The sequence below is a fragment of the Microbispora sp. H10830 genome (genome assembly GCF_014161375.1).
In the GTDB taxonomy this organism is placed as follows: Bacteria; Actinomycetota; Actinomycetes; order Streptosporangiales; family Streptosporangiaceae; genus Microbispora; species Microbispora catharanthi.
The window spans coordinates 165,661-278,250 of record NZ_JABBWX010000005.1 but is presented as its reverse complement, the minus strand read 5'-3'; the positions used below and the strand labels follow the sequence as shown (position 1 = coordinate 278,250).

The 112,590-nt window shown below is 71.0% G+C and carries 108 protein-coding genes and 4 tRNA genes (2 of these 112 cut by a window edge); 67 read left to right on the top strand and 45 right to left on the bottom strand.

Annotated elements, in window-relative coordinates; translation table 11 throughout:
- Positions 1–706: the 3' portion of a branched-chain amino acid aminotransferase gene (locus HHX35_RS16095; RefSeq protein WP_182899606.1), read on the top strand. It extends 386 nt beyond the left edge of the window; only the last 706 of its 1,092 coding nucleotides appear in the window; its start codon lies beyond the left edge, outside the window; its stop codon occupies positions 704–706.
- 33 nt (positions 707–739) lie between these two features.
- Here the strand turns inward: HHX35_RS16095 and HHX35_RS16090 are convergent, their stop codons facing one another.
- On the bottom strand, positions 740–1,366 hold the full coding sequence (locus HHX35_RS16090) for a hypothetical protein (protein ID WP_182899605.1): 627 nt from the start codon (positions 1,364–1,366) through the stop codon (positions 740–742).
- Between the two features lie 863 nt (positions 1,367–2,229).
- On the opposite strand from HHX35_RS16090, the gene cimA reads away from it, so the two are divergent.
- The 4 genes from cimA (at position 2,230) to HHX35_RS16070 (ending at position 6,359) form a co-directional block, all read left to right on the top strand.
- Positions 2,230–3,804 carry a citramalate synthase gene (gene cimA, locus HHX35_RS16085; RefSeq protein WP_182899604.1) on the top strand — a complete coding sequence of 525 codons (1,575 nt, stop codon included), beginning with the start codon at positions 2,230–2,232 and terminating at the stop codon, positions 3,802–3,804.
- A gap of 390 nt (positions 3,805–4,194) precedes the next feature.
- Positions 4,195–4,578: a group 1 truncated hemoglobin gene (locus tag HHX35_RS16080; protein WP_182899603.1), complete on the top strand. Its 384-nt coding sequence runs from the start codon at positions 4,195–4,197 to the stop codon at positions 4,576–4,578.
- Positions 4,579–5,700 carry a globin domain-containing protein gene (locus HHX35_RS16075; RefSeq protein WP_182899602.1) on the top strand — a complete coding sequence of 374 codons (1,122 nt, stop codon included), beginning with the start codon at positions 4,579–4,581 and terminating at the stop codon, positions 5,698–5,700.
- Complete coding sequence (locus tag HHX35_RS16070; protein WP_161628107.1) at positions 5,697–6,359, top strand: DivIVA domain-containing protein; 663 nt, start codon at positions 5,697–5,699, stop codon at positions 6,357–6,359. The genes HHX35_RS16075 and HHX35_RS16070 overlap by 4 nt, the downstream gene beginning before the upstream one ends.
- Before the next feature lie 31 nt (positions 6,360–6,390).
- Here the strand turns inward: HHX35_RS16070 and HHX35_RS16065 are convergent, their stop codons facing one another.
- The gene (locus tag HHX35_RS16065; protein WP_310739125.1) at positions 6,391–8,031 is read right to left on the bottom strand and encodes a heparinase II/III family protein; all 1,641 of its coding nucleotides are present in this window, start codon (positions 8,029–8,031) and stop codon (positions 6,391–6,393) included.
- A gap of 170 nt (positions 8,032–8,201) precedes the next feature.
- A complete protein-coding gene (locus HHX35_RS16060) occupies positions 8,202–8,642 on the bottom strand; it encodes a nuclear transport factor 2 family protein (protein WP_182899600.1) in 441 nt (146 codons plus the stop codon).
- A gap of 88 nt (positions 8,643–8,730) precedes the next feature.
- Between HHX35_RS16060 and HHX35_RS16055 the strand changes: the two genes are divergently transcribed.
- Positions 8,731–9,273 carry a TetR/AcrR family transcriptional regulator gene (locus HHX35_RS16055; protein ID WP_182899599.1) on the top strand — a complete coding sequence of 181 codons (543 nt, stop codon included), beginning with the start codon at positions 8,731–8,733 and terminating at the stop codon, positions 9,271–9,273.
- 75 nt (positions 9,274–9,348) lie between these two features.
- A complete protein-coding gene (locus tag HHX35_RS16050; RefSeq protein WP_182899598.1) occupies positions 9,349–9,948 on the top strand; it encodes an HD domain-containing protein in 600 nt (199 codons plus the stop codon).
- 72 nt (positions 9,949–10,020) lie between these two features.
- On the opposite strand, the gene HHX35_RS16045 is transcribed toward HHX35_RS16050, so the two are convergent.
- Positions 10,021–10,395 (bottom strand): antibiotic biosynthesis monooxygenase, encoded by a 375-nt coding sequence (locus tag HHX35_RS16045; protein ID WP_310739124.1) that lies wholly within the window; start codon positions 10,393–10,395, stop codon positions 10,021–10,023.
- Positions 10,396–10,480: 85 nt separating this feature from the next.
- Here HHX35_RS16045 and HHX35_RS16040 point away from each other — a divergent pair, with 85 nt between their 5' ends.
- Positions 10,481–11,251, top strand: coding sequence for a fumarylacetoacetate hydrolase family protein (locus HHX35_RS16040; protein WP_139578382.1), 771 nt, complete (start codon positions 10,481–10,483; stop codon positions 11,249–11,251).
- 28 nt (positions 11,252–11,279) lie between these two features.
- A complete protein-coding gene (gene gltX / locus HHX35_RS16035) occupies positions 11,280–12,608 on the top strand; it encodes a glutamate--tRNA ligase (RefSeq protein WP_220505515.1) in 1,329 nt (442 codons plus the stop codon).
- Here gltX and HHX35_RS16030 read toward each other — a convergent pair.
- The gene (locus HHX35_RS16030) at positions 12,505–13,842 is read right to left on the bottom strand and encodes an MATE family efflux transporter (RefSeq protein ID WP_182899596.1); all 1,338 of its coding nucleotides are present in this window, start codon (positions 13,840–13,842) and stop codon (positions 12,505–12,507) included. The two genes, gltX and HHX35_RS16030, sit on opposite strands and share 104 nt — an antisense overlap.
- A gap of 55 nt (positions 13,843–13,897) precedes the next feature.
- Between HHX35_RS16030 and HHX35_RS16025 the strand changes: the two genes are divergently transcribed.
- Positions 13,898–14,437 (top strand): PadR family transcriptional regulator, encoded by a 540-nt coding sequence (locus HHX35_RS16025; protein WP_182899595.1) that lies wholly within the window; start codon positions 13,898–13,900, stop codon positions 14,435–14,437.
- 3 nt (positions 14,438–14,440) lie between these two features.
- Here HHX35_RS16025 and HHX35_RS16020 read toward each other — a convergent pair whose 3' ends face one another.
- Positions 14,441–16,423, bottom strand: coding sequence for a M3 family metallopeptidase (locus HHX35_RS16020; RefSeq protein WP_182899594.1), 1,983 nt, complete (start codon positions 16,421–16,423; stop codon positions 14,441–14,443).
- A gap of 251 nt (positions 16,424–16,674) precedes the next feature.
- Here HHX35_RS16020 and HHX35_RS16015 point away from each other — a divergent pair.
- The 3 genes from HHX35_RS16015 to HHX35_RS16005 all read left to right on the top strand — a co-directional run bounded on the left by HHX35_RS16015 (position 16,675) and on the right by HHX35_RS16005 (position 16,948).
- Positions 16,675–16,746 (top strand) — tRNA-Gln (locus HHX35_RS16015).
- Between the two features lie 43 nt (positions 16,747–16,789).
- Positions 16,790–16,862: transfer RNA gene (locus HHX35_RS16010), tRNA-Glu, on the top strand.
- A 13-nt stretch (positions 16,863–16,875) separates the two neighbouring features.
- Positions 16,876–16,948, top strand: a tRNA-Glu gene (locus HHX35_RS16005).
- Positions 16,949–17,408: 460 nt separating this feature from the next.
- On the opposite strand, the gene HHX35_RS16000 is transcribed toward HHX35_RS16005, so the two are convergent.
- The 4 genes from HHX35_RS16000 to HHX35_RS15985 all read right to left on the bottom strand — a co-directional run bounded on the left by HHX35_RS16000 (position 17,409) and on the right by HHX35_RS15985 (position 21,806).
- A complete protein-coding gene (locus HHX35_RS16000; RefSeq protein WP_182899593.1) occupies positions 17,409–18,161 on the bottom strand; it encodes an AAA family ATPase in 753 nt (250 codons plus the stop codon).
- A 363-nt stretch (positions 18,162–18,524) separates the two neighbouring features.
- Positions 18,525–19,229, bottom strand: a complete 705-nt coding sequence (locus tag HHX35_RS15995) for an MgtC/SapB family protein (protein WP_182899744.1) — start codon at positions 19,227–19,229, stop codon at positions 18,525–18,527.
- 119 nt (positions 19,230–19,348) lie between these two features.
- A complete protein-coding gene (locus HHX35_RS15990) occupies positions 19,349–21,052 on the bottom strand; it encodes a hypothetical protein (protein WP_182899592.1) in 1,704 nt (567 codons plus the stop codon).
- 37 nt (positions 21,053–21,089) lie between these two features.
- Entirely contained in the window at positions 21,090–21,806 is a 717-nt protein-coding gene (locus HHX35_RS15985; protein ID WP_079312748.1) for an IclR family transcriptional regulator, read from the bottom strand.
- Positions 21,807–21,946: 140 nt separating this feature from the next.
- Between HHX35_RS15985 and leuC the strand changes: the two genes are divergently transcribed.
- The 5 genes from leuC (at position 21,947) to HHX35_RS15960 (ending at position 26,829) form a co-directional block, all read left to right on the top strand.
- A complete protein-coding gene (leuC, locus tag HHX35_RS15980) occupies positions 21,947–23,332 on the top strand; it encodes a 3-isopropylmalate dehydratase large subunit (RefSeq protein WP_139578390.1) in 1,386 nt (461 codons plus the stop codon).
- A gap of 32 nt (positions 23,333–23,364) precedes the next feature.
- Positions 23,365–23,952, top strand: coding sequence for a 3-isopropylmalate dehydratase small subunit (gene leuD / locus HHX35_RS15975; RefSeq protein WP_182899591.1), 588 nt, complete (start codon positions 23,365–23,367; stop codon positions 23,950–23,952).
- A complete protein-coding gene (locus HHX35_RS15970; RefSeq protein WP_079312744.1) occupies positions 23,931–24,191 on the top strand; it encodes a hypothetical protein in 261 nt (86 codons plus the stop codon). Before leuD ends, HHX35_RS15970 begins: the two co-directional genes overlap by 22 nt.
- A gap of 53 nt (positions 24,192–24,244) precedes the next feature.
- Positions 24,245–24,541 carry an HU family DNA-binding protein gene (locus tag HHX35_RS15965; RefSeq protein ID WP_111698130.1) on the top strand — a complete coding sequence of 99 codons (297 nt, stop codon included), beginning with the start codon at positions 24,245–24,247 and terminating at the stop codon, positions 24,539–24,541.
- A 260-nt stretch (positions 24,542–24,801) separates the two neighbouring features.
- Entirely contained in the window at positions 24,802–26,829 is a 2,028-nt protein-coding gene (locus HHX35_RS15960) for a SpoIIE family protein phosphatase (protein WP_310739122.1), read from the top strand.
- Here HHX35_RS15960 and HHX35_RS15955 read toward each other — a convergent pair.
- Positions 26,808–28,331 (bottom strand): MFS transporter, encoded by a 1,524-nt coding sequence (locus tag HHX35_RS15955; protein WP_182899590.1) that lies wholly within the window; start codon positions 28,329–28,331, stop codon positions 26,808–26,810. The genes HHX35_RS15960 and HHX35_RS15955 overlap by 22 nt on opposite strands.
- 150 nt (positions 28,332–28,481) lie before the next feature.
- On the opposite strand from HHX35_RS15955, the gene HHX35_RS15950 reads away from it, so the two are divergent.
- Positions 28,482–28,853: a YciI family protein gene (locus HHX35_RS15950; RefSeq protein ID WP_182899589.1), complete on the top strand. Its 372-nt coding sequence runs from the start codon at positions 28,482–28,484 to the stop codon at positions 28,851–28,853.
- On the top strand, positions 28,850–30,064 hold the full coding sequence (locus HHX35_RS15945; protein ID WP_182899588.1) for an RNA polymerase sigma factor: 1,215 nt from the start codon (positions 28,850–28,852) through the stop codon (positions 30,062–30,064). The genes HHX35_RS15950 and HHX35_RS15945 overlap by 4 nt, the downstream gene beginning before the upstream one ends.
- 181 nt (positions 30,065–30,245) lie before the next feature.
- On the opposite strand, the gene HHX35_RS15940 is transcribed toward HHX35_RS15945, so the two are convergent.
- Together HHX35_RS15940 and HHX35_RS15935 are read right to left on the bottom strand one after the other, a co-directional pair.
- The gene (locus HHX35_RS15940; protein WP_182899587.1) at positions 30,246–30,860 is read right to left on the bottom strand and encodes a TetR/AcrR family transcriptional regulator; all 615 of its coding nucleotides are present in this window, start codon (positions 30,858–30,860) and stop codon (positions 30,246–30,248) included.
- Positions 30,861–30,970: 110 nt separating this feature from the next.
- Positions 30,971–31,171 carry a hypothetical protein gene (locus HHX35_RS15935; RefSeq protein WP_182899586.1) on the bottom strand — a complete coding sequence of 67 codons (201 nt, stop codon included), beginning with the start codon at positions 31,169–31,171 and terminating at the stop codon, positions 30,971–30,973.
- Positions 31,172–31,241: 70 nt separating this feature from the next.
- Here HHX35_RS15935 and HHX35_RS15930 point away from each other — a divergent pair, with 70 nt between their 5' ends.
- Positions 31,242–32,474: an MFS transporter gene (locus tag HHX35_RS15930; RefSeq protein WP_182899585.1), complete on the top strand. Its 1,233-nt coding sequence runs from the start codon at positions 31,242–31,244 to the stop codon at positions 32,472–32,474.
- On the opposite strand, the gene HHX35_RS15925 is transcribed toward HHX35_RS15930, so the two are convergent.
- Positions 32,471–33,223, bottom strand: a complete 753-nt coding sequence (locus HHX35_RS15925) for a TetR/AcrR family transcriptional regulator (protein WP_182899584.1) — start codon at positions 33,221–33,223, stop codon at positions 32,471–32,473. The two genes, HHX35_RS15930 and HHX35_RS15925, sit on opposite strands and share 4 nt — an antisense overlap.
- A gap of 198 nt (positions 33,224–33,421) precedes the next feature.
- On the opposite strand from HHX35_RS15925, the gene HHX35_RS15920 reads away from it, so the two are divergent.
- Positions 33,422–34,885, top strand: coding sequence for an MFS transporter (locus HHX35_RS15920; RefSeq protein ID WP_259405091.1), 1,464 nt, complete (start codon positions 33,422–33,424; stop codon positions 34,883–34,885).
- A 141-nt stretch (positions 34,886–35,026) separates the two neighbouring features.
- Here HHX35_RS15920 and cofC read toward each other — a convergent pair whose 3' ends face one another.
- Positions 35,027–35,677, bottom strand: coding sequence for a 2-phospho-L-lactate guanylyltransferase (gene cofC / locus HHX35_RS15915; protein WP_182899583.1), 651 nt, complete (start codon positions 35,675–35,677; stop codon positions 35,027–35,029).
- Between the two features lie 77 nt (positions 35,678–35,754).
- Here cofC and HHX35_RS15910 point away from each other — a divergent pair, with 77 nt between their 5' ends.
- The 3 genes from HHX35_RS15910 to HHX35_RS15900 all read left to right on the top strand — a co-directional run bounded on the left by HHX35_RS15910 (position 35,755) and on the right by HHX35_RS15900 (position 38,828).
- Positions 35,755–36,564 (top strand): lysophospholipid acyltransferase family protein, encoded by an 810-nt coding sequence (locus tag HHX35_RS15910; RefSeq protein ID WP_310739121.1) that lies wholly within the window; start codon positions 35,755–35,757, stop codon positions 36,562–36,564.
- A gap of 53 nt (positions 36,565–36,617) precedes the next feature.
- On the top strand, positions 36,618–37,625 hold the full coding sequence (locus HHX35_RS15905; protein WP_139580068.1) for an NAD(P)H-dependent glycerol-3-phosphate dehydrogenase: 1,008 nt from the start codon (positions 36,618–36,620) through the stop codon (positions 37,623–37,625).
- An 87-nt stretch (positions 37,626–37,712) separates the two neighbouring features.
- On the top strand, positions 37,713–38,828 hold the full coding sequence (locus tag HHX35_RS15900; protein WP_139580067.1) for a D-alanine--D-alanine ligase family protein: 1,116 nt from the start codon (positions 37,713–37,715) through the stop codon (positions 38,826–38,828).
- On the opposite strand, the gene HHX35_RS15895 is transcribed toward HHX35_RS15900, so the two are convergent.
- Both HHX35_RS15895 and HHX35_RS15890 read right to left on the bottom strand, forming a co-directional pair.
- Positions 38,829–39,284, bottom strand: coding sequence for a DUF3515 domain-containing protein (locus HHX35_RS15895; RefSeq protein WP_182899581.1), 456 nt, complete (start codon positions 39,282–39,284; stop codon positions 38,829–38,831).
- A 23-nt stretch (positions 39,285–39,307) separates the two neighbouring features.
- Entirely contained in the window at positions 39,308–39,541 is a 234-nt protein-coding gene (locus tag HHX35_RS15890) for an Lrp/AsnC family transcriptional regulator (protein WP_030506047.1), read from the bottom strand.
- 65 nt (positions 39,542–39,606) lie between these two features.
- Here HHX35_RS15890 and HHX35_RS15885 point away from each other — a divergent pair, with 65 nt between their 5' ends.
- The 3 genes from HHX35_RS15885 to thiD all read left to right on the top strand — a co-directional run bounded on the left by HHX35_RS15885 (position 39,607) and on the right by thiD (position 42,996).
- Positions 39,607–40,557 (top strand): thiamine-phosphate kinase, encoded by a 951-nt coding sequence (locus HHX35_RS15885; protein ID WP_182899740.1) that lies wholly within the window; start codon positions 39,607–39,609, stop codon positions 40,555–40,557.
- A gap of 295 nt (positions 40,558–40,852) precedes the next feature.
- Complete coding sequence (locus HHX35_RS15880) at positions 40,853–42,121, top strand: hypothetical protein (RefSeq protein WP_182899580.1); 1,269 nt, start codon at positions 40,853–40,855, stop codon at positions 42,119–42,121.
- A gap of 77 nt (positions 42,122–42,198) precedes the next feature.
- A complete protein-coding gene (gene thiD / locus HHX35_RS15875; protein WP_182899579.1) occupies positions 42,199–42,996 on the top strand; it encodes a bifunctional hydroxymethylpyrimidine kinase/phosphomethylpyrimidine kinase in 798 nt (265 codons plus the stop codon).
- Positions 42,997–43,000: 4 nt separating this feature from the next.
- Here the strand turns inward: thiD and HHX35_RS15870 are convergent, their stop codons facing one another.
- The gene (locus HHX35_RS15870; RefSeq protein WP_310739119.1) at positions 43,001–43,861 is read right to left on the bottom strand and encodes an NAD(P)H-binding protein; all 861 of its coding nucleotides are present in this window, start codon (positions 43,859–43,861) and stop codon (positions 43,001–43,003) included.
- 101 nt (positions 43,862–43,962) lie between these two features.
- Entirely contained in the window at positions 43,963–44,148 is a 186-nt protein-coding gene (gene rpmB / locus HHX35_RS15865; RefSeq protein WP_079312702.1) for a 50S ribosomal protein L28, read from the bottom strand.
- 204 nt (positions 44,149–44,352) lie between these two features.
- Between rpmB and HHX35_RS15860 the strand changes: the two genes are divergently transcribed.
- From HHX35_RS15860 to ftsY, 12 genes are all read left to right on the top strand, one after another.
- Positions 44,353–45,927, top strand: a complete 1,575-nt coding sequence (locus tag HHX35_RS15860) for a DAK2 domain-containing protein (RefSeq protein WP_182899578.1) — start codon at positions 44,353–44,355, stop codon at positions 45,925–45,927.
- A 36-nt stretch (positions 45,928–45,963) separates the two neighbouring features.
- Positions 45,964–48,126, top strand: a complete 2,163-nt coding sequence (gene recG, locus HHX35_RS15855) for an ATP-dependent DNA helicase RecG (RefSeq protein WP_310739117.1) — start codon at positions 45,964–45,966, stop codon at positions 48,124–48,126.
- A gap of 380 nt (positions 48,127–48,506) precedes the next feature.
- The gene (gene rsmD, locus HHX35_RS15850) at positions 48,507–49,076 is read left to right on the top strand and encodes a 16S rRNA (guanine(966)-N(2))-methyltransferase RsmD (RefSeq protein WP_182899577.1); all 570 of its coding nucleotides are present in this window, start codon (positions 48,507–48,509) and stop codon (positions 49,074–49,076) included.
- Between the two features lie 17 nt (positions 49,077–49,093).
- The gene (gene coaD / locus HHX35_RS15845) at positions 49,094–49,570 is read left to right on the top strand and encodes a pantetheine-phosphate adenylyltransferase (RefSeq protein ID WP_139580059.1); all 477 of its coding nucleotides are present in this window, start codon (positions 49,094–49,096) and stop codon (positions 49,568–49,570) included.
- Between the two features lie 70 nt (positions 49,571–49,640).
- Positions 49,641–50,195: a DUF177 domain-containing protein gene (locus HHX35_RS15840; protein ID WP_139580058.1), complete on the top strand. Its 555-nt coding sequence runs from the start codon at positions 49,641–49,643 to the stop codon at positions 50,193–50,195.
- Between the two features lies 1 nt (position 50,196).
- The gene (gene rpmF, locus HHX35_RS15835; protein ID WP_030506036.1) at positions 50,197–50,376 is read left to right on the top strand and encodes a 50S ribosomal protein L32; all 180 of its coding nucleotides are present in this window, start codon (positions 50,197–50,199) and stop codon (positions 50,374–50,376) included.
- A gap of 265 nt (positions 50,377–50,641) precedes the next feature.
- Positions 50,642–51,391 (top strand): ribonuclease III, encoded by a 750-nt coding sequence (rnc, locus tag HHX35_RS15830; protein ID WP_182899576.1) that lies wholly within the window; start codon positions 50,642–50,644, stop codon positions 51,389–51,391.
- Positions 51,392–51,407: 16 nt separating this feature from the next.
- Positions 51,408–52,289: a bifunctional DNA-formamidopyrimidine glycosylase/DNA-(apurinic or apyrimidinic site) lyase gene (gene mutM, locus HHX35_RS15825; RefSeq protein ID WP_182899575.1), complete on the top strand. Its 882-nt coding sequence runs from the start codon at positions 51,408–51,410 to the stop codon at positions 52,287–52,289.
- Between the two features lie 46 nt (positions 52,290–52,335).
- Complete coding sequence (locus HHX35_RS15820; protein ID WP_182899574.1) at positions 52,336–52,605, top strand: acylphosphatase; 270 nt, start codon at positions 52,336–52,338, stop codon at positions 52,603–52,605.
- Between the two features lie 188 nt (positions 52,606–52,793).
- The gene (locus HHX35_RS15815; protein ID WP_139580054.1) at positions 52,794–52,988 is read left to right on the top strand and encodes a hypothetical protein; all 195 of its coding nucleotides are present in this window, start codon (positions 52,794–52,796) and stop codon (positions 52,986–52,988) included.
- A gap of 260 nt (positions 52,989–53,248) precedes the next feature.
- A complete protein-coding gene (locus HHX35_RS15810) occupies positions 53,249–56,995 on the top strand; it encodes an AAA family ATPase (RefSeq protein WP_182899573.1) in 3,747 nt (1,248 codons plus the stop codon).
- 51 nt (positions 56,996–57,046) lie between these two features.
- Positions 57,047–58,228 carry a signal recognition particle-docking protein FtsY gene (gene ftsY / locus HHX35_RS15805; protein ID WP_182899572.1) on the top strand — a complete coding sequence of 394 codons (1,182 nt, stop codon included), beginning with the start codon at positions 57,047–57,049 and terminating at the stop codon, positions 58,226–58,228.
- Positions 58,229–58,282: 54 nt separating this feature from the next.
- Here the strand turns inward: ftsY and HHX35_RS15800 are convergent, their stop codons facing one another.
- On the bottom strand, positions 58,283–59,353 hold the full coding sequence (locus HHX35_RS15800) for a PLP-dependent cysteine synthase family protein (RefSeq protein ID WP_139580051.1): 1,071 nt from the start codon (positions 59,351–59,353) through the stop codon (positions 58,283–58,285).
- A 328-nt stretch (positions 59,354–59,681) separates the two neighbouring features.
- On the opposite strand from HHX35_RS15800, the gene HHX35_RS15795 reads away from it, so the two are divergent.
- Entirely contained in the window at positions 59,682–60,275 is a 594-nt protein-coding gene (locus HHX35_RS15795) for a sigma-70 family RNA polymerase sigma factor (protein ID WP_139580050.1), read from the top strand.
- Positions 60,276–60,384: 109 nt separating this feature from the next.
- Here HHX35_RS15795 and HHX35_RS15790 read toward each other — a convergent pair whose 3' ends face one another.
- The gene (locus HHX35_RS15790) at positions 60,385–61,188 is read right to left on the bottom strand and encodes a DMT family transporter (protein WP_310739116.1); all 804 of its coding nucleotides are present in this window, start codon (positions 61,186–61,188) and stop codon (positions 60,385–60,387) included.
- A 98-nt stretch (positions 61,189–61,286) separates the two neighbouring features.
- Between HHX35_RS15790 and HHX35_RS15785 the strand changes: the two genes are divergently transcribed.
- The 5 genes from HHX35_RS15785 (at position 61,287) to HHX35_RS15765 (ending at position 65,428) form a co-directional block, all read left to right on the top strand.
- The gene (locus HHX35_RS15785; protein WP_182899570.1) at positions 61,287–61,955 is read left to right on the top strand and encodes a helix-turn-helix domain-containing protein; all 669 of its coding nucleotides are present in this window, start codon (positions 61,287–61,289) and stop codon (positions 61,953–61,955) included.
- 121 nt (positions 61,956–62,076) lie between these two features.
- Positions 62,077–62,382, top strand: coding sequence for a hypothetical protein (locus HHX35_RS15780; protein WP_182899569.1), 306 nt, complete (start codon positions 62,077–62,079; stop codon positions 62,380–62,382).
- A 34-nt stretch (positions 62,383–62,416) separates the two neighbouring features.
- Positions 62,417–63,241, top strand: coding sequence for a polysaccharide deacetylase family protein (locus HHX35_RS15775; protein WP_182899568.1), 825 nt, complete (start codon positions 62,417–62,419; stop codon positions 63,239–63,241).
- A complete protein-coding gene (locus tag HHX35_RS15770; protein ID WP_182899567.1) occupies positions 63,238–64,743 on the top strand; it encodes a helicase HerA-like domain-containing protein in 1,506 nt (501 codons plus the stop codon). The genes HHX35_RS15775 and HHX35_RS15770 overlap by 4 nt, the downstream gene beginning before the upstream one ends.
- A gap of 58 nt (positions 64,744–64,801) precedes the next feature.
- Entirely contained in the window at positions 64,802–65,428 is a 627-nt protein-coding gene (locus tag HHX35_RS15765; RefSeq protein WP_182899566.1) for a DUF2461 domain-containing protein, read from the top strand.
- Positions 65,429–65,455: 27 nt separating this feature from the next.
- Here the strand turns inward: HHX35_RS15765 and HHX35_RS15760 are convergent, their stop codons facing one another.
- Both HHX35_RS15760 and HHX35_RS15755 read right to left on the bottom strand, forming a co-directional pair.
- The gene (locus HHX35_RS15760) at positions 65,456–66,163 is read right to left on the bottom strand and encodes a superoxide dismutase family protein (RefSeq protein ID WP_182899565.1); all 708 of its coding nucleotides are present in this window, start codon (positions 66,161–66,163) and stop codon (positions 65,456–65,458) included.
- 124 nt (positions 66,164–66,287) lie between these two features.
- Positions 66,288–67,448, bottom strand: a complete 1,161-nt coding sequence (locus HHX35_RS15755; RefSeq protein ID WP_182899564.1) for an FAD-dependent monooxygenase — start codon at positions 67,446–67,448, stop codon at positions 66,288–66,290.
- A gap of 107 nt (positions 67,449–67,555) precedes the next feature.
- On the opposite strand from HHX35_RS15755, the gene HHX35_RS15750 reads away from it, so the two are divergent.
- Positions 67,556–68,161 carry a PadR family transcriptional regulator gene (locus HHX35_RS15750; protein ID WP_182899563.1) on the top strand — a complete coding sequence of 202 codons (606 nt, stop codon included), beginning with the start codon at positions 67,556–67,558 and terminating at the stop codon, positions 68,159–68,161.
- Between the two features lie 73 nt (positions 68,162–68,234).
- On the opposite strand, the gene typA is transcribed toward HHX35_RS15750, so the two are convergent.
- Positions 68,235–70,088, bottom strand: a complete 1,854-nt coding sequence (gene typA, locus HHX35_RS15745) for a translational GTPase TypA (protein ID WP_182899562.1) — start codon at positions 70,086–70,088, stop codon at positions 68,235–68,237.
- Positions 70,089–70,393: 305 nt separating this feature from the next.
- On the opposite strand from typA, the gene HHX35_RS15740 reads away from it, so the two are divergent.
- The 4 genes from HHX35_RS15740 to HHX35_RS15725 are packed head-to-tail and all read left to right on the top strand — an operon-like array spanning position 70,394 to position 73,691.
- Positions 70,394–70,837 (top strand): hypothetical protein, encoded by a 444-nt coding sequence (locus HHX35_RS15740; RefSeq protein WP_182899561.1) that lies wholly within the window; start codon positions 70,394–70,396, stop codon positions 70,835–70,837.
- The gene (locus HHX35_RS15735) at positions 70,834–72,057 is read left to right on the top strand and encodes an NRAMP family divalent metal transporter (RefSeq protein ID WP_182899560.1); all 1,224 of its coding nucleotides are present in this window, start codon (positions 70,834–70,836) and stop codon (positions 72,055–72,057) included. The genes HHX35_RS15740 and HHX35_RS15735 overlap by 4 nt, the downstream gene beginning before the upstream one ends.
- Before the next feature lie 30 nt (positions 72,058–72,087).
- A complete protein-coding gene (locus HHX35_RS15730; protein WP_182899559.1) occupies positions 72,088–72,870 on the top strand; it encodes a hypothetical protein in 783 nt (260 codons plus the stop codon).
- Between the two features lie 50 nt (positions 72,871–72,920).
- Positions 72,921–73,691 (top strand): alpha/beta hydrolase, encoded by a 771-nt coding sequence (locus tag HHX35_RS15725; protein WP_220505466.1) that lies wholly within the window; start codon positions 72,921–72,923, stop codon positions 73,689–73,691.
- A 179-nt stretch (positions 73,692–73,870) separates the two neighbouring features.
- Here the strand turns inward: HHX35_RS15725 and HHX35_RS15720 are convergent, their stop codons facing one another.
- Positions 73,871–75,307 carry an aldehyde dehydrogenase gene (locus tag HHX35_RS15720; protein WP_182899558.1) on the bottom strand — a complete coding sequence of 479 codons (1,437 nt, stop codon included), beginning with the start codon at positions 75,305–75,307 and terminating at the stop codon, positions 73,871–73,873.
- Positions 75,308–75,444: 137 nt separating this feature from the next.
- Complete coding sequence (locus HHX35_RS15715) at positions 75,445–78,507, bottom strand: M14 family metallopeptidase (protein ID WP_182899557.1); 3,063 nt, start codon at positions 78,505–78,507, stop codon at positions 75,445–75,447.
- 212 nt (positions 78,508–78,719) lie between these two features.
- Between HHX35_RS15715 and HHX35_RS15710 the strand changes: the two genes are divergently transcribed.
- Entirely contained in the window at positions 78,720–79,628 is a 909-nt protein-coding gene (locus HHX35_RS15710) for a hypothetical protein (protein WP_182899556.1), read from the top strand.
- Here HHX35_RS15710 and HHX35_RS15705 read toward each other — a convergent pair.
- A complete protein-coding gene (locus HHX35_RS15705; protein WP_182899555.1) occupies positions 79,610–80,890 on the bottom strand; it encodes a GH1 family beta-glucosidase in 1,281 nt (426 codons plus the stop codon). The two genes, HHX35_RS15710 and HHX35_RS15705, sit on opposite strands and share 19 nt — an antisense overlap.
- A 76-nt stretch (positions 80,891–80,966) precedes the next feature.
- Here HHX35_RS15705 and HHX35_RS15700 point away from each other — a divergent pair, with 76 nt between their 5' ends.
- Positions 80,967–81,611, top strand: a complete 645-nt coding sequence (locus HHX35_RS15700; protein ID WP_182899554.1) for a TetR family transcriptional regulator — start codon at positions 80,967–80,969, stop codon at positions 81,609–81,611.
- A 52-nt stretch (positions 81,612–81,663) separates the two neighbouring features.
- Here the strand turns inward: HHX35_RS15700 and HHX35_RS15695 are convergent, their stop codons facing one another.
- The 5 genes from HHX35_RS15695 to wrbA all read right to left on the bottom strand — a co-directional run bounded on the left by HHX35_RS15695 (position 81,664) and on the right by wrbA (position 86,398).
- A complete protein-coding gene (locus HHX35_RS15695) occupies positions 81,664–83,196 on the bottom strand; it encodes a S41 family peptidase (RefSeq protein ID WP_182899553.1) in 1,533 nt (510 codons plus the stop codon).
- A 92-nt stretch (positions 83,197–83,288) separates the two neighbouring features.
- Positions 83,289–84,593, bottom strand: a complete 1,305-nt coding sequence (locus tag HHX35_RS15690; protein WP_182899552.1) for a HAMP domain-containing sensor histidine kinase — start codon at positions 84,591–84,593, stop codon at positions 83,289–83,291.
- Positions 84,594–84,746: 153 nt separating this feature from the next.
- A complete protein-coding gene (locus HHX35_RS15685) occupies positions 84,747–85,406 on the bottom strand; it encodes a response regulator transcription factor (RefSeq protein ID WP_182899551.1) in 660 nt (219 codons plus the stop codon).
- Positions 85,407–85,484: 78 nt separating this feature from the next.
- Entirely contained in the window at positions 85,485–85,781 is a 297-nt protein-coding gene (locus tag HHX35_RS15680; RefSeq protein WP_182899550.1) for a YciI family protein, read from the bottom strand.
- 8 nt (positions 85,782–85,789) lie between these two features.
- Positions 85,790–86,398 (bottom strand): NAD(P)H:quinone oxidoreductase, encoded by a 609-nt coding sequence (gene wrbA / locus HHX35_RS15675; RefSeq protein WP_139580027.1) that lies wholly within the window; start codon positions 86,396–86,398, stop codon positions 85,790–85,792.
- Between the two features lie 123 nt (positions 86,399–86,521).
- Between wrbA and HHX35_RS15670 the strand changes: the two genes are divergently transcribed.
- Entirely contained in the window at positions 86,522–87,112 is a 591-nt protein-coding gene (locus HHX35_RS15670; RefSeq protein ID WP_182899549.1) for a TetR/AcrR family transcriptional regulator, read from the top strand.
- 15 nt (positions 87,113–87,127) lie between these two features.
- On the opposite strand, the gene HHX35_RS15665 is transcribed toward HHX35_RS15670, so the two are convergent.
- The 5 genes from HHX35_RS15665 to HHX35_RS15645 all read right to left on the bottom strand — a co-directional run bounded on the left by HHX35_RS15665 (position 87,128) and on the right by HHX35_RS15645 (position 92,948).
- Positions 87,128–88,855, bottom strand: a complete 1,728-nt coding sequence (locus tag HHX35_RS15665) for a hypothetical protein (protein WP_182899548.1) — start codon at positions 88,853–88,855, stop codon at positions 87,128–87,130.
- Positions 88,840–89,595 (bottom strand): ABC transporter ATP-binding protein, encoded by a 756-nt coding sequence (locus HHX35_RS15660; protein ID WP_139580024.1) that lies wholly within the window; start codon positions 89,593–89,595, stop codon positions 88,840–88,842. Before HHX35_RS15660 ends, HHX35_RS15665 begins: the two co-directional genes overlap by 16 nt.
- Entirely contained in the window at positions 89,592–90,182 is a 591-nt protein-coding gene (locus tag HHX35_RS15655) for a TetR/AcrR family transcriptional regulator (protein ID WP_161628183.1), read from the bottom strand. Before HHX35_RS15655 ends, HHX35_RS15660 begins: the two co-directional genes overlap by 4 nt.
- A 111-nt stretch (positions 90,183–90,293) precedes the next feature.
- Positions 90,294–91,205, bottom strand: a complete 912-nt coding sequence (locus HHX35_RS15650; protein ID WP_182899547.1) for an aldo/keto reductase — start codon at positions 91,203–91,205, stop codon at positions 90,294–90,296.
- A gap of 45 nt (positions 91,206–91,250) precedes the next feature.
- Complete coding sequence (locus tag HHX35_RS15645) at positions 91,251–92,948, bottom strand: pentapeptide repeat-containing protein (protein WP_182899546.1); 1,698 nt, start codon at positions 92,946–92,948, stop codon at positions 91,251–91,253.
- Between the two features lie 186 nt (positions 92,949–93,134).
- Between HHX35_RS15645 and HHX35_RS15640 the strand changes: the two genes are divergently transcribed.
- On the top strand, positions 93,135–93,533 hold the full coding sequence (locus tag HHX35_RS15640) for a MerR family transcriptional regulator (RefSeq protein WP_240809433.1): 399 nt from the start codon (positions 93,135–93,137) through the stop codon (positions 93,531–93,533).
- A gap of 46 nt (positions 93,534–93,579) precedes the next feature.
- Here the strand turns inward: HHX35_RS15640 and HHX35_RS15635 are convergent, their stop codons facing one another.
- Positions 93,580–95,484 (bottom strand): ABC transporter ATP-binding protein, encoded by a 1,905-nt coding sequence (locus HHX35_RS15635; RefSeq protein WP_182899544.1) that lies wholly within the window; start codon positions 95,482–95,484, stop codon positions 93,580–93,582.
- A gap of 229 nt (positions 95,485–95,713) precedes the next feature.
- Here HHX35_RS15635 and HHX35_RS15630 point away from each other — a divergent pair, with 229 nt between their 5' ends.
- The 3 genes from HHX35_RS15630 (at position 95,714) to HHX35_RS15620 (ending at position 98,860) form a co-directional block, all read left to right on the top strand.
- Positions 95,714–96,997: an ABC transporter substrate-binding protein gene (locus HHX35_RS15630; RefSeq protein ID WP_182899543.1), complete on the top strand. Its 1,284-nt coding sequence runs from the start codon at positions 95,714–95,716 to the stop codon at positions 96,995–96,997.
- A gap of 88 nt (positions 96,998–97,085) precedes the next feature.
- Positions 97,086–97,970 carry a sugar ABC transporter permease gene (locus HHX35_RS15625; protein ID WP_310739115.1) on the top strand — a complete coding sequence of 295 codons (885 nt, stop codon included), beginning with the start codon at positions 97,086–97,088 and terminating at the stop codon, positions 97,968–97,970.
- Positions 97,967–98,860 (top strand): carbohydrate ABC transporter permease, encoded by an 894-nt coding sequence (locus tag HHX35_RS15620; protein WP_139580017.1) that lies wholly within the window; start codon positions 97,967–97,969, stop codon positions 98,858–98,860. The genes HHX35_RS15625 and HHX35_RS15620 overlap by 4 nt, the downstream gene beginning before the upstream one ends.
- Before the next feature lie 45 nt (positions 98,861–98,905).
- Here HHX35_RS15620 and HHX35_RS44625 read toward each other — a convergent pair whose 3' ends face one another.
- On the bottom strand, positions 98,906–99,901 hold the full coding sequence (locus tag HHX35_RS44625; protein WP_310739114.1) for a winged helix-turn-helix domain-containing protein: 996 nt from the start codon (positions 99,899–99,901) through the stop codon (positions 98,906–98,908).
- Between the two features lie 79 nt (positions 99,902–99,980).
- On the opposite strand from HHX35_RS44625, the gene HHX35_RS15610 reads away from it, so the two are divergent.
- Complete coding sequence (locus HHX35_RS15610) at positions 99,981–101,273, top strand: MFS transporter (RefSeq protein WP_310739113.1); 1,293 nt, start codon at positions 99,981–99,983, stop codon at positions 101,271–101,273.
- On the opposite strand, the gene HHX35_RS15605 is transcribed toward HHX35_RS15610, so the two are convergent.
- Both HHX35_RS15605 and HHX35_RS15600 read right to left on the bottom strand, forming a co-directional pair.
- Positions 101,203–102,261 (bottom strand): LacI family DNA-binding transcriptional regulator, encoded by a 1,059-nt coding sequence (locus HHX35_RS15605; RefSeq protein ID WP_310739112.1) that lies wholly within the window; start codon positions 102,259–102,261, stop codon positions 101,203–101,205. The genes HHX35_RS15610 and HHX35_RS15605 overlap by 71 nt on opposite strands.
- Before the next feature lie 95 nt (positions 102,262–102,356).
- Entirely contained in the window at positions 102,357–103,148 is a 792-nt protein-coding gene (locus tag HHX35_RS15600; protein ID WP_182899539.1) for an IclR family transcriptional regulator, read from the bottom strand.
- 252 nt (positions 103,149–103,400) lie between these two features.
- Between HHX35_RS15600 and HHX35_RS15595 the strand changes: the two genes are divergently transcribed.
- Positions 103,401–104,621 (top strand): MFS transporter, encoded by a 1,221-nt coding sequence (locus tag HHX35_RS15595; RefSeq protein WP_259405090.1) that lies wholly within the window; start codon positions 103,401–103,403, stop codon positions 104,619–104,621.
- On the opposite strand, the gene HHX35_RS15590 is transcribed toward HHX35_RS15595, so the two are convergent.
- The 4 genes from HHX35_RS15590 to HHX35_RS15575 all read right to left on the bottom strand — a co-directional run bounded on the left by HHX35_RS15590 (position 104,622) and on the right by HHX35_RS15575 (position 107,273).
- Positions 104,622–105,287, bottom strand: a complete 666-nt coding sequence (locus tag HHX35_RS15590; RefSeq protein ID WP_182899538.1) for a Uma2 family endonuclease — start codon at positions 105,285–105,287, stop codon at positions 104,622–104,624. It abuts the gene before it with no gap.
- Between the two features lie 50 nt (positions 105,288–105,337).
- Entirely contained in the window at positions 105,338–105,895 is a 558-nt protein-coding gene (locus HHX35_RS15585) for a cysteine dioxygenase family protein (RefSeq protein ID WP_182899537.1), read from the bottom strand.
- Positions 105,892–106,803 (bottom strand): amidohydrolase family protein, encoded by a 912-nt coding sequence (locus HHX35_RS15580; protein ID WP_182899536.1) that lies wholly within the window; start codon positions 106,801–106,803, stop codon positions 105,892–105,894. Before HHX35_RS15580 ends, HHX35_RS15585 begins: the two co-directional genes overlap by 4 nt.
- Positions 106,804–106,901: 98 nt before the next feature.
- Positions 106,902–107,273 carry a phage holin family protein gene (locus tag HHX35_RS15575; RefSeq protein ID WP_139580012.1) on the bottom strand — a complete coding sequence of 124 codons (372 nt, stop codon included), beginning with the start codon at positions 107,271–107,273 and terminating at the stop codon, positions 106,902–106,904.
- A 181-nt stretch (positions 107,274–107,454) separates the two neighbouring features.
- Between HHX35_RS15575 and HHX35_RS15570 the strand changes: the two genes are divergently transcribed.
- The 7 genes from HHX35_RS15570 to HHX35_RS15540 form a co-directional block, all read left to right on the top strand.
- Positions 107,455–107,730 (top strand): hypothetical protein, encoded by a 276-nt coding sequence (locus HHX35_RS15570; protein ID WP_076438988.1) that lies wholly within the window; start codon positions 107,455–107,457, stop codon positions 107,728–107,730.
- Positions 107,731–107,783: 53 nt separating this feature from the next.
- Complete coding sequence (locus tag HHX35_RS15565; RefSeq protein ID WP_182899535.1) at positions 107,784–108,488, top strand: response regulator transcription factor; 705 nt, start codon at positions 107,784–107,786, stop codon at positions 108,486–108,488.
- Positions 108,485–109,549, top strand: coding sequence for a HAMP domain-containing sensor histidine kinase (locus HHX35_RS15560; protein ID WP_182899534.1), 1,065 nt, complete (start codon positions 108,485–108,487; stop codon positions 109,547–109,549). The genes HHX35_RS15565 and HHX35_RS15560 overlap by 4 nt, the downstream gene beginning before the upstream one ends.
- A 4-nt stretch (positions 109,550–109,553) precedes the next feature.
- Positions 109,554–109,940 carry an OsmC family protein gene (locus HHX35_RS15555; protein WP_139580009.1) on the top strand — a complete coding sequence of 129 codons (387 nt, stop codon included), beginning with the start codon at positions 109,554–109,556 and terminating at the stop codon, positions 109,938–109,940.
- A 996-nt stretch (positions 109,941–110,936) separates the two neighbouring features.
- A complete protein-coding gene (locus tag HHX35_RS15550; RefSeq protein ID WP_259405089.1) occupies positions 110,937–111,518 on the top strand; it encodes a hypothetical protein in 582 nt (193 codons plus the stop codon).
- 70 nt (positions 111,519–111,588) lie between these two features.
- Positions 111,589–111,665, top strand: a tRNA-Lys gene (locus tag HHX35_RS15545).
- A gap of 775 nt (positions 111,666–112,440) precedes the next feature.
- Positions 112,441–112,590: the start of an HNH endonuclease signature motif containing protein gene (locus tag HHX35_RS15540; protein ID WP_182899532.1), read on the top strand. It continues 2,574 nt past the right edge of the window; 150 of the gene's 2,724 nt are visible here — the first part of the coding sequence; its start codon is at positions 112,441–112,443; the stop codon falls past the right edge of the window.

Here is a 112,590-nt window from a genome sequence, read left to right as displayed (position 1 = left end):
CCGCGACTGGGTGCCGACCGCCGAGGGCCACAGCCTCTACCTGCGCCCCTTCATGATCGCCACGCAGCCCGCCCTCGGGGTGAACCACCCCTCGCGGAGCTACAAGTACATGGTGATCGCCTCGCCCGCCGCGTCGTACTTCACCGGCGGCCTCAAGCCGGTCTCGGTCTGGCTGTCCACGGAGTACACCCGCGCGGCGCCCGGCGGCACCGGGTTCGCCAAGTGCGGCGGCAACTACGCGGCGGCGTTCGTGGCCCAGCGGCAGGCCGTCGAGGAGGGTTGCGACCAGGTCGTCTGGCTCGACGCCTTCGAGCACCGGTGGGTCGAGGAGATGGGCGGGATGAACCTGTTCTTCGTCTTCGGCGACCGCCTCGTCACCCCGGCGCTCACCGGGACGCTGCTGCCCGGCATCACCCGTGACTCGATCCTCAGCCTGGCCGCCGAGCTGGGATACACGGCGGAGGAGGGCAAGATCTCCATCGAGGAGTGGCAGGCGGGCTGCGAGTCCGGCGAGCTCACCGAGGTCTTCGCCTGTGGCACCGCCGCCGTCGTCACCCCCGTCGGCTCGGTCAAGGGCGTCGACCGGAGCTGGACCGTCGGCGACGGCACCCCCGGGCCGGTCACGATGAAGATCCGTGAGGAGCTCGTGGGCATCCAGTACGGCAGCCGTCCCGACGCCCACCACTGGATCCACAAGATCTGCTGACGGTCGGGGCAGGGCCCCGCCCTCTGGCAGGGCTCAGCCGGTCGCGACCGGGCAGGCCGTGCCCACCGCGAGGACGGACAGCGACACCAGCCCTTCGAGCAGGCCGCTGCCCCTGCCGGCGCCCACGCCGGCCCTGCCGTCGATCCTGAGCAGGGGCCGCGGGGCCGGGCACGGCGCCGGGTTCGCCGGAGCGGCGAGCTGAGGCGTGACGGGAGACGGCGAGGGCGTCGCGGTCACCGTGACGGTGACCGTGGGCACCGGGGTGGGCTTGGCGCCGGGCGTCTTCAGCGGCGCCGGGCTCACGGTCACCCGCGGGCCCGCGATGGTCACGTGCTGGGTGATGTTGCAGACCCGGGCGCGCCGGCACAGCGCGTTCTGCACGTTCGAGGAGCCGCCGGCGGTGTTGGTGGACGTGTGCTGGTAGCCGCGGTTGCGCGTGGACCCTTCCACGGACAGCTTGGTTTCGGGGTGGGTGCGCGGGTCCTTCCCGGTGGGGGCCACCACGTTCCGCTCCGCGCGGTCGCCTCGGCCGTGCCCGTTGTCGGCGGCGGCCCCGAGCGGGGCGACGCCGGTGATGAGCGCGGTCGTGGCCGAAGTGCCGACGAGAAGGAAACCGGCGAGTCTGCCTTTGAACGCCCCGCCGCCGCGCCGACAAGTCATTCGTCGCTCCCTGCTATATGAAAACGAGTCCTGGCGAAGAGGTTCGCGAATACGAACCGCTTTGCGAGAGTACTCGCCGAAGGAACGCTGATCGTGTGTCTCGCGTCCGTATGGCAGGTTATTACGGCGTCGTTGCCGGGAGCGACGAATAAACCGGGCGATCTTCCTGCAAACGGCCACGTGAATCGGTGGTTGCGTGGCCGTTTGCGGGCGAGTCACCAACCAGACGACGGTGCCGAGCTGCGCTGGTTGACGTCGCAGACCCGCTGAGAGAGCCGCTTGCATGCCGCCAACTGCGCGTTGGTCTTGCCGCTCTTGTTGCTCGCTCCGCCGCCATCGGCGGCCGCGGCCGGTTGGACGGCCTCGCTTCCCGTTGTTTCCCCCCGGCCGGGCGCGTGGTGCGGGATGAGGCCATCACCGATGAGAACAATTACGTATTCTTTGTTTGGCCAAATTTGCTCGCATATGGGGTTCTATTCGACCGGGCCCGGGGCGCGTCCGCAGGGTGATCCGTCGCCGGGCGGGCCGCCGGGCGGCGGACGGGTACGCCGCCGCGTACGCCCGGGCGGCCGGTCCGGTGGCGTCTCTCCTGGTCGTCGCACTCGTTCGTGGCCGCTGTGACCTGCGCGAACACTCCCAGACATCTCGTACTATGAGATCGATGTGCCAGAGGGTGACCGGCTGTGGCAAACTGCTCAGCACCATGTACTACGGTCTGCTCATTATCGGCAGGCGCGCCGGCTGAAGGACATCGCCGGCGCGCAGACCTCTCACGTCCGTGAGGGGTCTTTTTGTTTGAGTGGCCTTTCCGGTTGGGGCCGGTAGCGCGCGGCGAGACGCAACCCCGCGAAGGAGACACAGAGATGGCCGACGATCGTTTCCACGTGTACGACACGACGCTCCGCGACGGCGCCCAGCAGGAGGGGCTGAACCTCACGGTCGCCGACAAGCTGGCCATCGCACGTCACCTGGACGGCCTCGGCGTCGGCTTCATCGAGGGCGGCTGGCCGGGCGCGAACCCCAAGGACACCGAGTTCTTCCGGCGGGCTCAGACCGAGCTCGACCTGAAGCACGCGCAGCTCGCCGCGTTCGGCGCGACCCGCCGGGCGGGCGTGAAGGCCGCCGACGATCCCCTGGTGGCCGCGCTGCGCGAATCCGGCGCGCCGATCGTGACGCTCGTGGCCAAGAGCCACGACCGCCACGTGGAGCTGGCCCTCCGCACCACGCTGGAGGAGAACCTCGCGATGATCCGCGACACGGTCTCCCACCTGACCGCGGAGGGCCAGCGCGTCTTCCTCGACGCCGAGCACTTCTTCGACGGCTACCGCTCCAACCCCGCGTACGCGCTGGAGGTGCTGCGCACGGCCGCGGAGGCCGGGGCGTCGGTGGTCGCGCTGTGCGACACCAACGGCGGCATGCTCCCCGACGAGCTGGCCGACGTGGTGCACGAGGCGGCCGGCACCGGAGCCCGCGTCGGCATCCACTGCCACGACGACACCGGCTGCGCGGTCGCCAACACGCTGGCCGCGGTGAAGGCCGGCGCCACGCACGTGCAGGGCTGCGCCAACGGGTACGGCGAGCGCTCCGGCAACGCCAACCTGTTCACGGTGGTGGCCAACCTCCAGCTCAAGCGGGGATTCGACCTCGTGCCGCCGCAGTCGCTGCGTGAGATGACCCGCATCGCCCACGCGATCACCGAGGTCACCAACGTCACGCCGAACTCCCACCAGCCGTACGTCGGGACGTCGGCCTTCGCGCACAAGGCGGGCCTGCACGCGTCGGCGATCAAGGTGGACCCGAACCTCTACCAGCACATCGACCCCGCCGAGGTCGGCAACGACATGCGCATGCTGGTCTCCGACATGGCCGGCCGCGCCTCGGTGGAGCTGAAGGGCCGCGAGCTGGGCTACGAGCTCACCGGCGAGCAGTCCAGGCAGCTGGTCGAGCGGGTCAAGGACCTGGAGGCCAGGGGGCACACGTTCGAGGCGGCCGACGCGTCGTTCGAGCTGCTGCTGCGCGACACGGTCGACGGCGAGCACCGGCGTTACTTCACGGTCGAGTCGTGGCGGGTGATCGTCGAGCGCCGTCCCGGCGGCGACGTGGTCAGCGAGGCGACCGTCAAGCTCCACGCGAAGGGCGAGCGGATCATCGCGACCGGCGAGGGCAACGGCCCGGTCAACGCGCTCGACAGGGCGGTGCGGCTGGCGCTGGAGAAGCTCTACCCCGAGCTGGCCGGGGTCGAGCTCATCGACTTCAAGGTCCGGATCCTGGAGGGCACGCACGGCACGGACGCGGTGACCCGAGTGCTGATCACGTCGAGCGACGCGACCGGCGAGTGGGCCACGGTCGGGGTGGGCGAGAACATCATCGAGGCGTCGTGGCAGGCGCTGGAGCAGGCGGTGACGTACGGCCTGCTGCGGGCGGGACACAGCGCCTGACCAGCCGCCGAGCCCTCCGGGGACTGGTACGAGTGGTGCTCACGTTGCGCTCGTGGATGCTGTGGTTTTAGTGACATTTAGTCTAGTTGGTGCTTAGATAGGCGAAGCTCCTGAGGCGGTCTTCGCCACGATCGGCGATCCCGGCCGCGGTTCCAGCCTCAGCGCCCCGCTCTGGCTCAACGGAGGGTGAAGGCAAGAAGTATCTGCGCACTGAACCCCGTGCTGTCGCGGTGCCTGCCGCCGGCTTCTGATCGTTCTATCGGAGGCGGCCGACGCCGTGGGAGCCGAGCGATCGTCTGTCACCATGACCAGCCGCGTGACTGTGTGGAGTTCGAAAAATTTCGGCCCCCAGTCATCCCCCTCGCTGGTGCACCCGGAATGGGAGGGTCTGTGATCACCTCGCCGTCTTACTATGACCAGATCGGCGGCGCACCAGTGGTGCGCGACGTCGTCGAGCGCTTCTACGAGCGCGTGCTCGGCGACGACGATCTGAAGCCGTACTTCACCGGTATCGACATGCCCAGGCTGAAGCGGCACATGGTCATGCTGCTGTGCTCGGTCCTCGGCGGCCCCGATCCGTACGAGGGCCGTGACCTGGGCGAGGCCCACGCCGGCATGGGCATCACGTCGCAGCACTACGACAAGGTGGGCGAGCACCTGTTCGCGGTCCTGGAGGCCGCCGGCGTCGGCGAGGACATCCTGCGCGACGTCGGCCTCGTCCTCGGCAAGGTGAAGTCGTCCATCGTCGCCGAGCCCGCGGAAACGGCCGACTGAGTGGATACGCAGGCTCTCAAGGACAGCTGGCACCTCGTTTCCCGATCGGGCGACCAGGTGCCGCTGTACTTCTACTCGGTTCTTTTCCTGATGAACCCGGACGTGCGGGACATGTTCCCGGTGTCGATGGCGCGCCAGCGTGACAAGCTCGTAGGCGCATTGGGACGCGTCATCAGCAACGTCGACCGGCTCGAGGAAGTCGTCCCGGTCCTGCAGCAGCTCGGCCGCGACCATCGCAAGTTCGCGGTGACCGCGACGCACTACCCCGCCGTCGGCCAGGCGCTGCTCGCCACGCTCGAGCACTTCCTGGGTGACCGGTGGACTCCTCAGCTCGCGCACGACTGGACGCAGGCGTACAACCTGGTCGCCCAGGTCATGGTCGAGGCCGCCAACGACGCGTCGAAGACCTCTCCTCCCTGGTGGGAGGCCGAGATCGTCGGCCACGAGATGCGTACCCTCGGCATCGCCGTCATCCGCGCCCGGGTGAACTACCAGTACCCCTTCCGCCCGGGTCAGTCGGCGTCGATCTCCTACGCCATGCGCCCGCGCGTCTGGCGGTTCTACTCGTTCGCCAACGCGCCGCGCCAGGACAACACCATCGACCTGCACGTACGCATGGTCGACGGCGGCGTGCTCAGCTCCGCGCTCGTCATGGGCGCGCGGCGGGGCGACATGCTGCGCGTGGGCGCGGCGGTGGGGGAACGGCTGACGCTCACCCCGGACGTCCAGGGCGACCTGCTCATGATCGGGGGCGGCACCGGCCTCGCGCCGCTCAAGGCGCTCGTGGAGCAGATCGCCTACGAGGGCCCGACGCGCCGGGTGGACCTCGTCGTCGGCGCCCGGAACTCCAGGGAACTGTACGACTACGAGGCGCTGGCCAAGATGGCCGCCGAGCACCCCTGGCTCAACGTCGTGCCGGTCGTCTCCCACGACCCCTTCTACCGGGGCACCCGCGGCTACGCCGTGGACGTGGCGTTGCAGGGATGGCGTGGCCAGCACGTCTACGTCTGCGGCTCGGAGGAGATGGCGCAGGCCACCGTCGGACGGCTGCTGGACGCCGGCGTGCCCACCGAGCAGATCCACTTCGACGAGTTCACGAGCGACAAAGGTCGGGAGTCATGACGGCAGAGATGCCTTGGGGAAGCCCGGCGGGCGAGCGCCAGCCCCTCACCCCGGATCGGGTACGCAAGCAGGAGTTCACGCGCACATCGCTCGGGCGCCGCGGCTACAGCGAGGACGAGGTGCGCACGTTCCTCTACCGCGTCGCGGAGGACATGGCGGCCAGCGACAAGGAGAAGGCCGACCTGCGGGCGTACATCGACCGGATGAAGCAGTGGTACAAGGAACACGGCATGAACCCGGAACAGGCCGCCGCTGCACAGACCCTGAACGTCGACGCCATCAACATCCTGTCCCGCGCCCAGCAGACCGCCGACGCCCAGATCGCTGAGGCCGAGGACTACGCGCGGCGCATCGTGAGCCAGGCCCGCCAGCAGTACGAGGAACTCCTGATGGAGGCGCAGCGGCAGGCGGAGGAGGCCGCCAACCAGGCGGTCGGCGCCTACCGCGCCTCGGGCAACGGGCTGCAGAGCGCCGAGGCCGAGGAACTGGAGCGCAGGATCGCCTACCTGCGTACGTTCGCGGACGTCACGCAGGTGCAGTTGCGGGCGGTCCTGGAGGGACTGGCCCACGAGGTCGACAAGCTCGGCCACGTGCCGGACCAGGCCAAGCAACTGGCAGGCGGCTCCCTGCCGGGCGGCTCTCCGTCGGTCTACGGATAACCGCCCGCCACCCTCCTATCGGGGGAGGAGGTTACGACAGCGTGCCGGAAGAGCTCGCGCGAAGCGTGACCGAACCGGCCGGGGTGTGAACGGTCAGAGTGCGTCCTGAGCAGCTGACCTCCGGCCGGTCGGTGCCGGGCACCACCACGGTCAGCAACGACTCCGCCACGGGCGAGACGATCACCGGAGCCGGCTCCTTGCGCATGTAACCCGGCGAGACCCAGCCCTGGTAGGGCGAGGTCTGCCCGCGCACCACCCGCTGGCCGCCGACGGGCTCGCACGACGGCATCGCGAGCTGGACGATCGACGCCTTCCACCCGCCGTCGCCCACCACGACCTGCCCGCCCGAGTCGGACACGACCTTCAGCCCGGGATCGAGGTGCCACAGGTTCTGGAGCTTCCCGCCGCCGCTGTCGAGCACCGCCATCACGTCCTCGCGGTGGTTCACCAGCACCGACCGCTTGCGCGGCACGCCGTACGCCCTGTCGGTGAACGTGAACGACTGCCGGTCCTTGTGCACGGACTCGGACACCAGCGCCGTGGGCGTGTGCCCGCGGAACTTCCTGCCCACGAGGATCGGCACGTTGTGGGCCTCCGGGCCCAGCGTCCACCGCCGGTAGGGCGTGTTCTCGTACGAGACGAAGCCCGCCTCGGTGAGGATCGAGCGGCCCTGGGCGTAGTAGGTCACGCCCATGTGGTCCTCGTGGCCGTGGAACTTCAGCGCAGGCCCGAACCGGATCGAGTAGTAGGCCGACTTGGGGTCGTTCCAGGCGGTGCGGCCGAAGACGTATCCGGCGTTGAAGACCTGCACGGTCGAGTCGGCGTGGTCGAAGGCGGCCGGCTGGACGTCGGCGGGCCCGTCGCCGATCGGCACCATGTAGCCGTTGGGCTGGGTGGCGGCGCTGATGTGCCGCGGCAGGCTCTCCCAGCGGGTGGCCAGCGCCGCGGGGACCTTCATCCTGCAGTCCTTGATCGTGTCGACCGCCACCCTGAGCCGGTCGTGCACGTAGATGGCGTAACGCGGCGCCTGCTCGCGCAGCGCGCCCTGCCCGTCGATGTCGAGCTTCATCGACTTCACCATGCGGCTCACCGCGAGGTTCTTCCACTTCGGGTTCCCGTAGCGGCAGCCGATGCGCAGCAGGCCGATGTCCTGGTCGAGCCCGTGGTTGTGGCCGAGCTCGTAGTTCTTGGGGTTCGACAGCAGCTTCGCGTGCAGGGCCAGGCTGTTCTTCAGCCAGTCGGCCTTCACGTACCTGCTCAGGCACACCAGGGCCGGGGCGCGCAGCGCGATCGGGTGCTCGGCCCAGGCGTACGGGCTGGTCGTGCGCCCGCCGTACGGGTTGTCCTCGACCCAGTCCTTGGCGATCTCCACGGCCCGGCCGAGGTAGTCCTCCTCGCCGGTCGCCTCGTAGTCGGCCACGAGCCGGCCCATCCACCGCAGCGACTGGAACACCATCTGCCAGGACCTGTTCTTGTACGGGTCCAAGCGCCAATCGACGTCCTTGCCGACCGTGACCGCGGGCATGCCGAGGAAGGACAGCTTGCCGCTCATGACGTCACCGGAGGTGGGGGTGGCGGGCAGCCAGTCCCCCTGGCACTCCGGTGTGCGGTGCGGGGCCCGCGCCTGGGCGGGCGAGGCCACGGTGAGCGCGGTCAGCGGGAGAACGGCCACCAGGGAGAGGGTTGAGAGGCGGCGGAACACGCCCGGTTCCTTCCGAGATCGAATTGGGAGCCGCTCATGCTGTCCGATTTCTGATGATCTGGTCAAGCCGCTCTGGTTACAAGTGCACAACTGCTCACATATGTCAGCTTGTCATTCGAGCCCAGGCTGGCCGCGGATCGTCAGGTGCCGGCGGTCAACCCGGCGACGAGATCGTCGACCATGCCGAAAGCGATCAGGCTGTCGAGCGGATTGGAATAGTTACGCGACCAGGTGATCAGCCCGTCGCGGACTCTGGCGACCATGACGACCTGGGATGTGAACTGCTTGCCCGTTGCGGTGACCCGGCCCTGCAGCCGGTATTCGGCTATCACCGTCTCGGGGTCGGTCGTCCGGTGGATCTCGATGTCGTCCACCGACCCGAACCTCTGGAGCTGAGCACCTGTCTTGAGATGGGCACGGAAGGTCTCCCGGTCCTGCTCCTCCTGCGGTCGGCCGGGCAGCTGGAACGGGAACTCGAAGACGGCGTCCTCGGCGAACAGATCGGCCATCTCCTCGCAGGGCCCGGAGGCGGTCAGGTGGAGGAGCCGGGCGATGACGTCGTACGGCGTGAGAACAGACATGGCATACTCCTGAAATATCCGGGGCGGACGCCCCGGATATGAAGATACGGGGCGATCGCCCCGGTTGTCCATATGGAAAGGAACGGGCATGCGGGCCGATGCGCGGCGGAACAGAGCACGGATCCTGGAAGCGGCGGGTCAGGCTTTCGCCGTCGAGGGCTTGGGTGTGTCGCTCGATGAGATAGCGCGCCGGGCAGAGGTGGGCCCGGGCACCGTTCACCGGCATTTCCCCACGAAGGAGGCGCTCTATGAGGCCGTCATCGCCAACCACCTGGAGCAATTGATCGCCTCGGCACGCGAGGCGCTGGCGGCCGACCGAGCCGGGTCGGGGTTCTTTCCCTTCCTCCGGCGGCTGATCGGCGAGGCCCGCGCCAAACAGGACCTCACGGACGCGCTCACCGGGGCCGGTGTGACCCTGACCGACGCCACCCGGCAGACGGCCGTCCAGCTGCAACAGATTTTCGCCGAGCTTCTGGCCTCCGCTCAGAAGGCAGGCGTGGTGCGTGACGATGTAGACGGCGAAGACGTGCAGGCCATCGTCCTTGCCGCGGTAACCGGCGAACGCCGCCGCGCCGACCACACCCGCCCCGGCCGCCTCGCCGACCTCGTACTGGACGGCCTGCGCCCGTAGCGCCGGCCCGAATCGTGTGGGAAGTGACCGTACGGCCGCTCGCGCCCGGCCGGCCCGCTCTGCCAGCCTGGGGCCATGCCGGTCCCGTTCTCAGAGACGTTTCCCGAGACACCCGCCGCGGCGGCCGCGCTCGCCGTCGCCACCCGCTTCTGCCCGCCCGCGCTGCTCAACCACTCGATCAGGTCGTATCTGTGGGGCGCCGGGTACGCCCGGGCGCACGGGATCGGCTTCGACGACGAGCTGTACTACGTGTCCTCCCTGCTCCACGACATCGGGCTGACCGAGACCTTCGACAGCCACACGGTGCCGTTCGAGGAGGCGGGGGGACGTCTCGCCTGGGTCTTCGGCATGTCCGCCGGGTGGTCGCCGGAGAGGTCCGCGCGGGCCGAGGAGATCATCGTCGTCCACATGCGCGACCCGGTCGCCGCGTCCGAGGACCCCGAGTCGCACCTGCTGCAGGTGGCCACGTCCTGGGACGTGTCCGGACAGCGGCCCGAGGAGTTCCCGGCGGACGCCCGTGCCGCCGTGCTCGCGCGTCATCCCCGGCTCGGGTTCGGCGCGGAGTTCCTGGCCGCCTTCGATGAGCAGTCGCGGCGCAAGCCGGGCTGCGCGGCGGCCTGCTCCGTCACCGGGGGCATCGGCGCCCGGATCGCCGCCAACCCGCTCGACGCCTGAACGGCCCCCTCGGACGCCTGAACGCCCCCGGTCGCGCGTGACCGGGGGCGTTCAGACGTCGACGGGCCCGGCTCAGCCGTCCTGCTTGGGGCCGGTGCTCTCCACGACCTCGAAGGTCCACAGCTCGGAGTCGGTCGCGGCCGGGCCGCCCTGTCCGTGTCCGTGGCCCTGCCCGTGCCCGTGGCCCTGTGCGGCGGCCTCGCCGGCTGCCTGTGCGTGTCCCGCCTGGAACGCCCGGCTCTCCTGCCAGCGCCGGAAGTCCTCCTCGCTGCGCCAGCGGGTGTAGACGAGGTAGCGGTCGCTGCCCTCCACCGGCCGCAACAGCTCGAACCACTCGAACCCGTCGGCCGACTCCACCATCCCGGCCCGGCCGGCGAACCGCTTCTCCAGTTCGCGCCGCATCTCCTCGGGCACCGTCAGCACGTTGATCTTCACGACCGAAGGCACATCGACTCCCGTAGCGCTCGACAACCCAGCTGATACCAGACCACCTTACGTACGCCCGACCACGGGGCGGCACTAGGCTCGTGACGTGCGTATCGCGAGGTTCTCGATGGGCGACCAGGTCGCCTTCGGCGTGGTGGAAGAGGGCGGGCAGGTCATCGCCCGCGTCGGCGGCCACCCCTTCCACGGGGTGGAGTTCACCGGCGAGCGGTTCCCGGTGGCCGAGGTCCGCTTGATCGCCCCCATGCTGCCCAGCAAGATCGTCGCTATCGGCAAGAACTACGCCGACCACGCCAGGGAGATGGGCGGCGAGCCCCCGGCGGAGCCGGTCGTGTTCCTCAAGCCCAGCACGACCGTGATCGGGCCGTCGGAGGCGATCGCGTACCCGGGGAAGCTGTCGGAGCGGGTCGACTACGAGGGTGAGCTGGCCGTGGTGATCGGCCGGCTGTGCCGCGACGTCCCCGCCGAGCGCGCGGGCGAGGTGATCTTCGGATACACCTGCGCCAACGACGTGACCGCACGCGACCTGCAGGCCAAGGACGGCCAGTGGGCCAGAGCCAAGGGCTTCGACACGTTCTGCCCGCTGGGCCCCTGGATCGAGACCGAACTCGACCCGGCCGACCTGGCGATCACCACCACGCTCAACGGCGAGGTCAGGCAGAGCGCCCGCACCTCCCTCCTGCTGCACGACATCCCCGCGCTCATCGCGTACGTGAGCGCGGTCATGACCCTGCTGCCCGGCGACGTCATCCTGACCGGCACGCCCGCCGGGGTGGGCCCGATGTCCGTGGGCGACGAGGTCGGCGTCTCCATCGAAGGAATCGGAACTCTCACTAACCGGGTGATCTCACGTGACTAGGGTGCGCTTCGCCCCTTCGCCCACCGGCATGTTCCACGTCGGCGGCGCCCGCTCGGCGCTGTTCAACTGGGCGATCGCCGAGCAGTCCGGCGGCACGTTCGTGCTGCGCATCGAGGACACGGACGCGGCACGCAACCGGCCCGAGTGGACCGAGGGCATCATCTCGGCCCTCGCCTGGATCGGCATCAACGGCGACTCGCCGCACTTCGAGGGGCCCTACTTCCAGTCCGCCTACGAGCAGCAGCATCGCGACGCCGCGACCAAGCTGCTCAAGGACGGCAAGGCCTATCACTGCACCTGCACGCGCGACGACGTGAAGGCCAGGACCGGCTCTGAGCACCAGGGCTACGACGGCCACTGCCGCGACCGCGGCCTGACCGAGGGCGCCGTGCGGTTCCGTACGCCCGACGAGGGCGTGACGGTCGTGGACGACAAGGTCCGCGGGCGGGTGGAGTTCCCCAACTCGGCGATGGAGGACTTCGTCATCGTCCGCGGGGACGGCTCGCCGCTGTTCATCCTCGCCAACGTCGTGGACGACATGGAGATGCGGATCAGCCATGTCGTACGGGCCGAGGAGCACCTGTCGAACACGCCCAAGCAGCAGCTTCTGTGGAGGGCGCTCGGCGCGGAGCCGCCGGTCTGGGCGCACGTGCCGGTGATCGTCAACGAGAAGCGGCAGAAGCTGTCCAAGCGCCGCGACAAGGTCGCCCTGGAGTCCTACCGCGACGAGGGCTACCTCGCCGAGGCGATGGTCAACTACCTCATGCTGCTCGGCTGGGGGCCCGGAGACGACCGCGAGATCATGCCGTGGTCGGAGATGATGCCGCTGTTCCGGTTGGAGGACGTGAACCAGGCGCCGGCGTTCTTCGACGAGAAGAAGCTGCGGGCCTTCAACGGCGAGTACATCCGGGCGCTGCCCCGCGAGGTGTTCGTCGCCCGCTGCGAGCCGTGGCTCGACCCGTCCTGGGACCGCTCGGTGTTCGACCGCGTGGCCGACCTGGTGCAGACCCGGGTCGCCGTGCTGTCCGAGGTCACCGCCAACGTCGACTTCCTGTTCCTCGACGAGCCCGTCTTCGACCAGGCGTCCTGGGACAAGGCGATGAAGGCGGGGGCGGCCGAGATCCTGGCCGGGTACGCCGAGCGGCTGGAGACGGTCAGCTGGGACCCCGACTCGCTCAAGACCGCCCTGGAGGAGGTCGGCCTCGCCCACGGGCTCAAGCTCGGCAAGGCGCAGGCGCCCGTCCGCGTGGCGATCACCGGCCGGACCGTGGGCCTGCCGCTGTTCGAGTCGATCGAGGTGCTCGGCCGCGAGCGCTCGCTCGACCGGGTGCGCGCGGCCCTCGCCAGGCTGGCCTGAGCAGGCCGAGCGACAGCGCGGCGCCGGCGGCCATGGCCAGCCAGACCCCTGTGGGTCCCATCCGGGAGCCGAGCAGGAAGGCCAGCGGCAACTGGACGGCGAAGCCCGCCAGCGTCGCCGCGAGCAGGCCGGCGCCCCGCCCGCCGGCCTGCAGGACGCCCCCGACGGCGATCAGGCCGCCGAAGGGCACGAGGTAGAGCGGCATGCAGCGCAGGAACCATACGGCCTGCGCGGCCACCGCGGGGTCGGCGGTGAACGGACTCACGGCCGCCGGAGCGAGCGCGTTCAGCACGAGCGAGGCGGCCAGCCCCGCGGCCAGTCCGTATCGCAACACGGGAACGACGTGATCGCGCCGTGAAGACGGGCCGTCCGCCTCGCCGGCGCGCGAGGCGCGGATCATCGCCGCCTGGCGGAGGGCGTAGAAGGACATCACACCGGCCATCATGATCTTCAGGCCGATGCCGTAGCCGGCGAGCGCGGCCACGCCCTGCCGGCCGACGATGCCGGCGAGCGCCATGCCCACCAGGGCGCGCGCGAGGAAGTCGCCGGACATGGGCAGCCCGGTGCGCAGGATCGCCGCCGCGTCCGCGCGGTTCGCCGAGACCTTCTCCGCCCCCCTCCCCGGGGGCAGCCGCCTGGCGAGCAGGAGGGCGGACACGGCCAGCGTGGCCAGGCGGGCCGCCACCGTGGCCAGCGCGGCTCCCCGGACGCCCAGGCCGAGCCCGTAGATCAGCAGCGGGTCCAGGCCGATCACCAGGACGTTGCACAGCAGGGCCGCCCGCATCGGCGTCCGAGTGTCGCCGAGGCCCTTGAAGATCCCGTCGACGAGATTCTGGGCGAAGAAGACGGGGATCCCTGCGAACGCCACCGCGTAGTAGCCCGCGGTCAGCCCCACCGTGACGGGATCGCCGGTGAACAGGCGGGCGACCGGCTCGCGCAGCAGCACGCCGGGCACCGCCACGGCCACGGCGAGAACGCCCAGCAGCAGCCAGGCCGTACGAATGACCGGGGCCAGCGGGGCACGACCGTCGCGCCGTCCGATCAGGACCGTCGTGCCAGTCCCGACACAGAGGATCACGCCGAGGGCCAGGTTCTCGGTCGTGGTGGCCACCGTGACCGCGGCGACGGCTTCGCTGCCGAGGCCGGACACCCACAGCGTGTCGATCAGGCCGACGGCCACGACGGCCGTCAGGAGTTCGACGTAGACAGGCAGGGCGAGCCTCATCAGACTCATGCGTTCACCTCGAAACGAGCTATATCGATTAGAGGTATAACGATACGATGCCGCCGTGGCAAGCGGTGACCTGGCGTTGACGATCCTCGGTTTCCTGGACGAGGAGTCCATGCACGGATACGAGCTCAAGCAGCGGATCGCCGGGCTGAGCGGGCACGTCCGGCCGGTCAGCGACGGCGCGCTCTACCCGGCGATCGCCCGGATGGAGGCCGCCGGCCTCCTGGAACGGCACGAGGAGGAGGGCTCAGGCGCCGCCCGGCGCCAGGTGCTCTCGATCACCGCGCGGGGCCGGGAGGAGCTGCTCAGGCGGCTGCGTGAGCCGTCGGACGTCGAGATCAGCGACCAGGCGAGGTTCTTCACGTTGCTGGCGTTCCTGTCCCGGCTGCCCGACGCCGAGGACCAGGTGACGGTGCTGCGCCGGCGGCTGGCCTTCCTGGAGACGCCGGCGAGCTTCTTCTACCGCGGCGGAAGGCCTCTCAGGGCCGAGGAGACGCCCGATCCCTTCCGCCGCGGCATGATGCTCGTCGCCCGGGCCGTGACCGCCGCGGAGAAGGACTGGCTCAGGCAGGCCATCTCCGCGCTCACCGGGTCGTGACCGTCACAGCAGCCCGCGGCGGTCCAGCAGGGGAGTGATCTCCGGGTCGCGGCCGCGGAAGTCGCGGAACGCCGTCATCGAGTCGACGCTGCCGCCCCGGGACAGCAGGGCCCGGCGGAAGGTGTCGCCGTTCTCCCGGCGCAGCCCGCCGTTCTCGTTGAACCACTCGACGGTGTCGGCGTCGAGGACCTCGCTCCAGATGTAGGAGTAGTAGCCGGCGCTGTAGCCGCTCGCCCAGATGTGGGCGAAGTACGTGCTGCGGTACCGCGGCGGGACGGCCGGCAGATCCACCCCGGCCTCCCGCAGCGCCCGCCTCTCGAACTCCTCCACGCCCTCCTCGCCGTCGTAGACCGTGTGCCAGGCCCAGTCGAGCAGGGTGGCGGCCAGATACTCCAGCGTGGCGAAGCCCTGGTTGAACTTCTGCGTCTCCAGCATCCGGTCGACGAGGTCCTGCGGCATCGGCTCGCCCGTCTCGTGGTGCGTGGCGTACTCGGCCAGGATCTCCGGATGGGTCGCCCACATCTCGTTCACCTGGGAGGGGTACTCGACGAAGTCGCGCGGCACGGCCGTGCCGGAGAAGCGGGGGTGGCGCACGTCGGAGAACAACCCGTGCAGCGCGTGCCCGAACTCGTGGAACATGGTGTTGACCTCGTCGAACGTCATCAGGGTCGGCTCGCCCCTGACGATGTTGAGGTTGTTGACCACCACCGGCCTGGTGTCCTCCAGGCCCGACTGCTTCACCAGGCTGTTCATCCACGCCCCGCCCCGCTTGGAGGCCCTGGCGTGGAAGTCGCCGAGGAACAGGCCCAGCGGGGAGCCGTCCTCGTCGCGCACCTCGAAGACCCGCACTTCGGGGTGGTAGCCGTGCAGGTCGGAGCGCTCGTGGAAGGTGACGCCGTACAGGCGTGACGCCGCGTTGAAGACGCCCTTCTCCAGCACCGTGTTCAGCTCGAAGTACGGCCGCATGCGCCGGCTGTCGATGTCGTAGCGGGCCTTGCGCACCTTCTCGGAGTAGAACGCCCAGTCCCACGGCTGGATCGGGTGGCCGGCGATCTCCTCCAGGTCCGCCTGCTCCTTACGCGCGTTGGCGACGGCGGGCGGCACGAGCCGGTCGAGCATCTCGGTGACCGCCCGGGTCGTGCCCGCCGTCTGGTCGGCCAGGACGTACTCCGCGTGGTTCTCGTAGCCCAGCAGCCGTGCGCGCTCCCGGCGCAGGACCGCGATCTCCTTGATCAGTTCGGCGTTCGCCGCGCCCCGCCCGACCGAGGCCCGGTGGATCCGCTCACGCAGGGACCGGTTGGTCAGTTCGGCCAGGGTGGGCTGGCCGGTGGGCAGGACCAGCGTGATCAGATACTTGCCGTCCAGCCCGCGCTCCCTTGCCTGGTCGGCGAGCCCCTGGATCGCGTCCTGAGACAGCCCGTCGAGTTCGGCCACGTCCTCGACCACGACCGCCCGCTCGTTGGTGTCGGCGAGCAGGTTCTGCTGGAACGCCGTCCCCAGGGCCGACAGCCGCTCGTTGATCTCCCTGAGCCGGGCCTGGTCCTGCGGGCCCAGCGTGGCGCCCGCACGGGTGAAGTCGGTGAGGTAGCGCTTCAGCAGCCACCGCTGCTCCTCGTCGGCCGCCTCGACCGCCTGGATGCGCGCGAAGAGCTTCGCGTTGAGGTGGATCGCGTCGGCGTGCTTGGCGAGCTTCGGCGTGACGTCCTTCTGGATCTCCTGGACGCCGGGCGTCGTGTCGGAGGACGCCTGGTTGAAGAACACCGCGGAGACCCGTTCGAGCAGTGCGCCGGACCTCTCCAGCGCCTCGATGGTGTTCTCGAAGGTCGCAGGCTCCGGGTTCTCGGCGATCGCCTCGACCTCCGCGATCTGCTCGGCCATGCCCTGCTCGAACGCCGGCGCGTAATGCTCCTCCCTGATCTCCTGGAAGGGGGGCAGCCCGTAGGGCAGGGTGCTCGGGCTGAGGAAGGGGTTCGCGGCCGAGGTCATGGCTGGCGGCTCCTCACGTGGTGCGGGCGTTTGTCCCAGCCTCGCACAGGAGGACCTGGCTCTGCGCGCAGGAGGACCGACGCCCTCCATACGGGAGGACCGACGCCCTCCGTACGGGAGGATCGGACCCTTCGCGCGGGCGATCGGATCAAGAGATCGCGAGGCGCGCCGCAATCGTTTTGGTAGTGGGTCGCAAGCTGGGCTATCCTTTCGGAGTCGCAAGCGGGAGCCGCGAGGCCCCCGCAAGCAGATGGGGTATGGGGTAATTGGCAGCCCGACGGATTCTGGCTCCGTTAGTCTAGGTTCGAGTCCTGGTACCCCAGCTGGATCCCCCCAAGGGATTCTGCTGGAAACAGCGCAGTGCAAGGTCCCGTCGTCTAGTGGCCTAGGACGCCGCCCTCTCAAGGCGGTAACGGCGGTTCGAATCCGCTCGGGACTACTTCACTGCACTCGGCTCCGTCGTCTAGTGGCCTAGGACGCCGCCCTCTCAAGGCGGTAGCGCCGGTTCGAATCCGGTCGGGGCTACATCATCGAGAACCCTCGGCACTTCCCCGTGCCGGGGGTTCTCGCCGTTACGCGGACGCCGCGCCCTGCTCATGGCCCGCTGCGCGGGCGTGACTCCGGCCCGGGCTACCGGGCACCCTCGGCACTTCCCCGTGCCGGGGGTTCTCGCCGTTACGCGGACGCCGCGCCCTGCTCATGGCCCGCTGCGCGGGCGTGACTCCGGCCCGGGCTACCGGGCACTCTCGGCACTTCCCCGTGCCGGGGGTTCTCGCCGTTACGCGGACGCCGCGCCCTGCTCATGGCCCGCTGCGCGGGCGCGACTCCGGCCCGGGCTACCGGGCGCTCTCGGCACTTCCCCGTGCCGGGGGTTCTCGCCGTTACGCGGACGCCGCGCCCTGGGGTATCGCCGTCCGGCCCCGCACCGGTAGGTCGCCCACGCGCGCCTGACGGTCCTGTGGAGCGGCATTTCCCGGTGTGACGCCTACGGCAACTCCCGGCGCGGCGTCGCGTCGCGGTCGAGCACGTGCCGCAGATAGGCGTCAGGCGTCTCCAAGAACCGCCGCCAGTGGTCCACCAGGTGGAGTTCCTTCCACACGACACAGTGGATCCCGTCGTCGTCCAGTTCGAGGATCTGCGCGCCCGGGAGACTGGCCAAGATCGGCGAGTGCGTGGCACATATGATCTGCCCGCCCTCGTGGGCCACGCGGTCCATCAAAGCGACGAGGCGCAGACACGAGGTGAACGACAGCGCAGCCTCCGGCTCATCCATCAGATACAGGCCGGGCCCGGCGACCATGCGGTCCAGCACGGTGAAGAACCCCTCGCCGTGCGACTGCTCGGTCAGGTCCTCCTCCCAGAACCCGTGTAGGCCGGACACGTTCTGCCCGAGGTTGAACAGCGTCTCAGCACGGAAGAAGAACGCCCGCCGCTTCGTGCGGGGGCCACGTATGAGGCGCAGCCCCGCGGTGGTGAACTCGGCACGCAGGGCCTGGCCGAGCGGCGTCGCCTCCCCGGTTGAGGCGTACCGGGTGCCGGCCTTGCCCCCTTCGGCGTTGATACCGCAGACGTCGGCGACGGCCTCGACGAGTGTGGACTTCCCCGAGCCGTTCTCCCCGACGAGGAATGTCACGGGGGCGGTGATGTCGAGCCCGTTCGTGAGGCGGTGGATCGCGGGGACGGTGAACGGCCACCGGTTCGGATGGGGTGGCGGCACAGTCAGGCGGGTGATCAACATGACCGGCTCCGCGAGGCCCGAACACGCATTCGCGGGGCGGGTAGATCAAGAGCTCGGCCGAAGAGGCGCTCCAGGATCGCGGCTGCGTCCGGGATACCTGTCCACGCCTCGCCATGGGCCCAGCGGTCAAACCAGCCGAAAACAGCGACGCCGAGCGACTCCGCGCCCTCGTCCAGGATGCGGCGCGAGAACGCGCGCTGACCCGAGCGCGGGTGTCCGTGGCTGGTCATGAAAGTGTGTGGCCTCCTGGGAGGTGGGCCGGCACTTGTTCGGCTGGCAGTTCCCATCAGGGTTGCACAGCCGCCGGCAGGGCCCGGCCGAGGCGCTCGCCGCGCCGGCCGACTGAAGCTGCTTGGGAGCCCTCTAGAGGTGCTGGGCGTTGGCGTCGTCGCAGGAGACGATGAGCACGCCCTCTATCTCGGCCAGTCTGCTCGTGAGGTCCCCGATCGAGCCCGGGCCGTGGATCAGCAGGGTGACCATGACCGTGCCGGTGTCCTGGCCCCGGCCGGGCTGCTCCAGCGACAGCTCGTCGACCACGAAACGGCGGGCCGTGCACTCGGCCAGGGCCTGGCGCAGCACGCCCCGGCCGTCCGTGTACGACAGGCGCAGCCGCGACTGGGCGTGCTTGGAGTGGGGGAGCCGGGCGGCCAGCGGAGTGAGCCCCAGCATCACGACGAAGTTCCCCACCGTGGCCAGGACGGCCAGTTGCCACAGGCCCGCTCCCGCGGCCATGCCGACTCCGGCGGTGAGCCACACGGCGGCGGCGGTGGTCAGCCCCTTGACCGCGTCGCGGCGTACGAAGATCAGCCCGCCGCCGATGAAACCGATGCCGGAGACGATCTGGGCCGCCACCCGCGACGGATCGAGCACCACGGAGTCGCCGAGGACGTCGGAGAATCCGTACTTGGACACGAGCATGAACAACGCGGCGCCGAACCCCACCAGCGTGTGGGTGCGGAGCCCGGCGCTCTTCTGCCGGATCTCCCGCTCCAGCCCGATGGCCGCCGACAACACGAGCGCGATGGCGAGGTCCACGGCCGGCTGCCACCACGCCACAGGGCTCACCATGAGTGAGATCGGCGTCACGCGACCAGACTAAGTCCGCACGCCCGATTCGGTCATCCTGTCGTGACCGCAGTGGCGGGCGAGGCCGGGGCGGACGCCGCCGTCCCGGCCTCGATGAGCCGCTAGCGTCCCGACCGCGCCTTGAACAGCGCCCGCTTGGCGGCCTTGACCACCTGCTTGTCCGGGTGGGTCTCGCCGATGAGGTCCAGCAGCTCCTCGATGTGGGGGTGGTGGACCTTCCAGATCACGTCGAGCAGCCCGATGAGCGTCTGTGCCGGGCCGATGTCGTGCAGGCTGGACACGAACTCCGGCCGGCCGAGCCCGGCGGAGATCGTCCACATGTCGAGAATCAGCCAGTGGGTGTCCGCCTGGGTCGGCTCCGGGGCGTCCTCGACGTCCATCTGGGTCAGGTGCGTCGCGGCGTACGGCCGCAGCGAGGGCTCCTTCAGCGCCTCCAGCCAGGCGGGGATGGCGGCCTCGCCCAGGGAGCCCACCAGGCTGGCGGCCTGGACCCGCACGAGGGCGTCCGCCTCCTCCTCGGCGGCGGCTTCGAGCAGCTCGGAGGCGGCCCGCGCCGGGTCGCGCAGGGCGAGCCAGGCGGCGAACTCCTCGTCGGCCTCCTCCTCGGACATGTCGGCGCTGAACGACAGCAGGTCGAGCGCGGTCATGGCGTCGATCGCGGGCCGGGCGTCGATCTCGATGTCCTCGTCGTCCAGCAGGTGGACGAGGCCCTCCGTGCCGAGCGGCGTCAGGGTCGCCGCGTCGCCCTCGACGGTGACCATGCCGTAGCCGGTCAGCCAGGCGAGCACGGAGGCGAGCGGGTCGCCGGCCGCGGCCCAGGCGTCGGCGCCCAGGTCGTCGTACTCCGCCGCGGCCTCGGCCAGCTCCTCGCGCAGCGAGGACACCGGCCGCGTGCCGCCGGCCAGCAGCACGCGGATCAGCAGCGCGCGGGTCAGGCCGGACAGGGCCAGTGTGAGGTCGTCGTCGTCCAGTTCCGGGTCGCCGTAGTCGAGCGAGTGGAGGCCGAGCATCCAGACGTCCAGGACGTCGTCGTCGTCCTCGAAGGGCCAGGCGGCGGTGTCGGAGTCCACGCTGACCGTGTCGTCGCCGTCGGGGGCGAGGAACTCCAGGTCGATCGCGAGGTTCCACAGGTTCCAGATGTTGCGCGCGTCGGGCAGGCCGAGCGTGCGCACCGCCTCGTCCACCTCGGATTCGGTGAGCAACGTCTCCTCGCCCACCTTGCGCCCGGTGCCGACCCACAGCGCCAGGTCGCGGGCCTGCGCGATGAGCGTCACCCGGCGGGCCGCTTCGGCCAGCTCGGTGTCGGGACGCAGCCGGATCGTGGGCAGGGCGCCGATCTCGTCGGCGAACGGCTCGAAGTCGCCGAGGCCCTCGTCGGTCTCGTCCTCGTCGAGCTCGTCCTCCTCCTCGTCCCAGTCGCGCTCGGCGATGGTGTCCTCCATCGCGTCCACGAAGTCGTCCTCGACCTCGTCCAGCTCCGCGAGCAGGGTCTCCAGGGACGCTGAGCCGGGCGAGAGCCGCCCGGTGGACGACAGGAACGTCAGGTAGGCCCGGACGGCGGGGATCATGCCGTCCGCGGCGGCGTCGGGGTCCTCGACAACCTGGGGCATGCGCTCCAGCAGGACCGTGCGCAGGTCGCCGCGCTTCCACAGCCCGACGTCGTCGCGGGCGATCAGGCGATGCCACAGGGCGACGGGGCCCACGAGGTCGGGGTCGCTGCCGGGTGCGTTGTCCGGCGCCCAGAGGATGAATTCTTGGAGCAGGGGACGCAGTTCAGCGGCGGCTGCCTCGATGCGGTCTGTCACCCCGCCAGCCTAGGGCTATCGGGACACCGCTCTCCAATCAGTTCGCGCGGCGCATGGCTTCGGTTATCCGCTCGGCGGCGGCGACGACGGGGGCGGCGTGCATCCGGCCGGGCGTACGGGTCAGCCGCTCTATGGGACCGGACACGGAGACCGCGGCGATCACCTTGCCGCCGGCGCCGCGGATGGGCGCGGAGACGCTCGCCACGCCCTGCTCGCGCTCGCCGACGCTGTGCGCCCAGCCCCTCCTGCGTACGCTCGCGAGCGTGGCGGCGGTGAACTTGGCACCCCGCAGGCCGCGGTGCAGCCGGTCGGGCTCCTCCCAGGCGAGCAGGATCTGGGCGGCGGACCCCGCGGTCATGGGCAGCGCGGAGCCGACCGGCACCGTGTCGCGCAGTCCGCTGGCGCGCTCGGCGGCGGCCACGCAGACCCGCTCGTCCCCTTGGCGCCGGTAGAGTTGAGCGCTCTCCCCGGTGAGGTCGCGAAGCTGGGTGAGCACCGGCCCGGCGACGGCGAGCAGCCGGTCCTCGCCCGCGGCGGTGGACAGTTCCGACAGGCGGGGTCCGAGGATGAACCGGCCCTGTGTGTCGCGGGAGACGATGCGGTGGTGCTCCAGCGCGACGGCCAGCCGGTGGGCCGTCGGCCTGGCCAGGCCGGTGGCCTGGACGAGCTGTGCCAGGGAAGCGGGGCCCGCCTCCAGGGCGTTGAGTACGAGAACCGCCTTGTCGAGTACTCCGACCCCGCTAGAGTTGTCCATACCCCGATACTGCCGTCTCGCCATACGAGATGCAAACGCAATGTTGGGAATCAGCAGATACAGTGTCCATATCCCGATATTTCCGTCTCATCATGAGAGACACGACCGCGGGGGTCTGAACGCGAGGAGGCGTCACAACCATGGGTCGCACACTGGCTGAGAAAGTCTGGGAGCAGCACGTCGTACGCCGTGCCGAAGGCGAACCCGACCTGCTCTACATCGACCTGCACCTCATCCACGAGGTGACCAGCCCGCAGGCGTTCGACGGCCTGCGCATGGCCGGCCGCACCGTGCGCCGTCCCGACCTCACGATCGCCACCGAGGACCACAACGTCCCGACCGTGCTCGGGCCGATCTCCGACCCGGTGTCCCGCACGCAGGTGGAGACGCTGCGCAAGAACGCCGCGGAGTTCGGCATCCGCCTGCACCCGATGGGCGACGCCGGTCAGGGCGTGGTGCACATCATCGGCCCGCAGTTCGGCCTCACCCAGCCCGGCATGACGATCGTCTGCGGCGACTCGCACACCTCGACCCACGGGGCGTTCGGCGCCATCGCGTTCGGCATCGGGACCTCCGAGGTCGAGCACGTGCTGGCCACCCAGACGCTGCCCGCCTACCGGCCCAAGACGATGGCCATCGAGGTCAAGGGCGAGCTGCCGGTCGGGGTGACCGCCAAGGACCTGATCCTCGCGATCATCGCGAAGATCGGCACCGGCGGCGGCCAGGGCTACATCGTCGAGTACCGGGGCGAGGCCGTGCGCAAGCTCTCCATGGAGGGCCGCATGACCGTCTGCAACATGTCGATCGAGGCCGGCGCGCGGGCGGGCATGATCGCCCCCGACGAGACCACGTTCGAGTACCTGCGCGGCCGTCCCCACGCGCCCACCGGCGAGGCCTGGGACCGGGCCGTCGAGTACTGGAAGACGCTGCGCACCGACGACGACGCCGAGTTCGACAAGGTCGTGGAGATCGACGCCTCGGCCCTCACGCCGTTCGTCACGTGGGGCACCAACCCGGGCCAGGGCGCGCCGCTCGGCGCCGCCGTGCCGTCGCCCGAGCAGTTCGCCGACCCGGTCGAGCGGTCCGCCGCCGAGCGGGCGCTGGAGTACATGGGCCTGGCCGCGGGCACGCCGCTGCGCGACATCCAGGTGGACACCGTCTTCGTCGGCTCCTGCACCAACGGGCGCATCGAGGACCTGCGTGCCGCCGCCGAGATCCTGCGCGGGCGCAAGGTCGTCACCCGTACGCTGATCGTCCCGGGCTCCATGGGGGTCAAGAAGGCGGCCGAGGAGGAGGGCCTGCACGAGGTCTTCAAGGCGGCCGGGGCCGAGTGGCGCGAGGCCGGCTGCTCGATGTGCCTGGGCATGAACCCCGACACCCTGAAGCCGGGCGAGCGCAGCGCCTCGACCTCCAACCGCAACTTCGAGGGCCGCCAGGGCAAGGGCGGACGCACCCACCTGGTTTCGCCGCAGGTGGCGGCCGCGACCGCGGTGACCGGCCGGCTGACCGCCCCCGCCGACCTCTAGTCCGCCCGCCTCAGTCCCAGGAAGAGATCATCATGGATGCCTTCACCACTCACACCGGCCGGGCCGTACCGCTGCGCCGCAGCAACGTGGACACCGACCAGATCATCCCGGCGGTCTGGCTGAAGCAGGTCAGCCGTACGGGGTTCGAGAAGGGCCTGTTCGCCGCCTGGCGCGAGGACCCGTCCTTCGTGCTGAACGACCCGGCGTACGAGGGCGCGTCGATCCTGGTGTCCGGGCCCGACTTCGGCACCGGTTCCTCGCGTGAGCACGCCGTCTGGGCCCTGCAGCAGTACGGCTTCCGCGTCGTGATCGCCTCGCGGTTCGGCGACATCTTCCGCAACAACTCCACGAAGATGGGCCTGCTGCCGGTCGTCCTGCCCGAGGACGTGGTCGAGCGCCTGCAGGACGCGGCCGAGTCCGACCCGAAGACGGAGATCACCGTCGACCTGGTGGAACGCCAGGTGCGCTGCGGCGACCTCGTGGCCTCGTTCGAGATCGACGACTACACCCGCTGGCGGCTGCTGGAGGGCCTCGACGACATCGGGCTGACCCTGCGTCACGCGGACGCCATCGAGGAGTACGAGAATGGACGGCAGCCATGGCTGCCGACGACCGTCTGAACGATCCTCAGACCGGAGATGAGTTGCTGGCGCGGCGACTGCGTGATGCGCATCGCCGCGTCAGAGCGTTAGCCTTACCACAGGAGGAGCAGGCCCGCCTGGCGCGACGGCTGCTTGCTATCTGTGACGTGGCAAAGCGGGACATAGCCCATGCGGCCGCCCGGCTGGACGCCTTCATCGCCTATCTGGACGGCACATTCGACACGCCGAGCAGGCGAAACATGCCCCCCGGTGATTGAAGTCCCGCGACCTCGTCCCCTAATTTCAAGCGCGTAAGGGGGAGGAAACCGAAATGAACAAGAAAGAACTCGTCGACGCGATCACGGATCGTGTCGGCGACAAGAAGACGGCGACCGAAGCCGTCAACGCCGTTCTCGACGCCATCCAGGGCGCTGTCGCGAGCGGGGACAAGGTCTCGATCACCGGCTTCGGCGCCTTCGAGATGGTGCACAAGCCGGCCCGTACGGCCCGCAACCCTTCCACCGGGGATCCGATCAAGGTGGAGGAGAGCTGGGCACCCAGGTTCCGCCCTGGCGCGGACTTCAAGGAGCAGGTCAACGCGGGTGGCAAGGCTGCCAAGAAGAAGTAGCCGGCCCCACCCCGCACCAGTGGACGGCGCTCGGAGCCCCCGGGCGCCGTTCGTCGTTTCCCGCCCGGTGCCGCAGCCGCACGAGGGCTGTGGCCGCCCCCTCTTGACCTGGGTAAACGTGTGTAATCTCAGGTAAGCGAGTCGTAGGGCGCGTATGCGGGGGACCCCTCGATCGCGTGCACACGGTCAGACCGGGGGAAGATGCAGTGCAAGTCGGTCAAAAACCTGAGAAGCAAGGGCGAGTACGCGAGTCCAGCCGGGTGCCGTTGGCCGTGTTCGACCGGGCGCCGATCGCGGTCCTGGTGACCGGTGGGCAAGAGCATCGGCTGCTCTACACGAACGACGCCTTCCAGTCGATGTTCGGGGACCGGCCGATCGGGGCGCCGGTGTGGGAGGCCCTCCGCGACCTCGTGGGGCAGGACACCCTTGCCGCGTTAGACGAGGCGCTGGCGACGGGGGAGACGGCGCGTCTCGACGACGTCTACGTGACCGCGGACAGGGGCGGCGGACCACACGAGCGCCTCTTCCGGATGAGCCTTTCCGGGATTCCCCTCCAGGGCGGCGAGAGCGGACTGCTGGCGGTGGTCCAGGAGGTCACGGCGCAGACCGCCGCCGCGCGGCGGATGCGAGCCATGGAGAAGGAGCTGCGCCGCCTCCGGCGTCGTTACCAGAGCATCGTGTGGGCGGGCGTGCACGGGGTGTGGGTGACCGGCCCGTACGGCGAGTCCAGGGAGAGCCAGGGCTGGCAGCGGCTGACGGGACAGACGCCGGAGGAGAGTCTCGGCCGCGGCTGGATGCGGGCCCTGCACCCCGAGGACCGCGTGCGCGCCGAGGAGTGGTGGGACAAGGCCGCAGAACAGGCGGTTTCGCTCTACGAGGTGACACACCGCGTCCGCACCCGCGACGGCGTCTACCGGCACATCCGGTTCCGGTGCGTGCCGGTGCGCGAGAACGGCGCGGTGGTGGAGTGGGTGGGCACCTCCACCGACGTCGAGCAGGAGTGGCAGGAGGAGCGCCGCCGCCGGCTGCTGGAGCGCGCCGCGGCCGCGACGAGCGACATCACCAACCTGGAGGAGATGTGCCAGGCGCTCGCCGGTGTGATCGTGCCGGAGCTCGCCGACTCGTGCCACGTCTACCTGCTGCCCGAGGCGAGCGGCGGCCTCCCGCACGCGCCCGTAGTCACCGAGCGCGTCGCCTCCGCCGTACGCGAGGGACTACCGAGACTGCCGACGCGGCGCAAGGAGTATCACACCGTCGACGGGGCGCTGGTGCGCGCGGTACGGCTGCGCCGCCCTGTCAAGCTCTCCTACCCTCCCGGCCGTCCTTCGTTCTCCTGCCCGGAGGCCGTCAGGACGTGGATGGCCGAGATCGGGTCGCACAGCCTGGCCCTCCTGCCGATCGTCGTCGAGGGCGAGGTGGCGGCCGTGGTCACGACCGGTGCCTGCGGGGATCGCCCACCGATCCCGTGTGACGACGTCCGGCTGATGCGGGAGATGCTCGACCACGCGCACGACGCGGTCAGCAAGGCTCTGCGGTTCCGCCGCACGCAGAGGGTGGCGCTGGCCCTGCAGCACAGCCTGCTGGCCGAGCCGCCCCACGTCCCCGGCCTGGAGCTCGCCGCGCGCTATCAGGCGAGCCCGACCGCCGCCGAGATCGGCGGAGACTGGTACGACGCGTTCCGGCTGTCCTGCGGCGCCGTCAAGCTGGTCATCGGCGACGTGGCCGGGCACGACCTGGCCGCCGCCGTGTGCATGAGCCAGGTGCGCAACATGCTGCGGGCGCTCGCCGTCGACCGCGACGAGTCCCCCGGCGACGTCCTGCGGCGGCTCACCAGAGCCCTGGAGACGCTGAACGGCGAGAGCACGGCCACCTGCGTCCTGACCCGCCTGGAGAGGGACGACGAGGGCGTGTGGCGGATGACGTACTCGGTGGCCGGGCACCCGCCGCCGTTGCTGGTGACCGGCGAGGGGGAGGCCCACTTCCTCCAGGACGCGGGCAACCCCCTTCTCGGCCTCTCCCACGACCAGCCGTGGATCAGCGCCGCGCAGCCGTTGCCGCCGCACAGCACCCTGCTGCTCTACACCGACGGCCTCGTCGAGCGGCGGGGAGAGGATCTCGGCGACGGGCTCGAACGGCTGCGGCGGTGCGCGGAGCCGCTCGCGCGCGAACCCCTGGGCCGGTTCTGCGACGAACTGCTCACCGGGATGCCGGTGACGGGGGAGGACGACATCGCCATGATCGCGCTGCGGGTGCCGCCGGAAGGGCGCTATGAGGGAGTCGCCTCGTAGCCGGCCTCGTTGTGGGCCCCGTGGTGAGGCAGCGCGGCCGGGGCGGTCCGGGTCGCCGGGCGCATCGCCAGGACCAGCACGGCCAGCCCGGCGAAGACGACCGCGGCGACGACGCCGGTGACGTGCAGGCCGGCCGTGAACGCCTCCCGTGCGGCGTGCAGCAGTTGCGCGCCCTGGCCGGCGGGAAGGTGCCGGCCGGCGGCGACCGCGTCGGCCAGCGAGTCGGACGTGCCGTCCATCCGGCCACGGTAGACCACCGCCGCCACCGCACCGAGCAGCGCGAAGCCGAGCGAACCGCCGAAGTAGTTGCCGGTCTCCGACATCGACGCCGCCGAGCCGGCGCGCTCCGGCGGCACGGACCCGATGACCAGCCCGGTGCCCAGCGCGAACAGCGGGCCCGTGCCCAGCGCCAGCGTGGCGATGCCGATCATCACCAGCGGCAGGGCGCCCGCACCGCCCACGCCGACGCCGACCAGCAGCAGGCTGCCCACCGCCGACCCCGCCAGCCCGCCGGCGATGGCGGTCGTCTGTTCCATCCGCCTGGCCAGCGCCGGCGCGGCCATGGTGCCGACCGCTGTGCCCAGGCCCATGGGCGCGAACAGCAGCGCCGACGCGACCGGCGAGAAGCCCAGCACGCCCTGCAGATACTGGGTCACCATCAGGCCCGTGCCGGCCATGGAGACGCCGGCGAATACCAGCGAGACGAGTACGGCGGTGAAGGGGCGGTTGCGCAGCAGCCGCAGGTCCAGCAGCGGCGCCTCCAGCCGCAGTTGCCGGCGTACGAACAGGAATCCGACGGCCGCGCCGGCGACGAGGGCCACCGCCGGAGCGGCCGACACACTCCCGACGGTCAGTTGCTTGATCCCGTAGACCATCAGGAGCACCGCCACGAGCGACAGCCCGACGCTGGCCGGGTCGAGCCGTCCGGCCTGGTCGCTGCGGAACTCCGGCAGCAGGACCGGCCCGGCGAGCAGCAGCAACGCCATCGCCGGCACGGCGACCAGGAACACCGAACCCCACCAGAAGTGCTGGAGCAGGAATCCGGCGAGCACGGGTCCGAGCGCGCCGCCGGCGAACTGGCAGGTCGCCCAGATCGCGATGGCCTTGCCCCGCTGTCGCCCGTCGCGGAACATGGTGGTGATCAGGGCGAGTGTGGACGGCGCCAGGGTCGCCCCGGCGACGCCCAGCAGGGCACGCGCGACGATCAGCATCAGCGGGCTGACCGCGAAGGCGGCCACGACCGACAGCACCAGGAACGCCGCTCCGCCGATCAGCAGCAGCCGCCGCCGGCCGATCCGGTCGCCGAGCGTGCCCATCGTGATGACCAGGCCGGCCACCATGAATCCGTAGCTGTCGCTGATCCACAGTTGCTCGACGTTGGTGGCTCCCAGGTCGGCGCTCAGCTGTGGCAGCGCGAGGAGCAACGCCGTCGCGTCGATCGCGACGAGCAATGCCGGCAACGCCAGGACGGCCAGTCCCAGCCACGCCCGGTTGACTCGCATAAGTGAAAACTCCCTGTTCACTCGACGTCTCGCCGCTTGGTCGGAGCGGCCGGGAGTTTTTTGACACGGGAACGTGTCAAGACGGCGGCGGCGGCTCCGACCAACCGGTGAAAGGGCCCGACGGGGCTCGCGAAACAGGAGGAGAACGAGATGAAGTTCCTGATCAGCATGCACATCAACCCGGCCGTGCTGGACGCGCTGACCGATGAGGAGCAGGCGGCGATCGGCGAGGGCCACGGCAGGTTCATCGATGCGCTGAAGCAGTCCGGAGAGCTGATCACGACACAGGCGCTGGTCGATCCGTCACAGGCGGCGGTGGTGTCCGTGCGCAACGGTCAGCCGGTCGTCACCGACGGCCCCTTCCTGGAGTCCAAGGAGTATGTGGGCGGCTTCTATCTGATCGACTGCGAGAACAAGGAGCGGGCGATCGAGCTGGCGGCGCAGATCCCGGATGCCGCGATCGAGGGTCTCGGGATCGAGGTGCGGCAGGTCATGTTCGCCGACGGACAATTGGAGGCATGACAGCACCGGTCATCGAGGACCTGCTGCGTGAGCTCACGCCGCAGGTCCTCGGCGCGTTGGTACGCCGGCACGGCCAGTTCGAAGGGTGTGAGGACGCCGTGCAGGAGGCCGTCCTCGCCGCCGCCGTCCAGTGGCCGGCAGAGGGGGTGCCGGACAACCCGCGCGGCTGGCTGTTGACCGTCGCGTCCCGGCGGCTCATCGACCAGTTGCGCAGCGACCACGCCCGCCGCGAGCGGGAGTCGGCGACGGCCGCCGTCGAGGTCGTGCCGGAGGACGTGCCGGGCACCGACGACACCCTCGTCCTGTTGTTCCTGTGCTGCCATCCCACGCTGACCGCGGCCTCTCAGATCGCCCTGACGCTGCGGGCGGTCGGCGGCCTGACCACCGCCGAGATCGCCCGCGCGTTCCTGGTGCCGGAGGCCACGATGGCGGCCAGGATCAGCCGGGCCAAGCAGCGCATCAAGGCCGCCGGCAGCTCCTTCGGCCTGCCGGACGGCGCGGAGCTCCAGGAGCGGCTCCGGGTTGTCCTGCACGTGCTCTACCTGATCTTCAACGAGGGCTACACCGCCTCCTCGGGCAGCGAGCTGCACCGCGCCGACCTCGCGCACGAGGCGATCCGGCTGACCCGGATGGTGCACGCCCAGCTGCCCGAGGACGGCGAGGTGACCGGGCTGCTCGCGTTGATGCTGCTGACCCACGCCCGCCGGGAGGCCCGTACGACCCCGGCCGGCGACCTGGTGCCGCTGGACGAGCAGGACCGCACGATGTGGGACCGCGGGCTGATCGACGAGGGCGTCGAGCTGGTCAAGGCGTCGCTGGCCGGCCCGGCGCTGGGGCCTTACCAACTGCAGGCGGCCATCGCCGCCACGCACGCCGACGCGGCCACGGCCGAGGAGACCGACTGGCCGCAGGTGCACGCCCTCTATCTGATCCTGGAGCGCATCGCGCCCAACCCGATGGTCACCCTCAACCGGGCGATCGCGCTCGCCGAGATCGATGGCCCACGGGCCGGGCTGGCGCTGCTGTCCACTTTGGACGGTGACGAGCGGCTGGCCGGGCATCACCGGTTGCTGTCCGTGCGCGCGCATCTGCTGGAGAAGACCGGCGACACGGCCGGGGCGTACGAGCACTACCGGCGGGCCGCGAAGTCCACCGCCAGCATCGCCGAGCGGCGCTACCTGGAGTCCCGGGCCAGCCGGGTAAGGGCATAGATCCCGCCCTGAACCCTCAGACACCCAGCAGGTGCCGGAGGACCAGCAGCCCGATTTCGAGCCCCGCCTGCAGGCCGATCCCCGCCTCGGCGGAACCCATCAGCGCGAGGGCGAGAGGCATCAGGACGGGGAACAGGACATGGGCGTGATCGGGTCAAACCCGCCCTGGTCAGGGGGCCGGTCAGGCGATGACCGGCGCGGCCGGGGAGCCGAATCCGCGCAGCAGGGTGTCCACGACCCGGGTCGCGAGGGCCTCGGCGTCCCCGCCCCCGGACGCCCCCTCGGCGGCGGCCTCGTGGATGAGGGCGTAGTAGACGCGGCGGGTCCAGTCGAGGTCGGCGTCGGGACGCAGCACGCCCGCCTCGCGGGCCCGGCGGAACAGCCGCTCGCAGTCGTCGCGGACCTCGGCGTGCACGCGGGCGGCCTCGGGGTGGGCGCCGTCGGCCGTACGGCTCATGGCGAACCACCAGTTCGTCTTCACGCGCAGGACGTTGGCGGTGACCTGGTAGAGCGCGACGAGCGGCGGGGTGCTGTCCGTGTGGGCCGACTCGACGGCCTCGGCGAACCGGCGGGCGGCCCAGCCGGTGAGCTCCTCCACGAGCGCCTCGCGGGTGGCGAAACGGCGGTGGACGGTCGTTCTGGCGACCCCGGCCGCCTGGGCGACCTGCTCCATGGTCGCCGCCGGGTTGGCGGCGAACACGCGCTCGGCCGCCTCGAGGATCGTCCGTACCGTCCGCTCCGAGTCGGCCCGGAGTGGACGCTTCCCTTGCTGCGAGGACCGCTGGGCTGTCGTCACCGTCACATGCTACCCGCGAGGTTCAGTTGTTCAGCCAATTGCTACACCGATGTAGCGATTAATGCGCCGGCTTCGCCCGCACGCGGCGAGCGTCGACGGCGCGGCCTGGATCAGGGCGTCGGGAACGTGGAGAGCGTCACGTAGGTGACGTGGCCGTCCGCCATGACGAGGGCGACCCGCTGCCCGGGGCGCAGGTGCCGCAGTGGCCCGGCGTCGAACGCCTCGCCGTCGAACGGGATCCGGGTGCCGTCGTCGAGGAAGACCCAGCCCGAGCGGGTCGTGGGGTCGAAGCTCTGCACCGTCGCCTGCACGCCGCCAGCCTACCGCCGCGTGCGGAAAATCCTTTGACCGTAGATCTTCCGGCTGCCAGCATGTCCCGCCATGACCGAGGCGGCACCGAAAAGCCTGTGGCGCGTCCGTGACTTCCGGCGATACGCCGGGGCCGACGGGATCAGCAAGTTCGGCAGCGAGGTCTCCCTGGTCGCCCTGCCGCTCACGGCGGCGCTCACCCTCCACGCGAGCCCCTTCCAGGTGGGGCTGCTCACCGCCGCCGAGATGGTGGCGTTCCTGCTGGTCGGCCTGCCCGCCGGAGCCTGGGTGGACCGGATGCGGCGCCGTCCCGTGCTGGTCGCCGCCGACGTGGCCCGCGCGCTGGCGCTGCTGTCCATCCCGGCCGCGGCCGTGCCCGGCGTGCTCGGCCTGCCCCAGCTGTACGCCGTGGCCCTGGTGAACGGGCTGTGCACGGTCTTCTTCGACGTCGCCCACCAGAGCTACCTCCCGTCCATCGTCGGCCGGGAGGACCTCGCCCGCGGGCACGGCACGCTCGCGGCGAACCAGTCGCTCGCCCAGCTCGCCGGCCCGGGGATCGGCGGCTGGCTGGTGCAGGCGCTCACCGCCCCGATCGCGGTGGTCGCCGACGCCCTCAGCTACGCGGGGTCCGCGCTGCTGCTCCTCGGCGTACGCGCGGACGAGAAGCCCGGCGGAAGGGACGTCAGGGGCGGGGGCCGGCTGTGGCCGGAGATCGCCGAAGGGCTCCTGTTCGTCGCCGGGCAGCCCGTCCTGCGCCGGGTCGCCGCCGTGGGGGCGCTGATGATGCTGTCGTTCGGCCTGTGGTCGGCCACGGTGCCGCTCTACCTCGTCCGCGAGGTCGGCACGAGCCCCGGCACGTACGGCACGCTGCTGTCGGCCGGTGCGGTGGGCGGGGTGGCCGGCGCCTGGCTCGCCCCGCGGGTCGCGGCCCGGCTGGGAACGGGCCGGGCCATGTACGCCGCGGCGTGGGCGGCCACAGTGTGCACCGCCCCGCTCGCGCTGACGGCGGAGGGCCCCCGCCTGCTGATCCTTCCGGTGGCCCTGGCGGCCAGTGGGGTGGCGACCACCGTGTTCAGCGTGGCGCAGGGGGCCTACCGCCAGTCGATCTGCCCGCCGCACCTGCTCGGCCGCCTGAGCGCCACCATGCGGTTCCTGATGTGGGGCCCGATGCCGCTCGGCGGCCTGCTGGCGGGCACGCTGGGTCAGCTCGCCGGGGTGCGCGTCGCGTTCTGGGCCGCCTGCGGGGCCTACACGCTCGCCCACCTGCCGGTCCTGCTCGCACCGCGGATCCGCGAGGTTTCCTAGCCCTCCTCGCTCTCCTTGCCCTCCTCATCGGGGTCCGGCTCGCCGATGTAGGAGGCGAGGCCGCGCAGGATGATCTCCACGCCGAGATCGAACCGGTAGTCGTTCGACTCGTCCATCATGATGTCGGCGAGCGCCACGAGGTTCGGGAAGCGGTCGGGCGGCAGCGAGGCGAAGTAGTCGTTGACCTCGTCGCGCAGCTTGTGCCACGAGGTGTGGGTCTCGCGGTAGCGCTGCTGCCAGAGGCCCTCCTCCAGTGCGAATCCGTTGATGTACGTGGACAGCATGTCGCCGGAGATGGCCAGGACCCGTCGCGGCAGTCCGGCGGCGCCGAGGACGGCCAGCAGCCGCTCGACGTAGGGGAGCAGCTCCGGTGTGAACGGAACATGACCCATTGTGATCTTCGCCATGTCGCGATGGCTCAGCAGTCGCTCACGCGCCTGACGGGCGAAGGTCATGACCTGCTCCCGCCAGCGCTCGGGGTCGGGCTCCGGCACCTCGTAGCCCTCGAACGTGCGGTTGTACATGAGCTGCAGCAGCTCGTCCTTGTCGCGTACGTGCACGTACAGCGCCGAGACGGCGACACCGAGCTCGGCGGCGACCTGCCGCATGCTCAGCCGGTCGTAGCCCTCACGGTCGAGGACCGTGTAGGCGGCGTCGACGATGCGCTCACGGGTGAGGGGAACCCTGGCCGGCGTACGTCGCTTGGGCGGACGCTCCCACGGCGGTGTGGGCATGTCCGGCTGCGTCATGAAGGACCTCCCGCTGTTCCGCCCATGCTAGTGAACACCGCTCCGTGTTCACGAACACCGCTCTTGAAACGAGATATATCTTGTACGTCGAGCAAACGAGATATATCGTGGTGAACATCGAACTTGGCGCTGAACACTGATCGGTGGTAGAACAGCGCTCACTTTATTATGAACACTGTTCAGTCCGAAGGAGGGGCGATGTCCGAACCCATGACGGCGGCGGCGCCGCCGGCACCGGCGACCGGAGCGCCGTACCGCTGGCGCTGGGCCGCTCTTTTCGTGATCCTCGCCGGGGAGGTCATGGACCTTCTCGACGCGATGGTCACCAACATCGCGGCGCCCGAGATGCGCGCCGACCTCGGCGGCTCCGAGGCCGTCATCCAATGGCTGGGCGCCGCCTACACGCTCTCGATGGCCGTGGGTCTGATCACCGGCGGCCGGCTCGGGGACATCTTCGGCCGCAGGCGCATGTTCCTGATCGGCGCCGCCGGGTTCACCGTGGGTTCCCTGCTGTGCGCCGTCGCCCAGTCGCCCGAGATGCTGATAGGCGCGCGGGTGATCCAGGGCCTGTTCGGCTCGGTCATGCTGCCCCAGGGCCTCGGCATGATCAAGGAGATGTTCCCGCCCGCGGAGATGGGCAAGGCGTTCGGCATGTTCGGGCCGGTCATGGGCCTGTCGGCCGTCGGCGGCCCGATCCTCGCCGGCTGGCTCGTGACGGCCGACTTCTGGGGCACGAGCTGGCGGATGATCTTCTTCATCAACCTGCCGCTCGGCCTGGCCGCGCTTGTCGCCGGGCTGCGCTTCCTGCCCGAGTCGAGGTCGCCGCGGCCGCCGCGGCTCGACCTGGCCGGGGTCGCGCTCGCGTCCGTGGGCGCCTTCCTGGTGATCTACCCGCTGGTGCAGGGCCGCGAGCACGACTGGCCCGCGTGGGCGTTCGTCATGCTCGCCGCCTCGGTGCTCGTGTTCGCCGTCTTCGCCTGGTTCCAGTCCCGCCGCAGCCGCGCGGGCGGCGACCCGCTGATCGTGCCGAGCCTGTTCCGCAAGCGCGCGTTCACCGGCGGCCTGTTCACCGGCATGGTGTTCTTCTCCGGCATGGCCGGGTTCATGCTGGCCTTCAACCTCTACTGCCAGCTGGGCCTCGGCTACTCGCCGCTCAAGGCGGGGCTCGCGATGGTCCCCTGGTCGGGCGGCATGATCCTCGGATTCGGTCTCGCGCAGGGGCTGCAGAAGTTCGGGCGCAGGCTGCTCCAGGGCGGCACCCTGGTCATGACGCTGGGCGTGCTCGGCGTCCTGCTCACGCTGAACATGGCGGGCATGCACGTCAGCCCCTGGCAGCTCACCCCCGCGCTGGTCGTCAGCGGAATCGGGATGGGCCTGCTGATGTCGCCGTTCTTCGACATCGTGCTCGCCGGCGTGGAGGAGCACGAGACGGGCTCGGCGTCCGGCACGCTGACGGCGGTGCAGCAGCTGGGCAACGCGTTCGGCGTGGCCCTGCTCGGCACGGTCTTCTTCGACCTGCTCGGCGACGTGCCCACCGCCGGGAGCTTCGACCAGGCCATGAAGATCACGCTCTGGGTGGTGGCCGGAATGCTCCTGCTCACCTTCGCCGTGTCCTTCCTCCTGCCCAAGCAGGCCCGCGAGAACGCGGAGGCGGCCCACTGACGCGACATCACGGGCGACCACGCCGGAGCGGGGGCTCGGCGTGGTCGCCTTTCGCGTGTCCGGCTAGCCAGATCTCGACCGCGCCGCCTCCGCCGCTCACGTTCGCCCGCCGCGATCGGCGGGACGGCCGGCAGCCGTCCGCTACGGCCGGGGGGCCGTGCCGCCGAGGATCAGGGCCGCGACCTCGGCGGTCGCGGGGCCGACGCCCAGGACCAGGGCGTCGCGCAGGTCCTCCACGGTGTCCACGTCCGTGCGCACGGACGCGATCCCCGGCGGGGTCAGTTCCTTGGCCCCCCGGGACAGGTGCCTGATCCGCGACTCGCCGCCGAACCCCGGCCGGAAGGACACGCCCGGCCGCACACCGTAGAAGGTCGTCCCCACCTCGGCGGCGTCGGGGACGAACGCCTGGTCGAACTCCGGCGCCGCCGCGAGCACCGTCTCCAGCTCCGCCGGCCGCAGGGCGGGCAGGTCGGCCTGCAGGGCGCCGACGGCGTCGTCGGGCGCGAGCCGTACGGCCTCCTCCGCCCCGGTCCGCAGCGCGGTGTTCAGCCCTCGGTCGGGATCGGTCACCACGTGGGCCCCGAGCGCGGCCAGCCGCCGCGCGGGCAGCGGGTCGGCCGTCACGACCACCACGCGGGCCACCAGCGGGCACCGCAGCGCCGCCGCCACGGTGTCGGAGGCCACCGCGACCGCCAGGTCGGCCCGGTGCGGCCCGGCCGCCGCCGCTAGCCGTGTCTTGGCCCGGATCAGGGTCTTCACCGGGACCACTATTGACCATCGCGCGAGGTGCATGCCTGTAGCATCCCGCCTCGACATCGCCCTTGGCCAACCGGGAGACTTGTGCTGGATCCCGGTGATTTGGAGACCCTGTGAGCCACCCCAGCGAGCCCTCGTCCGACCCGACCACACCTGCGGCCACACCCCCGGCCACACCTGCGGCGCCCGCCCCCGCCACGGTGAGCCGGCGTGTCGGCCGGCCGCCGCGCTTCTGGGAGACGCTCGCGGTCGTCGTCGTCAAGCCGCTCTCCCGGCTGTTCGTGAAGCGGAGGTGGCGCGGCGGGGAGCACATCCCCCGCAGCGGCGGTCTGATCATCGCGGCCAACCACCTGTCGTGGTCCGACCCGGTGCTGCTCTCGCACTACCTGTACAACAACGGGCGGTGGCCGACGATCCTGGCCAAGGCGGGTCTCTTCCGGATCCGCGGGCTCGGTCACGCCATCGCCCAGCTCCAGGCCATCCCGGTTGAGCGGAACAGCACCGAGGCCACCAGGTCGCTCAAGATCGCCGAGGAGCGGCTGCGGAAGGGCGCCTGCATTCTGTTCTATCCCGAGGGCACGATCACCCGCGATCCCGAGATGTGGCCGATGGTCGGCAAGACCGGCGTCGCCCGGCTGGCCCTCGCGACCGGCGTGCCGGTCGTCCCGATCGCCCACTGGGGCGCCCAGGAACTGCTGCCGTACGGGGCGAAGAAGCCCCGGCTGCTGCCCCGCAAGTCCTTCCACGTGCTGGCCGGGCCGCCGGTCGACCTGTCCAAGTACGCCGGACAGCCCATGCGCGGCTCGGTCCTGCGCGACGCGACCGCGGACATCACGGCCGCCATCACCGACCTGCTCGCCGAGATTCGGGACGAGAAGGCGCCGGAGGTCCCTTATGACCCCAAGAACGCGGCCGGCGGCTGAGCGGAGCGTACGGTAAGGGAGGAGCGCGCGGAGCAAGAGGAGTGGTGCGGCCAGTGAGCAGGGCGGCTGTTTTCGGAACGGGCTCGTGGGGCACCACGTTCGCGATGATCCTCGCCGAGGCCGGCACCTCCACGACCCTGTGGGGCAGGCGGGCGGAGATCGTCGACGCGATCAACGAGACCCGGGAGAACCCCGAGTATCTGCCGGGGACGCGGCTGCCCGACACCATCCGCGCCACGACGGACCCCGCCGAGGCCATGGACGGCGCGGACTTCGTGGTCCTCGCGGTGCCGTCCCAGACGCTGCGCGCCAACCTCCAGGTATGGAAGCCCCACATCCCGCCGGGGGCCGTGCTGGTCAGCTTGATGAAGGGCGTCGAGCTCGGCACCTGCAAGCGGATGAGCGAGGTCATCTGCGAGGTGGCCGAGGTGCCGGAGCGACGGGTGGCCGTGGTCTCCGGGCCCAACCTGGTCCCCGAACTGGCCCAGCGCCAGCCCGCCGCGGCCGTCGTCGCCTGCTCCGACGAGGAGGTGGCCGCCCGGCTCCAGGAGGCGTGCCATCTGCCGTGGTTTCGGACCTACACGAATCCGGACGTGGTGGGCGTCGAACTCGGCGGCGCGGTCAAGAACGTCATCGCGCTGGCCGTCGGAGTCGCCGTCGGCATGGGCCTGGGCGACAACGTGCGGGCGACGCTCATGACGCGGGGGCTGGCCGAGATCGCCCGGCTGGGCGCGGTGCTCGGTGCGGACCAGCACACCTTCGCCGGCCTCGCCGGGATGGGTGACCTCGTCGCCACCTGCACCTCGCCGCTGTCGCGTAACCGCACCTTCGGCGAGAACCTGGGCCGCGGTATGACGATGGCCGAGGTCGTCGCCGCCACGAAGCAGACGGCCGAGGGGGTGAAGTCGTGCGAGTCGGTGCTCGAACTGGCCAGGAAACACGACGTGGAGATGCCCATCACCGAGGTGGTCGTCGGCGTCGTCCACGACGGCATGACCCCCGGTGAGGCCGCCGTGCTGCTGATGTCGCGTACTCCCAAGCCGGAGCGCTACGGCGTCTGACCAGGGTCTGATCGGGGATAACGGACCTCCGCGACGCGCGCGGCTGACAAGCCGTTTTGCGTCTCGAACACGGTAGATTCGGGCATCATGAATGAGGATCGCGAGTCCCCGTCACGCGTGCGCGTGGCAGTCGTCTTCGGCGGCCGCAATTCCGAGCACGCCGTCTCCCTGATGGGCGCAGGCAGTGTGCTGGAGGCCATCGACCGGTCGAAGTACGAGGTCATCCCCATCGGCATCGCCCAGGACGGGCGCTGGGTGCTGGCGTCGGGCAACCAGTCCTACGCGATCGAATCCGGCCGCCTGCCCGTCGTCGACGACTCCGGCACGGCGCTCGCGCTCCCGGGGGACTCCGGCGCCCTCGTGGCCCTCGAATCCGGTGAGATCCCGCGCGCGCTCGGCCGGGTGGACGTCGTGTTCCCCATGCTGCACGGGCCGTTCGGCGAGGACGGGACGATCCAGGGCCTGCTGGAGATGGCCGGTGTCCGCTACGTGGGCTCCGGCGTGCTGGCCAGCGCGGTCGGCATGGACAAGGCGTACATGAAGCTCGTGCTGCGCGCCGCCGGGCTGCCGGTCGGCCCGTTCGTGGTCGTACGCGACCGCGACTGGCGGCTCGACCGCGGCCGGGTGCTCAAGGAGATCGAGGAACTGGGCTGGCCGGTGTTCGTCAAGCCGTCCAGGGCCGGGTCGTCGCAGGGCATCTCCAAGGCGCACGACCCCGAGTCGCTGGAGGCGGCGATCGAGGTCGCCCGCGAGCACGACCCGAAGGTGCTGGTCGAGGCCGCCATCGTCGGCCGGGAGATCGAGTGCGCGGTGCTGGAGTCGCTCGGCGACGCCGCTCCCGAGGCGAGCGTCCCCGGCGAGGTGCTCGTGCGGGGCGACCGCGAGTTCTTCGACTTCGAGGCCAAGTACTACCCCGACCAGATGGCGCTCCAGGCGCCGGCCGACATCCCGGCCGAGGTGGCGGAGACGCTGCGGGCCATGGCCGTGCGCGCGTTCGAGGCGCTCGGCTGCGAGGGACTGTCGCGGGTCGACTTCTTCTACACGCCGTCCGGCGAACTGATCGTCAACGAGATCAACACCATGCCGGGCTTCACGTCGCTGTCGGTCGCGCCACAGCTGTGGGCCGCCACCGGCCTGCCGTACGCCGGCCTGGTCGAGCGGCTGATCCAGCTCGCGCTGCGCCGGCGCGCGGGTCTGCGGTAGCTACTCCGGGACGCTCGACTTGATCGGCTCGGCCAGGTCGACCAGCACGGCCCCGGCCTGGTGCTCCTGCCCGATCGTCACCTCGACGTACGCGACCCGGTTGGTGGACGTGAACAGCGTCGGCCGGCGCGGGTCCTGGAACCAGCCGACGCCGTTGATGTCGGCGACCTCCGCCGTCGGCTCCATCGCGGCCGGCCGGGGCACGCCGCAGCGCAGGGCGATCTGGCCGTCACCCCAGACGGCGACGTACGGCGAGGGAGGCTCGGAGCCGGCCCGGTCGAGCCCGTCGAGCGTCTTCGGCAGCGCCGCGTCGAGCTTGCGGCAGGCCGCCGCCGCCTCTCCGGTGGGCGTGGGCGGCTCCACATGGACGGTGGACGAGCAGCCGGTGAGCAGGGCGAGCGCCGCCAGGGCCGTGCCTGCCAGCGCGGCGCGTACGGACCCCTTCGCCTCTCGCATCGTCTCCCCGGCTCGTGTTCCGCTCAGATGTGGACGATCGGACACGTCAGTGTACGGGTGATGCCGTGCACTGCCTGGATCTGGGCCACCACGAGCTTGCCGAGCTCGTCCACGTTGTTGGCCTGGGCGCGGACGATCACGTCGTAGGGGCCGGTGACATCCTCGGCCTGTGTCACCCCGGGGATGGAGGAGATCTCCTCGGCCACGTTGGCGGCCCTGCCGACCTCGGTCTGGATAAGGATGTAGGCCTGCACCATGACGTCCTCCGGGTAGAGATCAGTGCCGGAGCGTAACCGTACCTCGAATGCACTAGGGGTGTGCTATCACAGTCGGAGATCTCGGCGAATTCGGAGTAATTCAGCGGATATCGGGACGCCTTCCGCGGACCGCGGCCGTACTTCTGGGCCCCGGCGACGACGCCGCGATCCTGAAGGCTCCCGACGGGCGGGTTGTCGTGAGCACGGACCTGCTGATCGAGGGTAGGCACTTCCGCCGCGACTGGTCGAGTGGCTACGACATCGGCCGTAAGGCGGCGGCGCAGAATCTTTCCGACATCGTTGCCATGGGGGCCGATCCCACCGCCCTCGTGGTCGGCCTGGGGCTGCCCGCGGACATCGGCGCCGACTGGCTGGACGCCCTGACCGACGGCTTCCGCGACGAGTGCGACCTGGTGGGGGCGACCGTGGCGGGGGGCGACATCGCCCGCTCGGAGACCGTCGTGCTCGGCGTGACCGCGCTGGGCGACCTCGGCGGCCGGTCCCCGGTGACCCGGTCGGGCGCGCGTCCGGGCGACGTGGTCGCGGTGGCGGGCCGCCTCGGCTGGGCGGCGGCCGGCCTGGCCCTGCTCGGGGCGGGCGTGACCGGCGGTTCCCCGGATCTCGTGACCCTGCTGGTGGCGCACCGCCGTCCCCGGCCGCCGTACCCCTGCGGTCCGCGGGCCGCACTGCTCGGCGCGACGGCGATGCTCGACGTCAGCGACGGCCTGCTGCAGGACCTCGGTCACGTCGCCGACGCGAGCGGCGTGGCCGTCGAACTGGACGCCGCCGCTCTGCCCGTGCCGGAGGCGCTGTCCGCGGCGGCGCGCGAACTCGGCGCGGACCCCCTGGAGTGGGTGCTGACCGGCGGGGACGACCACGCCCTGGCCGCGACGTTCCCTCCCGAGGTACGGCTGCCGCCCGAGTGGACGCGTATAGGGGCGGTCACGGAGGGTCGCGGAGTGCGGGTGGACGGGCAGACCTGGACCAAAGGGGGATGGGATCACTTCCGCGCTTGATGTGAAATTTGTGACATAGGCGTATTAGATCTGTTATTAAGTATGGCGGTCGGCAACAGGAAGGACCGTCATGGGCCGTCACACGGCAGGACGCAAGGAACGGGAGGGGCAGCCCTCCCCGGCTCAGGACGACCCCTCGGAGAGGGGTGCCGGCCCGGACCACCTGGCCTTCCGCCCTCCGGCGACGCCGGATGACACCCCGCAGACCCCTCCCGGGCTCGGCCGTTTCGGGCCGCGGCCGGGCGGCGGGGACGCGCCCTGGCCGGCGCCGCCTTCGGAGACGACCCCTGGTGGTGTGACAACCGGTGGAGCCGTGCCGTGGCCCGTGCCGCCGTCGGAGGCGACGACCCGGATGTTCGCCGCCCTGTCGCCCGAGAGGCTGGAGTCCGAGAGGCTGGAGTCCGGGAGCCGGAATTCCGAGAGCCTGAGTTCCGGGAGCCTGGCGCCGCCGGAGGGGCGGGCACGGTCCGAGCGCCTGGCGACGTCCGCGGGCGCCGGGGACGGCGGCCTTCCCGGGCAGGACCGGGACTGGGACGACCGGGCGAAGCAGCCGAGGCGGATGCGGCGACTGGCGCTCGTGTCGGGGCTGTCGGTGCTGCTGGCGGTGGGCGTCACGGCCGGCGGCGCCCGGCTGATCGCCGGACGGACCTCCCTGAGCATGGAGCAGCCGACGACGGCCTGCCCGACCTCGGGGAACTGCGCCGCCGCGGACGGGCCGTACGGAGCGTCCGGCTCCGGCCAGGCCCTCGGCGAGACGCCCGCCCCGGGCGATCCGACCGGCGATCCGACCGGCGATCCGGCCCAGAACGGCCGGGGGGACTCCGGCAAGACCGGCGTCGATCAGGGCGGAACAGGCCAGAACGACACGGGGAAGAACTCGGCGGCTCCTCAGGCCACACCGGTTTCCACGACGGCCTCGAAGGGCCGGGATCGCGACCACGCGTCTGCCCGTACGCGCACCCCGTCCACCGCCGCCCCGCGCGCGTCGGCCCACGCGTCTCCACGGGTGGGCGATGCTCCCGCCGCCGTCACGGCCGCCCCGGACGACACGGACACCACGTCCGATGACGGCGCGACTCCCGGAGAGACCGCGCTGGACGACACTGACAACACCGGGGACACCGGGGACACCGCGGTGGGCACGGACGAGCCCGGCGCCGGCCCGAACCACACGACCGGCCCCAACCACACGACCGGCACGAACACGGCGTGGACGAGATCCGCTCTCGCCGGCGGCGGTCCGGTCGTGCGGGTGCGGTTCACGGTGACAGATCGTGACGAGAGCGGATACGCGGCCCGGATCGCCGTACGCAACGAGGGACCGGCCCTGCCCGCATGGACCATCCGGCTGGCCGTCGGCGGGCAGGTGACCGCGGTCGAGGGGGCGGACTGGCGGCAGCAGGGCGACACCCTGACCCTGAGCTCGCAGGCCGCGCTGGACGAGGGCGGCACGCTGACGCTGACCGTCCACGCGGACGGCGCGTCGGCCGCACCCGCCGACTGCGTGCTCTCCGAGGGGCGATGCGAGGTGACCGGCCCCGGCCCGTCCCGGCGCGGCCACTGACCGCCCTCATCGGGTCCGCCCGGCCGGGGATGGGGGCGTTTTCGGGGGAGCGGCGGGCGTTTTGGTTGGATGGGCGCATGACCACCCCACCACGTGTCCTGACCATCGCGGGCTCGGACTCCGGCGGCGGCGCCGGCATCCAGGCCGACCTGAAGACCATGCTGGCCCTCGGCGTGCACGGCATGAGCGTCATCGCGGCCGTGACGGCGCAGAACTCACTGGGCGTGCAGGGCTATTGGGAACTGCCCCCGGAGGCGGTGCGGGCGCAGCTCGACTCGGTCCTCGGCGACATCGGAGCCCAGGCGATCAAGACGGGCATGCTGGCGTCGTCCGTGCTGGTGGAGACCGTCGCGGAGGTGCTCGCGGGCGTGACCGCGCCCGTCGTGGTGGACCCGGTCGGCGTGTCCAAGCACGGCGACAGCCTGCTCGCGCCGGAGGCCGTGGAGACCGTCAAGAGCGTGCTGCTGCCGACCGCGACCGTGGTCACCCCCAACCTGTGGGAGGTCGAGCAGCTCACGGGCGTCAAGGTCGAGGACGAGGACGACCTGCCCCGCGCCGCCGAGGCCGTGCTGACCCTCGGCCCGAAATGGGCGCTGATCAAGGGCGGTCACCTCCCCGGGGAGCCGGTTGACCTGCTCACCGACGGGTCGAGCGCGCATCGCTTCACCGCCGAGCGGCACGACAACCGGCACACCCACGGCACCGGCTGCACGCTCGCCTCGGCGATCGCGTCGTACCTCGCTCTCGGCGAGGACGTGCCCGGCGCCGTACGGCGGGCCAAGGAGTACGTCACGGGCGCGATCGCGCACGGCTTCCCCCTGGGTGCGGGTATCGGTCCCGTGGACCACGGCTGGCGGATGCGGGCGGACGCCTGAGTCGTCAGCGGAAGTGGGCCGCGTGGTCGGCGGCCCATTCCCCGAATGTTCGCGCGGGCCTTCCGACGATCTCTTCCACCGTCGAGGTGATCAGGTCGGAGGGGGGTCGTCGCGTGCTCGCCAGCAGTGCCTCGACCAGGGCGGGCGGCCTTCCGTCCGCGAGCATCCGCTCCCGAGCCGCCTCCACGGGGACCTTCTCGAAGCGCAGCGGACGGCCGATCGCCTCGCCGATCAAGCGGACCTGGTCGGCCCTGCTCACCACCTGTGGTCCGGTCAGCACGTGCGTGACCCCCACGTGCCCGTCGCCGGTCAGCACGCGTGCCGCCACGGCCGCGACGTCGGCCTGGTGCACCACGGCTGTGGGGGCGATGTCGGGGCCGCGTACGACACCGTCCTGCCGGATCTGCCCGGCCCACCCCAGCGCGTTGGAGGCGATCGTGTCGGCACGCAGGATGGTCCACTCCAGGCCCGACGCCTCGATGAGGCTCTCCATGTCGGCGTGGAGCCGGTTGATCGGATCGGTCTGCCGTCCGGCGTCCTCGTTCACGCCTGACGACGACAGGTAGACGAGGCGGCGGGCGGAGCCCGCGATCGTGGCGAGGACGGCCGGCGCGCCCTCGGACGTGAGGAAGGGCCAGACGAGGAACACCGTCGTGATCCCGCGTAGCGCCCTTTCCAGGGTTTCCGGCTCGGACAGGTCTCCTGTCGCGATCTCCACGCCTTCCGGCAGGCGGGTCGTCCGGGCATCGCGGACGAACGCGCGCACCGGGACACCGGCGGACATGAGCTGAGCGGCGACTTCCCGGCCGACGTTGCCGGTCGCGCCCGTCACGAGAATCTGGGCCATGACCGTGATCAACCGCACCGTGCCAGGGATATTCCGGTGCGCATCCTCGCCGTCGCCGGTCACGGGAGCACGAAAGCCCGCCACCGATCCGGTGGCGGGCTCTCGAGGGAGTCAGACGGTCAGCGCGAGACCTTGCCCGCCTTGATGCAGGAGGTGCAGACGTTCATCCGCTTCGGCGTCCCGTTGACCACCGCGCGCACGGTCTGGATGTTGGGGTTCCAGCGGCGGCGGGTGCGGCGGTGCGAGTGGGAGATGTTGTTGCCGAAAATCGGCTTCTTGGCGCAGACGTCGCAGACGGAAGCCACGGTAATCGCTCCTTTGAATCAGTCGATCGGCCCGGCGCCGGTGCAGCGGCTCGTCCGAGCAATGCCGGGACAACCGGCTGGCCACACGAGGATATCCGATGTTCGCCGGTGCACGCCAAACGGGACTCCGGCGAACGGGGATAGTCTCGTACCCGCCAACGGTAGCGCATCGAGGGGCTGGAGCGCGGAAGGAAGGTCGGCCTGATGCTCAAGGTGCTCGATCCCCCCGCGGTGCGCCGCTGGTCGCGCCACTGCGCGGCGGCCCTCGGCCGGGCCAGGGCGGAGATCGACGCGCTCAACGTGTTCCCCGTGCCCGACGGGGACACCGGCACGAACCTGCACCTCACGATCCTGTCGGCGGCCGAGGCGGTGGACGCGCTGCCCGGCGACGCGGACGCGGGCGCCACGTGGGAGGCCCTGACGCACGGGGCCCTGCTCGGCGCGCGGGGCAACTCCGGGGTGATCGTCAGCCAGGCCGTCAGGGGCATGGGCGAGGTGCTCGGGTGCGCGCAGGGAGGCGGCGCCGACCTGCGCGACGGCCTGACGAGGGCGGCCGAGATGGCCAGGGCGGCGGTGGTCCGGCCGGTGGAGGGCACGGTGCTGAGCGTGCTTTCGGCCGCGGCGCACGCCGTACGCGACGCGCCCGACGACCTGACCGAGGTGGCCTGCCGGGCGGCGGACGAGGCACGGCGGGCCCTGCGCCGTACGACGGGTCAGCTCGACGTGCTGTCCCGCAACGGCGTGGTGGACGCGGGCGCGGCCGGGCTGGTGATCATGCTGGAGAGCCTGGCCGAGGTGGTGACCGAGGCGTACAGCGAGCGGCACGAGGTGCCTGCCCCGGCCGGGCGGATCGCGCCGGAGGAGCTCGGGCGGCGGGACGCGGGCGGCCCCGGTTACGAGGTCATGTACCTCCTGGACGCGGGCGCGCACGAGGTGGACCGGCTGAGAGGCGAGCTCGACGCGCTGGGGGACAGCCTGGTGATCGTCGGCGGGGAGGGTCTGTGGAACGTCCACGTCCACGTGGACGACGCGGGCGCGGCGATCGAGGCCGGGCTGCGGGCGGGGCGCCCGCATCGGATCAAGGTGACCTACCTCGGGGGACGGCCGCACGAGCCGGGCCCGGCGAGGGGCGTCGTCGCGGTCGCCGCAGGGGACGGCCTGGCGGCCCTGTTCCGGGAGGCGGGAGCGGTGGTCGTGCGGCGCGAGCCTGGCTCGGCCCCGACGGCGGCGGCCCTGCTGCGGGCCGTCCGCGAGGCCGGGACCGAGGTCGCGGTGCTGCCCAACGACGCGGCCGTGTACGACGTCGCCGTGGCCGCCGCGGAGATCGCCAGGGAGGAGGGCGTGACGGTCAGCGTCCTGCCCACCCGGGCGTCGGTGCAGGGCCTGGCCGCGCTGGCCGTGCACGACCCGCTGCGCCGCTTCGACGACGACATCGTGGCGATGACCGACGCCGCCGGGCACACCCGTCACGGGCACGTGTGGGTGGCCGATCGCGAGGCGATGACCAGCGCCGGGATCTGCCGCCCCGGTGACGTGCTCGGGGTGGTGGACGGCGAGGTCGCGCTGATCGGCGCGGACCTGGCCGCGACCGCGCTGGGGGTCGTCCGGCGCCTGGTCTCCGGCGGCAGCGAGATGGTCACGCTCGTCACCGGCGCCAGGGCGCCCGAGGCGCTCCTGCGGGCGGTACGCGACCACCTGGAGCGCGTCCGCCCGGACCTGGAGATCGTCGTGTACGAGGGCGGGCAGGGCGGCTATCCCCTTCTGATCGGCGTCGAGTAGCCGGATTGTCGGCCTGTACGGGTAGGAATTGGTGTCGTGACGAGCTTCGACGAGCCGCTCAAGAAGGTGGTCGGCAGGTCGGCCGCCCCGCTGGAGAGCGCGCTGGGCATCAGCACGGTCGGTGAACTGCTGCGCCACTATCCGCGGCGCTACGCGCAGCGGGGGGAGCTGACGCCCATCGCGTCACTGGAGCACGACGAGCACGTCACCGTGGTGGCCAAGGTGTCGTCCGCCGTGCGCAGGCCGATGAAGAACCGGCAGGGCACCTGGCTCGACATCGAGGTGACCGACGGCAAGGAGAAGCTGCACCTGGCCTTCTTCGGCAAGGGCGCCTACGTCGCCGAGCAGCGGCTCACGCCGGGCACCGAGGCGATGTTCTCCGGCAAGGTCGGCGTCTTCGTCGGCGGGAGGACCAGGCGCGTCTCGCTCACCCATCCCGAGTACGAGTCGTTCGACGAGACGGAGGAGACGGCCGAGGAGTTCGCCTCCGCGCTGGTGCCGATCTACCCCTCCGCCCAGGGGCTGCCGAGCTGGAAGATCCGCCGGGCCGTGCGCACGGTGCTCGACGTGCTCAGCCTGGACGACCCGGTGCCCGCCGGGATACGGGAGCGGCTGGGGCTGCTGCCGATCGAGGAGGCGCTGCGGCGCGTCCACCGGCCCCGCAGCCAGGCGGACGTCACCCGGTCGCACGACCGGCTGAAGTTCGACGAGGCGTTCGTCCTGCAGGCCGTCCTGGTGCGGCGGCGCATGGCCGCGTCCGCCTGGCTCGCCATGGCCCGCCCCGGGCGTGACGACGGGCTGCTGCGCGAGTTCGACAAGCGGCTGCCGTTCCAGCTCACCGAGGGGCAGCGGCAGGTCGGCGAGGAGATCGCCGCCGACCTCGCCCGTGAACACCCCATGCACCGGCTCCTGCAGGGCGAGGTCGGCGCGGGCAAGACCGTGGTCGCGCTGCGCGCGATGCTCCAGGTGGTCGACTCCGGCGGGCAGGCCGTGCTGCTCGCCCCCACCGAGGTCCTCGCCCAGCAGCACCACCGGTCGATCGTGAACATGCTGGGCGATCTCGCGGCCGGCGGGATGTTCGGCGGGACCGCGGTCGCGCTGCTCACCGGCTCGATGGGGGCCGCCGCGCGGCGCAGCGCGCTGCTCGACGCGGCCTCCGGCGCGGCCGGCATCGTGATCGGCACCCACGCCGTGCTCCAGGAGCACGTCCAGTTCGCCGACCTCGGGCTGGTCGTGGTGGACGAGCAGCACAGGTTCGGCGTCGAGCAGCGCGACGCCCTGCGCGAGAAGGGCGGCGGCGGACGTCCCCACGTGCTGGTCATGACGGCGACGCCGATCCCGCGCACGGTGGCCATGACCGTGTTCGGCGACCTGGAGGTCTCCACGCTGTCCCAGCTCCCCTCGGGCCGGGCCCCGATCACCACTCACGTGGTGCCCGCCGCGGAGAAGCCCCACTTCCTCGACCGCGCCTGGCAGCGGGTCCGTGAGGAGGTCGGCCTGGGCCGCCAGGCCTACGTGGTGTGCCCGCGCATCGGCGACCAGGAGGGCGACGAGGGCGACCTGGCGAAGGACGACGACGAGCGCAGGCCGCCCCTGGCGGTCCTCGACGTCGCGCGCATGCTCGGGGAGGGGCCGCTGGCCGGCCTGCGGATTCAGGCGCTGCACGGCAAGCTCGCGCCCGAGGACAAGGACGCGGCGATGCGCGCCTTCGCCCGGGGCGAGATCGACGTCCTGGTCGCGACCACGGTCATCGAGGTCGGCGTCGACGTCCCCAACTCGTCGGTGATGGTCATCATGGACGCCGACCGCTTCGGCGTCTCCCAGCTCCATCAGCTGCGCGGCCGGGTGGGCCGGGGCGGCCTGCCCGGGCTGTGCCTGCTCGTGAGCGAGGCCCCGGAGGGCACCCAGGCGCGCCGCAGGCTCGACGCGGTGGCCGCGACGCTCGACGGGTTCGAGCTGTCCCGTGTGGACCTGGAGCAGCGCCGGGAGGGCGACGTGCTCGGCGCCGCCCAGTCGGGGCGCAGGTCCTCGCTCAAGCTGCTGCAGCTTCTGCGCGACGAGGACGTGATCGAGAGCGCCCGGGCCGAGGCGACCGCCCTGCTGTCCGCCGATTCCACGCTGTCGGCCCACCCGGCGCTGCGCGCCGAGATCGACACCATGGTCGCCGACGAGCGCGCCGAGTTCCTCGAGAAAGCGTGACCGCCGGCGCGAGGGCGGGAAATTGAAACGGGCGCCGTGTGAACACGACGCCCGTTGACGACCCAGGGCCCAGCCTTGGGACGGCCTCCCCCCGAATGCCGCCCCCGGCTGGGCCCGCCCTCGGGTCAGGTGCCGAGGGCGCCGACGTGCGGAAGGGCTCACGACCACGCCGGCCGGCCTTCCCCTGGGTCACCGTGAAGGCCGCAGAACTCATGATGCGCATGTGACGGAGCCCGCGATACGGCTCTTACTCATTCGTCGCCGCCGCTTGCCCACTCTTGACCTCGTGCCCCTCCCGCCAATCTTTGCCCCGTCGCGTCGCCCAGACGGCCCTTCGCCCGCCGTGCCGGGAAGGCCGTCGCGGGCGGGACAATGAAGGCGTGACGCGGGTGATCGCAGGGACGGCGGGGGGACGCAGGCTGGCCGTCCCGCCGGGAAGATCGACCAGGCCGACGAGCGACCGCACCCGGGAGGGCCTGTTCGCCACCGTCGGCTCCGCGCTCGGCCCGCTGGACGGGATCCGGGTCCTCGACCTGTACGCCGGGTCGGGCGCCGTCGGACTCGAGGCGCTGAGCAGGGGGGCTGCCCACGCGCTGCTGGTCGAGTCGGACCCCAGGGCCGCACGCACGATCAGGGAGAACATCACGTCGCTCGGGCTGCCGGGGGCGTCCCTGCGGGCCGACAAGGTCGAGCGGGTGGTGGGCCGGCCGTGCGAGGAGCCGTACGACTTCGTCTTCGCCGATCCGCCCTACGCCGTCTCCGACGATGCGGTCTCCCGGGTGCTGACGGCACTGCGCGACAACGGCTGGCTGGCGGAGGGTGCGCTTGTCGCCGTCGAGCGGGAGTCGAGGGGTAAGGACCTGGTGTGGCCCGCGGGTTTCACGGAAGACAGGGTCCGTCGATACGGCGAAGCGGCCGTTTGGTACGGTCGCGCAGCCGGGAACCCGTGAATCTATGGGGGTGCGCCTTGCGTCGTGTCGTCTGCCCGGGGTCGTTCGATCCCGTGACCAACGGACATCTGGACATCATCGGCCGGACGTCACGGCTGTATGACGAGGTCGTCGTGGCCGTGCTCATCAACATCGAGAAGCACAGCCTGTTCACCGTCGACGAGCGCATCGAGATGCTCCAGGCGGTGACGAAGGAGTACGGCAACATCCGGGTCGAGAAGTTCCACGGCCTGCTGGTCGACTTCTGCAGGCAGCAGGGCATCCCGGCCATCGTGAAGGGCCTGCGGGCGGTCAGCGACTTCGACTACGAGCTGCAGATGGCCCAGCTCAACTACCGGATGTCGGGCGTCGAGACGCTGTTCATGTCCACCAACCCCGAGTACTCCTTCCTGTCGTCCAGCAGGCTCAAGGAGATCGCCCGGTACGGCGGGGACGTGTCAGGCCTGGTCCCCGACCTCGTCCACCAGTTGCTCGTGGAGCGGCTCAGGGGCTGAACCTGAGCTGGTATTCTTGCCTTTCAGCCTTGCACGACGGCGGTGATTCGCCATGCCTAACGAGAGCAGGATGAGTCTGCACAGCCTCGATCCCCGAGCCCCCTGGGTGATATCCACCCACGACCTGGGGCGCCGACCGGGATCGATGCGCACGCTCAGCCCGGTCCTCCCGGCACCGGCGGACCTCGCGGTCGGAATGATCGGCGTTCCCAAGGACGCCGACGTCGAGCTGGACATCCGGCTCGAGGCGGTGATGGAGGGCGTGCTCGTCACGGGCACGGCGCAGACTCCCCTGACGGGGGAGTGCTCGCGCTGCCTGGACCCGTTGACCTCGGAGATCGAGGTCGACTTCCAGGAGCTCTACTTCTACTCGGCGGAGGACGCCGCAGAGGACGATCTGCTCCTCGACGGCGAACTGCTCGATCTCGAGCCGGTATTCCGTGACGCGGTGGTGCTCGCACTGCCGCTGAGCCCGGTGTGCGGTGAGGACTGCCCCGGTCTGTGTGCGGAGTGCGGGATCAGGCTGGCGGAGGCCGGCCCTGACCACCGGCACGAAACGATCGACGCCCGCTGGGCGACGCTGCAGGGTTTGGTTGTGGAACAGGAAGACGATCAGGAGGGTTGACGTGGCCGTCCCCAAGCGGAAGATGTCGCGGAGCAACACCCGCGCCCGCAGGTCCCAGTGGAAGGCGGCGGCGGTCGCACTCGTGAGCTGCCCGCAGTGCCGCTCGCCCAAGCGCCCGCACGTGGCGTGCCCGACCTGCGGCACCTACAACCGCCGTCAGGTCGTCGAGCCGTCGGCCTGATCGCGCGGTAAGGGAACGTCGGGACGCCGGCCGGATCGTCAAAACGAGCCGGTCGGCGTTACCGTGCTTCAAAGGGTTACCGTTCTCCAAAGGAACGTGCGGTGGCGGTTGGACGGTACGCACCGACATGCACGCCCGCGGCCGTGGTGGGCGCCGGGGCCATCGGCTCCCGGCGGACCGGCGTCCACCACGCCTTCGGGCCTTCGGCCGGTCCACCTGCCTCCCGTGCACGGCCCTGCCTGCACCTAGGAGTTGGGAGGAATTCATGGCCGCGCCGTCTGTAAAGCCCGTGCCCGTCGAGGTCGCGAGGGACGAGCTGTTCCAGACTCTGGATGTCCGGCTCAGCACCGGCATCCTCGAGCGGGCGCTGACGCACCGCTCATACGCGTATGAGAACGGCGGACTGCCGACGAACGAGCGCCTGGAGTTCCTGGGCGACTCGGTGCTGGGTCTCGTGGTGACGGACACGCTGTTCCGCAACCACCCGGACCTGCCGGAGGGCCAGCTCGCCAAGCTGCGCGCCGCCGTGGTCAACATGCGGGCGCTCGCGGACGTCGCCAGGACGCTCGACCTCGGCAAATACCTGCGGCTGGGCCGCGGCGAGGAGGGCACCGGCGGCCGGGACAAGTCGTCCATCCTGGCCGACACGCTGGAGGCCCTGATCGGCACCGTGTACGTCGACAAGGGCCTGGACGAGGCGTTCCGCGTCGTCCACCTGCTGTTCGACCCGCTCATCACGCGGTCGGCGTCGCTGGGCGCCGGGCTCGACTGGAAGACGTCCCTGCAGGAGCTCACCGCCGCCGAGATGCTCGGCGTGCCGGAGTACCACGTGGACGAGAGCGGGCCCGACCACGCCAAGTCGTTCTCCGCGGCCGTGCGCGTGGGCGGCAAGGAGTACGGCAAGGGCTCAGGGCGCAGCAAGAAGGAGGCCGAGCAGCAGGCGGCCGAGGCGGCCTGGACCGCGATCCGCGCGCTGCGCGACGCCCGCGAGGGCGCCGGTCCCGTACGCGCCTGAGCCCGGGAGACGGCGCATGCCCGAACTGCCCGAGGTCGAGGTCGTCCGCAGGGGCCTGGAGAGCTGGGTCGCCGGCCGCACGGTGGCCGCGGCCGAGGTCCTGCACCCCCGGGCGGTCCGCCGCAACGTCGGCGAGCTGCCCGCCCAGCTCAAGGGCCGCACACTGGCGTCCGCCGAGCGGCGCGGCAAATACCTGTGGCTGCCCCTGCGGGACGGCGCCTCCGGCGAGGAGGAGCCCGGTGAGGCGCTGATCGCCCATCTCGGCATGAGTGGCCAGCTTCTCGTCGTGGACCCTCTGTCGCCCATCGAGAAGCACCTGCGCGTGCGCATGGGCTTCACCGACGGCGGCCTGGAGTTACGCTTCGTCGACCAGCGCACCTTCGGGCACCTCCTGGTGGCGCCCATGGCCGCGGGGCGGGGTCGGCCGGTGCCCGAGCCGATCGCGCACATCGCCGCCGACCCGCTTGAGGACGCCTTCGACGACGCGGAGTTCGCCGTACGGCTGCGGCTGCGCCGTACGGGGATCAAGCGGGCGCTGCTCGACCAGTCGCTGATCAGCGGGGTGGGCAACATCTACGCGGACGAGGCGTTGTGGCGCGCGCGCCTGCATTGGGCGCGGCCGACGGAGACGCTGACCCGGCCGAAGATCACCGAACTGCTGGCGGCGGTCCGCGCGGTCATGAACGAGGCGCTGGGGCAGGGCGGCACGTCCTTCGACAGCCTCTACGTGAACGTCAACGGCGAGAGCGGCTACTTCGACCGCTCGCTCGCCGTGTACGGCAGGCGGGACGAGCCCTGCCGCCGCTGCGGGACGCCCATCCGGCGGGAGGCGTTCATGAACAGGTCCTCCTACAGCTGCCCGAAGTGCCAGCCCCGCCCGAGGAACGCCCGCCCTTAGGGACCCCCGCCTGTGGCGGCCGAAGTCGATCTGGATACTTGTAGGCGTGGTTCGGTTGACGGCATGGGTCCGGGGACGGGTGCAGGGTGTGGGGTTCCGCTGGTGGACCCGTGCCCGCGCACTGGAGCTCGGGCTCGTCGGGTGGGCCTCGAACCTGGCCGACGGGAGGGTCGAGGTCGTCGCCGAGGGCCCGAGGGAGTCGTGCGAGCGGCTCCTGTCGTTGTTACGCACCGGAGACACGCCCGGCCGCGTTGAGGGGGTGGTCGAGCGCTGGAGCGATGCGAAGAGAGGTATCGCCGGGTTTGTCGAGAGGTAGGGCTTCCCTCAAACCCCTCAAATCCGGTATATTTATCTAGCGAGAGTGCCCACCGGCACGCCTGTGCGGAGCGTTCAACTTGACCGTCTCCATTGCCGGTGCGACTCTTGAGAGGAACCACGCGCACCCCTCCCGCGGCATGAAGTGCGCGAACCAGTCTGGTCACTCAGCGTGGAGGACCCTTTACTATGGCGAAGGCTCTACTCGGCCACGTCGGCGGTCCTGACCCTCGGATGATCTCGGAAATGCGCCGTCTCCAGCAGCGCATCCGCGACCTCGAGGCAGAACTCACCCGGCTCCAGGCCCAGAACGACGCGCTCTCGGCGCAAACTCGTGACGAGGCCCTGGTCCGGCTGCAGGATCGCGAGCCGGCTCTCACCTGAGGGACCGGCAGGAACGGGAAAGGATTGTAGGGACGCCCCGCAAAGGCGTCCCTTGCCATTTCCGCCGTCGTTCCCCGGCAATTGATTCGACGGCTAACCGATCATAAATAACGGGCCGTGGGCGGGATGGGCGAACCGCCCGGCTTGCCTTACCCGTATTCGTTCCCCAGGCGAGCCGCCGGTGCCTATCCCCGCGTACCCGGCCCTTGGGAGCTGTAGTCTTTCCCCCCGAACGCCAGGCGGCACCGAGGGGGGCGGACGTGTACCTCAAGACGCTCACCTTACGCGGCTTCAAGTCCTTCGCCTCGGCCACCACCCTCCGCTTCGAGCCGGGCATCACCGCCGTGGTGGGCCCCAACGGCTCCGGCAAGTCCAACGTCGTGGACGCCCTCGCATGGGTGATGGGCGAGCACAGCGCCAAGTCGCTGCGCGGCGGCAAGATGGAAGACGTGATCTTCGCGGGCACCTCCAGCCGCCCGCCCCTCGGCCGCGCCGAGGTCACGCTGACGATCGACAACACCGACGGTGCGCTCCCGATCGACTACACCGAGGTGACGATCAGCCGGCTGATGTTCCGGTCCGGCCAGAGCGAGTACGCCATCAACGGCGACACCTGCCGCCTGCTCGACATCCAGGAGCTGCTGTCCGACTCCGGCATCGGCCGGGAGATGCACGTGATCGTCGGCCAGGGCCAGCTCGACCAGGTGCTGCACGCGGGTCCGGAGGAGCGCCGGGCGTTCATCGAGGAGGCCGCGGGCGTACTCAAGCACCGCAAGCGCAAGGAGAAGGCCCTCCGCAAGCTCGACGCGATGCAGGCCAACCTGACCCGCGTCCAGGACCTCGTGGCCGAGCTGCGCCGCCAGCTCAAACCATTGGGCCGGCAGGCCGAGATCGCCCGGAAGGCGGCCGTCATCCAGGCCGACCTGCGTGACGCGCGGCTGCGGCTGCTCGCCGACGACGTGATCACCCTCCGCGACACGCTGCAGCGGGAGGAGGCCGACGAGGCGGCCGTACAGGCGCGGCGCGCCAAGGTGGAGGCGGAGCTGGCCGAGGGCCAGCGGCGGGAGGCCGAGCTGGAGGCGGCCGAGAACGACGCCCAGCCGCGCCTCAAGGCCGCGCAGGAGACCTTCTACCGCCTTTCTGCCCTGCGGGAGCGGCTGCGCGGCGTGGAGAGCCTCGCGGCCGAACGGCGGCGGCACGCCGCGGACGCCGCGTCCATCGAGCGGCGCGGGCGCGACCCGGAGGACCTGGAGCGTGAGGCCGCCGAGGTGCGGGAGCAGGAGCGGGTGCTGGCGGAGGAGCTGGACGAGGCGCGCGAGCGGCTCGCGGCCGCCGTCGAGGTCCGCGCGGAGGCCGAGGAGGCGCTGGCCGCCGAGGAGCGGCGCCTGACCGTGGCCGCCCGCGCCGCGGCCGACCGCCGCGAGGCCCTCGCCCGCCTCCGCGGCCAGGTCGAGTCGGCCAGGAGCCGGGCCAGGGCCGCCGGTGACGAGATCGGCAGGCTCACCAAGGCCGTCGAGGACGCCACCCGGCGCGCGGAGCAGGCCCAGGACGAGCTCGACGCCCAGGCGCTCGACGAGCCGCCGGCCGACCCCGAGCTCGCGGCCGAGCTGGAGGCCGCGCAGGAGGGCGTGGACCTCGCCCGCGCCGCGGTGGAGGAGGCCAGGGCCGTGGCCGAGCAGGCCGAGGCCGTCGTGGAGCGGGCGCGGGCCGACCTGGCCGCGCCCAGGGACGCGCTCGCCGCCGCCAAGGCCGCCGTGAGCACGGCCCGAGCGGCCGACCAGGAGTCACAGCGCGCGGTCGCCGCTCTCCAGGCCCGGTGCGAGGCCCTGGAGATGAGCCTGGCCGGGGGAGCGGACGGGGCCGCCGCGCTGCTCGGCGCCGGTCTGCCCGGCGTGCTCGGCCCGATCGCCACGCTGCTCGCCGTACGCCCGGGGGCGGAGGCGGCCGTCGCGGCCGTGCTGGCCGTGGACGGGGTGGGCGTCGCCTCGCTGACCGCCGCCGTGGCCGCCGTCGAGCACCTGCGCGAGGCCGACGCCGGCCGCGCCGCCCTCCTGATCGCGGGCGACCGCCAAAGCAGCGGTGGCGGGCAGAGCGGTGGCGGGCAGAGCGGTGGCGGGCGGCCGGAGGCGCCCGTCGCGGACGCCGAATGGGCCGCCGACCTGGTGACCGTGCCGGACGAGCTGCGCCCCGCCGTGGAGGCGCTGCTGTCCGACGTGGTCGTGGTGCCCGACCTGCTCACCGCGCGCAAGGTGGTGGACGCCCATCCGGAGCTGCGGGCCGTCACGACGTCCGGTGACCTGCTCGGCGTCCACGCCGCCCACGGCGGCTCGGGCGGCGGCTCCTCCCTGCTGCAGATGCGCACGGCCCTGGACGAGGCCGCCGCCGATCTCGCCACCGCCAGGGCCGAGGCCGAACGGCACGCGGAGGCGCTGGCCGAGGCCGTGGCCGCCGAACGGGAGTCGCAGCTCGCGCTGGAGGCGGCGCAGGGGCGGGTCACGGAGGCGCAGAGCGGCGTGAGCGCCGCCCAGAGCGGCGTCAACGCCGCGCAGAACGGGCTGAACGCGGCGCAGGCCGGGCTCGACCGCCTGCGCGGCAGGCAGCGGGAGGCCGACCAGCGGGCCGCGGCGGCGGCCAAGCAGCTGGCCCGGCTGGAGGCCGCCGTCAAGGCCGCCCAGGACGAGGCGGCCCGGCTGAGCCGGTCGGCGGTGGACGCCCAGGAGGCGCGCGAGCAGGCCCAGGCCGCGGTCGTGGAGCTGGAGGAGCAGCTCGCCGAGGCAGAGTACGCCGCCGAGCTGGAGGCGGAGCCGACCACCGACACCCGCGACGAGCTGGCCGCCGCCTGTGGCGTCACCCGGCAGGCCGAGATGGAGGCCCGGCTGACCGTCCGTACGGCCGAGGAGCGGGTGCGGGGCATCGCGGGCCGCGCCGACGCCCTGCTGCGCGCGGCCCAGCGCGAGCGGCAGGACCGGGCCCAGGCCGCGGCCGACAGGGAACGCCGCCGCAGGCAGGCGGAGATCGCCGCGGCGGTGGCGGACGGCGCGCGTGCCGCCCTGAGCGCCCTGGAGGGGTCGCTCGCACGGGCCGCAGAGGAGCGCGACGAGGCCGAGCGGGCGCGCGGGCAGATCGACACCGAGCTGAAGCAGGTGCGCCTGCGCGTACGTGAGCTCAGCTCCGAGCTGGACGCCCTGGTCAACCGGGTCCACGGCAGCGAGATGGCCAGGACGGAGCGGCGGCTGCGTCTGGAGCAGATGGAGCAGCGTGCCCTGGAGGAGTACGGCATCGAGCTCGAACCGCTGATCGCCGAATACGGGCCGAGCGTGCCGGTGCCCGGCGACCCGCCGGTGCCGTACGTCCGGGAGGAGCAGGAGAAGCGGGCCAGGACGGCCGAACGGCAGATGACCCAGCTCGGCAAGGTCAACCCGCTGGCGCTGGAGGAGTTCGCCGCCCTTGAGGAGCGGCACGCCTTCCTCACCTCGCAGCTCGAAGACCTCAAGAAGACCCGGCGCGACCTGCTGCTCGTCGTCAAGGAGGTCGACGACCGGGTCGAGCAGGTCTTCGCGGCGGCGTTCGAGGACGTGGCGCGCGAGTTCGGGCAGATCTTCCAGCGGGTCTTCCCCGGCGGGGAGGGCCGCCTGCTGCTGACCGACCCCGAGGACATGCTGACCACGGGCGTCGAGGTCGAGGCCCGGCCGCCCGGCAAGAAGGTCAAGCGCCTGTCGCTGCTGTCCGGTGGCGAGCGGTCGCTGACGGCGGTCGCGTTCCTCGTCTCGATCTTCAAGGCCCGCCCGTCGCCGTTCTACGTGATGGACGAGGTCGAGGCGGCGCTCGACGACACCAACACCCAGCGGCTGCTCACCCTGTTCGAGGAACTGAGACAGACCTCACAGCTCATCGTGATCACGCACCAGAAGCGCACGATGGAGATCGCCGACGCGCTGTATGGCGTGTCGATGCGCGGCGACGGCGTCACCCAGGTCGTCAGCCAGCGCCTCCGCGAGAAGGTCTAGGAAGTTCGCCCCTGGCTGGAGTAATGCGGGTCATCTGGGAAACTTCATGGTGTGGACGGTTACCTCGGCATCATCGTGATCGTGGCCATCGTCGCCATATTGGCGGTGGGTGGCCTGTGGCTGCTGTTCCGGCCGAAGGCGAAGGACCTGCCGCCCGCCCCGCCGGCCCCGCCCGAGCCGAAGGCTCCCGTCGTGGAGGAGCCCGCGAAGACGGGGCTGGGCGAAGAGGACGGCGGCACGACGACCACGCTGCCGCCGCCCGCCCCTCCGATCGAAGAGCTGATCAAGGCTCCCGAGATCGAGGTCCCGCCGCCCTCGGCCGGCCGGATGGTGCGGCTGCGTGGCAGGCTCGCCCGTTCGCAGAACGTCCTCGGCCGGGGCCTGCTCGAACTGCTGTCGCGGGACCGGCTCGACGACGAGGTCTGGGACGAGATCGAGGAGACTCTGATCACGGCCGACGTCGGTGTGGCCCCCACCCGTGCGATGGTGGAGGAACTGCGGACGAAGGTGAAGGTGCTCGGCACCCGCACCCCCGATGAGGTGCGCAAGCTGCTGCGCGAGGAACTGCTCACGCAGATCGCGCCGGACCTCGACAGGACCCTGCACACCAAGCCGCACGGGGAGCGGCCGGCCGTCGTCCTCGTCGTCGGCGTCAACGGCACCGGCAAGACCACGACCTCGGGCAAGCTGGCCCGGGTCCTGGTCGGCGACGGAAGGAAGGTCGTGCTCGGCGCCGCCGACACCTTCCGCGCGGCGGCCACCGACCAGCTCCAGACGTGGGGTGACCGCGTCGGCGCGGGTGTGGTGCGCGGCCCGGAGGGCGGCGACCCGGCGTCCGTGGCGTTCGACGCCGTGGCCAAGGGCATCGAGGACAAGGCGGACACCGTCATCATCGACACCGCGGGACGGCTGCACACCAAGACCGGCCTCATGGACGAGCTGGGCAAGGTCAAGCGGGTCATCGAGAAGAAGGCGGCGGTGGACGAGGTGCTCCTCGTCCTCGACGCGACCACCGGGCAGAACGGCATGCGCCAGGCGCAGGTCTTCGCCGAGGTGGTCAACGTCACCGGCATCGCGCTGACCAAGCTGGACGGCACGGCCAAGGGCGGCATCGTGATCTCGGTCCAGCGTGAGCTGGGCGTGCCCGTGAAGCTGGTGGGCCTCGGCGAGGGGCCGGACGACCTCGCGCCGTTCGATCCCGACGTCTTCGTCGACGCCCTGCTCGGCGACTGACACGAGAAAGCGAGGAACACGGCGGCGGGCCGGGATTCCCCGGCCCGCCTCCCGTCAGCTCCGGAGGAAGGCGCGCAGTTCTTCGAGGTGGGGGGCGATGTCGATGCCCCGCTCCGACAGCCAGCGCGGGTCGCCGTAGGTGTCGCGATAGCGCTCGGCGCCGTCGCAGATCAGCGTGACCACGCTGCCGCGCTCGCCCCGCTCCCGCATCTCCCGGATGATCTGCACCGCCGCCGCGATGTTGGTGCCGGTCGAGCCGCCGACCTCCCTGCGGGTGACCTCTCTGACCCAGTGCATGGCCGCGATCGACAGGGCGTCCGGCACCTGGGTCATCCGGTCGATGACCGTCGGCAGGAACGACGGCTCGACCCGCGGCCGGCCGATGCCCTCGATCCGCGATCCGGCGCCGCCGTGCTCCTCGCCCGAGATCCAGGACGGATAGAACGCCGAGCCCTCGGGATCGGCCACGCACAGCCGGGTCTGGTGGCGGCGATAGCGGATGTAGCGGCCGATCGTCGCCGAGGTGCCGCCGGTGCCCGCGCCGACGACGATCCACGCGGGCTCCGGGTGCCGTTCGAGCGCCATCTGCTGGAAGACGCTCTCGGCGATGTTGTTGTTGCCCCGCCAGTCCGTCGCCCGTTCGGCGTAGGTGAACTGGTCCATGTAGTGCCCGCCGGTCTCGGCGGCGAGCCGGTGCGACTCGTCGTAGATCGCTCTCGGGTCGTCCACCAGGTGGCACTTGCCGCCGTAGAACTCGATGATCTCCCGCTTCTCCGGCGAGGTGCTCGCCGGGATCACGGCGATGAACGGCAGGCCGAGCAGCCGGGCGAAGTACGCCTCACTCACGGCGGTGGACCCGCTGGACGCCTCGATGATCGTGGTGGTGGGCCCGATCCAGCCGTTGGCCAGGCCGTACAGGAAGAGGGACCGGGCGAGACGGTGCTTGAGTGAACCGGTCGGGTGCACCGACTCGTCTTTCAGATAGAGGTCGACACCCCAGTGCGAGGGGAGCGGGAACACATGCAGGTGAGTGTCACAGCTTCGGTTGGCGTCGGCCTCGACGGCCTGGATGGCGTCGGCCACCCATGCCCTCGTGACCGGATCGTGCCGATCCAGGTGGTTCATGCCGCCACTCTGGCACGCTCCTCGCCATGAACACCAAGGAGGAGGCACCCGGTTCTGCCGACCTGCGCCTGCGGACCGCCAGTGAAATCTGCCACATTTTACTCCGGATTGAGGCTCCGGTGTTACGCTAATGAGACTTGTTCGGCTTGCGCGTGACCTGGCCGCGCGGGCCTGGTCTTTACGGCGATGACGCTGACCAGGCCGGACGACATTAACACCGTGCTTAGGCCCCAAGCGGCACGATGTCCTTGGCACAACGATGAACGAGCGACCTCGCATGTGTTCCGGCCGGACGGGTAACGGGGGAGAAGTTCCGTAGGGGGAAGAGATGATCTCGACCGACGAGCAGCGGCAGGCATGGTTCGAGCGTGAGGTCGTGCCGGTGACGAGCCAGCTCTACGCGTCCGCCATGCGTCTGACGCGCAACCCCGCCGACGCCGAGGACCTGGTCCAGGAGACCGTCGCGAAGGCGTTCACGTCGTACCACCAGTTCCGCGAGGGCACGAACCTCAAGGCGTGGCTGCACCGCATCCTCACCAACAACTTCATCAACGACTACCGGAAGAAGCAGCGCTCGCCCAAGCTGTCGGCCGCCGAGGAGATCGAGGACTGGCAGCTGGCCGCGGCCGAGTCGCACATGTCGACCGGGCTGCGCTCGGCCGAGATCGAGGCGCTCGACCAGATTCCGGACAGTGTCGTGATGAACGCCCTGCGGGCCCTGCCGGAGGACTTCCGGGTGGCCGTCTACCTGGCCGACGTCGAGGGCTTCGCGTACAAGGAGATCGCCGACCGGATGGGCACTCCGATCGGCACCGTCATGTCCAGGCTGCACCGGGGCCGCCGCCAGCTCCGGGGCATGCTGGAGGACTACGCCCGCGAGGAGGGCGTCGTACGCGTCCCCGAGCAGGTGTGCGCGGCCTGACCCGTGACTGACGGGCCCGTGCGGCGCGCCGGGACGTGGTCCCGCGCCCACGGGCCCCGTATCGGGCCCAGTATCGGGACGCGCTTGGGGGCGCGGCTGGGGGCGCGGTTCAGGCGGCGGCGATGAGGGCGATCGCGCCGAGCGCGAACCCGACTCCGGTGATCTGCACGGGGCTCAGCCGCTCGCCCAGGACGTACCGCGCGAGCAGCAGCGTGCTCGCCGGATAGAGCGACACCAGGACGGCCACCAGGGTCAGCATCCCCCGCTGCGCCGCGAAGAGATAGAGCACGTTGGCGGCCATGTCGAGCACCCCGGCCGCGATCGTCACTGTGAGGCTGCCGGGCACCGGGCGCAGGCTCCTGCGCGTCGCGAGGGCCAGCAGTGCGACAAGCGTGATCGAGGCGATCCTCGCCCCCAGCAGCGGCCACGTGCCGGAGTCGGCCGGGGCCAGCTTGAGCAGCACGAAGAACCCGCCGAAACCCGCTCCCGACACCAGGGCGGCGAGGATCGGACCGGCCTTCGGGCCGCTCGCCCCGCCGTTCGGCTCGCGGCTGACCAGCAGGACGGCGAACAGGCCGAGCGCGACGCCCGCGAGCGCCAGGGCGGACGGCCGGTCGCCGGTGAGGAGGCCGAACAGCACGGGGACGGCCATCGCGGTCGTGGCAGTGGTCGGGGCGATCACGGACATCATTCCGGTGGCCAGGCCGCGGTAGAACAGCACGATGCCGAAGGCGCCGGCGACCCCGGAGGCCATTCCCCAGGCCAGCGCCGCCGTGCTCGCGTGGCCCGGCAGCACCGGGAGGAGGGCCGCGACCAGCAGCAGGCCGCCGAGCTGGGAGAGCACGACGACGGCCAGCACCTTCGACCGCCTGGTGGCGAGACCCCCGAAGAAGTCGGCCGTGCCGAAGATCACCGCGCATGCCGTAGCGAGGGCCACCGCCGTCACAGATCCCCCAAGAGATTGCCTGGATAGTGCAATGAATTGTAATAGGAGATCACTACGCTGTACTCATGGCTGATCCTGCGACGATCACCGCGGCCATCGCCGCGAACGTACGGGGCCAGCGGGCCCACCGGGGGCTGACCCTCGACGAGCTCGCGGCCAGGTCGAACGTGAGCCGCGGCATGCTCATCCAGATCGAGCAGGGCCGCACCAACCCGAGCGTCAACACGCTCACCCGGATCGCCGACGCGCTGGGCGTGACCCTCGCGCGACTGGTGGAGGTCGCCGACACCCCGGTCGTCCGGGTCGTGCACGAGTCCGAGGTGGTGACGTTCCGGCATCCCGGCGGAGGGTCGGCCCGCCTGCTCGTGGGGACGGACGCGCCCGCGATCCTGGAGCTGTGGGACTGGCGGCTCGGGCCGGGCGAGCACCACGACGGCGACGCGCACCCCGCCGGCACCCGCGAGATGCTCACCGTCCTGGAGGGGCGGCTCACGCTGACCGTGTACGGCAGGAGCCACGTCGTGGGGTCCGGCGACGCCGTCGTGTTCAGCGCCGATCGGCCGCACCGGTACGCCAACGAGCACGACGAACCGCTGCGCTTCGTGATGGTGGTCACCGAGCCCCCGAAGCCGCCCGATGTAACAGTGCCGCCCGATGTGACAGTGCCCCCCGATGTCAGAGAGCCGCCCGACGTCTGTGAGCTCCCTGACGCCGGAGAACCCGCACATGACTGACCAGTAAGGGCTGCGTGGTGACGCTTAGTAGTCGATGATTACAGAATGAATCCGCAAGCGCCGCTCCAAGGTTGGGTACATCCCTTTTTGTGCGTGTCTGCTGTGCAGGGGGCGGTGGCCGGTGAGTGAATCGCGAGTCGCGGTGGAAAAACTTCGCGCGGAACTCGCCGCGCTCGGGGTGGCCGACGCCTACGAGATCGGTGACGAGGCTACTCTCTCCGTCTGGATAGGCCTGGTCGTGACCTTCCGTGAGGGCTTTTACCGTTGGCGCGAGGGTGCCGTGAAGTGCCGGCACCTGGGTACGGACCCCGCAGGATGCGCCATCCGGGTGGCTCGCAGGTACGCCGAGCTCAAGGCGGACGTGCCGTCCTGGTGGGAGGAGCTGGAAAAGGTTCTGCGGGGGGGAGCGGCCGGAGGCTATCCGTAGCGTTCGTGGCCCCCCGCCTGCTCCGGGGGGTCGTATGCGGATCGGATCCGTTCTGCTGTCGTTGTTGCTGCTCGGCGGATGTGCCCAGGCCAGGACCGTGTCGGTTTCGGGGGAGCGGGCCGGACCTGCGGGGCCGCATCCGCGCTTCGGCACGCCTCGGCATTTCGACGCCGACCTGCTGCGTTTCCGGCTCGCGGGAACGCAGCGGGGAGCGCCGGGGCCGCGCCTGCCGGCGGTCCCGCCGCCGCGGCACGTCGACTGCAGGCAGCACAAATGCGTGGCGCTGACGTTCGACGACGGGCCCGCCGAATACACCGGGCACGTCCTCGACCTGCTCGCGGCCCACCACGCCCGGGCCACGTTCTTCATCCTCGGGCAGATGATCACGGGCGAGACGCGGGACTTCGTCCGGCGGATGGCCGCCGAGGGCCACGAGATCGGCAACCACTCCTGGGACCACGCCTCGCTGCCGGGGCTGTCGTCCGACGGCCTGCGCCGAGAGCTCGACCGTACGCAGGAGGCCGTGCGGAAGGTGACCGGCGTGACGATGCGGCTCATGCGCCCGCCGTACGGCGCGACGAACCAGGCGGTGGACAACGAGACGAAGCAGACCGGGCTCGCACAGATCCTGTGGGCCGTCGACACCCTCGACTGGCTCAACCGCAACCCCACGGTGATCACCCAGCGCAGCGCCGCGGCCAAACCGGGCGACATCGTGCTCATGCACGACATCCACCCCACCACCGTGCAGGCGCTGCCCCGGTTGCTCGACGAACTCGACCACAAGGGCTTCACGTACGTGACCGTCTCGGAGCTGCTCGGCGAACCCACGCCCGGGAAGAAGTACACCAACCGATGAAGGGCTACGACTTCGAGGGGCCGGCGCTGGAGCTGGGCGCGCTCGTACGCGCGGACGGGGCGGCCGACGCCTCCGAGCGCGTCCGCATCCCGGTGGGCATGATGAACCGGCACGGCCTGGTGGCCGGGGCGACCGGCACCGGGAAGACCAAGACGTTGCAGCTCATGGCCGAGCAGCTCGCCGATCAGGGCGTGCCGGTGTTCCTCGCCGACGTCAAGGGCGACCTGTCCGGGCTGGCCTCGCCGGGGACGCCGGGCGACCGGATCACCCGCCGGGCGGCCGACGTGGGGCAGGACTGGGCGCCGGAGGGCTGCGTGACCGAGTTCTTCTCCCTCGGCGGCGTGGGGGAGGGCATCCCGCTGCGCGCCACCATGAGCGCGTTCGGGCCGACGCTGCTGTCGCGGGTGCTCGAACTCAACGAGACCCAGGAGTCGTCGCTCGGGTTGATCTTCTACTTCGCCGACACAAACGGGCTGCCGCTGCTGGACCTCAAGGACCTGATCGCGGTCATCCGCTATCTGACCGAGACGCCGGAGGCGTTGAGCGGCATCGGCGGGCTGTCGGCGTCCACCGCGGGGGTCATCCTGCGCGCCCTGGTGAACTTCCAGGCCCAGGGGGCGGAGGCGTTCTTCGGCGAGCCGGAGTTCGACGTGCACGACCTGCTGCGGACCACGCCGGACGGGCGCGGCGTGATCTCCATCCTGGAGCTGCCCGCCGTGCAGGACCGGCCGCAGCTGTTCTCCACGTTCCTGATGTGGCTGCTCGCGGACCTGTTCGAGACGCTTCCCGAGGTAGGCGATCCCGACAAACCGTCGCTGGTGTTCTTCTTCGACGAGGCGCACCTGCTGTTCGAGGACGCGTCCAAGGCGTTCCTCAGGTCGATCACCCAGACCGTGCGGCTGATCCGGTCGAAGGGGGTCGGGGTCTTCTTCGTCACCCAGACGCCCAAGGACGTGCCGGCCGACGTCCTCGCCCAGCTCGGCGCGCGCGTGCAACACGCCCTGCGCGCCTTCACCCCGCAGGACGCCAAGGCGCTGAAGGCGACCGTCTCGACGTTCCCCGCCTCCTCCTACGACCTCGAACGGCTGCTCACCGAGCTCGGCATCGGGGAGGCGGTCGTCACGGTCCTGTCCGAGACCGGGGCCCCGACGCCGGTCGCCTGGACACGGCTGCGCGCGCCGCGGTCGCTCATGGCGCCGTCCGCCCCCGCGGTCGTGCAGGGGGCCATCGCCGCGTCCCCGCTCCTGCCGAAGTACGGCACGGCCGTGGACCGGCAGTCGGCGTACGAGATCCTCGCCGCGCGTCTGGCCCGGCAGCAGGAGCCCGAGCGGGAAGCGCCGGCCGAGAGACCGGCGGAGAGACCGGCGAAGACTCCCAGGCAGTCGGCGCTGGAGGAGATGCTCGCCTCGAAGGAGTTCCGGTCGCTGGCCCGCACCGCCGCGACCGCGCTTGGCCGGGAGATCACCAGGACGATCTTCGGCACGGCGAGACGACGGCGCTGAGCGCGTCCGCGCGGTCCCGCTCCCGGGACTGTCGGTGGGGCGTGCGAAGGTGGGTGGCATGGGTTTCAGCGGGTTCCCTGACGAGGCGCTCATCTTCTACGAGGGCCTCGTCGCCGACAATTCGAAGGCGTATTGGACGGCCCACAAGGAGTTGTACGAGACCGGGGTCCGGGCGCCGATGCTCGCGCTCATGGACGAGCTGGAGCCGGAGTTCGGACCGGCCCACCTGTTCCGGCCGCACCGCGACGTCCGGTTCGCGAAGGACAAGTCGCCGTACAAGACGCATCAGGGGGCCTACTGCGGAGTGGGCGTGGAGGGCGTCGGCTACTACGTGCAGGTCGACGCCGACGGCCTCTACGTGGCGGCGGGCTGGTGGATGCCGGGCGACCAGGTGGCACGCTTCCGCGAGGCCCTGGACGACGACACCGCAGGGCCCCTGCTGGAGGAGATCCTCGCGGCGCTGCCCGATGATCTGACGGTCGGTGGCGATCGGCTCAAGACCCGCCCCCGCGGCACGGCGGAGGACCACCCCCGGCTCGAACTCCTCCGGCACAAGACGCTGCACGCCGGGCGGCGGTTCGAGCCGGAGCCGTGGCTGCACACCCCCGAGACGCTCGACCGGGTCCGCTCGAGCTGGCGGGCGCTGGTCCCGCTGGTCGACTGGCTGCGCCGCCACATCTCCTGACGCCGCCCGCGAAGCGACGGACCCGGATCAGGCGCGGACTTTGACGACCCCGCAACCGATCCGGGCACCGGCGTCGCCGGTCTTGCGCGTGGTCGCGTCCGGGCCCGTGGCGCCGGTGGCGTCGGGCCGGTGGAAGTACCTGTCCGGGATGTGCGCGAAGTTGTCCGGCCCGGCGTGCACCACGAACGCACTGCCGTTGGCGTCGCCCAACTGCTCCAGCGTGAACCTGTCGGTCACGAACGACGCGGAGGCGGTGCCGTCGGCGGCCACCAGCAGCGGTGGCATGTCCCCGGCGCCGTCGCCGTGCTCCCCGGGGCCGAGGTGGCTTCCGGCGCTGGTGAACGCGCTGCCCGTCGCCCGGTCGACCGAGCGCGCGTCGCATACGCCGTTGGCGTGGACGTGGAAGCCGTGGAACCCGGGAGTGAGCCCCCGCACGCTGACGCTGACCCTCGACTTCTTCGCGTCGTACCGCTCGACCCGCACGGTGCCGAGGACGCGCCCGGCGGTGTTCTTGATGACGGCGGTCGCCGACTGACCCGCCGACTCACTGGCCGACTCACTGGCCGACTCACTGGCCGACTCACTGGCCGACTCACCGGCTGACTCACTGGGGCGGGCCTGCGCGGCGGAGGCCGCCGCCATCCCGGCCGACAGCCCCGGCACGGCCGGGGCGGCCGCGGCGGCGAGTCCCAGGGCGAGCCCGGCGGCCAGGGCGAAACGGGTTGTGCGGGGCATGGTCGCTCCTCCTCAGACACTCGTTGCCTGCGACAGCAGAGCACGGCCGGGCGCGGCGGGGAGCGGCACACGACGCCATCCGTAACGGCCGTTTACCCGCTCTTGCCCTGCGGTCCCCGCCGGACTAGGCGGTGACGGGCGCGTCCCAGTCGATGTGGTGCAGGTGGACGGGGGCGAACATCTGCTCGGGGGTCGGCATGGCGGGCCGGTCGCCGGCCTGGCCGGCCTTGGCCTTGTTCTTGGCCGCGGCGTCGCCGCCGACCATCTCCACCCGAGGGCGGCGGAGACGCTCGAACGCCCCGAAAGCCCCGGGCAGCGGAAGGTCGCGCAGGCAGCGGGCCAATTCGACGGCGCTTTCCACCGCCAGAGAGGCGCCCTGCCCGGAGCTGGACGACGGGGCGTGGGCCGCGTCGCCGACGAGGACCATGCGGCCGCGGTGCCAGTGCGGCACCGACGGCATGCGCTCCATCGGGCCGGTGATCATGAGGTCGCCGGGGTCGGTGCCCGCCAGCAGCTTCTCGCCAGGGACGTGACCGGCGTAGAGGTCGCGCAGGCGGGCCAGCCAGTCCGCGGCGGGAACGCGGACGACCTCGGCGTAGGTGAGGGGCTCGGTGCGGGGCAGGCTCGCGAACCAGCAGATCCGGCCGTCGGGCAGCCGCCAGTAGCCGATGAAGGTGCGGCCGAAGGCGAAGTACATCACGCCCGGCTCGGCCCGTACGCCGCCGTCGTCGGCGTAGCCGCCGAAGCTGAGGACCCCGCCGTACTCGGGGCCGGGAGCGCCGGGGTCGATCAGGGTGCGGACGGTGGACCGGATGCCGTCGGCGCCGATCAGCACGTCGGCGGTGGCGGTGGTGCCGTCCGCGAACGTGGCGGTCACTCCCTCGGAGGTCTCCTCGGCGGAGACGAGTCGCTTGCCGTATTCGATGGGCACCCCCGCCGCCACGGCGTGGTCGGCCAGTGCCCGGAAGAGGGCGGCGCGCGGCATCGCCAGGGTGGGCGGCAGGCCGGGGAATCCGCCGAACTCGGCGAGCGGGTTTCCGGCGCCGTCGGCCATCACCACGCCGGGGACAGGCTGACCCACTGCCCGCACCGCCTCGTACGCTCCCACGACGCGCAGCGCGTCGAGCCCGTTCGGGGCCAGGCTGAGCATCGCCCCGACGCCGTCCGCGGCGCTGTCGTGGGCCTCGTGCACGGTCGCCCGGATGCCGGCCCTGGCCAGGGCGAGCGCCGTCACGGGCCCGGCGATGCCGCCGCCGATCACCAACGCGCTGGTCACCTTGCTCATGCTCACCACTCCTCGTCTGCCGCGAGCCGTTGATCGCTCGCAGTAGGAATAGTTGCATTGCAACTAGTTGCTCGTCAACTAGTTCGCTTGAGGCTAGGATCGGGGACATGAGCGCTTCCCTCCGTAGTTCCCCGCTCGCGCTGACCGTGCTGGCGCTGCTGCACCACGAGCCGATGCACCCGTACGCCGTGCAGCGGCTGATCAAGCAGTGGGGCAAGGACCAGGTCGTCAACGTGAGCCAGCGGGCCGGGCTCTATCGCACGATCGAGCGGCTGCACGCCGAGGGGCTGATCGCGGTCCGCGAGACCACCCGCGACCCGGCCTATCCGGAGCGGACCGTGTACGAACTCACCGACGCGGGACGGCACGTCGCCCGCGAGTGGCTCGACCAGATGCTGGCCGTGCCCAAGCAGGAGTTCCCGCAGTTCCCCGCCGCACTGTCACACCTGATGATGATTCCGCCGGAAGACGCGCTGCTGCTGCTTGAACGCCGTGCCGAGCGGCTGGCGGAGACGAGGGCGGGCCTGGAGACCGCCCTGGCGGCGCAGACGGGCGACCTGCCCAGGGTCACCGCCATCGAGAGCGAGTACATGCTCGCGGTCACCGACGCGGAGGAGCGCTGGCTCCGGTCGGTCGTGGACGACCTGCGCGCGGGCCGGCTGACCTGGCCCACAGGAGACACAGGAGACACAGGAGACAAAGGAGACTCCTGACCAAAGCACGAAGCCCCCGCCGATCGTTCGGCGAGGGCTTCGGCGCCCGGCCCGCACACGGGCCGGGGCGGGATCAGCTGCCGCGCTTGGCGCGGGCGGCGGCGCGGCCACGGCTGGACGCGTCGAGGACGACCTTGCGGATGCGCACGGTCTCCGAGGTGATCTCCACGCACTCGTCGTCGCGGATGAACTCCAGGGCCTGCTCCAGGGACAGGACGCGCGGCGGGATCACCTTCTCGGTCTCCTCGCTGGTGGAGGAGCGCATGTTGGTGAGCTTCTTCTCCTTGGTGATGTTCACGTCCATGTCGTCGGAGCGGGAGTTCTCCCCGATGATCATGCCCTCGTACACCTCGGTGCCGGGGGAGACGAACAGCGTGCCGCGCTCCTGCAGGTTGAGCATGGCGAACGCGGTGACCTGGCCCGCGCGGTCGGCGACCAGCGAGCCGTTGTTGCGGGTGCGCAGCTCGCCGAACCACGGCTCGTACGTCTCGAACACGTGGTGCACGAGGCCGGTGCCGCGGGTCTCGGTGAGGAACTCGGTGCGGAAGCCGATCAGGCCGCGCGCCGGCACCAGGAACTCCATGCGGATCCAGCCGGTGCCGTGGTTGGTCATGTGCTCCATGCGGCCCTTGCGTACGGCCAGGAGCTGGGTGACGGCGCCCAGGTACTCCTCCGGGCAGTCGACCGTGAGGCGCTCGACCGGCTCGTGCACCTTGCCGTCGACGACCCTGGTCACGACCTGCGGCTTGCCGACGGTCAGCTCGTAGCCCTCGCGGCGCATCTGCTCCACGAGGATCGCCAGGGCCAGCTCGCCGCGGCCCTGCACCTCCCAGGCGTCCGGGCTCTCGGTGGGCAGCACGCGCAGCGAGACGTTGCCGACCAGCTCCTTGTCGAGACGGTCCTTCACGAGGCGGGCGGTGACCTTGGCGCCCTTGACCTTGCCGACCAGCGGGCTGGTGTTGGTGCCGATCGTCATGGAGATCGCCGGCTCGTCGACCGTGATCAGCGGCAGCGGGCGCGGGTCGTCGGGGTCGGCCAGCGTCTCACCGATCATGATGTCCGGGATGCCGGCGATCGCGATGATGTCGCCCGGCCCGGCCTCCTCGGCGGGCTTGCGCTCCAGCGCCTCGGTCATCAGCAGCTCGGAGATCTTGACGCGCTGCACGCTGCCGTCGGTGCGGCACCACGCGACCTGCTGGCCCTTGCGGATCGTGCCCTGGTGGACGCGGCACAGCGCGATACGGCCCAGGTAGCTGGAGGCGTCGAGGTTGGTGACGTGGGCCTGGAGCGGCGCGGACGGGTCGTAGACCGGCGCCGGGATCGTGTTCTTGATCGTCTCGAACAGCGGCTCCAGGTCGGGGGAGTCCGGCATGCCGCCGTCGGCGGGGCGCTCCAGCGAGGCCCGCCCGGCCTTGGCAGAGGCGTACACGATCGGGAAGTCGATCTGCTCCTCGGTGGCGTCGAGGTCGATGAACAGCTCGTACACCTCGTCGACGACCTCGGCGATGCGGGCGTCCGGCCGGTCCACCTTGTTGATGCACAAGATCACCGGCATCTTCGCGGCGAGCGCCTTGCGCAGCACGAAGCGGGTCTGCGGCAGCGGGCCCTCGGAGGCGTCCACCAGCAGCACCACGCCGTCCACCATCGACAGGCCGCGCTCGACCTCGCCGCCGAAGTCGGCGTGGCCGGGCGTGTCGATGATGTTCAGGGTCATGCCGCCGTGCCTGACCGCGGTGTTCTTCGCGAGGATGGTGATCCCCTTTTCGCGCTCCAGGTCGTTGGAGTCCATGACCCGCTCGTCGACGTCCTGGTTGGCCCGGAACGCGCCGGACTGCCATAGCATGGCGTCGACCAGCGTGGTCTTGCCGTGGTCGACGTGCGCGATGATCGCGATGTTCCGCAGGTCGTCGCGGGTGTTCATAGGCATAGTGAAGTTCTCGCTCTGGTTCGTCGGGGTGTCGTCCGCGTCCCGGGACCGAAGCGAGACGCACATCCGCCGCATGACACGGCCCAGCCATTTTAGTTGATCCCGATCGCCGCTACACGCCGCCGCCATAAGGGACCCTCGATGGCAACGCCGTCGGCGCGAGTCGCATTCCATCCTGTCTAAAGGCTTGCCGTTCGGGCAGGTGAGCCGGCTGTGACGGATGAAGGTCTCGTGCTGCTGATCGCCTGGGCCGAGTTGCTCGTGCCGATCCTCGTCCTCGCCTACCTCCTGCTGCGGCGGCGCACATGATCGCGTCGGCTCGGCTGGCGCCGCTCGCCCTCCTGACGGCACTCCTGCTGTCCGCCTGCGTCAGCCCCGCGTGGGACGACCACGACTACGCGCTCAAGGCCGGGAAGACGGCCGAGTCGGCCGTCTCGGCCGTGCGCTTCGCCCGCTCCGCCGTGGCGTACCGCGACCGGATGACCGGGCCGTACGCCGAGGTCGTGCTGACCGAGGCGGTGCAGGACCTGAGCAGCGTGAACGACCAGTTCGGCGGAGTGCAGCCGCCCTCGGACGCCTCCGACCGGATCAGGGACGAGGTGCTGCGCCTCACCAAGAAGGCCGAGAGCGAGGTGGAGGACCTGCTCATCCAGGCGCGCCGCGACGGGGTGAAGGACCCGAAGGCGGCCGCACGGGAGCTGGACAGGCTCGCGAGCGAGCTGAGCGACTTCGCGGAGAAGCACAAGTGAAGAAACTGATCGCGGTCACGCTCGGCATCCTGACGGCCTTCGGCGGCTTCGTGGACATCGGCGACCTGGTCGCCAACGCCGTCGTGGGGTCGAGGTTCGGGATGTCCCTCGCGTGGGTGGTGGTCGTCGGCATCGTCGGGATCTGCGTCTTCGCCGAGATGTCCGGCAGGATCGCGGCAGTGTCGCAGCGGCCGGTCTTCGACCTCGTCCGCGAGCGTATGGGGCCCCGCGCCGGGCTGGTCAACCTCGGCGCGTCGTTCTTCATCAACGTGCTCACGCTCGCGGCCGAGATCGGCGGCGCCGCGCTCGCGCTGGAGCTGGTGACCGGTCTCAACTATCTGCTGTGGGTGCCGCCCGTGGCCCTGGTCGCCTGGCTGGTGATGTGGCGGGTGAAGTTCGAGACCATGGAGCGCGTCTTCGGGCTGGCCGGACTCGCGCTCGTCGTGTTCATCGTCGCGCTGTGGCGGCTCGGGCCCGACTGGGGCGAGCTGACCACGCAGCTCGTCCAGCCGCCGCAGGACGAGGGCGTGCCGACCTACCTCTACTACGCGATCGCGCTGCTCGGCGGGGCGATGACGCCGTACGAGGTGTTCTTCTTCTCGTCGGGCGGTGTCGAGGAGAAGTGGACGCGCAAGGATCTGGTGACGGCGCGGGCCAACGTGTTCGTCGGCTTCCCCCTCGGCGGCGTGCTGTCGCTGACGATCGCGGCGTGCGCGGCGACCGTCTTCATGCCGGTCGAGGCCGAGCCCGACTCGCTCGGGCAGATGGTGCTGCCGGTCGCCGAGGGACTGGGCAAGATCGGGCTGGGGTTGGTGATCCTCGGGGTGTTCGCGGCCACGTTCGGCGCGACGCTGGAGACCGCCCTGTCGTCGGGCTACTCGCTGAGCCAGTATTTCGGCTGGCAGTGGGGCAAGTATGTGGTGCCGGGCCGCGCCGCCCGGTTCCACGTGACCGTGCTGGCCTCGGTGATCGTCGCGACCGCGCTGATCCTCACCACCATCGATCCGATCAAGGTGACCGAGTATTCGCTGGTCTTCTCGGCCGCGGCCCTTCCCCTCACCTACCTGCCGGTTCTCATGATCGCAAACGATCCCGACTACATGGGGGAGAAGGTGAACGGCAGATTCAGCAACGTGCTGGGAAGTTTCTACATGGTGCTGCTTCTCGTCGTGGCGCTCGCGGCCATCCCCCTGATGCTCGCGACGAAGGCGGGACAGTGACGGCCCGGTACGCGAGGAGGTGAATGGTCAGTGAGTGAGCCGGCACGGGTGCTGCACGCCCGCCTGCACCTGCTCGACCGGCAGGTCGTCAGGGAGAGCGACGACCGCCTGCTGTGCAAGGTGGACGACCTGGAGGTGCGGCCGGGCGACCGGCCGTACGTCACGGCGATCCTGTCGGGGCCGCTGGCGCTCGGTCCGCGGCTGGGCGGCCTGCCGGGATGGCTGATGACCGAGACCGACCGGCTGTTCCGGAGGGAGGAGCGGCCGGGGCCGTACCGCATCGAGATGAGCGTGGTGACCGGGATCGGCAGCGCCGTACGGGTGGCCGGCGACCGGCAGGACCTGGCACTGGAGCGCTGGCTGACCAGGAACGTCGTCAGCCGGATCCCGGGAGCGGCAGGCAGAGAGGAGCAGGACGCGCCGGAGAAGACCCTCCAGGTGCGGGAGAGGTGGGAGGACGGGCCCGACACCATGCGGCTCGGCGGACTGCTCGGCCGCACCGTCCGCGGGCCGTCGGGGGAGGTCGCCGGCGACACGGTGGACGTCCGCCTGGTCCAGGACGGGCCGCTGCTCGCGGAGGTCCAACAGGCGTTCCGGCTGGCCGGGCTGCTGATCGCCCGGCGGCGTGCCGGGCAGCTCTTCGGGTACGAGCGGGGCCCCGGGCTGTGGCGGCCGTCGCTGCTCGGCGCCCTCGTGCGGCGCATGCACGGCGAGATCCGGTACGCCGAGTGGGACCAGATCGAGTCACTCGACGACGAGGAGGTCAGGCTGGGGGTGGCCTGGGACCGGCTGCGCTCGACGGCCGACCTGTGAGAGATCCCCGTCGCACAGGGGGTGAAGCGGTGGGAAATAAGGTCGGGGGCATGGCTCTCGCTGCTGCTTTCGGGGCGATGCTGCGCACGGCGGACGGTGTCCGCATCGACGCGGCGCACACGCCCAACGGCTCCCTCGGCCCTGCTTCTCTCGATCTGGGAATCGTGGTCGCGCACGGCTTCACCGGCACGTGGAGAGGGCCGGACACGCGGCGCATCGTGCACGTCCTGTCGAGGTTCGGCGGCGTGGTGTCGTTCGACTTCCGGGGGCACGGCCGCTCCGGCGGCCGGTCCACGGTGGGCGACCTGGAGGTCCTCGACGTGGACGCGGCGGTCAAACACGCCCGCGCCATCGGCTACCGCCGGATCGCCACGGTCGGCTTCTCGATGGGCGCCGCGGTGGTCGTCCGGCACGCCGCGCTGCACCGGGGCGTGGACAGGGTGGTGTCGGTGAGCGGCCCGGCCCGCTGGTACTACCGGGGCACCAAACCCATGCGCCAGGTCCACTGGGCGATCGAACGCTGGCACGGCCGGCTGGCGGCCCGGCTGGCAAAGCGCACCAGGATCGCGGGCGGCGGATGGGACCCCGTCCCGCTCCCGCCGTACGAGGCGGCGGCCTTGGTCGCGCCCACACCGCTGCTGATCGTCCACGGCGACAGCGACCCGTTCTTCCCCACCGAGCACGCCTACCAGTTGTACGAGTGCGCCGCCGAGCCGAAGGAGTTGTGGATCGAGCCCGGCTACGGCCACGCGGAGGCGGCGGCCACCCCTGACCTGGTCCGGAAAATTGGTCACTGGATCTCGCGAACCAAAACCCGATAAGGGTCGTCTATACGGGTTGTGCGGATTCGGAACCCCTCCATCCGCGCCGCCGATTGGGGGATCGGCGCACACCTTCACACGGTGTGGCCCAGCGTCGCGGGGGCGCGCTGGGCGGTTTCACCGGCCCGGTGCGGCACGCGCGCCGTACCGGGCCGGAGGGACGCGTTCCGCCCACGCGTTCAGCCCAGGCGGGCGATGGACTTGGTCTCCAGGTAGGCCGACAGGCCCTCGGGTCCGAGCTCCCGGCCGAGGCCGCTGGCCTTGAAGCCGCCGAACGGCGTGTTCGGGTCGAGCGTGTGCATCATGTTGACGCCGTAGGTGCCGGTACGCACGCGGCGGGCGACGTCCATCCCGCGGTCGGTGTCGGCGGTCCAGACCGAGCCCGACAGGCCGTAGTCGCTGTCGTTGGCGATCCGCACCGCGTCCGCCTCGTCCTCGTACGGGATCACCGTCAGCACCGGGCCGAAGATCTCCTCACGGGCGATGCGCATGTCGTTGGTGGCCCCGGCGAAGACGGTCGGGGCGACGTACCAGCCCCGGTCGTACGGCCGGTCGAGGCCGCCGACGACGGGCTTGGCGCCCTCCTCGATGCCCGTCCTGATGTAGCCCTCGACCCGTTCCTGCTGCCGCCTGGCCACCAGCGGCCCGATCCCGGTGGCCGGGTCGGCGGGGTCGCCCACCTGCTGGCTCGTCACCATCTCGGCGACGGCCTGGACGACCTCGTCGTAGCGGTTGCGGGAGGCGAGGATGCGGGTCTGCGCGACGCACGCCTGGCCGTTGTTCATCAGCGAGGCCATCGACAGGAAGCCCATGGCCGAGGGCAGATCGCAGTCGTCCAGGATGATCGCGGCCGACTTGCCGCCGAGTTCGAGCGTGCAGCGCTTGAGCTGCTCGCCGCAGATCGCCGCGATCCTGCGGCCGGCGGCGGTCGAACCGGTGAAGGCGACCTTGTCGACGTCCGGGTGGGAGACCAGGTGCTCGCCCGCCTCGCGGCCGGCCGCGACGATGTTGACGACCCCGGCGGGGATGCCGGCCTCCTTGATCATCTCGGCGAGCAGGTAGGAGTCGAGCGGCGTCTCGGGGGCGGGCTTGAGCACCACGGTGCAGCCCGCGACGAGCGCCGGGGCCAGCTTGGTCATGGTGACGAACTGGGGGACGTTCCAGGGGACGACGGCCGCCACCACGCCGACCGGCTCGCGCCGGACGATCACCGGGCCGAACAGGCCGGGCCGCTCCTCCTCCTCGGGGAGCGTCGCGCCGAGGCCGGCGAAATACCTGAGCATGCCCAGCGGCTGCGGCGCCTGGGCGAGCTGGGAGAACGTGATGGGAGAGCCCATCTCGGTGGTGATGATCCCCGCCATCTCGGCCTGGCGCGCCTCGTAGACGTCCGCCAGCCGTCCCACGATCGCCGCGCGCTCGGCCATCGTCATCCGCGGCCAGGGCCCGTTGTCGAAGGCGTCCCTGGCGGCCGCGACGGCCCGGTCCATGTCGGCGGCGGTGCCGTCCGGCACGCGGCCGACGACCTCCTCGCTGTGGGGAGAGATCACCTCGATCGTGCCCGTGCCCGCGGGGGCCACCCAGTCGCCCCCGATGAACAGCGTGTCGTGCTGCAGCATGCCTGCCTCCTGATCGGGCGCTTCTTCGCGCACTCTGTCAGACCGACCCATCTCAGACCGAACCATGTTCTGATCGGCCTTGGCAAGAGCTGCCGGGGTCCGGCCCGCGCCGGGCGGCGCGGGCCGGACCGCGGGTCCTACGGCAGCGCTCGCCTGAGGAGATGCGCCATGGCCCGGCGGACCAGATCCGTCCGCATCGCCTGAGTCGTCGCGCCCTCCGCGCCGAAGCCGAAGTAAACCGTGTCCTTCGTGGTGATGCCCGCGCCGTCGTCGAGCGTGCGGTCGCTGCGCGCCCAGTCGTTCAGCGCGGTCGCCGAGCCGGGAGGCGGCCCGGCGACGGTCCAGCCGCCCAGGTCGTCCTCGAACGAGGTCTCCGCGACGGTCGCGCCGTCGGCCCTGACGGCCACGTCGTCCAGCCACACACCGAGGCCCTGGGTCCCCCAGTCGCTGATGTAGGAGATCGACACCTCGACCTTCTTGCCCGCGTACGCCGTCAGGTCCACCGACCACTGCTGCCAGCCGTTCGACGAGCCGGTGGCCGCGTGCCACGCGCCGGTCGTGCCGGTGGCGGTGCAGGACGACGCGCCGTCGTACGTCTGATAGTGGGCGGTGAACGGATGGATGTCCACCCAGCCGGCGGCGCAGCTGTCGCCCGCCTCCTGCGAGGTGTGCCCGTTGGCGTCGGGCAGCGTCGTCCAGTCGTCCTGGCCCGCCGTGTGCGCCTCGACGGTCAGGAAGTCCCAGTTCGGCTCGGTGTTGTACGACGTCCAGAACGACAGCTCGCCACTGGTCTTGCCGGTGAGGTCGATCGTCCTCGTGAGGCGCTTGTAGGACACGTCCGCCTGGCCGCTCTGCACGTCCCAGGAGCCGGTGCGCGGGCTGAACGGCGATCCCGCGCCGTACTGCCACTTGAGCGGGGCCGAGCTGGCGAACTGCGGGAACCGGTCGGCCGGCAGGACCGAGGAGGTCGTGACGAACGAGGAGGTGTGGTCCTGGTTCCCGGGCGAATCGCCGCCGTTGAGCGTGCCGGTGAAGCCGGCGAAGGCGCCGCCGGCGCCCCGCAGCGGCAACGTGTTCCCTCCGGCGTCCTGGCCGCCGCCCTCCACGTAGGTGTAGGCGCCCAGGTAGTACTGCACGAAGTCGTTGCTCAGCGAGAGGCACGGCGGCTTGCTCAGGGTCGTGCACTCGGGTTGCGCCGGGTAGTCCGGCTCGTACCAGTAGGAGCCGTTCGTGTTCTGGGCGTACAGCGCGTACTTGCCGGTGGAGAGCAGCTTGCCGCCCTCGTTGAGGTAGTCGCGGAACGCCAGCTCCAGGGACTCGGCCAGATTGGCGGCGCTGCCGCCGGGCTGCCCGGACGCGCGGGGGATGATGTCGTCGCCGGTCTCCCAGACGACGGCCTTGTAGTGGCTGAGGACCCCGAGCGGGTGGGGCGCCTTGCGGCCGTTCTTGTCCACGTCGTACACGTCGGAGGAGTAGCCGGCCTCCGCGAGCGCCTTGGCGTAGTCGTCGGCGTACTTCGCCTCCGTGACGCCCTGGGCCGGGCTGATGCCCGTGACGTCCTCCGCCGCGACGATCAGGACCTTGCCGCCGATGTCCGTGGCGACCTTGTAGGTGAACTCCTCGCTCTTCTTCGTGAGCGAGCGGAACCACACCTTCACGGTGTCGCCGGCTTTCGCGCCCTTGACCGTGCCCCTGAGCTGGTGGAAGTAGGTGTCGTAGCCGTCGCCGTACCGCTCTCCGCCCTTCCACTCGGAGGTCGGGACGATCTTGGTGTGGCCGCCGTTGATCTGGTATTCGAGGAACACCGGCCCGAGCTTGCGCTTGGCGTCCACCTGCACGACCTGGTCGGCGCCGTAGCTGACGTCGAACGGGTCCACGACGAAGTCGGGCACCGTGTTGCCGAGGTGGCTGACCGGCTCGCTCGGGTTCGGCGCCGACTTCAGGACGTCGAGCGCGAAGGGAAGCTGTTTCTCGAACTCGGCCTGCACCGCCGCCTCGTCGTCCGGGAAGACGAAGCCGCAGCCGTCGCAGCCCTCTTCCAGCTCCGGTGTCCAGGCGAGCGTGCCGTACGCCTTGTGGGCGTGGTCGGTGGTCTCGCCGTTCGTCGTGTAGAGCTCGGCGCCGACCCCCGGGTCGAAGCCGGGGACGGCCGGATTCTCGTCGGTGCCGGTCAGCGCCAGGTAGACGGGGTCGTCCGCGGTCTTCGTCTCGACCTGCCAGCCCTCGGGATACAGCAGCAGCGGGCCGTAGGAGTGGTAGTTGACCTGTGCCTTGAAGCGCAGCCGCTTGAGCAGGCCGTCCATGGCCCGGGTCTCGGGCTCCGACATCGCGCCGGTGCCGCGGTAGGTCTCGCTGCTGAGGACGCTGGAGGAGCCCTCTTCGTCGTACCCCCAGCGGGTGGGGAAGTTGCGGTTGAGGTCGACGCCGTCGTTGCCCGTGATCTGGCCGTCGCCGTCGTTGTCCCGCAGGTTCTTGCGCCAGAGCCGGTTGCCCTCGGTGAAGGTGAAGTCGTAGCCGTCGGGGTTGGCGACCGGTACGAACCACACCTCGGTGGTGGTCAGCAGCCGGCCGACGTCGGATGTGCCCTTGTTGGCCACCAGATACTTCAGCAGCCGCATGTCGACCTCGGTCGCGATCCACTCACGGGCGTGCTGGGTGGCCGAGTAGAGCACCGACGGCTTGACGCCGTCGGGCAGCACCCGGGCCAGCTTCGTCAGCTTCAGCGCGAGGATGTCCTTCCCCTGGAGGGTCTTGCCGATCGTCTCCAGCTTCGCGATGTCCTTGTTGGCGTCCGCGATGGATCGGAGCTGGTCGGCGATCCCGCCCTTCTCCGAGTAGGACTTCCAGACGGTGTATCCGCCCGCCGCCTGCGCCTTCGCGGCCTGCGACTGCGTCTGGCCCTGCGGGTTGCGCACCGGCTGGGGCCGGTAGCCGAGGATCTGGAGCTTCTTGAGCTCGGCGGGGGTCGCCGTCAGTTCGACGTGCTCCTTGTCGCCCGCGAGGTGCCGCTGGACGACGTCGAAGCCCTTCTGGGTCAGCGTGCCCGAGGTGCCGGGCGCGCTGTCGAGCTGGTAGAGGTCGGCTTGGTCCCCTGGGGGGAGCGGGTCGCCCTGGCCGGCCTGTGCCGGGGAGACCGGCAGCAGGAGCGCCGCGCCGAGAGCCGCGGCGGCCAGAATCGAGACGATCTCTCGTCGGGACATCGGTGAGCCCTTCGTGGGGGGTGACGATCTCCCGAATCTCTGTCGGGGGCAAATCGCGTTCAAGTGCGGTAAGGCGACGCGTAAGTCTCGAATTGGTCACAGCGCGGGGAATCCGGCGGTTGTCCGCTTTGGACCCAAGAGTTTCACCTGTTCCGGTAGCAGACGTAAAGATCGTCTTCTATAGTTTCAGGCCGAATCCGAGTGGAGGTCGCGTGCGGTCGGGACGCTGGGCCAGGCTGGCGGTGGTCACCACCGCGCTGCTCGTCGCGCCGTCCGTCTCGGGCGCCGTCTCGGGTGCGCTCACCGCCGAGGCCGAGCCGGACCAGCAGGCCAAGCTCCGCAAGCTCACCCAGGAGGCCGCCGCACTCCAGAAGGAGTACCGCGGCGAGATCCTCAGCCTCGATGACGCGAAGAGGGCCGCGCAGAAGGCGTCCGGCAGGGTCAAGAAGCTGAAGGGAGACCTGCTCGCGGCCCAGCGGCAGGTGGCCGCGTTCGCCCAGACCTCGTACATGAGCGGAGGCGCGGACGCCTCCCGGCTCTTCTCCCTGTCGGTCGACCCGAGCGCACTGGCGACGCTGGCCTATCTCGGCAACGCCAGGACCGAGCGGCTCAATAGCGTCAAGGATCTCGTCGCCAAGCAGAGGAAGGCGGCCGCCTCGGCCGCCGACGAGATCGACAAGCTGCAGGCCCACATCAAGGAGCTCAAGTCGAGACGCGGCGAGATCGAGCGGCTGATGGCCAGGTATGGCTTCCAGACGCCCGACGCCGGCAGCGGCCTGACCCAGCGCCTGATCACCGTACGCAACGCGATCATGTCGCAGTTCCCGATGCCCTTCAGCGTGGGCTGCCTGCGGCCCGGCGACCCGGGAGAGCACGGCAAGGGCCGGGCCTGCGACTTCATGATGAGCAGCGGTGGCCGCATGCCCGACGCCGTGGCCAAGGAGCGCGGAGACGCTCTGGCGCAGTGGTGCATCCAGCACGCGAGCGAGTACGGGATCATGTACATCATCTGGCAGCAGCGCTATTACGACATGCGTACGCGTGCCGGTTGGCGGATGATGTCGGACCGCGGCGGCATCACCGCCAACCACTACGACCACGTTCACGTGTCGGTGCTCTGAACCTCCAGGAACTTCCGCAGCCAGTGGTAGGACGCCTTCGGGGTGCGCTGCTGGGTCTCGAAGTCGACGTGGACCAGTCCGAACCGCTGGTGGTAGCCCTCTGCCCACTCGAAGTTGTCCAGCAGTGACCAGACGAAGTAGCCCCGCAGGTCCACGTCCGCCTGGCGCATCGCCGTGATGTGGCCGTCGAGGTAGGCGATCCGCTCCTGGTCGTCCAGGCCGTCGTACGAGCAGCCGTTCTCGGTGATGTAGACGGGCGGCAGCGCGTCGCCGTACCGCGCCTTGAGGGAGTCGAGCAGTTCGCGCAGGCCGTCGGGGACGACGGGCCAGCCGAACGCGGTGGTGGGTACGCCGGAGATCTCCTCGAACCGGAACGGCAGGCCGTCCCCGCCGGGCCCGCCGATTCGTGTGGGGTTGTAGTAGTTGATCCCGAGCCCGTCGAGGGGCTGGGCGATCGCCTCCAGGTCGCCGGGCTTCACGGGGATCTCGACGCCGAACGCCGAGAGATCGGGGTAGGCGCCGGTGAGGATCGGGTCGTTGAACAGCCGGTTGTGCAGAATGTCGTAGGTCTCGGCGGCGGCCAGGTCCTCGGGGGAGTCCGAGACGGGCCAGACCGGGGTGCAGTTGTTGGTGATCAGCACCTGCTCCGCCCCCGCCGCGCGCAGCGCCAGTGTGGCCAGGCCGTGCCCGAGCAACTGGTGATGGGCCACCGGCAGCGCGTCGAACATGAGCGCCCTGCCCGGGGCGTGTATGCCCAGGCCGTATCCCTCCACCATGTGGACGAACGGCTCGTTGAGCGTGATCCACATGCGTACGCGGTCGGCCAGCCGCTCGGCCACGACGGCGGCGTAGTCGGCGAAACGGCGGGAGGTGTCCCGGTTGAGCCAGCCGCCCTCGTCCTCCAGCGCCTGCGGCAGGTCCCAGTGGAAGAGCGTCGGCACGGGAGCGATGCCGCGCTCGCACAACGCGTCCACGAGACGGTCGTAGAAGTCGAGCCCGGCCTGGTTCACCAGGCCGGCGCCGGTGGGCATCACCCGCGGCCAGGCGATGGAGAAGCGGTAGGCGTTAACGCCGAGACCGGCCATCAGCGCCACGTCCTCGGGGTAACGGTGGTAGTGGTCGCAGGCCACGTCGCCCGTGTGCCCGTCGCGGACCTTTCCCGGCGTGTGGGAGAAGGTGTCCCAGACGGAGGGCCTTCTGCCGTCCTCGTTCACCGCTCCTTCGATCTGGTAGGACGCGGTGGCCGTACCCCAGAGGAACATCGTGCCGCCTCTCTCAGCTAATATGAGGAGAACTCATGTTAGCTCGGTTGTCCGAAAAGCGGGAGAGAATGGCGGAATGACAACAGGGGGAGCGTTGCGCCGACGGCCAGCACAGCGCCGCAGTCAGGAGCGGGTCGAGCGCATGCTGGACGAGTGCGCCCTGCTGCTCGACGAGGTGGGGTACGCCGCCCTGACCACCAAGGAGGTCGCCCGCCGGGCCGAGGTGCCGATCGGGACCTTCTACCAGTTCTTCACCGACAAGCAGAGCCTGGTCCGCGCGCTCGCGCTGCGGAACCTGGAGGCGTACCTGGACCGGATCGCGTCCCGGCTGGCCGCCGCGCCGCTGTCCGACTGGACCGGCGTCGTGGACCTGGTCGTCGACGAGTTCGTGCGCATGAAGCGGACCACGCCCGGCTTCGGTGTGGTGGACTTCGGCGAGGTGCTCGCCGCTCCCGGCGGCCCCGCCCTGCCCGGCACCCAGCGGATGCTCGACGAGGCGCTGGAGAACAACGTGGTCGTCGCCGACCGCCTGCGCTCCCTCATCGTGGACCTGCTCGGCGTGGCGCCCGGCGACGGCCTGTCCCGCGCCTTCGTCGTCGCCGTGGAGGCCGCCGACGCCGTGCTCAAACTGGCCTTCCGCGCCCACCCCGACGGCGACCCCGACCTCATCGCCGAATGCAAACGCCTCGTCCGCCGCTACCTTTCTGACCACCTTCAGTAGGCCCCATGGAGACCGGCTGAAGGACTTGGGGCCGGAGCCGAAGCAGCGTCGGCTAGGACCGGAGGATCGCCTTCGCCTTGTCGAGGGCCGGGTCCTTGCCGGTGGACGCGTCCGCCGCGGTCAGCGGCGCGTAGTGGTCCGGTGGGACACCGACGCCGTCGACGATCTCGCCGTTCGCGCCGATGACGTGCTGCGACGGCAGTCGGATCAGGGTGTTGTCGTCGAGCGCGTACAGGTGGGCGGGACCGGAGTTGACTCCCGCCGTGCGGGTGCCCACGAGGGTGCCCAGGTGAAGGTCCTTGACGCCCGTCGCGAACATCTCACACGCGGAGGCGCAGCCGTCGTCGGTGAGGGTGACCATGGGCAGGTGCAGCAAGGGGGTGTTGTCGTTGACGGGCTGGGGGTCGCAGGTGCCGCCGGCGTCGCAGAAGGAGACGGCCGCGGCGCCGTGGACGAACGCGCCCATCAGTGTGTTGCCCTCTTCCCCGACTCCGCCGTGGTTGCCGCGCAGGTCGAAGATGACGCCGGTGAGCTTGGTGGTCGCCTGGAGGCCGGCGATCGCCTTGAGGGCTTCCTGGGCGACGCCCGGGTAGAAGGCGTCGAAGCGGATGTCGGCGATGCTGCCGGCCACCAGGGTGGCGGTCACGTGCGGCTGAGGTTGCGCGGGCAGCGGTCCGGGGGTGACGCGCACGTGCAGGGTCCGGCCGGTGGCGGGCCGTCGTACGGTGAGGGTCACCGGGGTGCGCCGGGGGTACGCCGGATGGAGCGAGTCCACGACTCCCGGGTTGAGCAGGCCGTTGGTGAAGACCGGGACGCCGTTCACCGTCTCGATGACGTCTCCGGGCCTGAGCTTGGCCTTGGCGGCGGGGGTGCCGGTGCCGACCGTGGTGAGGAAGAGCGGCCCGGTGAAGTCCGGGGCGGTCTCGGCCGGGGGGAGGAGCCTGTTCAGGCCGATGCCCAGGCCCCACGGGTGGGCGCCCTGCGGGGCACCCGGATCGCCGGGGGAGTAACCGGCGTGGTTGTCATGCAGGGCGGCGAACATCCCCTGGATCGCGGCTCCGGCGAGCGAGGAGCGCAGCCCCTGGTCGTCCGGCACCGCGTCCAGCACCTCCTGGAGCCGCCGGCTGAAGAGCTGCCAGTCCTTGTCGCGGTCGCCCGTCAGCGCCGGCAGTACGGCGCCCGGCCGGTCGACACCGCGCTTGCGGAGCTCCCGGACGACGGCCTGGAAGGCGTATTGAAGCAGCGGGCGGTCGTCGAGCCGGGCACCGCCGTAGTAGTTGTCGAAGATGCAGCGGTACACCTGCTCCACCGTGCTGACGGAGGTCGGGGCCGGGTCCTGCGCGGGCGGCTGGGGTTTGGCCGGGTCGTACGGTACGCAGGCCGCCGGCCTGTCGGCATGCTGCGCGGCCGTCGACGGGCTGGCGGACGCGGTCAGGCCGGTGACGAGAACGCTGCCGGCGACTACGGCGATTCCGGTCGCGGCCAGCGCGCGCCGCTGCCGGGACAGCCCGATGCGGCGGTTGCCGGCCCTGCGGCCGGCCGATGGGGCTTCGGCGGACGAGGGTTCCGCCGGTGTGTTGTTCATGCGGAGTGCTCCTGAACTCGCGTCGATCGTGCCGTGGACGTCGCCGCGGTCGGTGCGGCGGCGATGACGGACGTTCTACGCGACGGGCGGTTTCACGGCGGTTGCGTCGCCGCTACGGGAAAGCCGACCGTGACGACCAGGCCGCCCTCGGGTCGTGGAACGACGGTGAGGCCGGCGTCGTGGGCGGATGCGATGGCCGAGACGATGGACAGGCCCAGGCCGAACCCCTGGGACGACCCGCGGCGGCCGGTACGGGCCGGGCCGAGGCGCTGGAAGGGCAGGAGGATCCGCTCGACGGCGTCCGCGGGCACGACGGGGCCGGTGTTGGCGACCGTGAGGACGGCGCGTCCGGCCTGAGTACCGGTGGTGACGTCCACCTCCCCGCCGGGCACGTTGTAGCGGATCGCGTTGTCCAGCAGATTGGCTACCAGCCGTTCGGCGAGCGCCCGGTGGCCCGAGGAGACGGCCGCGCCGGTCGAGGGGCGCAGGGTCACCTGCCGCTCGTGCGCCGCGGTCGCCCGCGCGGCCACGGCTTCCCCGACGAGCCGGGCCAGGTCGAAGGGGTGGCGCTCGTCGAGGCCCGTGTGACCGCGGGCCAGGGTGAGCAGCGCTTCGATGAGCCGTTCCTGTTGCTGTCCGGCGGCGAGTATCCGTTCGTGGGCCGTACGCAGGGACTCGAGGGTCGGTTCCGGGTCGGCCAGGGCGACCTGGCCCAGCACGCGCTGGCGGGCCAGCGGCGTACGCAGCTCATGGGAGGCGTTGGCGACGAACTGCCGCTGCGCCTGGAAGGAACCTTCGAGCCGGGCCAGCAGCGCGTCGAACGTGTCGCTCAGCTCCCGCAGTTCGTCCCGCGGGCCGGCCAGGGCCAGCCGCCGGTGCAGGCTGGTCGCCGAGATGTCCCGTGCACTGGAGGTGATGGTCCGCAGCGGGCGCAGGACACGGCCGGCCACGACCCAGCCCAGCAGCACGGACGCCAGTGACATCAGGCCCAGGGCGATCCCCGACTGGACCAGCAGGGTGTGCAGCATGGCGGACTTCTGGTGGGCCACGGTCTGTTGCACGTTCCTCTGCACGGCCGCCATCACGGCGTCCGTAGCTTCGCCGTCGGGCGGCCCCCAGTTTCCGGGTGCCTGGCCCGCCGGCGTGCTCGAACTGGGGCTGGCAACCGTCACCGCCAGCTTCACGACGGCGGGCGGACGGTCGACGGCGCCGACCACCAGACCGTACGTGACCGCGAGCAGCGCGGCGCCGGACACCAGGAACAGCCCGCCGTACAAGGCGGTCAGCCGCAGCCGTACGGTGCGGCGGGGCAGGCTCGCGCGCACGATCAGGCCGGTGAGCCGGCGCAGAGCGGCGGGCACGATGTCGCGGGCGGCGGCGAGGCCGTGGGCGGGCATGTGAACGTGGCGACCTTTCGGCTGGATCCTGCGCTCTGCTCGGTCGGACGGCCCGCCGGCGTAGGCAACCGCGGGCAGGCCCGGGAGGACCGTGCGGGAGACCGCCGGACGCGACCGCTCGTACGGGCCCGGCCGCTTCGCCCGCACAATCTCTCAGATCCGGTAACCGCTCCTGGCCACCGTCTCGATGACCGGCGGCGCCCCGAGCTTGGCCCGCAGACGGCTGACGGTGATCTTAACGGCGCTGGTGAAGGGGTCGGCGGCCTCGTCCCAGACCCGTTCGAGCAGTTCCTCGGCGGAGACGGCACGGCCCCCGGCGGCGAGGAGCAGTTCGAGGACGCCGAATTCCTTGGGAGTGAGGGCCAGCGGCCGGCCGGCCCGTACGGCGGTGCGCCGGGCGCTGTCGACCAGGAGGTCGCCGTGGCGGAACACCGGCGGTACGGCGGGGTGCGCGCGGCGGGACAGGGCGGCGATCCGGGCGACGAGGACGGGGAAGTCGAAAGGCTTCGGGAGATAGTCGTCGGCGCCCAGGCCCAGCCCGTCCACGATGTCGTCGGCCGTGCCCGCGGCGGTGAGCATCAGTATGCGGCTGCGGCATCCGGCGGCGATCAGCGCCGCGCAGACCTCGTCACCGTGCGTCCCGGGCAGGTCCCGGTCCAGGACGACCACGTCGTACGCCTCGCCGCCGGAGCCCAGCCGTTCCAGCGCCTCCGTACCGTCGAACGCCACGTCGACGGCCATCTGCGCGCGGCGCAGGCCCACCGCGACGACCTGTGCCATCTCCTCGTCGTCCTCGACGATGAGCACGCGCATCCCAGTGGCACCCCCTCTCCTGTCGTCGTCTCAGTGTCCCGCGGCCTCACCGGGCCGGCTCCAGCGCGGGCCGGCTGTCTACGCGCTCAGCGCCCGTGCCAGAGCCGGGTGGATCCGCCCCGGTTCGATCGTCGTGATCGAGTAGGTCGCGACGCCGTTCACGACGAACGGGTCCTCGGCGCTGATTCGCTCGATGGTCTCGCGGTCCACGCCGCACGCCACGATGGCACCGCCCCGTGACGACGGCACCGTCTGCCCCGAGACCAGGAAGAGGCCGTCCGCGTGGTGCCGTTCGAGATATCCGACGTGATCGCGGACGAAGGGAGCGGCCTCTTCCTCGGAGCCCGTGTAGGTGACGATCAGCACGTGCAGCATGCCGCCATTCAAGCAGCCCGGCCGGCCAGGAGGCGGGTCGTGATGTCCGCCAGGCGTTCGCCCTGGTAGCGGGCGGCTGCGAGGGTCTCCTCGGACGGGGTGCCCGCGCCGCCCCGGTGGGCGGTGCCGTACGGGTTGCCGCCCGCGGGGTACACCACCGGGTCGGTGTAACCGGGCGAGACGATGATCGAACCCCAGTGGTGGAAGGTGTTGTAGAGGGCGAGGATCGTCGACTCGTTGCCGCCGTTGGCGTTGTGAGCGCTGGCGAAACCGGTGGCGGGCTTGTTGGCCATGACGCCCTGCTGCCAGATGCCGCCCGTGGTGTCGATGAACTGCTTGAGCTGTGAGGCGATGTTGCCGAAACGGGTCGGCGAGCCGAAGGCGTAGGCGTCCGCCCAGATCAGATCGTCCAGCGTGGCGACCTCGACGTCTTTGGCGGCCTCGACGTGTTCGCGCCAGGCCGGGTTGGCGTCGATGGCGGAGTCCGGTGCCAGTTCGGGGACCCGGCGCAGCCGGACCTCGGCACCGGCCTTCTCCGCGCCCTCGGCGACCGCCTTGGCGAGCTGGTGGACGTTGCCGGTGGCCGAGTAGTAGATGACCGCGATCTTGGCACTCATGATGACGTCTCCTCCGAATGACGACGATCAACCGGATAGTTATCCGGTTCGATGGCAGTAAATCGGATAACAATCCGGTTTGCAAGCAAGGGGTTCGGATCTCTGGTCCGGTAGCCTCGGGACATGCCCCGCACCGAGCTTCCCGTCGCCGGACAGGCCCTGCCGGAGCGCGCGGACGCCGCCCGGAACCGGCGGAAGATCCTCGACGTGACCGCTCGCCTGATCGCGGAGCAGGGCCCGGAAGCCGTCACCATGAACGCCGTGGCGCACGCCGCGGGGATGGGCGTCGGCACCGTCTACCGCCGGTTCGGTGACGTGAGCCGCCTTCTGTTCGCGGTGCTCGACGACGGCGAGCAGCGCTTCCAGGAAGCCTTCATGACCGGTCCGCCGCCCCTTGGCCCCGGCGCTCCGCCTGCCGAACGGCTGCGCGCCTTCCTCCACACGGTCGCCGACCGGATCATCGAGCAGGGCGAAATCATGCGGGCGGCGGAGGCCGCCTCACCGGGAGCGCGCTACCAGAGCGGCGCCTATCTCACCATGCATACGCATGTGTCCGTGCTGCTGCGCGAGATGAGGCCCGAATCGGACCCCACGGTCCTGGCCCACTTGCTGCTCGCGCCGTTCGTGCCGAGCCTGTTCGAGCACCTCACTGCCGAACGCGGCCTGACGGGGGACCAGATCAAGGCCGGCGTCGACAGCCTGCTCGGGTTCTAGCGATGGCCGCCCGCCTCACCGAGATGACCGCGGCGTGACGACCCAGACGCCCGTGCCGTACATCGCCAGCCCGAGCGCGGCGAAGGCGGCGGCGACGGGGTAGCGCAGCCCGGGCGGCATGTATGTGGCCAGGAACCAGCTGTGGCGCAGCATGCCGCCGGCCACGAAGACGGCGGCGACGATGCCCTGGGGGACCAGCGGGATGGCGCCGAAGCCGAAGCACCACCAGGCGACCGTCTTCTGCGTCTTGGACAGCTGCTCGAAGCGGGACTTCACCGTCGTCCGCGGCTTGCGGCCGGTCCGCATCACGTCGAGCAGTTCCGAACCGTGCGACCGCAGCCGCCGCTCGGTGAGCAGGCCGAAGCCCCAGTAACACAGCACGCCGGTCACGACGCCGACGGCCACGCCGGCCCAGCCGTACCGGAGCGCCGCCAGCGCCGCGGGTGCGCCCGTGAGCAGCACCAGCGCCAGCATCAGATAGGCCAGCCCGGTCAGGCCGCCGTCGTCCTCACTGGTACGCAGCGGGTTACCCGCGCGGCGATGCGGGTCGGTGCCGGGCACCAGCCCGTACACCGAGACCAGCGGCACCAGCCCGGCCGCGCCGCCCAGCAGGGCGGGCAGCAGTGCCAGGATCAGGGGCCACGGTCCACCGGTGACCGCGGTGAACGCCACGGTCAGCACGATCGCCACCGGCGCGTGTGCCGACAGCCAGGCCAGCTGTCTGCCGCGTACGTCGCTCGCGCTCGGTGTCAGCAGCGTCAGCCACAGTGCGGTGCCGTCGGTGCCGTACAGGTTGGCGGTCATGGCCGCGGCCATGACGATGAAGATCGGACCCGCGTACGGCAGCATGCCGTCCCAACCGAGGATCAGCGGGCTGGCCGCGAAGCAGACGCCGTACGACAACGCGAAGGTCAGCTGGTGGTTGCGCACCAGGTCGCGGGACCAGGTGCGCAGCTCCTTGGCGACGATCGCGCCGTTGGCGGTCGCCGCCCGCATCGGGCGCCTGCCCCGCGTGGAGGGTCGCGCGGCGCCCGCACGCCTGCTGAGCAGCGCGGCCCACGTGCCCAGGAGCAGCAGCACCAGGAGGGCCAGCGCTCCAAGCGCCCACCACTCGCCCCGGACGGCCAGCAGGCCCCACCCGGAGGGCAGGTACCAGACCGCGGCGGGCACGCCGGTCTGGCCGAAGACCACGAAGAAGACCCAGATCTGGCCGAGCGCCGCCAGTATCGCGCCGTTGAGCACACCCGAGGCGATCGCACCCGGCCGGGTGCGCAGCGCCAGCCCGACCACCGCCACGGAGACCTTCGACAGCAGCACGAAAACGGCCAGCTGCAGCACCATCGCCGGCACGGCCACCAGGGTGTTGGCGACGCCGAGCCGGACCCCCGCGACCAGCAGCCCGAGCAGGGCGGTCAGGCTCACCAGCGGCGCCACGCCGACGAAGGCCGAGACCAGCAGTCCGGCCGCCAGCCGGCGCGGGGGCAGGCCGAGCAGCGAGAAGTACTCCGGACGCAGCGTCTCGTCGCCGCCGCCCATGAAGATCGGGCCGAGTATCCAGCCCAGCAGCCAGACCGCATATCCGGCAGCCGGCAGGTCCGGATCGGTGAAGGCCAGATAGACCGTTCCCGCCGCGAGCAGCGCGCCGAGCGCCGCGCCCGTTCCCGCGGTCTGCGCCCGCGTGCCATGGAAGGCGTGGCGCAGCATCGCGACCTTCATCCGGGCCATGGTCAGCGCGACAGCCACGACAGCTCCTTGACTCCGCTGTCCCGTTCGCCGACGAGTTCGACGAAGGTCTCCTCCAGCGAGCGCGCGCCGCGCACCTCGTCCAGCGTGCCGGCCGCGGCCACCGTGCCCCTGTCGATCACCGCGACGTGGTCGCACAACTGCTCGACCAGAGCCATGACGTGGCTGGACAGCACGATCGAGCCGCCGCCCGCGACGAAGCCGCGCAGGATCGTCTTGATCGTGGCGGCGGACACCGGATCGACCGCTTCGAACGGTTCGTCCAGCACCAGCAGCCGCGGCGCGTGCAGCAGTGCGGTGGCCAGCCCGATCTTCTTGCGCATGCCGGTCGAGTACTCGATGACCAGCGTCTTTTCCGCGCCGTCCAGCTCCAGCACGGCCAGCAGGTCCTCGGCCCGTCGTGCCACCACCTCCTTGTCCAGGCCCCGCAGCAGGCCCAGGTAGGTGAGCACCTCGCGCCCCGTCAGCCGCTCGGGCATGGCCAGCCCGTCGGGCAGCACCCCGACCATGGCCTTGGCCCGCTCCGGGGCGGACCAGACGTCCTCGCCGAAGATCCTGGCGCTGCCGTCGTCGGGTCGCAGCAGGCCGACGGCCATGGACAGGGTGGTGGTCTTGCCGGCGCCGTTCTGGCCGACGAGTCCGAAGAAGGAGCCCGGGGGGACGCTGAGGTCGATGGCGTCGACGGCGAGCTTGCCGCCGAATCGCTTGGTCAGCCGGCTGATCTCCAGCGCCGGGGTCATGAGGTTCTCCTCGTGGCGAGAGAAAAGACGGTGGACAGCTCGGCGGCCAGGGCGCGGAGGTCGAGGTCGGGGTCGTTCAGCAGGTGACCTGGAACGGCGTCGACGGCGCCGCGAATGGCGATCGCCATCGGCCGTAGCGGGAAGTCCCGGAACTCACCGGTGTGCTGTCCCCAGGCCAGCACCTTCTCGATGTCGGTGAGCGCGGTTTCCTGTTGCTTGGCGTACGGGCCGTCGCGGTCGTGGGTGATGATCTCGACGAGCGCCAGCAGGGGTTCGCGGTGCAGGCGCATGAACTCGAGGTTCGTCTCGAAATACACGCGCAGCGCGTCGGCGGCGGTCGTCTGCGCCAGGATGCGCGGCACCATCAGGTCGGTGGCGAGCTTCACCACGTGGGCGACGACAGCGTCGATCAGTTCGTCCTTGCCGCCGAAGTGGTACGAGATGAGTCCAGGAGTGATCTTCGCGAGTTCGGCGATCTTCGCCATCGACGCCTGCCGGTAGCCGAGCGTCGCGAGGGCCCTGATGGTGCAGTCGATGATCTGCGCCCGCCGGGCGTCCTCGGTGAACGTCCGCTCTCCTGATGCCACGTTCAGGATCCTAAACGCTCATTCAAAAGCTCCACAAGATCTACTGACAGAAGGGCGCCTGCGGCGGGGCCGGCTTCGGCTCCCCGCCGCAGGCGTACACGAGCCCCGGCGTCAGGCGGGGGCGTCGAGGCGGGCGACCTGCTCGTCGTCGAGCTTGACGTCGACGAGCAGCTCTTCGAGCTGGGCGACCGAACTGACGCCGACGATCGGGACGATGTCCTGCGCCCGCAGCCAGGCGAGCACGACCTGGTTGCGCGTCACGCCGAGCTCGCCGGCCACCTCGTCCAGCACCGCCAGCCGCCTGGTGGTGCCCGGGTGGTCGTAGTGCTCGGGCAGCGGCTTGCCGGCGTACGCGCCCGCCAGCAGAGAGGTGTAGACCCACAGCGTCAGGTCGCCCTCGGAACGCACGTAGTCGAGCAGCTCCTCGGTGACCAGGGTGTGCCCGCCCTCGGGCAGCCGTACGCCGGGCCGGGGGCGGAGGTAGGAGTGGCGCAGCTGCACGTGGCCATACCGGGTGCCGCCACGGGCCGCCGCCAGTGAGCGGGCCCGCTCCAGCCGCCACACCGCGTGGTTGCTCGCGCCCACCTCCTTGGCCTTGCCGGCGAGCACCAGTTCGTCGAAGACGGCGACCGTCTCCTCCAGCGGCGTGGACCTGTCGTCGATGTGGGCCCAGTACACGTCCACGTGATCGGTGCCGAGCCGCCGCAGGCTGCCCTCGACCGCGGCCCGGACCACACCGGCGGACAGGCCCTCGGCGGCGTCGAGCGTACGGGCGCCGGGCGTGGACGGGCGGGCGCCGCACTTGGTGCTGATCACCACCTGGTCCCGGTTGCGCCGGGAGGCGAGCCACCGGCCGATGGTGGCCTCGCTCTCGTCCCCGGTCGCGCCCTCAAGCCAGAACGGATAGTTGTTGGCCGTGTCGAGGATCGTTCCGCCGCCTTCGACGAAGCGGTCGAGGATGGCGAAGGAGGTCGCCTCGTCCACGGTGGTCCCGAAGGGGATCGTCCCCAGAGCGATTCTCATGCCGACCACCTTGCCGCCTGGAGCGCACTCCAGCACAAGCGGCTTTCACCGGCGGCGGGTGAGGGCCTTGCGGCCGCGCGCCACGATGGTCTCGACGTCCGTCAGGTCGCTCATGTCGTGGGCTCTCGCCAGCGCCTCCTTCGCCGCGTCGTAGGCGTCCAGGACCGCGTTCCAGTCCACGTCGCCGGTCCGGTCCGTCAGGCCGTCGATCTCCTCGCCCAACCGGGTCACGTTCTCCTCCTGCGCGCGTCTGGCGTCCTCGAACCGGACCGCTCTCTCGGCGGCCTGCGCCCTGGCGGCTCTCCTCCGCCGCACCCTTGCCGTGGTCAGCCCGACGACGATCCAGAGACCGAGCAGGCCGGCGATGCCGAAGAAGACCAGCCAGCCGACGGACATGCGGCTGGAGGACCCCGACAGGTCGATGTCCTCGGCGAAGTCCTGCTTCAGCCCGGTGACCTCGGCGCCTTCGAAGGTGGCGCCCCGCAGTTCGGCGTCGCTGAGGTCGGCGTCGGTCAAGGTGGCCTTGCGGAAGACCGCGTCGCGGTACCTGCCGCTGTGGAGGTACGCCCGGTCCATCCTGGCGCCGGTGAAGTCGGCCTGGTCGGCCGTGACGCTGATCAGCTCCGCGTCACGGAGGTCGGCGCCGACCAGCTTGGCCTGCGTCAGGCCGGCGCTGCCGAGCGCCGCGTCCGACAGGTCGGCCCGCGACAGGTCGGCCCCCACGAGATCGGCGCTGCCGAGCTTGGCGCGCCGAAGCCGTGCGCCCCGCAGGTCGGCGCCCTTGGCGGAGCGGAGGCTCGCCCCGACGGCGGAGACGTCACGGAGGATCGCCCGGTTCAGCTTGACCCCCGTCAGGTCGACGCCGTCCAGCTTGGCTCCGGTCAGGTCGGCGCAGCTCAGATCGTCGGGGAAGTCCGTGACCGCGGTGAGGTCCCAGCCCCGGTAGTCCTGACCGCTGCCGGGCTCGCACGACGGGTCCGGCGCCGGCAGGAACCTGGGCACACCCCTGCTCCCGGCCAGCCGGGCGTCCCTGACATCCCGCAGGTCGGCCCCGGTGAGGTCGGCCCCCCTGAAGTCCGCGCCGGTCATCACCGACTCGTACAGCTGCGCGCCGCTGAGATCCGCCTGCCGCAGGACGGTCCTGATGAAGGTGGCGCCGTAGAGCCTGGCCTTCGCCGCCCTGACCCGTCTGAGATCGGCCCGGCGCATGTCCGCGCCGTAGGCGGCGGCGTCGGTCAGATCGACGCCGACCAGTTTCGCGTCGTCGAACTGCGCGTCGTACGTCTTGGCCCGCGCCATCGTGGCCCCGCTCAGGTCGGCCCCCTCGAAATGCGCGTAGTAGGGCGAGGAGTCGTCCATCGTCGCCTCGCGCAGGTCGCTGCCGCGCAGGTCGGCGTAGTACAGCTCGGCCTCGGACAGGTCGGCCTCGCGCAGCCTGGCCCCGGCCATCTGGGCGTACCCGAGGTGGGCCCCCTTGAGCGAGGCACCGGTCAGATCGGCCCCGACGAGCACGCTCCGCACGGTCAGGCCGTCCAGTTTGGCGCCCCTGAGGTCCGCGCAGGACAGGTCGGCGGGCAGCGTCATCCGGGTGAGGTCCCTGCCGGCGAGATGAGGGCCGCTGCGGGGACGGCAGGGGAGGTGGTCGCCGGGCGTCGCCGCGGCGGCCGGGGTCATCGGAATCGACAGCAGAACCGCGGCGGAAAGGGTCACCAAACCGGCGATCGAGCGGGGGTTGCCGGGCATTTCTCACTGGCTCCATCGGGGACGCCGCCCGGACGCTCCCTGGGGAGACACGGGCACCGGATCGTATGTGGCATGACCCGTTATAAATCCGCGAGTTGCGATCCACTTGCGAAACACCTACAGAAACGACCCACCTGTACGCGAAGCCTTCATGTGGACGAGATGCGATGTGACAGGATCAATGACGTGGGCGTGTACACACCTGGACAGGTCGTCGAGGAGACCGGGTTCAGCCTCGACACTCTTCGGTACTACGAACGGATCGGGCTGCTGGAGCCGGTCGACCGTAACGCGGCGGGCCAGCGGCGGTTCAGCGAGGACGACGTGAGCTGGCTCGGCATGATCCGCTGCCTGCGCGACACCGGTATGCCGATCGCGGAGATGCTGCGCTTCGCCCAGCTCGTACGGCAGGGCGAGCACACCATCGAGGACAGGATCGCGCTGCTGGCGGAGCACGACCGGAAGGTCGAGGCCCAGATCGCCGACCTGCGCCAGAAGCAGAGCGGGATCCAGCGGAAGATCCAGTACTACAAGGACGTGCTCACCATGCGCGACATGCTCCCCGGCTGCGAGCAGGCCTCCTGACACGTACACCTGCCCGGCCCGCTCGTGAGCAGGCCGGGCACGTGGGTCAGGCCGTGCGATAGGCCTCCGCCTGGAGGTTGTAGAGGTCGGCGTAGAGGCCGTCGAGGGCGATCAGCTCCTCGTGCGTGCCGTGCTCGCGGACCTTGCCGTGGTCGAGCACGTAGATGCGGTCGGCGTAGCGGACGCTGGCGAGGCGGTGGGTGATGAGCAGCACGGTCCGGCCGTCGGCGTGCCGCCGGATCCGCTCGAACAACGCGTGCTCCGCCCTGGCGTCGAGGGCGGCCGTGGGCTCGTCGCAGATGAGCAGGGGTGCGTCCCGATAGAACCCGCGGGCCACCGCGATGCGCTGCCACTGCCCGCCCGACAGCTCCTGGCCGTTCTTGAACCGGCGGTCGAGCAGCGTGCGGTAGCCGTACGGAAGCTCGGCGATGACCTGGTCGGCGCCGGCGACCTCGGCGGCGCGGACCACCTCGCTCTCGCCCTTCTCCATGCCCATCGTGATGTTGTGGCGGGCGGTCAGCGGCCACCGCGTGTGGTCCTGGGCGATGACCGCGATCCTGCGGCGCAGGCTGTCCGGATCGACCTCGGCCAGGTCGACGTCGTCCCACCGGACACGGCCGCCGTCCGGCTCGTACAGCCCGGCGAGGATCTTGGCGAGGGTCGTCTTGCCCGACCCGTTCTCGCCGACGAGGGCCACGACCTCCCCGCGCTCGATGCGGACCGACACCCCGCGCAGGGCGGGGGCCGGCGCGGCGGGATAGGAGAAGGTGACCTCCTCGACCGTGATGCGGCCGAAGTCGTCGGCGGCCGTCCGCTCGCGGGCGGGCGGGATGCGGCTCTCGGCGTGCGCGATGAAGTCCAGGAAGTCGGTGAAGTAGAGGCCCTCCTCGTAGAGCCGGTTCGTCGCGTACATGAAGTTCGAGAGCGAGGTCTGGCCGGACCGGATGGCCAGCACCGCGGTGCCGGCCACAGCGAGGGGCACCGCGCCCGCCGCGAGCAGCAGGCCGAGGGCGACGTAGACCGCGCCCTGCCCCAGACCGCCCAGGGCCTCGCCGAGGACGCGGGCGACGGTCTGCCGTCGCGCGAGGTCGAGCATGACCCGCTGCTCGCCCCGGGCGACCGCGTCGAACATCCGCAACAGGAAGCCGCGCATGGTGAACGTGCGGACCTCGGCCGCGGTGTCCTTGTCCGCCAGCAGTTCCTCGATGATCCACTTGCGTCGTCTGGCCGGGACGAGCACCAGGGCCGTCGTGTAGCGCATCCTGGCGGCCCGGACGGCCGCCCAGGCATCGGGGACGACCGCGAGCAGGAGCAGGGGCAGCAGCACGGGGTGCAGCACGCCCAGCACGCCCGCCGCGGCCACGATGCCGACCAGGCCCGACAGCGTGTCGATGGCCGTGCTCACGACCATCTCGGCCATCTGCATGCCGCGCATGCGGGCCCGCTGCAGCGCGTCGTGGAACTCGGGATCGTCGAAGCAGACGAGGTCGACCCGGCTGGTCAGCGTGTAAAGGCGCTCTTCCGTGATCCGGCTGACCTGCGGTTCGAGCCGGGACTGGGCCCAACCGGCCCCCGCTTGCAGGGCCGTGCGCGCGGTGGCGGCCAGGCCCACGAGCAGCAGGCTGGGCAGCGCGGCCCGGACCCGCTCCGGGGTGGGGCCCGCCTGGAACAGCGCGGTGAGCACGCCCGTCGTGGCGAGCAGGCCGAAGGCGGTGAAGACGCCGCCGAGTGTGCTCAGCGTGACCGTGGCCACGGTGTCGCGGGAACTCGCCTCCCAGGCGATGCCCAGCGCCTGCCGGATCAGCCGGGGCAGCCGCCGCGCGACCGTGAGGAAGCCGAGCCCCGCCATCGTGCCGTAGTGTCGCGCCCATTGCGGAGACTCGACGTCCGCCATGTCCGGCAGGTCGTCCTCCGACAGATGATCTGGTCCCCCCTGTTGTGTGACCGTCATGCCTGCAGTGTGAGCGCCCGCGCCGACAATTTCCCGGGCCCCGGTCGCGGCGATCGCTTTGACGCACGCCCCTAACACCGTGCCAGGGCCCGTATACAGAGACGTTATCGGCACAAACTTGACGGCGTGCCGGTGGAAGTGGGTTGATTGGGCCTGCTGACAACGTTGTCAGCCATATGTGTCTTCGGGGGCCCGAAATCCTCGTGAAAAGCCTGAAAGGAATGTTGCGATGAGACGACGGTGGATGGCGGCCGTCGCGGTCTCTGTTGCAGGTCTGCTCACTCTTTCCGCCTGTGGTGGCGGTGACAAGCAGGAGAGCGGAGGCGGTCAGGCCGCGAAGAAGGTCGAGGTCTTCTCGTGGTGGACGGGTCCCGGTGAGGCCGACGGCCTCAAGGCGATGCGTGAGATCTTCGCCAAGCAGAACCCGAACTTCGAGTTCTTCGACGCCGCGGTGGCGGGCGGCTCGGGCGACCAGGCCCGCGCGCTGCTGTCCAGCAAGCTGCAGGCCAACCAGCCCCCGGACACCTTCCAGGGCCACGCCGGCGCCGAGCTTCAGGGCTACATCAAGAGCGGCAAGCTGGAGTCGCTGAACTTCCTGTACGACGAGCTGAAGCTCAAGGAGGTCTTCCCGCAGCAGCTCATCGACCAGATCTCGGTGCAGGGCCAGGTGTACTCCGTGCCGGTGAACATCCACCGGTCGAACGTCCTGTGGTTCAACCCCTCGGTCCTCAAGAAGGCCGGCATCGACGGCGCGCCGAAGACGGTCGAGGAGTTCATCACCGACCTCGACAAGGTCAAGAAGTCCGGGAAGATCCCGCTGTCGATCGGCTCGCAGTGGACCCTGGTGCACCTGCTCGAGTCCGTGCTGCTCGGCTCGCTCGGCACCGACGCCTACAACGCCCTGTGGGCGGCCAACGCCGACTGGTCCAACGCGAACGTGACCAAGGCGCTGGAGAACTTCAAGACCATCCTGTCGTACGCGGGCAGCCCGCAGGACGACTGGCAGCCGGCGGCCAAGCAGGTCGCCGACGGCGAGGCGGCCTTCAACATCATGGGCGACTGGGCCTACGGCTACTTCCACAACCCGCCGGAGGGTGGTCTCGGCAAGGAGTCGCACAAGGACTTCGACTGGGCCGCGTCGCCGGGCACGGACGGCACCTTCATGTGGCTGTCGGACAGCTTCACCCTGCCGAAGGGCGCGCCCAACCGCGACGGCGCGATCGCGTGGCTGAAGGTGGCCGCCAGCAAGGAGGGCCAGGACGCGTTCAACCCGCTGAAGGGCTCGATTCCGGCCCGCAAGGACGCCGACCAGTCCCTCTACAAGGACTACCTGTCCTGGGACCTGGAGCAGTGGTCGAGCGACAAGCTGGCCGGCTCGATCCAGCACGGCGTGGTCGCCAACGACCAGTGGCGTCAGGCGATCACCGACGCGGTCGGCCTGTTCCAGCAGGACAAGGACGTCGCCAAGTTCCAGCAGGCGCTGGTCGCGGCGGCCAAGAACAGCGGCCAGTGAGCTGATCTCCTCGTACGGCCCACGCCCCTGTCCGGCAACGGCGAGGCGTGGGCCGTACTTGATCTTCTGAGAGGTACAAGTGACGCGGGTGCGCAGATGGCTGCCCGGGCTACTCCTGGTGTCGCCGTCGATCATCCTCATCGCGGTCTTTGTGTACGGCCTGCTGGGCTGGAACTTCAAGCTCGCCATGACCGACAAGCACGACGAGATCGCGGAGATCCCCGGCAACTTCGTCGGGCTGGAGAACTTCACCGGCATCTGGAGCGAGGAGCGCTGGGGCCTGTCGGTCCGGCACGCGATCGTCTTCACCGTGGTCTTCGTCGGCGGCGCGCTCGTCCTCGGCTGGCTCCTCGCCTTCCTGATGGAGAAGGGCATCCGGGCGGAGAGCGGCTTCCGCGCCGTCTACCTGTTCCCGATGGCCGTCTCCTTCATCGCCACCGGCGTGGTCTGGCGGTGGCTGATGAACAGTGCGACGGGTGAGCAGGCGGTGGGGCTCAACCGGCTCTTCCACTACGTGGGGCTCGACTTCCTGCAGTGGCAGTGGTTCCGCGACCCCGACTGGGGCATGGCCGCCATGGCGATCCCGGCGATCTGGCAGATGTCCGGATACATCATGGCGTTGTTCCTCGCCGGGTTCCGGGGCGTGCCGGAAGAGCTGCGCGAGGCCGCCCGGGTGGACGGCTGCAGCGAATGGGGGGTCTACCGGCATGTGGTGCTGCCGATGCTGCGCCCGGTGACGCTGTCCGCGCTGATCATCCTCGGCCACATCTCGCTCAAGGTCTTCGACCTCGTCGTCGCGGTGTCGGGCAAGCAGATCATCACCGACGTGCCCGCGACGTTCATGTGGACGGCGGTCTACGACTCCCACGACCCGGCGAAGGGCGCGACGATCGCGTCCTACATCGTGCTGTCCGTCGCCGTCTTCGTCGTGCCCTACCTGATCTGGGACGCCCGTAAGGGGAAGCGCTCATGACCGCGCAAGCCGCCGAGAAGGCCCCGCGCACGGCGCCCGCCGCCCCGGTCCGCGACAAGGGCCGGGCCGGCACGTGGGTGCGGCTCGTCCTGCTGCTGCTGTTCGTCCTGGTCTTCCTGATCCCGGTCTACGTGCTGCTGGTCACGAGCTTCAAGCCGCTGACCGAGGCCGACCCCACGCAGGCGTGGAACCTCCCCAAGGTGTGGACGACCGAGGCGTGGAGCGTCGCCTGGGAGAAGCTCGAACCCGGCATCGTCAACAGCTTCCTGCTCGCGGTCCCCGGTTCGCTGATCTCCGCCGCCCTCGGGGCGCTGAACGGGTACGTGCTGTCCAAGTGGCGCTTCCCCGGCGCCGACGTGCTGTTCACGCTGTTCCTGTTCGGCATGTTCATCCCTTACCAGGGCGTGATGATCCCGCTGGTGCAGCTCATGGTGAACGTGGGCGACACCCTCGGCGTGCAGCTGTACGGCGGCATCCCGGGCCTGGTCCTCGCCCATGTGGTGTACGGCATCCCGATCTGCACGCTGATCTTCCGCAACTACTACGTCACGATCCCCGACGAGCTCATCGAGGCGTCCCGCGTCGACGGCGCGGGGATGCTGCGGACGCTCTGGTCGATCGTGCTGCCGGTCTCCGGCCCGGCGTTCGCCGTGGTGATCATCTGGCAGTTCACCTCGATGTGGAACGACTTCCTGTTCGCGGTCTTCCTCACCGGGCCGAGCTCCTGGCCGACCACGGTCATGCTGAACAACATCGCGGGCGCCGTGACGACGCCGTACAGCCAGCAGATGGCGGCGGCGATCCTGGCGTCCATCCCCACGATGGTCATCTACGTGCTGCTCGGCAGGTTCTTCATGCGTGGTCTCATGGCGGGCGCGCTCAAGGGCTGAGTCTCAAGGGCCGAGTCTCAAGGGCTGAGTCTCAAGGGCCGAGTCTCAGGAGTCGAGCCGGCCGGACACCAGCGCGTCCCCGAGAGGGGTGCGCCGGTAGAGGACCTGCCGTCCGACCCGGGTGCCGGCGACCAGCCCGGCCGCGCGCAGCGCGGTCAGGTGGCCGCCGGCCGTGCCGAGCGCCAGTCCGAGGCGGGCGGCGAGCTGCGTGGTGGTCGCCGGAGTCTCCAGCTCGGCCAGGATCCGGGCCCGGGACCCGCCGACCAGCCCGGCGAGCGCCGCCGCGCCGCCCGCCCGCGGCTGCGCCGCCGCCACCCCCCGCGCCGGATACACCAGCGCGTACGGCCACGCCTCGTCGAGGTAGGCGATCACCTTGCGGACGAAGAGACTGGGCAGGAACAGCAGGCCGCGGCCGCCGAGCCGGTGCCGCTCGTCCCGGCCGCCGGAGGCCGCCACCTCGATGAGGGCCGATGCCGGTCGCCAGCGGACCCGCGGGCCGAGGTCGTCGAGAGCCGCCGCCCAGCCGTACGTCGCCAGCCGCCCGGCCCGCTGGATCACGTCGCGCTCCAGGATCGCGTGGAAGCGGGGCCACTGCGGTGCGACCAGCTCCGTCCAGGTGCGCTCCAGCCCGTCGGCCAGGAACGCGACCACGCGGTCGTCCGCCAGGATCTCCATGACGTCGGCGGGCGGGGGCGGCCGGCCGTCCAGCGACATCGCGATCTCGGTCCGCGCCCGCTCCAGGGGGGTGGCCCGCATCGCCGCGATCTCCTCGGCGAAGGCGACGTTGATCCCCGTGGGCGGCGGCGCGATGAAGTCGGCGATGTAGGCCCCCTGGCGGAACAGCGCGACCATCGCCCGCGCCCCCGGGCTGCCGGCCTGCAGCCGGGCGAACCGGGGGCGCGCCGTCGCGGCCCAGGACGCGTGCGCGCCCGCCTCCAGCCGCCCCGACAGCATCCACATCGCGTGCATGGTCTCGTTGAGCGGGGAGATCGCGAAACGGCTGGCCGCGACGTCCTGCGGGCTCACCTCGATCCGGTACACGCGCTCACCCTTCGGCCATTTCCGAAACGTTAGCGCGGCCGGAGGCGGCGGGCCGAGCATGGGCGCCGGGAGGTGGGCCGTGACCGTGGCCGCGAACCAGGAGAGATCGACCTTCCGGGCGTGCTTCGCCGTCCCGGAGTTCCGCGTGCTCTTCGGGAGCCAGCTACTGCTGGTCCTGGGCGACACCGTGAAGATGCTCGCGTTCTCCGTGCTGGTCTTCGCGCGCACGGGGTCACCCGGGCTGGCCGCGCTGGCGTACATGATCGGGTTCCTGCCGCAGGTGGCGGGCGGGATGTTCCTGCTCGCGCTCGCCGACCGGTGGCGCCCGCGGGCCCTCATGGTCGCGGGCGACCTTCTGCGCGTGGCCACATGTCTCGTCCTCGGCTTCGGGGACCTGCCGATCGGGGCCATGCTCGCGCTGGTGTTCGCGGCGGGCGTGCCCACACCCCTGTTCTCGGCCGCGCGCACCGCCGTGCTGCCCGACGTGCTGGCGGGGGACGCGTACGTGCTCGGCCGCGCCCTGTTCACCACGACCTCGGCGGGGGCGCAGGTCGCCGGGCTGGCCGTCGGCGGGGGTCTGCTCGCCGTGACCGGCCCGCACAGAGCGCTGCTGATCACCGCCGCGCTCTCGCTGGGCAGCGCGGCGCTGACCGGGTTCGGGCTGCGCGACCGCCCGGCGCGTTCCGCACGCCAGGCGGGGGCCGTACGGACGACGCTGCGGGTCAACCGGGCGCTGCTGGCCGACCGCGCCGTCCGGGGACTGCTGCTGGCCGGGTGGCTGCCGCCGATGCTCTCGGTCGGCGCGGAGGCCGTCTACGTGCCCTACCTCACGGGTGAGGGATCGGCGTGGGGCGCGGGAGTCGTGCTGGCCGCCGCGGCGGCGGGCATGGGCGTGGGGGAGTTCGCCGTCGGCAGGTTCGCCCCGCCCGCCGCGCGCGGACGGCTGACCCTCCCGCTGGCGCTCCTGCTGGGCGTGCCCCTGCTCGGGTTCGTCGTCCGCCCGGGGGTGGTCGTGGCGGCGGCACTCGCCGCCCTGGCCGCGGCGGGGCTCGCCTACAACCTGGGGCTCCAGCGACGGTTCCTCGACGCGGTTCCCGAGGCCGCGCGCGGGCAGGCGTTCGGCCTGCAGACGTCCGGTTCGATGACGGCCCAGGCGCTGGGCGCCGCCGCCGCGGGCGCCCTCGCCGAACTCGTGCCCGCCCATCTCGCCATCGCGCTGTCGGGCTGCGGCGTGATCGCCGTCGTGCTCGCGCTGCGGAGTGATCTGCGGGGTGATCTGCGCGGCGCCCTGTCGTCCCGCATCAGCCCGCCGTACGGTCCCGGAGGGGCAGGGGAGGGCGCTCGCCCGAGCCCCGCGGAACCAGCCGCGTAGCCAGTTCGATCCTGCTGGTCGGCTCCTCGTCTCCGGACAGGCGCATGAACAGCAGGTCGGCGGCCGTGCGGCCGAGCCGGGCGGGATCCTGCGCCACCACGGTGATGCCCAGCAGGTCGGCCAGTTCGAAGTCGTCGAATCCCACCAGCGCGAGGCCGCCCGCGGCGCCCGCGTCGGCGGCGCCCGTGAGCGACGCCAGCGCCCGCAGGATCTCCACGGTGGTGCGGCCGTTGCCGGCCAGCAACGCGGTCGGAGGGTCGGACACCGTGAGCAGACGGGTCAGGTCGGCCCGCATCCGCGCCGGGTCCGGAGGCCCCATGACCACCAGGCCCTCGTCGTACGGCAGGCCGGCGGCGGCCAGCGCCTGCCGGTAACCGCGCAGCCGTTCGGCGGCCGTGAAGATCCCGGGGGAGTCGCCGAGGAAGGCGATGCGACGATGGCCGTGCGCGATCAGGTGGGCCGTGCCGGTCCGGCCCCCGCCCGCGTTGTCGCACAGGACGGTGTCCGCCTCGCACCCCGCGCCCGGCGGCCGGTCGGCGAAGACCGCCTTGATCCCGGCCTCGAACTCGGGCGCGAGGTAACCGTGGTCGCTCCCCGCCGGCACGATGATCAGCCCGTCCACGCGGCGGGCGCAGAAGGCGAGCACGAGATCGCGCTCGCGTGCCGCGTCCTCCCGGGACGACCCGGTGAACAGCAGATAGCCGTGGTGCAGCGCAGCGTCCTCCACGGCGCGGCTGAGGCTGGAGTAGAAGGCGTCGGCCACGTCCTCGATCACCAGGCCGATGCTCGCCGTGCGGCCCCGGCGCAGGATGCGCGCGCTGTCGTTGCGTCGGTAGCCGAGCCGCTCGATCGCCGCCTGCACGCGGCTAGCGGTCGCGGCGTTGACGCCTGGCTCGCTGTTGACGACGCGGGAGACGGTCTTGAGCGCCACACCGGCCGCGGCGGCCACGTCGTTCATGGTCGGACGGCCGCGTCTCGTCTCTCCCACGCAGGGATCATCTCCCATTTCACGGCCCTAGACAACGTTGTCAGTTCCTTGGTGAGAGATGGTCGCTTTTGTGGGGATGTGGGGGGTGTGCCGGGTCACGGACTGCCAGGCTGTGCGCGGCTCGCGCCTCCGGTGGCGCGCAGGTCGGCCTCGATCCTGGCGGCGGTGGCGAGCAGCGGGGGGAGCAGGTCGCGGCGGGCCGACTCCAGGGTGGTGCGGCTGGCGTGCGAGGAGACGTTGAGCGCGGCCACCACCCGGCCGTCGCGGTCCCTGATCGGCACGGCGATCGAGCGCAGTCCCTCCTCCAGCTCCTGGTCCACCACGGCCCAGCCCTGGGCCCGTACGTGGTCGAGGGCGGCGCGCAGGGCGACCGGCGAGGTGGTGGTGTGCGGGGTCAGCCGCTCCAGGTCGGCGCGGGCGAGGTAGGCGTCGAGATCCTCCGGGGGGAGCCCCGCGAGCAGCACCCGGCCCATGCTGGTGCAGTACGCCGGGAAGCGGGTGCCGATCGCGATCGTCACGCGCATGATCCGCGCGGTCGGCACACGGGCCACGTAGACGATGTCGGTGTCGTCCAGCACGGAGACCGACGCCGACTCGTGCACCTCCGCGACGAGCCGCTCCAGGTGCGGCAGCGCGACCTCGGGCAGGGAGAGGCTTGACAGGTAGGCGTAGCCCAGATCGAGCACCCGGGGCGACAGGGAGAAGAGGCGCCCGTCGGTCCGCACGTAGCCCAGGCCGGCGAGCGTCAGCAGGAACCTGCGCGCCGCGGCGCGGGTGAGACCGGTCTTGCGGGCCACCTCGCTGAGCGTCAACTCCGGGCTCGCCGCGTCGAACGCCCGGATCACGGCCAGACCCCGGGCCAGCGACTGGACGTGCTCCTCCGCCATGACCGCCCACCTCCCGACCGAACCCTAGCGCCCCTCCCGCCAATCTTTGCCCCGTCGCGTCGCCCAGAGCGGCACCTCGCCGCGTTGTCGTCGTCGGCCGTAGGCTCCGCTACGACCTCCTCCTCCGCCTTGCGATGCACCACTCTGGACACCGCTCCTTCCGGGCAAACCTTGTCGGTCACGGCACTAGCGCCGGCCACCCCGGCCGGGGGACGGGCGGGCGCGCGACACCGTCCCGGTAGGGTTTGGCGAATGATGAGGAGGATCACGGACAATCGGGGAAAGCTGCTGCTGGTGGGCGGTTTCGTCCTGGCGGCGCTCAACCTGAGGCCCGCTCTCGCGGGCGTGTCACCGCTCCTCCCGGCCATCATGCGGGACCTCGGCCTCAGCCCCGCCGGTGGCGGCGCCATCACGACGGTGATGGTGGCGTGCCTCGGTCTGCTCGCCCCGGCCGCGCCCGCGCTGGCCACCCGGATCGGGCTCGACCGCACGCTGCTGGCCGGTCTGCTCGTCCTGGCCGCCGGTGTCGCCCTGCGCAGCGCGGACGGCGTGCCCGCGCTGTACTGCGGCGCCGCCCTGGCCGGCACGGCCATCGCCGTCATGAACGTCGTCATGCCGGGTCTCGTCAAGCAGCACTTCCCCGGCAGGATCGGGCTCTTCACCGGCCTGTACGTCTCGGTCATGGTCAGTGGGGCCGCCATCGCCTCGGCGGCGATGGTCCCGCTGGCCGGGCAGGTCGGCTGGCGGGCGGCGGCGGGGTCGGCGACCCTGCTCGCGCTGCTGGCGGCGGCCCTGTGGTGGGTGGCGCTCACGAGGCCGGCCGCGCAGGACCTTGCGGCGACGGCGACGGCGGCGGGGCGGGACGGCCGTTCCCGCTCCGGCGACCCCGGCCGCCGGCCGTACGCGGCCCTGCTCCGGGCACCGGCGACGTGGCCGGTCATGGCGTTCATGGGTCTGCAGTCGCTGACCTTCTACGTCCTGCTGGCCTGGCTGCCCACCGTGTTCCAGGCCGCCGGCCTGCCGGCCGATAAGGCGGGATATCTGCTGGGCCTGACGAATCTCGTGCAGATCGCCGCGGCGCTGGCCGTCCCCCTGCACGCGGGCCGGGCCCGTTCCCAGGTGCCGCACGTGGTCGTGGCCGTGCTGCTGACCATCGGCGGATATCTGGGCGTGTTGCTCGCGCCCACCACCACGCCGTGGCTGTGGATGATCATCCTCGGGCTCGGCCAGGGGGCCTCCATCGCGCTCGCCCTGCTGATCATCACGCTGCGTGCGCCCGATCCGGCCTCGGTGACCGCGCTGTCGGCGGTCGCCCAGTCGAGCGGTTACGTGCTGGCCGCGATAGGGCCGCTCGCGTTCGGCCTGCTTCACGAACTGTCCGGCGGCTGGACCGTGCCCCTGCTGGCCGGGCTGGGGGCGTGTGCCCTCCAACTGGCCTCGGGTGTGCTCGCCGCTCGCCCTACGGCGGGGTAGTCAGCGCGGCAGCCGTTCGAGGTCGATGGCGATGGGGAAGGGGGCGTCCACCGCGAGGCGGGTGTGGTGGACGCCGGTCACCTGATATCCGGCGCCGTCGGCGTCGAGTACGAAAGAGTAGACGAAGGGCCGGAAGTCGGCGCTCTCCTCGACCCGCCAGAAGTGGGGGATGCCGGCCGCCGCGTAGTGCCGCGGCCGCACGTCGCAGTCCGAAGCGGCCGAGTCGGGGCCGACGACCTCGATGACCAGGCGCACCTCCTCGGCGAGATAACAGGTCCTCCGGTCGTCGGAGGCGGCGAGGTCGTCCACCAGGGACACGTCGGGACGGGCGCGCCGATCAGGCCCCAGCAGGACGTCCATCCGGCTGACCGCCACCAGGTCGCCCGGGACCTGCGCGTTCAGGGCGGTGCGCAGGCCGTAGGTCATACGCTCGTGGAACCGCGTCTGGGGGCCCGTGGGGATGAGGCCGGCGTCGGGCTGATCGTCGTCCGAGTGATCGGCGTCGGGGTGATCGGCGTCCGAGTGATCGTCGTCCGAGTGATCGGCGTCGACCCCGCCGTCCCGCCGCTCGCCCACCGCGGGCCGGAGCCGGGAGAGCCGATCGGAGACGCCCCCGGCCCCGCCTCCCGGACGGGGCTGAAGCCAGTCATCGAGCACGCTGGTCATGGCAGCAGCCTAGCGTCACCCTGGGTGATGATCGAACTACTCGCGCCGCCCTAAGCCGGGTCGAGCGGGCGCAATTCGTCCGCGTAGCCGACCGAAAGGCGGCGCATGGTCCCGTCGTCGGTGATGGAGTACTGCCCCATGCGCCACAGCGGCGGCGAGTACGCGTGGATGGAGACCGAGCCGGGCGCCTCGCCGGTCAGCCGGTGGATGTGGTCGGGCCCGAACGAGAAGGCCTCGCCCGCAGCGACCGGCGTCTCCCGGTGGACGCCGCCGATGCGCGGGTTGCACTCCTTCAGCTCGCCGGCCACCACGCGGACCGCGCCGGAGGAGACGTCGTGGTCGTGCCAGCCGGTGTCGTCCCCGGGCCGCCAGCACAGCAGCCACACGTCAACGTACGAGTCGCGGTGCAGCGAGACGTAGTGGCGTCCCCCGTCCTCCGCGCCCTCGAAGTTGAGGTGGTGACGCCACAGTTCGGGCCGCGCGGCCAGGTCCTCGACCAGGGCGAGCAGCTCGCGGTGGTCGAGCGCGCGGGCGGGCAGGTCGCCGACGGGGGCCAGGTCGGTCAAGGAGGCACAGAGCGCGCCTTCCTGGATCGTGGGCGTGCTCATTGGTGCGACTCCTTCCGGGACAGCAGGCGGCCGGGATTGGCCACGCGGACCGCATGATCGACGGCTCGTTGCGCGGGGTCGCCGGGGTCCGGCCACGCCGACTCGGCGTACGGCTGGTCGCTCCCGGCGACGAGGACGTCGATCCCGAGTTCGCGGATCACCGCGTCGGCGGCCCGGGGGCCGTAGGACGACGTCTCCAGGAACAGATCCGGGTCCACCAGGCCGCGCCCGGCGGCGCCCCGGCTCAACTGGCGCTCCCTGTGCAGCGGGGCCAGCCCGGCCAGGAGCGCGAAGCACACCTTCAGGCGGGGATGCCGGGGCCGGCCGAACGCCTCGAACGCGTACCAGGCGGCGTGCATCTGCTGCACGTACGGCACGACGGCGGCCCACCACGCCGGGCCCGCCGCGGCGGCGGGGCCCGGATGGACGAACAGCGGCAGGCCGCGGTCCTCCAGCACGTCGAGCAGCGGGGCGGCCAGGGCCAGCCCCCGGGCGTCCCCGAGCGCGGTCGCCGGAAGCTGCAGCCCGGCCAGGCCCTGGTCGAGGGCGCGGCCGAGGGAGCGCGAGAGCCGTACGGGATCGGGGTCGGTCACCGGGGCGGCGGCCCAGGCGCCGAACGGCGCGGGCAGCGCGCGGGCGTCGGCGTGGTAGGCGTCGATGAGCGGCCACGCCTCCTCCGGCGGCAGGTGCTCGATCCCGAGCGGGCTCGACAGGGAGACGAGGGCGAGGTCGAGGTGGGCGTTGCGCTTGCGCCGGATCTCCACGTCGTGGTCGGCCGGATCCGCCTCGTACGGCGGCTCGCCGTCGAGGACGAGCGTCCATCCGTCCAGGTACGGCGGGCGGGTGCGACGGCGCAGCGCGTCGACGAGGGACGGCGTCCACAGGTGCTGGTGCACGTCCACGCTCATCTGCCCGCCTCTCGCCTAAGCCTGCATTCCCTACTCAGATTACATGCTATTCCGGCAGGGGTGACCCGGGGGCGGATGGCACACCCGCCCCGGGCCGGTCAGTCGTCGCCGAGGATCATGTTGAGGATCCAACTGATCACGCCGACGACGATGGCGCCCCAGAAGGCGGCCACGAACCCGTCGACGTGGAAGGGGAGGTCGAGCTGCTCGGCGAGCCAGCTCGTGAGCAGCAGCAGGGCCGCGTTCACCACCAGGGCGAACAGGCCGAGCGTGATCACGTAGAACGCGCAGCCGATCGTCTTGATGATCGGCTTGATGACGGCGTTCACGAGGCCGAAGATCAGCGCGACCGCGAGGAGGGTGCCGATCTGCTTGGCGGTGGAGCCGGCGCTGACGGTGATGCCGTCCACCAGCTTGGTGGACGCCCACAGGGCCGCGGCCACCACGATGATCTTGAGTATGACCTTCACCTCAAGAATCCTTCCATGGCACGGCAAAGAGTGCGCGGTTCGCGTGTGGCCGGAATAGGCGGCCTGCGCCGGGGGCGGGGAGGAGCGGCAAAAAGCCCATCCGATTCCGGCGGTCTTTCTCCCGCCTCGGGGGTATAAGCGGCAAACCTGGGGGAAACCGACGAGTTGGGGGTGAGATCGGATGGACGTGGAAGAGCTCGAGTCGCTCCCCGCAAAGGAGCTGCACGACCGCGCCGTGCGCTACGCCGTACGGCACGGCGACCTGGGATTCCTGTGGGACCTGCTGAAGGTCATCCCGGCGGCCGAGGCCGCCAGCGGCAACAGTGACGAGACCGCGAACGACCTCAGCAGGGTCTCGGCGCTGCTCAGCGACGCGATCGGGGCGGGCGAGGGCGAGCTCGGCGACGCGCTACGGCCGGTCTACGTCGACTATCTGTCCAAACACCCCGACGCCTGAGCGCGGGGGGCGAACGCTCAGCAACCTCTCATCTCCGCACGTCACAATGGGGCGTGGTCAAGACACAGGTGCTTGTCGTCGACGACGAACCCGAGGTCCGCGACGCGATCGCCCGGGCGCTCCGTGTGGAGGGGTACGGCGTGGCGACCGCCGGCGACGGCATGGACGCGCTCGACGTCATCGACGGCGCGGCGCCCGACCTCGTGGTGCTCGACGTGCTCATGCCGGGCATGAACGGCATCGAGGTCTGCCGGACGCTGCGCGGAGACGGCAACCGGCTGCCGGTGCTCATGCTGACCGCCCTGGACGGCATCGGCGACAAGGTGGCCGGCCTCGACGCGGGCGCCGACGACTACCTGGTGAAGCCGTTCGCGCTGGAGGAGCTGTTCGCCCGGGTGCGCGCCCTGCTGCGCCGCGCCGCGCCTCCCCCGGAGGCCGGCTTCGCCGACCTGGTCCTGCTGCCCGACAGCAGGCAGGCCCGGCGCGGCCGGCGGCTCATCGACCTGACCAGGACCGAGTACGCCCTGCTGGATCTGCTGATCCGCAACGGCGGCCAGGTGCTGACCCGGCAGCTCATCCTCGAACGCATCTGGGGCTACGGCTTCCGGCCCGGGTCCAACCCGCTGGAGGTCTACATCGGTTACCTGCGTAAGAAGACCGAGGCGGGGGGCGAGCCGCGGCTGATCCACACCGTCCACGGCCTCGGGTACGCGCTCAGGGAGCCCACCGCTCCTTCCGCCACCGGGGAGGAGCGGTGAAGCTCCGCTGGCGGCTCGCGATGGCCTCCGCGCTGGCCGGCGCGGTGAGCGTGATCGTCGTGATCGTGGCCGCCTACGTCATCACCTGCCGCCGGGTCGAGTGGGCGATGGACCATTACGGGACGTACGAGAGCTACGGCGACCCGCCCCCCAACGGCGTGCTGGCCGCTCTCGCCGACGTGGACGATCTGGGCTGGCCCTTCCTCGCCGTGGCGCTCGGCGGCCTGGTGCTGTCGGGGGCGCTCGGCTGGCTGGCCGCCCGGGCCGCGCTGCGGCCGGTCAACGCGCTCAAGGACGCGGCGGGACGGGTGGCGACCACCCGGGACCTGACCACCCGCATCGACGTGACGGGGGACGACGAGCTGAGCAGCCTGGCCCGCAGCTTCAACGCCATGCTCGACGCGCTGGAACGCTCCGCCAAGTCGCAGAAGCGCCTCGTCGCCGACGCCTCCCACGAGCTGCGCACGCCGCTCACCGCCCTGCGGACCAACATCGAGCTGCTGATGAGAGGCGACCTGCCGCAGGAGGTCCACAAGGAGGTGAGCCGGGCCGTGGTGAGCGGGCTGGAGGAGCTCACGGCGCTCGTCTCCGACGTGGTCGAGCTGGCCCGCGACGAGGAGCCCGCCGTGCTCGTGGAGAGCGTGCGCCTCGACGAGCTCGTGGAGCGGGAGGTCACCAGGGCGGCCAGGCACTGGCCGTCGACGGCGTACTCCGTGTCGGCCGAGCCGACGGTGGTGCGGGGTGTGCCCGACCGGCTCGCCAGGGCCGTCGCCAACCTGCTCGACAACGCGGCCAAGTACAGCCCGGCCGGCGGCCTGGTCGAGGTGTCGCTGCGGGGCGGCGTGCTGACGGTGCGCGACCACGGCCCCGGCATCTCCCCGGATGACCTGCCGCACGTCTTCGACCGCTTCTACCGCGCGCCCTCGGCGCGGGCGCTGCCCGGATCGGGGCTGGGCCTGGCCATCGTGGGCCAGGTCGTGGACAGCCACGGCGGCAGCGTGTCGGCCGCTCCCGCCCCCGGCGGAGGGACACTCGTCCGGCTGGCGCTGCCAGTAGGGTGAGGTCATGGGCTCTGTACGCGTCGAGCGGACCGAAGACGGGTTCGTCGCCCGCAACGAGCGCGGCGCCGAGATCACGATGGGCTCCGGTGACGGCCTGTTCAGCCCGGTGGAGCTGCTGCTGGCCGCCGTCGGCGGCTGCAACGTCATGACGGTCGAGCCGCTCACCGCCAAGCGCGGCCACCGGCTCGTACGGCTGGCCGTCGAGGTCTCCGCCGAGAAGGAGAGCCCGACGCTGCTGCGCTCGGTCACGGTGACCTACGACGTGGAGTTGCCCCCGGAGGACTCCGGCGAGGTCTTCGAGGCCGTCGCCGAGCGGGTCCACGAGCGCCACTGCACCGTGAGCCGGTCGCTCCAGAAGGGCACCGAGGTCAGGCTGGACCTCGGGAGGTAGCACGGGCGGGCGGAGCCCGTTCGGATGTAGGCCGGAAATCAACCTGCCTATGACGACTTCATGACAGGGCCCCTTGTAGTGTTGAAGCAAGTCCTCGGGAGAGGGCGACAGACTTTCTTGATAAAGGACGCGGATGGGGGAACCGCGTCCGGAAAGCGGGGGACCCGCCGGTGCCTTTGGGGAGGGCATTCCTGGCGGAACCGCTTTGATCCGGAGCCGGGCAGTTGGGGGACTGCCCGGCTCCGGCATTTTCAGGGTCCTGTACCCGTTCTCCTCCCGTCCCTCCCTGTCCCTCCCCTCCCCGTCCCTCCCTGTCCCTCCCGTCCGTCCCCTCCCCGGTCCCTCCCCGTCCTCTCCCCGTCCCTCCCTGTCCGGCCCCTCCCTGTCCGAACCGGGGAGCGGGCCTCGTCCGGCCGCTCCGGGAAATAACCTTTGCCTTCGTAAACCGGCGGTCTTCCTTCTGCTCGGCGGCTCCGCTTTTGCGGCGGGTTGCTTTATCGCGCCGTCCCCGGTGATTTCCTTTGTGGTCTCTTGCCGTATGGCCTCCGCGCTTTGCCGTGCGCGGACGGGACCTCCGTCACGTACCGTCAACATCACAAAGGCGGGGACGGCGGGCAGTTGCCCCTCTTGGGGTAAACAGGACCAGAGGTAGATCTTCTGGGCGGTATGCGGCTTTTACTTTGCTCCATCCTGACTCGTCCTGTAGTGTCCTGTTTGCCGCCGACCGGTGGCTGGATTGGACTTGGAGAGGAGATCACCGTGGGTGACCCCACATCGACCTCTGAGCCAAGGCATCTCGGATCACACGTCTGACTCACGACGGCCTTCCGGCCGATCGCCATAGCTTCAGCGCACACGCCTCCGGGTGAACGACTTCTCCTGCCCGGACACGTGGCCCGTCTTCGCGGTCTGCCGCATGCAGGTCCCTAGATGACGCATGGCCATTCTCTGTCGTCTCACGAAAGATCCCCAGCCCTGATGAAGACTCTGTTTGACATGCGTGGCAACCGACGCCTCACCGCCGCGGCCACGCTCGTCGGTGCGGCGGCCGTCACCGCGTCCCTCGTGGCCGCCGTGCCCGCGCCCGTCGAGCAGCCGGTCAAAGAGGCCGTCAACGTTTCCGCCGCCATCCCGGCGCGCCAGCCCTCCCTCGCGATCCCGGCGCACGAGGAGGTCCTGCTCCAGGGCAGCACCACCGGCTCGTACTTCTGGGACGACTCCTCGGGCCGCCAGGGCGACACAGGTCTGCCGGCCATCGGCAAGCCCATGCAGCAGGGGATGTTCGCCAGCCCGAGCTGGCCGCTCGGCACCGAGGGCTACATCTTCTACAAGGGCAAGAAGGCCAAGTTCTTCATCGGCGACCGCGGCCCGGGCGTCCCGTCCGACAGCGGCGTCATGCTCGACATCGACGGCAAGACCTTCGCCGAGCTCACCGGCACCACCTGGAACGAGAACACGCTGACCGTCAGCGGCGACCTCGGCCACATCCCGATCCAGTACGTCGTCACGAAGTGGGGTGACGGGCCGGGCATGCGCGGCGAGCCGGTGCCCTTCTCCAGCGGCGCCTGGCGGAGCTGAGCCACGACATTCCGATCACCGAGCGATGTGCGCGACCTTCGCGGGACTGCTAAGGTTACGGACATCGCGGGCGCCGCTAGCTCAGTTGGTTAGAGCAGCTGACTCTTAATCAGCGGGTCCGGGGTTCGAGTCCCTGGCGGCGCACCAAACGAAAGCCCAGGTCGGCACAGCCGACCTGGGCTTTCTTGCGCTGCTGGAGACGGGCCGCGCCGACGGGGCGGGGGAGCTGCGAATCTTCTGCACGGTCGGCGACGTGGACCCGCTTCAACCGCTGGTGATCTACGCGGCACTGCAGGCCATCCCCGTGAGCTATGCGAGGCGGCGGCGATCGACGGGGCGAGCCCGTGGCGGATCGCCTGGGCGATCAAGGTGCCGATGGTGCGTCCGTCGCTCATCCTGACCGGCGTCTTCTCGATCATCGGGACGATGCAGCTCTTCAACCCTTCGCTCCGGTCTTCGCTTCCTACTGCTCCGCTCCCGCATTCCCGGTTCGTGGACGGCGCGAGGTTGTGACCCCACGTTTGTGCTGGTCAAGCTTGTTTTCGAGTATGTGTTCGGTTAGCCTTTGGAGTAGTTGTTACGGGTGAGCTTGGTTGGCGTTCTGGTTTGTGGCCCATGTGCCGGGTTGGTGAAGTAGCCGAGTCTGTGTGAGTAAGTCCCGGTCCAGGCGGCCGGGAACCCATGGTGCTTTCGTCTCCGGCCGTGAAGGGGGTGCCCGCCAATGCCAGGCCCGTCCGTGTCTCCCGCGTCTGCCTTGTTTCCAGTGCCCTCTGTGCCGCCCGCGCCTCGGAGATGGCCCAGGCAGCCCGTGTCGTCGGTGCCTCGTGTGTTCGGCGCGTCGCCCTCGTCGCCTGTGCCCCCTGCGCCGTCCGCTTCTGATCGTGCCCGCTCCTCCTCGTCGTCCGGCGTGGGAACGGCCGGAGTGCTTCCGCCGTCGCGAACCGCGGTTCCGATTCCGGACGGGCTCACGCTGATACCCCCGGGTGCGGAGCTGGCCGGACTGCTGGCCGAGGTGAACGTGGAGCGCGTGTCGGGGTTCGACACGGTGGAGGTGCTCAAGGCGGCCTACCGG

Coding starts and splice junctions, on each gene's coding strand:
- HHX35_RS16090 (WP_182899605.1), bottom strand. CDS start 1,366: ATGACTTGTCGGCGCGGCGGCGGGGCGTTCAAAGGCAGACTCGCCGGT.
- cimA (WP_182899604.1), top strand. CDS start 2,230: ATGGCCGACGATCGTTTCCACGTGTACGACACGACGCTCCGCGACGGC.
- HHX35_RS16070 (WP_161628107.1), top strand. CDS start 5,697: ATGACGGCAGAGATGCCTTGGGGAAGCCCGGCGGGCGAGCGCCAGCCC.
- HHX35_RS16060 (WP_182899600.1), bottom strand. CDS start 8,642: ATGTCTGTTCTCACGCCGTACGACGTCATCGCCCGGCTCCTCCACCTG.
- HHX35_RS16055 (WP_182899599.1), top strand. CDS start 8,731: ATGCGGGCCGATGCGCGGCGGAACAGAGCACGGATCCTGGAAGCGGCG.
- HHX35_RS16050 (WP_182899598.1), top strand. CDS start 9,349: ATGCCGGTCCCGTTCTCAGAGACGTTTCCCGAGACACCCGCCGCGGCG.
- gltX (WP_220505515.1), top strand. CDS start 11,280: ATGTTCCACGTCGGCGGCGCCCGCTCGGCGCTGTTCAACTGGGCGATC.
- HHX35_RS16030 (WP_182899596.1), bottom strand. CDS start 13,842: ATGAGTCTGATGAGGCTCGCCCTGCCTGTCTACGTCGAACTCCTGACG.
- HHX35_RS16020 (WP_182899594.1), bottom strand. CDS start 16,423: ATGACCTCGGCCGCGAACCCCTTCCTCAGCCCGAGCACCCTGCCCTAC.
- HHX35_RS16000 (WP_182899593.1), bottom strand. CDS start 18,161: ATGTTGATCACCCGCCTGACTGTGCCGCCACCCCATCCGAACCGGTGG.
- HHX35_RS15995 (WP_182899744.1), bottom strand. CDS start 19,229: ATGGTGAGCCCTGTGGCGTGGTGGCAGCCGGCCGTGGACCTCGCCATC.
- HHX35_RS15985 (WP_079312748.1), bottom strand. CDS start 21,806: ATGGACAACTCTAGCGGGGTCGGAGTACTCGACAAGGCGGTTCTCGTA.
- leuC (WP_139578390.1), top strand. CDS start 21,947: ATGGGTCGCACACTGGCTGAGAAAGTCTGGGAGCAGCACGTCGTACGC.
- leuD (WP_182899591.1), top strand. CDS start 23,365: ATGGATGCCTTCACCACTCACACCGGCCGGGCCGTACCGCTGCGCCGC.
- HHX35_RS15970 (WP_079312744.1), top strand. CDS start 23,931: ATGGCTGCCGACGACCGTCTGAACGATCCTCAGACCGGAGATGAGTTG.
- HHX35_RS15965 (WP_111698130.1), top strand. CDS start 24,245: ATGAACAAGAAAGAACTCGTCGACGCGATCACGGATCGTGTCGGCGAC.
- HHX35_RS15955 (WP_182899590.1), bottom strand. CDS start 28,331: ATGCGAGTCAACCGGGCGTGGCTGGGACTGGCCGTCCTGGCGTTGCCG.
- HHX35_RS15950 (WP_182899589.1), top strand. CDS start 28,482: ATGAAGTTCCTGATCAGCATGCACATCAACCCGGCCGTGCTGGACGCG.
- HHX35_RS15945 (WP_182899588.1), top strand. CDS start 28,850: ATGACAGCACCGGTCATCGAGGACCTGCTGCGTGAGCTCACGCCGCAG.
- HHX35_RS15930 (WP_182899585.1), top strand. CDS start 31,242: ATGACCGAGGCGGCACCGAAAAGCCTGTGGCGCGTCCGTGACTTCCGG.
- HHX35_RS15925 (WP_182899584.1), bottom strand. CDS start 33,223: ATGACGCAGCCGGACATGCCCACACCGCCGTGGGAGCGTCCGCCCAAG.
- HHX35_RS15920 (WP_259405091.1), top strand. CDS start 33,422: ATGTCCGAACCCATGACGGCGGCGGCGCCGCCGGCACCGGCGACCGGA.
- cofC (WP_182899583.1), bottom strand. CDS start 35,677: ATGCACCTCGCGCGATGGTCAATAGTGGTCCCGGTGAAGACCCTGATC.
- HHX35_RS15900 (WP_139580067.1), top strand. CDS start 37,713: ATGAATGAGGATCGCGAGTCCCCGTCACGCGTGCGCGTGGCAGTCGTC.
- HHX35_RS15895 (WP_182899581.1), bottom strand. CDS start 39,284: ATGCGAGAGGCGAAGGGGTCCGTACGCGCCGCGCTGGCAGGCACGGCC.
- HHX35_RS15890 (WP_030506047.1), bottom strand. CDS start 39,541: ATGGTGCAGGCCTACATCCTTATCCAGACCGAGGTCGGCAGGGCCGCC.
- thiD (WP_182899579.1), top strand. CDS start 42,199: ATGACCACCCCACCACGTGTCCTGACCATCGCGGGCTCGGACTCCGGC.
- HHX35_RS15860 (WP_182899578.1), top strand. CDS start 44,353: ATGCTCAAGGTGCTCGATCCCCCCGCGGTGCGCCGCTGGTCGCGCCAC.
- HHX35_RS15840 (WP_139580058.1), top strand. CDS start 49,641: ATGAGTCTGCACAGCCTCGATCCCCGAGCCCCCTGGGTGATATCCACC.
- rnc (WP_182899576.1), top strand. CDS start 50,642: ATGGCCGCGCCGTCTGTAAAGCCCGTGCCCGTCGAGGTCGCGAGGGAC.
- mutM (WP_182899575.1), top strand. CDS start 51,408: ATGCCCGAACTGCCCGAGGTCGAGGTCGTCCGCAGGGGCCTGGAGAGC.
- HHX35_RS15815 (WP_139580054.1), top strand. CDS start 52,794: ATGGCGAAGGCTCTACTCGGCCACGTCGGCGGTCCTGACCCTCGGATG.
- HHX35_RS15800 (WP_139580051.1), bottom strand. CDS start 59,353: ATGAACCACCTGGATCGGCACGATCCGGTCACGAGGGCATGGGTGGCC.
- HHX35_RS15795 (WP_139580050.1), top strand. CDS start 59,682: ATGATCTCGACCGACGAGCAGCGGCAGGCATGGTTCGAGCGTGAGGTC.
- HHX35_RS15785 (WP_182899570.1), top strand. CDS start 61,287: ATGGCTGATCCTGCGACGATCACCGCGGCCATCGCCGCGAACGTACGG.
- HHX35_RS15775 (WP_182899568.1), top strand. CDS start 62,417: ATGCGGATCGGATCCGTTCTGCTGTCGTTGTTGCTGCTCGGCGGATGT.
- HHX35_RS15770 (WP_182899567.1), top strand. CDS start 63,238: ATGAAGGGCTACGACTTCGAGGGGCCGGCGCTGGAGCTGGGCGCGCTC.
- HHX35_RS15765 (WP_182899566.1), top strand. CDS start 64,802: ATGGGTTTCAGCGGGTTCCCTGACGAGGCGCTCATCTTCTACGAGGGC.
- HHX35_RS15760 (WP_182899565.1), bottom strand. CDS start 66,163: ATGCCCCGCACAACCCGTTTCGCCCTGGCCGCCGGGCTCGCCCTGGGA.
- HHX35_RS15755 (WP_182899564.1), bottom strand. CDS start 67,448: ATGAGCAAGGTGACCAGCGCGTTGGTGATCGGCGGCGGCATCGCCGGG.
- HHX35_RS15750 (WP_182899563.1), top strand. CDS start 67,556: ATGAGCGCTTCCCTCCGTAGTTCCCCGCTCGCGCTGACCGTGCTGGCG.
- typA (WP_182899562.1), bottom strand. CDS start 70,088: ATGCCTATGAACACCCGCGACGACCTGCGGAACATCGCGATCATCGCG.
- HHX35_RS15740 (WP_182899561.1), top strand. CDS start 70,394: ATGATCGCGTCGGCTCGGCTGGCGCCGCTCGCCCTCCTGACGGCACTC.
- HHX35_RS15725 (WP_220505466.1), top strand. CDS start 72,921: ATGGCTCTCGCTGCTGCTTTCGGGGCGATGCTGCGCACGGCGGACGGT.
- HHX35_RS15720 (WP_182899558.1), bottom strand. CDS start 75,307: ATGCTGCAGCACGACACGCTGTTCATCGGGGGCGACTGGGTGGCCCCC.
- HHX35_RS15715 (WP_182899557.1), bottom strand. CDS start 78,507: ATGTCCCGACGAGAGATCGTCTCGATTCTGGCCGCCGCGGCTCTCGGC.
- HHX35_RS15705 (WP_182899555.1), bottom strand. CDS start 80,890: ATGTTCCTCTGGGGTACGGCCACCGCGTCCTACCAGATCGAAGGAGCG.
- HHX35_RS15700 (WP_182899554.1), top strand. CDS start 80,967: ATGACAACAGGGGGAGCGTTGCGCCGACGGCCAGCACAGCGCCGCAGT.
- HHX35_RS15695 (WP_182899553.1), bottom strand. CDS start 83,196: ATGAACAACACACCGGCGGAACCCTCGTCCGCCGAAGCCCCATCGGCC.
- HHX35_RS15690 (WP_182899552.1), bottom strand. CDS start 84,593: ATGCCCGCCCACGGCCTCGCCGCCGCCCGCGACATCGTGCCCGCCGCT.
- HHX35_RS15685 (WP_182899551.1), bottom strand. CDS start 85,406: ATGCGCGTGCTCATCGTCGAGGACGACGAGGAGATGGCACAGGTCGTC.
- HHX35_RS15680 (WP_182899550.1), bottom strand. CDS start 85,781: ATGCTGCACGTGCTGATCGTCACCTACACGGGCTCCGAGGAAGAGGCC.
- wrbA (WP_139580027.1), bottom strand. CDS start 86,398: ATGAGTGCCAAGATCGCGGTCATCTACTACTCGGCCACCGGCAACGTC.
- HHX35_RS15670 (WP_182899549.1), top strand. CDS start 86,522: ATGCCCCGCACCGAGCTTCCCGTCGCCGGACAGGCCCTGCCGGAGCGC.
- HHX35_RS15660 (WP_139580024.1), bottom strand. CDS start 89,595: ATGACCCCGGCGCTGGAGATCAGCCGGCTGACCAAGCGATTCGGCGGC.
- HHX35_RS15650 (WP_182899547.1), bottom strand. CDS start 91,205: ATGAGAATCGCTCTGGGGACGATCCCCTTCGGGACCACCGTGGACGAG.
- HHX35_RS15645 (WP_182899546.1), bottom strand. CDS start 92,948: ATGCCCGGCAACCCCCGCTCGATCGCCGGTTTGGTGACCCTTTCCGCC.
- HHX35_RS15635 (WP_182899544.1), bottom strand. CDS start 95,484: ATGACGGTCACACAACAGGGGGGACCAGATCATCTGTCGGAGGACGAC.
- HHX35_RS15630 (WP_182899543.1), top strand. CDS start 95,714: ATGAGACGACGGTGGATGGCGGCCGTCGCGGTCTCTGTTGCAGGTCTG.
- HHX35_RS15620 (WP_139580017.1), top strand. CDS start 97,967: ATGACCGCGCAAGCCGCCGAGAAGGCCCCGCGCACGGCGCCCGCCGCC.
- HHX35_RS15600 (WP_182899539.1), bottom strand. CDS start 103,148: ATGGCGGAGGAGCACGTCCAGTCGCTGGCCCGGGGTCTGGCCGTGATC.
- HHX35_RS15595 (WP_259405090.1), top strand. CDS start 103,401: ATGATGAGGAGGATCACGGACAATCGGGGAAAGCTGCTGCTGGTGGGC.
- HHX35_RS15590 (WP_182899538.1), bottom strand. CDS start 105,287: ATGACCAGCGTGCTCGATGACTGGCTTCAGCCCCGTCCGGGAGGCGGG.
- HHX35_RS15585 (WP_182899537.1), bottom strand. CDS start 105,895: ATGAGCACGCCCACGATCCAGGAAGGCGCGCTCTGTGCCTCCTTGACC.
- HHX35_RS15580 (WP_182899536.1), bottom strand. CDS start 106,803: ATGAGCGTGGACGTGCACCAGCACCTGTGGACGCCGTCCCTCGTCGAC.
- HHX35_RS15570 (WP_076438988.1), top strand. CDS start 107,455: ATGGACGTGGAAGAGCTCGAGTCGCTCCCCGCAAAGGAGCTGCACGAC.
- HHX35_RS15555 (WP_139580009.1), top strand. CDS start 109,554: ATGGGCTCTGTACGCGTCGAGCGGACCGAAGACGGGTTCGTCGCCCGC.
- HHX35_RS15550 (WP_259405089.1), top strand. CDS start 110,937: ATGCGTGGCAACCGACGCCTCACCGCCGCGGCCACGCTCGTCGGTGCG.